The 115,343-nt window shown below is 40.7% G+C and carries 120 protein-coding genes, 2 tRNA genes and 2 other annotated features (1 of these 124 only partly in view); of the genes, 103 read left to right on the top strand and 19 right to left on the bottom strand.

Annotated elements, in window-relative coordinates; translation table 11 throughout:
- Positions 1-63 precede the first annotated feature (63 nt).
- Positions 64-414, bottom strand: a complete 351-nt coding sequence (locus tag KQI66_RS01090) for a hypothetical protein (RefSeq protein WP_216426861.1) — start codon at positions 412-414, stop codon at positions 64-66.
- A 285-nt stretch (positions 415-699) separates the two neighbouring features.
- Between KQI66_RS01090 and KQI66_RS01085 the strand changes: the two genes are divergently transcribed.
- The 20 genes from KQI66_RS01085 to KQI66_RS11365 all read left to right on the top strand — a co-directional run bounded on the left by KQI66_RS01085 (position 700) and on the right by KQI66_RS11365 (position 19,510).
- On the top strand, positions 700-894 hold the full coding sequence (locus KQI66_RS01085) for a hypothetical protein (protein ID WP_216426860.1): 195 nt from the start codon (positions 700-702) through the stop codon (positions 892-894).
- On the top strand, positions 894-2,558 hold the full coding sequence (locus KQI66_RS01080; protein WP_216426859.1) for a hypothetical protein: 1,665 nt from the start codon (positions 894-896) through the stop codon (positions 2,556-2,558). Before KQI66_RS01085 ends, KQI66_RS01080 begins: the two co-directional genes overlap by 1 nt.
- 198 nt (positions 2,559-2,756) lie before the next feature.
- Positions 2,757-4,487, top strand: coding sequence for a hypothetical protein (locus tag KQI66_RS01075; protein WP_216426858.1), 1,731 nt, complete (start codon positions 2,757-2,759; stop codon positions 4,485-4,487).
- Positions 4,488-4,612: 125 nt separating this feature from the next.
- Entirely contained in the window at positions 4,613-5,104 is a 492-nt protein-coding gene (locus tag KQI66_RS01070; RefSeq protein WP_216426857.1) for a hypothetical protein, read from the top strand.
- Positions 5,105-5,116: 12 nt separating this feature from the next.
- Positions 5,117-5,479, top strand: a complete 363-nt coding sequence (locus KQI66_RS01065) for a hypothetical protein (protein ID WP_216426856.1) — start codon at positions 5,117-5,119, stop codon at positions 5,477-5,479.
- 19 nt (positions 5,480-5,498) lie between these two features.
- Positions 5,499-6,500, top strand: a complete 1,002-nt coding sequence (locus KQI66_RS01060) for a Mu-like prophage major head subunit gpT family protein (protein WP_216426855.1) — start codon at positions 5,499-5,501, stop codon at positions 6,498-6,500.
- Positions 6,501-6,515: 15 nt separating this feature from the next.
- Complete coding sequence (locus KQI66_RS01055; protein ID WP_216426854.1) at positions 6,516-7,097, top strand: hypothetical protein; 582 nt, start codon at positions 6,516-6,518, stop codon at positions 7,095-7,097.
- Between the two features lie 11 nt (positions 7,098-7,108).
- Positions 7,109-8,962 carry a hypothetical protein gene (locus KQI66_RS01050; protein ID WP_216426853.1) on the top strand — a complete coding sequence of 618 codons (1,854 nt, stop codon included), beginning with the start codon at positions 7,109-7,111 and terminating at the stop codon, positions 8,960-8,962.
- Between the two features lie 467 nt (positions 8,963-9,429).
- Positions 9,430-10,242, top strand: coding sequence for a hypothetical protein (locus KQI66_RS01045; RefSeq protein WP_216426852.1), 813 nt, complete (start codon positions 9,430-9,432; stop codon positions 10,240-10,242).
- A 2-nt stretch (positions 10,243-10,244) separates the two neighbouring features.
- Positions 10,245-10,733, top strand: a complete 489-nt coding sequence (locus tag KQI66_RS01040; RefSeq protein WP_216426851.1) for a hypothetical protein — start codon at positions 10,245-10,247, stop codon at positions 10,731-10,733.
- A gap of 18 nt (positions 10,734-10,751) precedes the next feature.
- On the top strand, positions 10,752-10,958 hold the full coding sequence (locus tag KQI66_RS01035) for a hypothetical protein (RefSeq protein WP_216426850.1): 207 nt from the start codon (positions 10,752-10,754) through the stop codon (positions 10,956-10,958).
- A gap of 15 nt (positions 10,959-10,973) precedes the next feature.
- Positions 10,974-11,108, top strand: a complete 135-nt coding sequence (locus tag KQI66_RS01030) for an XkdX family protein (protein ID WP_216426849.1) — start codon at positions 10,974-10,976, stop codon at positions 11,106-11,108.
- Positions 11,109-11,534 (top strand): hypothetical protein, encoded by a 426-nt coding sequence (locus KQI66_RS01025; RefSeq protein WP_216426848.1) that lies wholly within the window; start codon positions 11,109-11,111, stop codon positions 11,532-11,534.
- Complete coding sequence (locus tag KQI66_RS01020) at positions 11,527-11,796, top strand: hypothetical protein (protein WP_216426847.1); 270 nt, start codon at positions 11,527-11,529, stop codon at positions 11,794-11,796. The genes KQI66_RS01025 and KQI66_RS01020 overlap by 8 nt, the downstream gene beginning before the upstream one ends.
- Positions 11,797-11,816: 20 nt before the next feature.
- Complete coding sequence (locus KQI66_RS01015; protein WP_216426846.1) at positions 11,817-12,086, top strand: phage holin family protein; 270 nt, start codon at positions 11,817-11,819, stop codon at positions 12,084-12,086.
- Positions 12,083-12,769: a peptidoglycan recognition protein family protein gene (locus KQI66_RS01010; RefSeq protein WP_216426845.1), complete on the top strand. Its 687-nt coding sequence runs from the start codon at positions 12,083-12,085 to the stop codon at positions 12,767-12,769. The genes KQI66_RS01015 and KQI66_RS01010 overlap by 4 nt, the downstream gene beginning before the upstream one ends.
- Entirely contained in the window at positions 12,769-14,175 is a 1,407-nt protein-coding gene (locus KQI66_RS01005; protein WP_216426844.1) for a hypothetical protein, read from the top strand. Before KQI66_RS01010 ends, KQI66_RS01005 begins: the two co-directional genes overlap by 1 nt.
- Before the next feature lie 397 nt (positions 14,176-14,572).
- Positions 14,573-16,939, top strand: a complete 2,367-nt coding sequence (locus KQI66_RS01000; protein ID WP_216426843.1) for an N-acetylmuramoyl-L-alanine amidase family protein — start codon at positions 14,573-14,575, stop codon at positions 16,937-16,939.
- Positions 16,940-17,881: 942 nt separating this feature from the next.
- The gene (locus KQI66_RS00995; protein WP_216426842.1) at positions 17,882-19,354 is read left to right on the top strand and encodes a sensor domain-containing diguanylate cyclase; all 1,473 of its coding nucleotides are present in this window, start codon (positions 17,882-17,884) and stop codon (positions 19,352-19,354) included.
- Between the two features lie 33 nt (positions 19,355-19,387).
- Positions 19,388-19,510, top strand: coding sequence for a hypothetical protein (locus KQI66_RS11365; protein ID WP_256441557.1), 123 nt, complete (start codon positions 19,388-19,390; stop codon positions 19,508-19,510).
- Between the two features lie 153 nt (positions 19,511-19,663).
- Here the strand turns inward: KQI66_RS11365 and KQI66_RS00990 are convergent, their stop codons facing one another.
- The 3 genes from KQI66_RS00990 to proS all read right to left on the bottom strand — a co-directional run bounded on the left by KQI66_RS00990 (position 19,664) and on the right by proS (position 23,335).
- Complete coding sequence (locus KQI66_RS00990; protein WP_216426841.1) at positions 19,664-21,007, bottom strand: MATE family efflux transporter; 1,344 nt, start codon at positions 21,005-21,007, stop codon at positions 19,664-19,666.
- A 35-nt stretch (positions 21,008-21,042) separates the two neighbouring features.
- Entirely contained in the window at positions 21,043-21,585 is a 543-nt protein-coding gene (locus KQI66_RS00985) for a stalk domain-containing protein (protein WP_216426840.1), read from the bottom strand.
- A gap of 316 nt (positions 21,586-21,901) precedes the next feature.
- Positions 21,902-23,335: a proline--tRNA ligase gene (gene proS, locus KQI66_RS00980; RefSeq protein WP_216426839.1), complete on the bottom strand. Its 1,434-nt coding sequence runs from the start codon at positions 23,333-23,335 to the stop codon at positions 21,902-21,904.
- Between the two features lie 59 nt (positions 23,336-23,394).
- Positions 23,395-23,629, bottom strand: a binding site (T-box leader).
- 69 nt (positions 23,630-23,698) lie between these two features.
- On the opposite strand from proS, the gene KQI66_RS00975 reads away from it, so the two are divergent.
- The 20 genes from KQI66_RS00975 to KQI66_RS00880 all read left to right on the top strand — a co-directional run bounded on the left by KQI66_RS00975 (position 23,699) and on the right by KQI66_RS00880 (position 45,322).
- On the top strand, positions 23,699-24,817 hold the full coding sequence (locus tag KQI66_RS00975; protein ID WP_216426838.1) for an aminopeptidase: 1,119 nt from the start codon (positions 23,699-23,701) through the stop codon (positions 24,815-24,817).
- Positions 24,818-25,247: 430 nt separating this feature from the next.
- Positions 25,248-26,111, top strand: coding sequence for a sigma-E processing peptidase SpoIIGA (locus KQI66_RS00970; protein WP_216426837.1), 864 nt, complete (start codon positions 25,248-25,250; stop codon positions 26,109-26,111).
- A 17-nt stretch (positions 26,112-26,128) separates the two neighbouring features.
- Positions 26,129-26,836 carry an RNA polymerase sporulation sigma factor SigE gene (gene sigE / locus KQI66_RS00965; protein ID WP_216426983.1) on the top strand — a complete coding sequence of 236 codons (708 nt, stop codon included), beginning with the start codon at positions 26,129-26,131 and terminating at the stop codon, positions 26,834-26,836.
- 3 nt (positions 26,837-26,839) lie between these two features.
- On the top strand, positions 26,840-28,153 hold the full coding sequence (locus KQI66_RS11200; RefSeq protein WP_330654924.1) for a LysM peptidoglycan-binding domain-containing protein: 1,314 nt from the start codon (positions 26,840-26,842) through the stop codon (positions 28,151-28,153).
- A 311-nt stretch (positions 28,154-28,464) separates the two neighbouring features.
- Entirely contained in the window at positions 28,465-29,595 is a 1,131-nt protein-coding gene (locus tag KQI66_RS00955) for a BMP family ABC transporter substrate-binding protein (RefSeq protein WP_216426836.1), read from the top strand.
- A gap of 350 nt (positions 29,596-29,945) precedes the next feature.
- The gene (locus KQI66_RS00950; protein ID WP_216426835.1) at positions 29,946-31,505 is read left to right on the top strand and encodes an ABC transporter ATP-binding protein; all 1,560 of its coding nucleotides are present in this window, start codon (positions 29,946-29,948) and stop codon (positions 31,503-31,505) included.
- Positions 31,498-32,601: an ABC transporter permease gene (locus tag KQI66_RS00945; RefSeq protein ID WP_216426834.1), complete on the top strand. Its 1,104-nt coding sequence runs from the start codon at positions 31,498-31,500 to the stop codon at positions 32,599-32,601. Before KQI66_RS00950 ends, KQI66_RS00945 begins: the two co-directional genes overlap by 8 nt.
- Complete coding sequence (locus KQI66_RS00940; protein WP_253287607.1) at positions 32,601-33,536, top strand: ABC transporter permease; 936 nt, start codon at positions 32,601-32,603, stop codon at positions 33,534-33,536. The genes KQI66_RS00945 and KQI66_RS00940 overlap by 1 nt, the downstream gene beginning before the upstream one ends.
- 49 nt (positions 33,537-33,585) lie before the next feature.
- On the top strand, positions 33,586-34,530 hold the full coding sequence (locus tag KQI66_RS00935; protein WP_216426833.1) for a nucleoside hydrolase: 945 nt from the start codon (positions 33,586-33,588) through the stop codon (positions 34,528-34,530).
- Positions 34,530-35,465 (top strand): nucleoside hydrolase, encoded by a 936-nt coding sequence (locus tag KQI66_RS00930; protein ID WP_216426832.1) that lies wholly within the window; start codon positions 34,530-34,532, stop codon positions 35,463-35,465. Before KQI66_RS00935 ends, KQI66_RS00930 begins: the two co-directional genes overlap by 1 nt.
- Before the next feature lie 435 nt (positions 35,466-35,900).
- Positions 35,901-37,169, top strand: a complete 1,269-nt coding sequence (locus tag KQI66_RS00925) for an amidohydrolase family protein (protein WP_216426831.1) — start codon at positions 35,901-35,903, stop codon at positions 37,167-37,169.
- Between the two features lie 16 nt (positions 37,170-37,185).
- Complete coding sequence (locus KQI66_RS00920; RefSeq protein ID WP_216426830.1) at positions 37,186-38,472, top strand: amidohydrolase family protein; 1,287 nt, start codon at positions 37,186-37,188, stop codon at positions 38,470-38,472.
- Complete coding sequence (locus KQI66_RS00915; RefSeq protein WP_216426829.1) at positions 38,469-39,056, top strand: nucleotidyltransferase family protein; 588 nt, start codon at positions 38,469-38,471, stop codon at positions 39,054-39,056. The genes KQI66_RS00920 and KQI66_RS00915 overlap by 4 nt, the downstream gene beginning before the upstream one ends.
- A 293-nt stretch (positions 39,057-39,349) precedes the next feature.
- Positions 39,350-40,363 (top strand): methionine ABC transporter ATP-binding protein, encoded by a 1,014-nt coding sequence (locus KQI66_RS00910; RefSeq protein WP_216426828.1) that lies wholly within the window; start codon positions 39,350-39,352, stop codon positions 40,361-40,363.
- Between the two features lies 1 nt (position 40,364).
- Complete coding sequence (locus KQI66_RS00905; RefSeq protein ID WP_216426827.1) at positions 40,365-41,027, top strand: methionine ABC transporter permease; 663 nt, start codon at positions 40,365-40,367, stop codon at positions 41,025-41,027.
- A gap of 130 nt (positions 41,028-41,157) precedes the next feature.
- Positions 41,158-42,018, top strand: a complete 861-nt coding sequence (locus KQI66_RS00900; protein ID WP_216426826.1) for a MetQ/NlpA family ABC transporter substrate-binding protein — start codon at positions 41,158-41,160, stop codon at positions 42,016-42,018.
- Positions 42,019-42,748: 730 nt separating this feature from the next.
- Complete coding sequence (locus tag KQI66_RS00895; protein WP_216426825.1) at positions 42,749-43,798, top strand: hypothetical protein; 1,050 nt, start codon at positions 42,749-42,751, stop codon at positions 43,796-43,798.
- Between the two features lie 122 nt (positions 43,799-43,920).
- Positions 43,921-44,118 carry a hypothetical protein gene (locus tag KQI66_RS00890; protein WP_216426824.1) on the top strand — a complete coding sequence of 66 codons (198 nt, stop codon included), beginning with the start codon at positions 43,921-43,923 and terminating at the stop codon, positions 44,116-44,118.
- A 140-nt stretch (positions 44,119-44,258) separates the two neighbouring features.
- Positions 44,259-44,642 carry a metal-dependent transcriptional regulator gene (locus KQI66_RS00885; protein WP_216426823.1) on the top strand — a complete coding sequence of 128 codons (384 nt, stop codon included), beginning with the start codon at positions 44,259-44,261 and terminating at the stop codon, positions 44,640-44,642.
- The gene (locus tag KQI66_RS00880) at positions 44,639-45,322 is read left to right on the top strand and encodes a YjjG family noncanonical pyrimidine nucleotidase (RefSeq protein WP_216426822.1); all 684 of its coding nucleotides are present in this window, start codon (positions 44,639-44,641) and stop codon (positions 45,320-45,322) included. The genes KQI66_RS00885 and KQI66_RS00880 overlap by 4 nt, the downstream gene beginning before the upstream one ends.
- Before the next feature lie 50 nt (positions 45,323-45,372).
- Here KQI66_RS00880 and KQI66_RS00875 read toward each other — a convergent pair whose 3' ends face one another.
- Positions 45,373-45,513 (bottom strand): hypothetical protein, encoded by a 141-nt coding sequence (locus tag KQI66_RS00875; protein WP_216426821.1) that lies wholly within the window; start codon positions 45,511-45,513, stop codon positions 45,373-45,375.
- 246 nt (positions 45,514-45,759) lie between these two features.
- Between KQI66_RS00875 and KQI66_RS00870 the strand changes: the two genes are divergently transcribed.
- Positions 45,760-46,641, top strand: coding sequence for a metallophosphoesterase (locus tag KQI66_RS00870; protein ID WP_216426820.1), 882 nt, complete (start codon positions 45,760-45,762; stop codon positions 46,639-46,641).
- Positions 46,642-46,662: 21 nt separating this feature from the next.
- On the opposite strand, the gene KQI66_RS00865 is transcribed toward KQI66_RS00870, so the two are convergent.
- Positions 46,663-48,249, bottom strand: a complete 1,587-nt coding sequence (locus tag KQI66_RS00865; protein WP_216426819.1) for an N-acyl-D-amino-acid deacylase family protein — start codon at positions 48,247-48,249, stop codon at positions 46,663-46,665.
- 175 nt (positions 48,250-48,424) lie between these two features.
- Positions 48,425-49,045 (bottom strand): MBL fold metallo-hydrolase, encoded by a 621-nt coding sequence (locus KQI66_RS00860; protein WP_216426818.1) that lies wholly within the window; start codon positions 49,043-49,045, stop codon positions 48,425-48,427.
- Between the two features lie 500 nt (positions 49,046-49,545).
- Between KQI66_RS00860 and KQI66_RS00855 the strand changes: the two genes are divergently transcribed.
- From KQI66_RS00855 to sigH, 7 genes are all read left to right on the top strand, one after another.
- Positions 49,546-49,710: a hypothetical protein gene (locus KQI66_RS00855; RefSeq protein ID WP_216426817.1), complete on the top strand. Its 165-nt coding sequence runs from the start codon at positions 49,546-49,548 to the stop codon at positions 49,708-49,710.
- A gap of 277 nt (positions 49,711-49,987) precedes the next feature.
- Complete coding sequence (locus KQI66_RS00850; protein WP_117840910.1) at positions 49,988-50,590, top strand: Type 1 glutamine amidotransferase-like domain-containing protein; 603 nt, start codon at positions 49,988-49,990, stop codon at positions 50,588-50,590.
- A 336-nt stretch (positions 50,591-50,926) separates the two neighbouring features.
- Positions 50,927-51,400 (top strand): 2-C-methyl-D-erythritol 2,4-cyclodiphosphate synthase, encoded by a 474-nt coding sequence (ispF, locus tag KQI66_RS00845; protein WP_334300578.1) that lies wholly within the window; start codon positions 50,927-50,929, stop codon positions 51,398-51,400.
- 38 nt (positions 51,401-51,438) lie between these two features.
- Entirely contained in the window at positions 51,439-52,848 is a 1,410-nt protein-coding gene (gene cysS / locus KQI66_RS00840; RefSeq protein WP_216426816.1) for a cysteine--tRNA ligase, read from the top strand.
- Positions 52,849-52,856: 8 nt separating this feature from the next.
- Positions 52,857-53,288, top strand: a complete 432-nt coding sequence (locus KQI66_RS00835; RefSeq protein ID WP_216426815.1) for a Mini-ribonuclease 3 — start codon at positions 52,857-52,859, stop codon at positions 53,286-53,288.
- Positions 53,288-54,049: a 23S rRNA (guanosine(2251)-2'-O)-methyltransferase RlmB gene (gene rlmB, locus KQI66_RS00830; RefSeq protein WP_216426814.1), complete on the top strand. Its 762-nt coding sequence runs from the start codon at positions 53,288-53,290 to the stop codon at positions 54,047-54,049. Before KQI66_RS00835 ends, rlmB begins: the two co-directional genes overlap by 1 nt.
- Before the next feature lie 18 nt (positions 54,050-54,067).
- Positions 54,068-54,682 (top strand): RNA polymerase sporulation sigma factor SigH, encoded by a 615-nt coding sequence (sigH, locus tag KQI66_RS00825; protein WP_216426813.1) that lies wholly within the window; start codon positions 54,068-54,070, stop codon positions 54,680-54,682.
- On the opposite strand, the gene KQI66_RS00820 is transcribed toward sigH, so the two are convergent.
- Positions 54,679-55,620 carry a LysR family transcriptional regulator gene (locus tag KQI66_RS00820; protein WP_216426812.1) on the bottom strand — a complete coding sequence of 314 codons (942 nt, stop codon included), beginning with the start codon at positions 55,618-55,620 and terminating at the stop codon, positions 54,679-54,681. The genes sigH and KQI66_RS00820 overlap by 4 nt on opposite strands.
- 572 nt (positions 55,621-56,192) lie before the next feature.
- Here KQI66_RS00820 and KQI66_RS00815 point away from each other — a divergent pair.
- The 3 genes from KQI66_RS00815 to KQI66_RS00805 all read left to right on the top strand — a co-directional run bounded on the left by KQI66_RS00815 (position 56,193) and on the right by KQI66_RS00805 (position 59,335).
- Complete coding sequence (locus KQI66_RS00815) at positions 56,193-57,548, top strand: sodium-dependent transporter (RefSeq protein WP_216426811.1); 1,356 nt, start codon at positions 56,193-56,195, stop codon at positions 57,546-57,548.
- 295 nt (positions 57,549-57,843) lie between these two features.
- Entirely contained in the window at positions 57,844-58,074 is a 231-nt protein-coding gene (locus KQI66_RS00810) for a hypothetical protein (protein ID WP_330654917.1), read from the top strand.
- A 172-nt stretch (positions 58,075-58,246) separates the two neighbouring features.
- Positions 58,247-59,335: an ornithine cyclodeaminase family domain gene (locus KQI66_RS00805; protein WP_216426810.1), complete on the top strand. Its 1,089-nt coding sequence runs from the start codon at positions 58,247-58,249 to the stop codon at positions 59,333-59,335.
- Between the two features lie 120 nt (positions 59,336-59,455).
- Here KQI66_RS00805 and KQI66_RS00800 read toward each other — a convergent pair whose 3' ends face one another.
- Complete coding sequence (locus KQI66_RS00800; protein ID WP_216426809.1) at positions 59,456-59,824, bottom strand: desulfoferrodoxin family protein; 369 nt, start codon at positions 59,822-59,824, stop codon at positions 59,456-59,458.
- Between the two features lie 145 nt (positions 59,825-59,969).
- Positions 59,970-60,503, bottom strand: a complete 534-nt coding sequence (gene rbr, locus KQI66_RS00795; protein WP_253287606.1) for a rubrerythrin — start codon at positions 60,501-60,503, stop codon at positions 59,970-59,972.
- A gap of 272 nt (positions 60,504-60,775) precedes the next feature.
- On the opposite strand from rbr, the gene epsC reads away from it, so the two are divergent.
- The 9 genes from epsC to KQI66_RS00750 all read left to right on the top strand — a co-directional run bounded on the left by epsC (position 60,776) and on the right by KQI66_RS00750 (position 69,388).
- On the top strand, positions 60,776-61,678 hold the full coding sequence (gene epsC / locus KQI66_RS00790) for a serine O-acetyltransferase EpsC (RefSeq protein ID WP_216426808.1): 903 nt from the start codon (positions 60,776-60,778) through the stop codon (positions 61,676-61,678).
- An 18-nt stretch (positions 61,679-61,696) separates the two neighbouring features.
- Positions 61,697-62,674: a DMT family transporter gene (locus tag KQI66_RS00785; protein WP_216426807.1), complete on the top strand. Its 978-nt coding sequence runs from the start codon at positions 61,697-61,699 to the stop codon at positions 62,672-62,674.
- A gap of 182 nt (positions 62,675-62,856) precedes the next feature.
- Positions 62,857-63,723, top strand: a complete 867-nt coding sequence (ispE, locus tag KQI66_RS00780; RefSeq protein ID WP_216426806.1) for a 4-(cytidine 5'-diphospho)-2-C-methyl-D-erythritol kinase — start codon at positions 62,857-62,859, stop codon at positions 63,721-63,723.
- A 37-nt stretch (positions 63,724-63,760) separates the two neighbouring features.
- Positions 63,761-64,432 carry a GntR family transcriptional regulator gene (locus KQI66_RS00775; RefSeq protein ID WP_216426805.1) on the top strand — a complete coding sequence of 224 codons (672 nt, stop codon included), beginning with the start codon at positions 63,761-63,763 and terminating at the stop codon, positions 64,430-64,432.
- Between the two features lie 309 nt (positions 64,433-64,741).
- On the top strand, positions 64,742-65,824 hold the full coding sequence (locus tag KQI66_RS00770; protein WP_216426804.1) for a G5 domain-containing protein: 1,083 nt from the start codon (positions 64,742-64,744) through the stop codon (positions 65,822-65,824).
- A gap of 16 nt (positions 65,825-65,840) precedes the next feature.
- A complete protein-coding gene (locus KQI66_RS00765) occupies positions 65,841-66,188 on the top strand; it encodes a phenylpyruvate tautomerase MIF-related protein (RefSeq protein ID WP_216426803.1) in 348 nt (115 codons plus the stop codon).
- 159 nt (positions 66,189-66,347) lie between these two features.
- Positions 66,348-67,028: a stalk domain-containing protein gene (locus KQI66_RS00760; protein ID WP_216426802.1), complete on the top strand. Its 681-nt coding sequence runs from the start codon at positions 66,348-66,350 to the stop codon at positions 67,026-67,028.
- A 57-nt stretch (positions 67,029-67,085) separates the two neighbouring features.
- The gene (locus KQI66_RS00755; protein ID WP_216426801.1) at positions 67,086-68,165 is read left to right on the top strand and encodes a hypothetical protein; all 1,080 of its coding nucleotides are present in this window, start codon (positions 67,086-67,088) and stop codon (positions 68,163-68,165) included.
- Between the two features lie 50 nt (positions 68,166-68,215).
- Positions 68,216-69,388: an aminotransferase class I/II-fold pyridoxal phosphate-dependent enzyme gene (locus tag KQI66_RS00750; protein ID WP_216426800.1), complete on the top strand. Its 1,173-nt coding sequence runs from the start codon at positions 68,216-68,218 to the stop codon at positions 69,386-69,388.
- A 59-nt stretch (positions 69,389-69,447) separates the two neighbouring features.
- Here KQI66_RS00750 and KQI66_RS00745 read toward each other — a convergent pair whose 3' ends face one another.
- A complete protein-coding gene (locus KQI66_RS00745) occupies positions 69,448-70,470 on the bottom strand; it encodes an S-layer homology domain-containing protein (protein ID WP_216426799.1) in 1,023 nt (340 codons plus the stop codon).
- Positions 70,471-70,677: 207 nt separating this feature from the next.
- Here KQI66_RS00745 and KQI66_RS00740 point away from each other — a divergent pair, with 207 nt between their 5' ends.
- Positions 70,678-71,220, top strand: a complete 543-nt coding sequence (locus KQI66_RS00740; RefSeq protein ID WP_216426798.1) for a hypothetical protein — start codon at positions 70,678-70,680, stop codon at positions 71,218-71,220.
- 72 nt (positions 71,221-71,292) lie between these two features.
- Here the strand turns inward: KQI66_RS00740 and KQI66_RS00735 are convergent, their stop codons facing one another.
- Positions 71,293-71,964: an HdeD family acid-resistance protein gene (locus KQI66_RS00735; protein WP_216426797.1), complete on the bottom strand. Its 672-nt coding sequence runs from the start codon at positions 71,962-71,964 to the stop codon at positions 71,293-71,295.
- Between the two features lie 238 nt (positions 71,965-72,202).
- Here KQI66_RS00735 and KQI66_RS00730 point away from each other — a divergent pair, with 238 nt between their 5' ends.
- From KQI66_RS00730 to KQI66_RS11195, 17 genes are all read left to right on the top strand, one after another.
- Positions 72,203-73,321 carry an ATP phosphoribosyltransferase regulatory subunit gene (locus KQI66_RS00730; protein ID WP_216426796.1) on the top strand — a complete coding sequence of 373 codons (1,119 nt, stop codon included), beginning with the start codon at positions 72,203-72,205 and terminating at the stop codon, positions 73,319-73,321.
- Positions 73,305-73,949, top strand: a complete 645-nt coding sequence (gene hisG, locus KQI66_RS00725; protein ID WP_253287605.1) for an ATP phosphoribosyltransferase — start codon at positions 73,305-73,307, stop codon at positions 73,947-73,949. Before KQI66_RS00730 ends, hisG begins: the two co-directional genes overlap by 17 nt.
- A 2-nt stretch (positions 73,950-73,951) precedes the next feature.
- Positions 73,952-75,229: a histidinol dehydrogenase gene (hisD, locus tag KQI66_RS00720; protein ID WP_442859968.1), complete on the top strand. Its 1,278-nt coding sequence runs from the start codon at positions 73,952-73,954 to the stop codon at positions 75,227-75,229.
- Positions 75,230-75,241: 12 nt separating this feature from the next.
- On the top strand, positions 75,242-76,306 hold the full coding sequence (hisC, locus tag KQI66_RS00715) for a histidinol-phosphate transaminase (RefSeq protein WP_216426794.1): 1,065 nt from the start codon (positions 75,242-75,244) through the stop codon (positions 76,304-76,306).
- Positions 76,303-76,890, top strand: coding sequence for an imidazoleglycerol-phosphate dehydratase HisB (hisB, locus tag KQI66_RS00710; protein WP_216426793.1), 588 nt, complete (start codon positions 76,303-76,305; stop codon positions 76,888-76,890). The genes hisC and hisB overlap by 4 nt, the downstream gene beginning before the upstream one ends.
- 24 nt (positions 76,891-76,914) lie before the next feature.
- Positions 76,915-77,532 carry an imidazole glycerol phosphate synthase subunit HisH gene (hisH, locus tag KQI66_RS00705; protein WP_216426792.1) on the top strand — a complete coding sequence of 206 codons (618 nt, stop codon included), beginning with the start codon at positions 76,915-76,917 and terminating at the stop codon, positions 77,530-77,532.
- Between the two features lie 24 nt (positions 77,533-77,556).
- Entirely contained in the window at positions 77,557-78,282 is a 726-nt protein-coding gene (gene hisA, locus KQI66_RS00700; protein ID WP_216426791.1) for a 1-(5-phosphoribosyl)-5-[(5-phosphoribosylamino)methylideneamino]imidazole-4-carboxamide isomerase, read from the top strand.
- A complete protein-coding gene (gene hisF / locus KQI66_RS00695) occupies positions 78,279-79,037 on the top strand; it encodes an imidazole glycerol phosphate synthase subunit HisF (RefSeq protein WP_216426790.1) in 759 nt (252 codons plus the stop codon). Before hisA ends, hisF begins: the two co-directional genes overlap by 4 nt.
- A 12-nt stretch (positions 79,038-79,049) precedes the next feature.
- Positions 79,050-79,700, top strand: a complete 651-nt coding sequence (gene hisIE, locus KQI66_RS00690) for a bifunctional phosphoribosyl-AMP cyclohydrolase/phosphoribosyl-ATP diphosphatase HisIE (RefSeq protein WP_216426789.1) — start codon at positions 79,050-79,052, stop codon at positions 79,698-79,700.
- The gene (locus KQI66_RS00685) at positions 79,697-80,512 is read left to right on the top strand and encodes a histidinol-phosphatase (RefSeq protein ID WP_216426788.1); all 816 of its coding nucleotides are present in this window, start codon (positions 79,697-79,699) and stop codon (positions 80,510-80,512) included. Before hisIE ends, KQI66_RS00685 begins: the two co-directional genes overlap by 4 nt.
- Before the next feature lie 97 nt (positions 80,513-80,609).
- Positions 80,610-80,844: a binding site (T-box leader), on the top strand.
- Positions 80,845-80,931: 87 nt separating this feature from the next.
- Positions 80,932-82,146 carry an aminotransferase class I/II-fold pyridoxal phosphate-dependent enzyme gene (locus KQI66_RS00680; RefSeq protein ID WP_216426787.1) on the top strand — a complete coding sequence of 405 codons (1,215 nt, stop codon included), beginning with the start codon at positions 80,932-80,934 and terminating at the stop codon, positions 82,144-82,146.
- A gap of 14 nt (positions 82,147-82,160) precedes the next feature.
- Positions 82,161-82,403 carry a DUF1653 domain-containing protein gene (locus KQI66_RS00675; protein WP_216426786.1) on the top strand — a complete coding sequence of 81 codons (243 nt, stop codon included), beginning with the start codon at positions 82,161-82,163 and terminating at the stop codon, positions 82,401-82,403.
- Position 82,404: 1 nt separating this feature from the next.
- Positions 82,405-83,091, top strand: coding sequence for a DNA/RNA nuclease SfsA (sfsA, locus tag KQI66_RS00670; protein ID WP_216426785.1), 687 nt, complete (start codon positions 82,405-82,407; stop codon positions 83,089-83,091).
- 223 nt (positions 83,092-83,314) lie between these two features.
- Positions 83,315-83,387, top strand: a tRNA-Thr gene (locus KQI66_RS00665).
- Between the two features lie 60 nt (positions 83,388-83,447).
- The gene (locus KQI66_RS00660; protein ID WP_216426784.1) at positions 83,448-84,203 is read left to right on the top strand and encodes a sulfite exporter TauE/SafE family protein; all 756 of its coding nucleotides are present in this window, start codon (positions 83,448-83,450) and stop codon (positions 84,201-84,203) included.
- A gap of 86 nt (positions 84,204-84,289) precedes the next feature.
- On the top strand, positions 84,290-85,390 hold the full coding sequence (gene mnmA / locus KQI66_RS00655) for a tRNA 2-thiouridine(34) synthase MnmA (RefSeq protein ID WP_216426783.1): 1,101 nt from the start codon (positions 84,290-84,292) through the stop codon (positions 85,388-85,390).
- A 168-nt stretch (positions 85,391-85,558) separates the two neighbouring features.
- Positions 85,559-85,927 (top strand): TetR/AcrR family transcriptional regulator, encoded by a 369-nt coding sequence (locus KQI66_RS11195; protein WP_253287604.1) that lies wholly within the window; start codon positions 85,559-85,561, stop codon positions 85,925-85,927.
- A 77-nt stretch (positions 85,928-86,004) separates the two neighbouring features.
- On the opposite strand, the gene KQI66_RS00645 is transcribed toward KQI66_RS11195, so the two are convergent.
- Positions 86,005-86,697: an alpha/beta hydrolase gene (locus KQI66_RS00645; protein ID WP_216426782.1), complete on the bottom strand. Its 693-nt coding sequence runs from the start codon at positions 86,695-86,697 to the stop codon at positions 86,005-86,007.
- A 278-nt stretch (positions 86,698-86,975) separates the two neighbouring features.
- Between KQI66_RS00645 and larE the strand changes: the two genes are divergently transcribed.
- The 7 genes from larE to KQI66_RS00610 are packed head-to-tail and all read left to right on the top strand — an operon-like array spanning position 86,976 to position 93,870.
- On the top strand, positions 86,976-87,752 hold the full coding sequence (gene larE / locus KQI66_RS00640; RefSeq protein WP_216426781.1) for an ATP-dependent sacrificial sulfur transferase LarE: 777 nt from the start codon (positions 86,976-86,978) through the stop codon (positions 87,750-87,752).
- A 14-nt stretch (positions 87,753-87,766) separates the two neighbouring features.
- On the top strand, positions 87,767-88,519 hold the full coding sequence (larB, locus tag KQI66_RS00635) for a nickel pincer cofactor biosynthesis protein LarB (protein ID WP_216426780.1): 753 nt from the start codon (positions 87,767-87,769) through the stop codon (positions 88,517-88,519).
- Complete coding sequence (gene larC, locus KQI66_RS00630) at positions 88,516-89,859, top strand: nickel pincer cofactor biosynthesis protein LarC (protein WP_216426779.1); 1,344 nt, start codon at positions 88,516-88,518, stop codon at positions 89,857-89,859. Before larB ends, larC begins: the two co-directional genes overlap by 4 nt.
- 27 nt (positions 89,860-89,886) lie before the next feature.
- Positions 89,887-91,044 (top strand): endolytic transglycosylase MltG, encoded by a 1,158-nt coding sequence (mltG, locus tag KQI66_RS00625; protein WP_216426778.1) that lies wholly within the window; start codon positions 89,887-89,889, stop codon positions 91,042-91,044.
- Positions 91,045-91,057: 13 nt separating this feature from the next.
- Positions 91,058-91,765 carry an O-methyltransferase gene (locus tag KQI66_RS00620; RefSeq protein WP_216426777.1) on the top strand — a complete coding sequence of 236 codons (708 nt, stop codon included), beginning with the start codon at positions 91,058-91,060 and terminating at the stop codon, positions 91,763-91,765.
- The gene (locus KQI66_RS00615; protein ID WP_216426776.1) at positions 91,758-92,999 is read left to right on the top strand and encodes a peptidase U32 family protein; all 1,242 of its coding nucleotides are present in this window, start codon (positions 91,758-91,760) and stop codon (positions 92,997-92,999) included. Before KQI66_RS00620 ends, KQI66_RS00615 begins: the two co-directional genes overlap by 8 nt.
- 16 nt (positions 93,000-93,015) lie before the next feature.
- Positions 93,016-93,870: a tetratricopeptide repeat protein gene (locus KQI66_RS00610; protein ID WP_216426775.1), complete on the top strand. Its 855-nt coding sequence runs from the start codon at positions 93,016-93,018 to the stop codon at positions 93,868-93,870.
- A 171-nt stretch (positions 93,871-94,041) separates the two neighbouring features.
- Here KQI66_RS00610 and KQI66_RS00605 read toward each other — a convergent pair whose 3' ends face one another.
- Positions 94,042-94,461 carry a Fur family transcriptional regulator gene (locus tag KQI66_RS00605; protein WP_216426774.1) on the bottom strand — a complete coding sequence of 140 codons (420 nt, stop codon included), beginning with the start codon at positions 94,459-94,461 and terminating at the stop codon, positions 94,042-94,044.
- 152 nt (positions 94,462-94,613) lie between these two features.
- Between KQI66_RS00605 and trmL the strand changes: the two genes are divergently transcribed.
- On the top strand, positions 94,614-95,102 hold the full coding sequence (trmL, locus tag KQI66_RS00600; RefSeq protein WP_216426773.1) for a tRNA (uridine(34)/cytosine(34)/5-carboxymethylaminomethyluridine(34)-2'-O)-methyltransferase TrmL: 489 nt from the start codon (positions 94,614-94,616) through the stop codon (positions 95,100-95,102).
- Between the two features lie 63 nt (positions 95,103-95,165).
- Here trmL and KQI66_RS00595 read toward each other — a convergent pair whose 3' ends face one another.
- The gene (locus tag KQI66_RS00595; protein ID WP_253287603.1) at positions 95,166-95,921 is read right to left on the bottom strand and encodes a nucleoside phosphorylase; all 756 of its coding nucleotides are present in this window, start codon (positions 95,919-95,921) and stop codon (positions 95,166-95,168) included.
- A gap of 220 nt (positions 95,922-96,141) precedes the next feature.
- Between KQI66_RS00595 and KQI66_RS00590 the strand changes: the two genes are divergently transcribed.
- The 8 genes from KQI66_RS00590 (at position 96,142) to KQI66_RS00555 (ending at position 102,826) form a co-directional block, all read left to right on the top strand.
- A complete protein-coding gene (locus tag KQI66_RS00590) occupies positions 96,142-97,401 on the top strand; it encodes a copper amine oxidase N-terminal domain-containing protein (RefSeq protein ID WP_216426771.1) in 1,260 nt (419 codons plus the stop codon).
- Positions 97,402-97,572: 171 nt separating this feature from the next.
- Positions 97,573-97,995 (top strand): DMT family transporter, encoded by a 423-nt coding sequence (locus KQI66_RS00585; RefSeq protein WP_216426770.1) that lies wholly within the window; start codon positions 97,573-97,575, stop codon positions 97,993-97,995.
- Between the two features lie 13 nt (positions 97,996-98,008).
- Complete coding sequence (locus KQI66_RS00580) at positions 98,009-98,470, top strand: DMT family transporter (RefSeq protein ID WP_216426769.1); 462 nt, start codon at positions 98,009-98,011, stop codon at positions 98,468-98,470.
- Positions 98,471-98,491: 21 nt separating this feature from the next.
- Positions 98,492-99,412: a ribokinase gene (locus tag KQI66_RS00575; protein ID WP_216426768.1), complete on the top strand. Its 921-nt coding sequence runs from the start codon at positions 98,492-98,494 to the stop codon at positions 99,410-99,412.
- A 14-nt stretch (positions 99,413-99,426) separates the two neighbouring features.
- The gene (locus tag KQI66_RS00570) at positions 99,427-100,014 is read left to right on the top strand and encodes an NAD(P)H-dependent oxidoreductase (RefSeq protein WP_216426767.1); all 588 of its coding nucleotides are present in this window, start codon (positions 99,427-99,429) and stop codon (positions 100,012-100,014) included.
- Between the two features lie 39 nt (positions 100,015-100,053).
- Positions 100,054-101,103, top strand: coding sequence for an alcohol dehydrogenase (locus KQI66_RS00565; RefSeq protein ID WP_216426977.1), 1,050 nt, complete (start codon positions 100,054-100,056; stop codon positions 101,101-101,103).
- Between the two features lie 159 nt (positions 101,104-101,262).
- The gene (gene sigG, locus KQI66_RS00560) at positions 101,263-102,042 is read left to right on the top strand and encodes an RNA polymerase sporulation sigma factor SigG (RefSeq protein WP_334300577.1); all 780 of its coding nucleotides are present in this window, start codon (positions 101,263-101,265) and stop codon (positions 102,040-102,042) included.
- A gap of 226 nt (positions 102,043-102,268) precedes the next feature.
- Entirely contained in the window at positions 102,269-102,826 is a 558-nt protein-coding gene (locus tag KQI66_RS00555) for a TetR/AcrR family transcriptional regulator C-terminal domain-containing protein (RefSeq protein WP_216426765.1), read from the top strand.
- Positions 102,827-102,882: 56 nt separating this feature from the next.
- Here the strand turns inward: KQI66_RS00555 and KQI66_RS00550 are convergent, their stop codons facing one another.
- Positions 102,883-103,878 carry a hypothetical protein gene (locus KQI66_RS00550; RefSeq protein WP_216426764.1) on the bottom strand — a complete coding sequence of 332 codons (996 nt, stop codon included), beginning with the start codon at positions 103,876-103,878 and terminating at the stop codon, positions 102,883-102,885.
- A 229-nt stretch (positions 103,879-104,107) separates the two neighbouring features.
- Between KQI66_RS00550 and KQI66_RS00545 the strand changes: the two genes are divergently transcribed.
- Entirely contained in the window at positions 104,108-104,776 is a 669-nt protein-coding gene (locus KQI66_RS00545) for a GTP pyrophosphokinase (protein ID WP_253287600.1), read from the top strand.
- A gap of 264 nt (positions 104,777-105,040) precedes the next feature.
- Here KQI66_RS00545 and KQI66_RS00540 read toward each other — a convergent pair whose 3' ends face one another.
- Together KQI66_RS00540 and KQI66_RS00535 are read right to left on the bottom strand one after the other, a co-directional pair.
- The gene (locus KQI66_RS00540; RefSeq protein WP_216426762.1) at positions 105,041-105,274 is read right to left on the bottom strand and encodes a DUF3006 domain-containing protein; all 234 of its coding nucleotides are present in this window, start codon (positions 105,272-105,274) and stop codon (positions 105,041-105,043) included.
- Positions 105,275-105,297: 23 nt separating this feature from the next.
- Entirely contained in the window at positions 105,298-106,416 is a 1,119-nt protein-coding gene (locus tag KQI66_RS00535) for a ComEC/Rec2 family competence protein (RefSeq protein WP_216426761.1), read from the bottom strand.
- A 182-nt stretch (positions 106,417-106,598) separates the two neighbouring features.
- Between KQI66_RS00535 and KQI66_RS00530 the strand changes: the two genes are divergently transcribed.
- From KQI66_RS00530 to KQI66_RS00495, 8 genes are all read left to right on the top strand, one after another.
- Positions 106,599-108,596 (top strand): oxidoreductase, encoded by a 1,998-nt coding sequence (locus KQI66_RS00530; RefSeq protein WP_216426760.1) that lies wholly within the window; start codon positions 106,599-106,601, stop codon positions 108,594-108,596.
- Positions 108,597-108,781: 185 nt separating this feature from the next.
- Positions 108,782-109,687: a LysR family transcriptional regulator gene (locus KQI66_RS00525; RefSeq protein WP_216426759.1), complete on the top strand. Its 906-nt coding sequence runs from the start codon at positions 108,782-108,784 to the stop codon at positions 109,685-109,687.
- An 89-nt stretch (positions 109,688-109,776) separates the two neighbouring features.
- A complete protein-coding gene (locus tag KQI66_RS00520; RefSeq protein ID WP_216426758.1) occupies positions 109,777-110,361 on the top strand; it encodes a LysE family transporter in 585 nt (194 codons plus the stop codon).
- 88 nt (positions 110,362-110,449) lie between these two features.
- Positions 110,450-111,595, top strand: coding sequence for an aldo/keto reductase (locus KQI66_RS00515; RefSeq protein ID WP_216426757.1), 1,146 nt, complete (start codon positions 110,450-110,452; stop codon positions 111,593-111,595).
- Between the two features lie 187 nt (positions 111,596-111,782).
- Positions 111,783-113,303 (top strand): sensor domain-containing diguanylate cyclase, encoded by a 1,521-nt coding sequence (locus tag KQI66_RS00510; protein ID WP_216426756.1) that lies wholly within the window; start codon positions 111,783-111,785, stop codon positions 113,301-113,303.
- Positions 113,304-113,628: 325 nt separating this feature from the next.
- A complete protein-coding gene (locus KQI66_RS00505) occupies positions 113,629-114,075 on the top strand; it encodes a Fur family transcriptional regulator (protein WP_216426755.1) in 447 nt (148 codons plus the stop codon).
- A gap of 90 nt (positions 114,076-114,165) precedes the next feature.
- Entirely contained in the window at positions 114,166-114,585 is a 420-nt protein-coding gene (locus KQI66_RS00500; protein ID WP_216426754.1) for an RrF2 family transcriptional regulator, read from the top strand.
- A 67-nt stretch (positions 114,586-114,652) separates the two neighbouring features.
- Positions 114,653-114,735, top strand: a tRNA-Leu gene (locus KQI66_RS00495).
- A gap of 263 nt (positions 114,736-114,998) precedes the next feature.
- On the opposite strand, the gene eno is transcribed toward KQI66_RS00495, so the two are convergent.
- A protein-coding gene (gene eno / locus KQI66_RS00490) for a phosphopyruvate hydratase (RefSeq protein WP_216426753.1) crosses the window boundary here: on the bottom strand, positions 114,999-115,343 show its end. Its footprint extends 969 nt past the window's final position; the window shows 345 of its 1,314 coding nt (coding positions 970-1,314); its start codon lies off the right edge, out of view — the gene reads right to left on this strand; it ends in the stop codon at positions 114,999-115,001.

Raw genomic sequence — 115,343 nt, 5'->3', positions numbered from 1 at the left:
ATATGTACAAAAGTCAACACTGATTTTTAGTATATTTTTCGAAAAAATGAACTGTCTACAGTATTATTCACCTAAATATAAATACATTTCTTCGGCATAAGCACCTTTGTAGTTCTCGCCGTCCAGCTTTTCCTTAAATTCGGCAAGCTTTTCACTGTCAGCATTGTCGGCTCTGAGTCCGGCATATTCGGCAAGAATGCCGCTGTCCTTATAGTTTTTTTCAGCAAGTACGTTTAATTCGTCCTCGGCTGTTGCAAAATCGCCATTGTTCATATATTCGATTGCTTCTTTATATCGTTTTCCTTTATTTATGTTGGAGTTTTCGGATTTCATCATTGCAAAAACCGCATACAGGCAAAGCACAACAAGTATTGAAATCGAAAGTGCTCTTGAAAATTTATTTGAACCTCTCATTTTGTTTCCTCCTATTATCCTTTTGAACATTCACTTCATACTAATACATTTTTTTATTTTTTACAAGCGGCAAATATACGAACTGATATTTGTAAAATTTCGGAATAATTCGGAAATAATAAAAATATAACATAAAACCGTTATCTTAGATACAAAGAAAAATCCTTTTATTCAGCTATAAACCGTTATTCTGATATGATAATTCTCTGATAATTTTATGATAAATCCATGATAAATCTTACGAATGTTTGTTTGTTATAATGTAACCTGTAAGGAGGAAGAAATATGGACAGGACGATAACTAAGGAGGAAATAATCGGAAAGCTTAAGGAAATTGTTTTTCTTACGGACGAGTCAGTCAAATGTTCCGAAAGGCTTAAGGCCATAGAGCTGTTGTGCAAAATAACAGGCATTATGAACGAAGAACAGCATCAGTCCGAAACAATAGAAGAATTTTTGCGAAGGGCAGGCGGCGACTGATGGATATATTCGATTTCAGTCAATACTCGGAAAGCTTTCTTAAAATACGAACCAAAAACGGAAGAATAATTCCCTTTAAGCCAAACGAACCGCAGAAACGGCTTTTGTCGGTTATCGAAGGCGAACGGAAGGCAGGACGCCCTGTGAGAATAATAATACTCAAGGCAAGGCAAATGGGCTTTTCGACGCTCACCGAAGGAGTACTTTTCCACAGCACAATAACGAGCGAAAATACAACATCGCTTGTTATCGCCCATAAGGAGGAGGCTGTGGCAGGATTATTTGCCATGAACAGGCTGTTTTATGATGAACTGCCGGAAAGAATACGTCCCATGAGAAATACGGCAAGCACAAAGGAAATGGTTTTTGAAAATCCCGACAAAGGCTCTGCGGAGAAAGGTCTGCGAAGCCGAATACGTTCCGCAACAGCCGGAGGCAGAGGTGTAGGACGAAGTGAAACGATAACAAACATTCATGCCTCGGAGGTCGCTTTCTGGGAAGGCGACAAAAAAGCCATACTCAACGGACTTATGCAGGCTGTTCCCGACAGTCCCGGAACAATGGTCATTCTTGAATCGACGGCGAACGGCTGTGATTATTTCAAGGAGCTTTGGGACAGAGCGGTAAACGGCGATAACGATTTTGTCCCTGTCTTTTTCCCTTGGCACGAAATGAAGGAATACCGCAGAAAATATGATGGCTTTCAGCTTACAAAGGCGGAAACGGTGCTGAAAAAGGCCTATAACCTCGACAATGAACAGCTTGCCTGGCGAAGATGGTGCATACGAAACAACTGCGGCGGTGACGAACAGCTTTTCAGACAGGAATATCCCTCCGCACCGGAGGAGGCATTTATTCTGACGGGACGGTGCATATTCGATAAGGAGAAAATATCCTCAAGGCTTGCAATACTTCGAGGAAGAAAAGAGCCTGTTATCGGAATGTTTACGGCAAAGGAAAAGGACGGACGACTTGAGGACATACGTTTTCACCGTCAGAAGGACGGTTTTGTGCGGATATATTCAAAGCCGCAGACAGGACACAGCTATGTAATCGGCGGTGATACCGCCGGCGAAGGCAGCGATTATTTTACCGCACAGGTGCTGGATTCGGCAGACGGAAAACAGGTATGCGTTTTGCGACAGCAGTCCGACGAGGACGAATATGCAAGACAGGTTTATTGTCTGGGGAAATATTACAATAATGCACTTACGGCGATAGAAACCAATTTTTCCACATATCCCGTAAAGGAGCTGGCAAGGCTCGGCTATGACAATCTTTATGTTCGCCGACAGGAGGACAGCTATACAAACCGCATTCTGAATTCCTATGGTTTTAAAACGACCATGGTTACAAGACCGTTAATAATAAGCGGACTGGTCAAGTTTGTTCGAGAGGAAAGCGGTAAGCTGAACGATTCGGAAACACTTCGGGAAATGCTTTCATTTGTTAAAAACAGCCATGGCAGAGCCGAGGCGGAATACGGAGCACATGACGATCTGGTTATGGCACTTGCCATTGCGGTGTATGTTCTGCCGGAGGTGGTTGCCGCCACACAGGAGGAAAGCATGGAAACTGCACATTGGACTGCGGATATGTGGGAGGACTACAACAACAGTGATACCGAAGGCAAACTATACCTTTTAAAAAAGTATGGAAAATAATATGCAGTTTAACAAGTCGCAAGGGAATGATGCTCGATTTTTAACGGTTTTTATACTTTAGGTGTGTTTGAGTTGGGAGGTTTGATTTTAAATTCTCCCTAACTACATTCGTAAGAATGTAGTTAATCAAAGTTTAGGTCCACCCTTTTTAAAGGGTGGTGGGGTTTGGGGCAAAGTCCCAAGTAAGGAGGTTTTATATTGAATAAAAGAGAAAAGCTATCCCTTTGGCAGGACAGGCTTTACAACAGCTTAAGTGCTTACAGCTCCGATTTATCGGACATGGACAGGCGGGAGGCATTATACTGCGGAACACACACAATATATTCGGCGGTCGGTGCAAAGAACGCAAGCTGTGTACGCAACATTGTTTCGGAGCTTATCGAGGCAGAGGCAGAAACAACGATACCCCGTCCGAAGGTTACGGCAAGACGAAAGGCAGACGAGAAAAAGGCAGAGCTTGTCGAAGCTTTTCTTATAAACGAGCTGGACAGACTGCCCTTTGAAACCATAAACGACATGGACGAAAGAACGACACCGATACAGGGCGGAGATTTTTTTCTTGTCGAATGGGACATAACGAAGGGCGGACACAGCTCCGACGGAGAGCTAACGGTAACGCTTTTGCATCCTAAACAGGTTATACCGCAGTGCGGAGTTACCGACATAAAGGAAATGGATTACATAATCATACAGACCGCAAAAACAAAGGCTTTTATAAAGCGAATGTTCGGCGTTTCGGTCGATAAGGAATACGAGGAAAATCCCGATGTGCGTTCGACAGGCGATTATGCCTTTTCGGAGGACATAGTTACGCTCAATACAGCCTATTACCGAAATGCAGACGGAAAAATAGGACGATTCCGCTGGGTGAATGATGTTGTTGTTGAGGACATAGAAAACTACCAGTCACGACAGCTCAGATATTGCGATAACTGCGGTGCGGTCTGCTATGAGGACGAATGCTCATGCGGATGCCGCTCCTTTACGGTAAAGGCAGAGAAAAGCGAAATTCTTGCGTCGGACGTTGTCTGCTCGGACGGCTCGGTAATAAAGAAGGGCACAAAAATACCGTTTTATTCGCCGGACGTTATGCCGCTCGTATTAAGGAAAAATGTAAGCGTTTTCGGAAAGCTGTTGGGCGACAGTGATGTGGACAAAATAACCGACCAGCAGGAGCTAATAAAAAAGCTCGGCTCAAAAATACAGGAAAAGCTTTTGAAGGGCGGCAGTTATGTGACATTTCCGAGAGGTGCAAGCATAAGAAAGACCGATGAGGAGCTTAAGGTTATCGAGCTGAACAATATAAGCGACAAGCAGCTTATTGATGTTCTGAACATTCAGCCGGACATAAGCCGAGATATGGAATATCAGGAGAGAGTCTATGAGGCGGCAAGACAGACCGTCGGCATAACCGACAGCTATCAGGGCAGATACGATCCGACGGCAACAAGCGGAAAGGCAAAGCAGATAGCCGCAGAGCAGTCCGCAGGAAGGCTTGAGGGCAAAAGAGTTATGAAAAGAGCCGCCTATGCGGAGGTTTTCGAGATTATGTTCCGTTTTCTGCTGGCCTATGCCGATACAGGCGTAACGGTGAAAGCCGGTCAGACTGAAACCGGCAACGAATACCGAACCTTCAACCGATATGACTTTTTGGAGATGGATGACGCCGGAGAATATTACTGGAACGATGAATTTCTGTTTTCGGTTGACTCATCGACACTTCCGGCAGGTAACCGAGAGCTTATGTGGAAGGAGGCAAAGGAGAATTTTTCAAACGGAGCATACGGCAATCCGTCCGAGGACAGTGCAAGGCTGCTCTATTGGACGGAGCTGGAAAGACTGCACTATCCACATGCAAAGGAGGTGAGGGACAGCATCATAAAAAACGCAGAGCAGGCAAAAAACGAAAATCAGACAAGGGAGGAATGAACATGAAGAATAGATTAAGCTATTCAAACAAAGGCAGTATGGAGGTAAAAGCGTTAAAGAACGAAGGCAACAAAAAGCCGACAGTCCGCAAGGGCGAGGATTTAAGAAAATAAGGAGGTGAAAATATGGAAAACAATGAAAACAATGCGGTTTATCCCAACAGCGAGGAAATGCCAATCGGAAATATGCCCAAGGAAGTCATGCAGACAGAGGAACAGCCCGTTGGAGGAGCAGAACCGACAGCCGAAGAAATCGGCGGATTCATAAGAGAGGAGCTCGGAAAGCTTATCAAGCATTATCCCGACTGCGGTATAACAAGCTTTAAGGAGCTTATGACAAAGCCCTATGCGAAGGAGCTTCTTCATTACTGGTCAAGGGGCGTTCCGCTTTATAAGGCATACGGCATAGTCAATGCCGAGGAAATTTATCAGCAGAGAACCAATGAGGAAAGACAGCGAGCTTTAAACTCAATGCGCTCAAAAAGCCATTTGAGAAGCATCGGCGGTTCTCCCAGAGCGGAAAGAGCAGTTCCCGTTGAGGTTATGCAGCAGTACAGGGAGTTCTTTCCCGACTGGTCGGACGGACAGATTATAAAGGATTATCAGAGTAGATTTTAAGGAGGAATTTTTATGTTCAGTGTAAACAAGATACTTACGGGCGAATCACTTCCGCTTGAATATATAAAAGCGGCAGACGGCGAAAGCCCTGTTCTCGGACAGGCGTTAAAAACCTCGGCAGGACTTATCGCAAAGGCATCGGGAACAGATACGCCGGAATTAATCTGTGCCGGAGTAAAGCAGTCCGACGGTACATATCCCGTTTTAAGAATAAGGGACGATATTGAGTTTTATGTTGATACGCCGCTCACTTCGGCAGACCTCGGCAAAAAGGTTACGCTTTCTTCCGATGGAAAGGGTATAACATCGACAGCCGGAGGAAATTTCAGAATTACAGCGGTCGGCATTTACGGCAGCTACGGATATTTCAACTGATTTAAGGAGGTAAAACGATATGATTATATTTTCACAGGGCAGTGGTGTAAACGATTCGCTTTTCGGCAAAAGCCAGGCACCCATCAGAGCGGTCATTGAGCAGAATGTGGAGGCTTTCGGAGAGCTTTCGATGATCGACAAAATTTTCTATATGGACAAATCGCACAGCTATGCGGAGAAATATACATCCGAAACATCACTCGGAGATTTTGTTGATGTTGGCGAAAACGGCGCATATCCCAAAACAGGAATGCAGGAGGGCTATTCGGTTGTAATTGAGCCTACCACATGGAAAAGCTCCTTTGAGGTAACGGCGGAAATGGTCGAGGACTCAAAGGTCGGAAAAATCAAATCGAGAGCAAATATTTTTGCCACAAGCTATAACCGAACAAGAGAGAAATTCGCCGCCAACCTTATCTATGGCGGAACAGGCGAAAAGATAAGCTTTGCCGGAAAGGAATATTCAACACTTTCGGCAGACGGAAAACCGCTTTTCTCAAAGGAGCATACGTCAATAACAGGCGGCTGCGATGTACAGAGCAATATTTTTAAAAACGCCTTTTCCGTTTCCGTTATGGACGCCATGCAGGAGGCAATGCAGAAGTTCACCGACGACGACGGAAATCTGCTCAATGTTGCTCCCGACACAATCATCATTCCCAATTCGGGAGCATTAAAGAGAGCCGTATTCGAGGCAGTAGGCTCGGATTTAGATCCAAATTCCAACAACAATGCGGTCAACTTTCAGATGGGACTCTGGAACGTGCTTGTATGGAATTATCTTCCTTCGACAATCGGCGGAAAGCCTTATTTTATGATGCTCGACAGTCGTTTCAACAAGGACTATATGTGTATGCCATGGGTAGACAGACTTGCACTCACAACACGTTCGGACATCGACCAGAACACAGATGCCAACGTATGGAGAGGCAGAGCAAGATTCGGCGCAGGCTTCAATAACTGGCGTTCAATTGCCGTCTGCGGAGAAGGCATTACAGACGGAACAGTGCTTTTAGGCTGATACGGAGGCGGTTTTATGACTTGGGGAGATATACAGCTTTCGGTACTGCATAAGCTTTTTGTTTCCGACGGACAGACGATTCTGGTAAACGATTCGACCTCGCCGTATATTGCGGCAATGCCTTTGGCGGCAAACGAGGGGCTTATGCTCCTTGCCGCCTGCGGCAAATATATACCGAAAACAATAGAAACGGAAACGGCCGAAAGCGTTACAGACCTCAGCCTAAAGGAGCTTGCGGAAAACTTTCTTTCGCTGAGAGAAAACGAGGTTTTTCTGAACGGCAGACATACGGACGGCTATACGCTTATCGGCGGCGAAAGAATGCTTTTATATGGCATAGGAAAATGGATAATCGGCTACAATGCCTATCCGCAGAAAATAACACAGGCAACCGATAAGGATTATGTTCTTGACGTACCAGAGGATGCGGCTGTGCTTCTTCCGCTTTATATTGCCGCCGAGCTTTATAAGGACGAGGATCCGCAGACAGCCGCCATATACAGAAACGAATTCGAGGCCGGAAGAGAGGCTCTGCTTTATCGTGATACGGCAAAAAGCGGACATATGTGCTTTGAGTCGGTTTCCAAATGGATATAGGAGGTTGAAATATGCGGTTTAATGTACCGTCCGCACCGACAAGAAGAGTGCTGACAACGGATAAATTTTACGGAACGGATATGCACAACGCTCCCGATGGAGTGAGCATACACCGTTCGCCAAATGCACTGAATATGATAAGGGACGTTCCCGGCAGTGTGCGAAAGCGAATGGGCTTTAAGCAGATAAATAAATATGACGGAAGAATAAACGGTACGTTCTTTTTCGACAATAATCGACTTATTCACGCCGGCACAAGGCTTTATACAGGCGATGAAATATTATATTCGGAGATGAACGACAGCCTTTCCTACGGCGTTGTGTTTGAAAACAGGCTGTATATTTTTGACGGCAAGGAGGCACTTGTTTACGGAGAATTTGATGGGAACAAGCAGATCAAAAAGCTTACGGATATTGCATATGTGCCAACAATCATAATTTCCCGTCTTCCGAGCGGAGGAGGTACGGTATATGAGCCGGTCAATCTAATATCGAGAGCTTGGAAGGAAAGCTATCTTGCCGACGGCACATCGAAAAAATATCAGCTTACACAGAAGGAAATAGATTCCGATGAGGTGCTTGTGCGGATAATGGATTCCGACGGTCAATGGCAGTCAAAAAAGGAAGGCACGCATTTCACCGTTGACAGAACAAAGGGAATTGTTTCATTCAATACCGCACCGCCTTCTCCGACGGTTGCAGGTATGGATAACGTGGAGATAACCGTATGCAAAACAAGGGAAGGCTATGCGGACAAAATCAATAAATGCACCTTCGGCATACTTTACGGCGTAAACGGTGGCTGTGACAGGCTGTTTCTTTCGGGTAATCCCAATGAGCCGGACTGCGACCGATATTCGGCACTAAAGGATCCGACCTATTTCGGTGACAAATGGTATTCGGTGCTGGGAGGCGGTCAGGCGGCAATAAAGGGCTATGCAGTGATAAACGGCTGTCTTGCGGTGGTTCGGGAAAAAAGCAGTGACGGACGCAACATAGTTATTCGAAACGGAACAACCGACAGCAATTCCGAGGCAGTCTTTCCGATAATCAATACGCTTATAGGCCCGGGAGCAGTTTCCGCAAAGGGCTTCGGTTATCTTCAAAATGAGCCGATGTTTGTTACGGAGCTTGGAATATATGCCGTTACCTCTCAGGACATAAGCGGTGAAAAATACAGCCAGAACCGCTCGTTTTATATAAACAGCGAGCTTATGAAGGAGGAGCTTGAAAACTGTTTTTGCTGTGTATACAGGGATATGTTCTTCTGTGCGGTCGGTAACAAGGTTTATATACTTGACGGATTGCAAAAGACATATGAAAGCGGTCAGCCCTATTCGTCCTTCCAGTATGAATGTTATATCTGGGACGGCATAGGCGCAAGGATAATGTGGGAGGAAAACGGAGCCTTGTGCTTTGGCAGAGAGGACGGCTCGGTTATGCGGTTTTATACGGATAAGGACGATCCCGAAAGCTATAACGATTGTGGAAAGCCCATATATGCACTCTGGACAATGCCGCAATTCAGCGGACATGATTTCTATAAACGAAAGGTATTCAGAAATATGGCGGTTTCGCTTTCATCGGCGATACGCACAAGCGCAGAGGTTTTTGCCGAATACGGCGGCGTAAAGAAAAAGCTTTTCGATAGCGGCGGAGAGGCTGTTTATCTGGATTTTTCCTATATTGATTTTGAGAATTTCAATTTTTCGTCCGACAGCTCACCGCATACATTTGCCAGAAGAATAAATATCCGAAGAACCGATAAGGTTATGTTTTCTGTCGAAAACGGAAAAATGAATGAACCGTTCGGAGTGCATGCGGTTGCAATCGAGTATAACGATGGTTCAAAGAAACTATTTTAATATTTTGCAAATTGGAATTTGTGGAATTTATTTTGCGGCTTTACAAGTCGCAAGGTTGTCTTTGCGAGAGAGGAAGCTCTTAGAATTGCGAATACTGACCGTGCAAGATGGCACGGCAACGCAGTTGCTTTCGTTTACGAAAGTCATGACCAGCGACTTTCCTCTCTCGCGCTCTCTCCTTTCCGGACACGCTAAAGTTACTGAAAACTATTGACCGCACAAGACAGTGCGGTTGCGTAGCAACTTTTGCAAAGCAAAAGTCATGACCATAGACCTTCGCAGGAATATTGCTCGATTTTTAACGGTTTTTATACTTTAGGCGTGTTCAAGTTGGGAGAATTAATTTCAATTTTTTCCTAAACCTATTTCGTAGAAATAGGTTGCTAAAGTTTAGATAAATCCTTTTTAAAGGATTTTGGGGTTTGGGGCAAAGCCCCATGGTTTTAGGCAAAGAAAGAGGTGATTATGTGAACGAATTAAGTAAAATCCTTCCGTCCGCTTATGCGGACAAGGGTATCCGCACAAAGCCGAATCCGCTTGGTCTTTCGGTCAGCGAGGCACAGAGAGCCTTTGACGAACTGGTTCTTGATGTGGTTATTCCGCATTTCAATGCGGCAGTGGAGGCACAGAACAAAAACAATGCCGCCATTGACGGTGTAAAGGTAGACAAAGTGGAGAATAAAGGCTTATCAACCAATGATTTTACCAATGAACACAAAAGTAAAGTGGAGAGTATGCAGTCGGAACTTGACAAAAAGGTAGATAAAGTGGCGAATAAATCACTTTCCGACAACAATTATACCTCCGAGGACAAAAACGCCGTTTCTGAGCTGAAAAAACAGCTTGCCGAAGGCAGAACACTTTCCGAAAATGACTTCACCGACCAATATGTTTCTGATATAAAAAATAAGGTCGATAAGGTGAGCGGCAAAGGTCTTTCCGCAAACGATTATACCGACAGCGATAAACAAAAGGTGTCGAAAATTGACGATAAAGTCGACAAAAACAGCGTGCTTACGAAGGACAATACAACAGCCTTTGTTCCGCAAAGCGATTATGCTCCGGCAACAAAGAAATATGTTGACGATAATATAATTTCCGGCGGCGTTCCTCAGACAAGAAAAATAAACGGCCACGCACTTTCGGCAGATATAACGCTTACGGCAGAGGACGTAAACGCCGTTTCGAAATCGGACAAAAACAAAATTGCCGACGATTCCAACGGAAAGACATATATTCTCGGCATAAAAAACGGTGGACTGTATTATAAGGAGGTTTAAAAATGGCAGGGGAAATCTACATAGCTAAGCAGTCAACTCTGGAGGAAGTGAAAAGCACCATAGGTTCGGCATCGGACAGCGGAGATACAACCGCAATGGGCAAGCTAAACAAAATAATTTCTTCGGCAGAGGGCGGCTTCAGGTTCTACGAAGGCAGCCACGTTATTGCGGAGCATTCCGGCGGCAAGACAGCCTTTTCGTTCAGCATAACTCCATCATGCTCCGGAAAAATAACCGTTATGGCAACGCTCACCGGAAAAAGCACATCAAGCTCCAAGCCGGCGGTCGAGCTTAAGGCAGACGGAACAACCATATTGAGCATTAAAAACAGCTCGTCTGTGGCAACTGAAACAAAGACGGCTGTACTTGCGGTTTCTGCCGGAGTGGCGGTAACAATAAGCGGAGTTATGGGTGGATACAGCACCAATATTGCAAACATTAAATTTATGGCAGATGTCATAAGCGATAAAGCGGATATTTCGGTGGATTAATTTTAAGGAGGAATGAATATGTTTTATGCGGTTCTGGATAAAAACGACTGCTGTGTTTCGGTCGGCATAGGCGAGCCTGTCGGAAAAAATGCGGTTGAGATAGACGAGAATGATGATGTTCTCGGAAGATATTATTACGACGGCGACTGGCATATTGAAAGCAGGGTGTCACAGCTCGATAAAATCGAGGCCGATACTGCATATCTTGTTATGGTTTCGGAATAAGAAAGGAGAACGGCTTTGGACTGGTTTGAAAAAATAAAGGGCTTTTACGACAAGGGCCTTTGGAGTGACGCACAGGTGGCAAAGGCAGTGGAAAAGGGAAAAATAACAGCTGAGGAATATAAGCTTATCACAGGAAAGGAGAAAAACTAATTGAGAAAATTAATCATAAATAAAGGCGAAAGAGCCGCATCACATCATAATTACATATATGAGGACGGAAAAAAGACAGAAATACCCGATGACGGAGTTGTGTTCCTCTATAAGGATAAATACGGACTTCTTCATGCGTCCGAATGGGAGGACATAGCGGCAGAAAGCGGAAAATATGTTATGACAGACGAGGTATATGCACATGAAGGGCTTCCGTTCCTTAACAACAGCGTATATACGGTATGGGGAGCAGGCCCATGCTATGTGTACCTTGCCAAAACGAGAGAGGATAAATTCTATACTCCCGACAAGGTTATACATGACAGAAAGGTAATCATAACAAAGGGCAATGAGGCGAAGAAAAACGATTGTGAGCTTTTAAGACAGCTTTATCTAATGCTTGGGGAGAGTGAAGAAAATGAATAATATTTTACCTTCATTTATAAGTGCGGCTGTAACGCTTTTGGTCTGTATGATAAACAACAGAAGCCAGTATATTATGGCACAGAAAAAGCATGAACGCACAATCGAGCTTATCGATTACAGACTTACGGAGCTTACGGCGAGAGTCGATAAGCACAATACACTTGTGGAACGTACCTATAACCTTGAAAAGCGTATGGATATTGAGGCTGAAAAAATAAAATCGGCAAACAGAAGGATAGAGGTACTCGAAAAGGCATCATAAAAAGCAAAGGAGAAATGTGTATGAATATGGATTTTCTTTCTAATATGGCAGTTCCGCTCATTGTCGGTATATGCCTCTGTATAGGATATATAATCAAAAACATTGTGCCAAACGATGGCATTAACCGTTTTATACCGCTTGCCATGGGTGTTCTCGGTGTGGCAATAAATATATGGGTAAACAAAGCCTTTACGGCAGAGATACTTTTAGGCGGACTTTTCAGTGGTCTTGCAAGTACAGGATTATATGAAATGTTTAGAAATCTAATAAAAAACGGTGATAATTTATGACAGAAATGCTTTTATCAAAGGGACACCGCCTTAGACCGGGCGGTGCATATCCCAAAACAACAATAACCATACATTCAACCGCAAATCCGCACAGTACGGCACTCGGCGAAAGAAAATGGCTCGACAATCCTGCCAACACAAGACAGGCGGCATGGCATTACTGCGTTGATGACAGCAATATAATCCATGCGATTCCCGACAATGAGGAGGCCTGGCATTGCGGTTCTGCCGACGGCAACCGTCATTCGCTTTCAATAGAAATTTGCGAAAGCGGCAACCGAAAGAAGGCAGTAGAAAATGCGGCACAGCTTACGGCGGAAAAGGCTTTGGAGTTTGGCTTAAGCGAAAACGAGATAGTCAGACATTTTGACTGGAGCGGAAAAAACTGCCCGAGAATACTAATTGACAGGAACTATATAAAGGAAGAAATTGACTGGAAATACTTTTTGGAAAGGGTGAAAAGATACATGGCAGATATGTCGGATAAGGCTTTCGGCGAAAGATTTAATGCGGAGCTGAATAAACGTGACAGGCTTTCTCCGTCGGCATGGTCGGCAGATGACAGAAAATGGGCAGAAGAAAACGGAATTATTGTCGGTGACGAGGGCGGCATGAGATACAGAGCCTTCGTCACAAGAGAGGAGCTTGTTTCAATGCTCAGAAGGACAAAGGAGATGATGTAATGCAATATACGTTTAGCGGAGGAAAGCTCATAGACAGCACAGATAAGGGCGAAAAGAAAAAAGAAAATAATAATGTAGCGACAGAAACAAAAGCCGACAGCAGTGCCGGAGGCTATGGCAGAGGCATGGGATATTCCAACAGGGAAACGGCTTTCCGCTGGTCGGACGGCAGTGTTACCTATTCCAATGCAACCGATTACAGAGATGCGGCAGAAAAGGCAGGAAAGGATTTGTCCAAGGTAGACCTTGTTTCGGCAACGACCTACGGAAAAGGCTCGCTTACCGGCAACAGCTATAACTACGGCGTTACGGCTGTTGGTGACGGCAGTGGCAAAAAAGGCTTTACAAGGGACATATATTCCTCGGATAAGGGCTACGGCAAAGCATATGACATGGCAAAAAGACAGGCGGAATATTTAAGCGGCGTTTACGGCTATGATTATATGAAGGGCTTCGGCGGCTCGGATATATCGGGAGCATATGCAAAGGGACAGAGTGATTCGCTTAACATAAGCGGCATAGGCTCCGGCATTCCTTCGCTTTCGTCAGAGCCGTCTGTGGATTGGTTCGGTCAGTATTCGGCTGCGGCAAAAAGACAGGCGGCGGCTATACAGGCGAGAACCGATATACTCATAAACAACCTTAATGCCGACAGAGAGGACTATGAGCGTAAGTTTGACGAGATAGCACGACAGGCGTATGTAACGGGAATGCAGGCACAGCTTAAGCTTCCTCAACAGCTTGCGGCAATGGGACTTTACGGCGGCATGAGCGAAACTGCGGCATTGCAGTTAGCGGCGGATTATGAGAATGCGGTAAACGAAAACGAAACCAACCGTTTATATATGAATAAAAGCATGGATACACAGATAGCCAATGCACAGCTTTCGGCAAACAGCGATATTGCCGAGGCAGAAACGGAATACTGGCTTAAGGCGTTAAGTGCGTATGAAAACCAGCTTTACCGTCAGCAGGAATATAACCTCAAGCTTATGGATTATCAGCTTTCTGCGGATAAGCTGAAAAATGACAGCTATTATGATGAGCTTAACTATCAGCTTGCACTGGACAAGCAGAAGGCATCGGCAGAAAAGACCGAGTATGACAGGCTTTCCGATAGGGCAGATACGCTTGCGGACTATGGCATATTTGACGGCTATAAACAGCTCGGCTATACCGACAGCGAAATTTCGGCTATGCGTTCGGCGTATATTGCGGCAAACACAAAGACGGTGTCCTATGGCAGAAGAACGTCCGGCACAAAGAAAAGCACTAAGACTAAAAGTACAAAAAACGCAAAAAGCTCTGAAAGCACAAAAGCAAATAAAACGCCGAGCATATTTGACTTTGTCGGCATAAATGCGGCTAATAATTATGTGAAGTCAAAATTTAACCTCAATTTTTAGTTTTTAATATCCCTTGCTGTGTTCTGCTCAAAATACGGGCATGGACTGCACGCAAGGGATTGCCGTCTGTTGAGGGCTTTTATGCGGCATATGCCGTATTGAGAGTGAATGCAATTAAGTCTGCATTGTAATTTCATATACATTACCTCTAATAATATAAAATTTTAAATCAAAATTTAGGTCAAGCCTTTTTAAAGGCTTGTAGGGTATGGGACAAAGTCCCATAAGTCTTTAATTTAATTATTTACAAATTTGAATGAAATAAATCCTATATATTTTTCCAATAATTTTACAAAATTATTAATATTTCTTCATATCTAAATAAATTTATCCCAAATACGTCATTTTGTGCTATACTGTTACCGTTAATAATTTTGTAATAAACAGAGGTGGAGCAATGAAGCATTTAAAATTGATTATTGTTTCGCTCGTGCTTACCGTACTTATGAGCTGTGGTGCGATGGCGGCAAGTGTGCGAGTGATAAATATGAATTTGACCTACAACGGCAGAACGGTGTCATACAGAGAGAAGGAGGTTCATGTTGTTGTTGATGACAACGAGCTGGAAAATCTCGATATGCCGCCGGTAATAATCAACGGCAGAACTCTTGTGCCGCTCAGAGCCATATTCGAGGCAATGGGTGCAACGGTGCGCTGGGACAGCAAGACCGAAAAGATTACCGCTGATTTTGAAAACGGCGATGAGGTAATAATGTATATAAACAATAAGGCAGGCACAATGAACGGCACAGCCTTCAATATGGACGTTGCTCCGATGATAATAAACGACAGGACAATGGTTCCCGTAAGAGCCATTGCGGAGGCAGTCGGTGCAACAGTCGGCTGGGACGATGCCACAAGAACCGTAAATATAATCTCCTATGTTCTCGGCGGCGACGGTACGGTGACTGTTCCCGATAATCCTACGGAAGAGCCGGACAACAGCGGAGATACTAATAACGATAATAGCGGCAGCAATGATAATAATGACAACAACGATAACAATAACACCGGAAATACAGGCGGAAGTGTTATCGGCTCCGATACAACGCAGGATCCCAATAAGGTAACAGACCTTTCCCATGTTGACGCATCGGAAATAGATACAAATGTATCTTCGAGTGCCAATGAGGTAAGGGTAACCGGTGTTGCGGCAAACGGAAACGATGCTTACACAATTAAGACATCGGGAAATATATGGCAGTATAAATATGCCACAGTTCTCGGTTCAAAGGTTGCAGTCGATATTTACGGCGGAAATATTGCCGTTGAAAACACAAATATGGCAGTCAACGATGCACCTGTCGAAAGAATAAGAATTGCACAGAACGCAATGGAGCCTTATAAAATAGTAAGGGTTGTATTCGACCTTACCGAGGCGGCAGGCGATTATTCGGTTAAAAAGACCACAGATGGAACAGGAATCGTTGTAAGCTTCGGTTCCGGCGGTTCAACAGGAGGAACAACAACCAATCCTTCGTCACCGATTATCGGCGAAGATACAGATAATCCGTCAACTCCTTCGACAGGGGAGGACGAGCTTGGAAATACACTTAACGCCGTAAGAAGAATTACCTTTGATGATGACGGAACAAACGACATAGTAACAATATATGCGGACGAAACACCGGATTATAATACATTCATGCTCAATAAGCCGTACCGTATAGTTGTCGATATTGATGATTCCTCAAAGAATATCGGTTCACTTCCCGATGTTATTCCAACGCATTATATAAACACTATCCGTATGAGCCAGTTCTCGCTCACAAGCACAAGAGTTGTTCTTGAGGTTTCAAACGGAACAGAGTACACAACCACAACAGGCGATGGATATTTAAGAATAGTGCTTAAAAAACCTGTCAGATCAATTTCCGAAAGCATTATAAACGACGGAAAAACTCTTCGTTTTACTCAGACAGGCAATCTTAAGGCTTCGGCAATAACAACCTCGTATGATCCTTATACAGGAAACCATATCATTTATCTTAACGGAGATTACAGCAGTGCGTACGGCTCAAAGAGATTAAGCTATTCAAGTAATAATGCACAGGCGGCTTATATTTCTTCGGCAGTGTTCTCAACTGTCAACGGAAAGACACGTATAACAATAACTCCGAGCCTTATTGCCGAGTATAATATTTATGAAAACGGCGGATATATTTATATTGATCAGGTAGATCCGAGAACGGTTTATGATGCGGTTGTTGTTCTTGATGCAGGACACGGCGGTTCAATGCCGGGTGCGGTTGTAAACGGAGTTTATGAAAAAGCAATAACGCTCGATATAGCCAAACGAGTTTATAATCTTTTCGAAGGCAGTAATGTAAAGGTATATGTAACACGACTTACAGACAGCTACGTTGATAACTATAAGCGAGCATATATGGCAAACGCCGGAGCGGATATGTTTGTTTCAATTCATTGCAATACAATAGTCGGAAACGCAGGCATTAACGGTACAGAGGTGCTTTATACACCACATTCCGGTGAAGGCAACGGACATCTCACCAGTTATCAGCTTGCCAGCACGCTCCAGAATTATGTATGCTCCAATGCAGGCACATACAAAAGAGGAGTTAAAAACAGAGCTGACCTGATTGTTCTCAACAGAACTCATGTGCCGGCAGCGCTTATAGAAACAGGATTTATGACAAACAGCAAGGATATGTCGCTCATCAATTCATCAAAAGGCAGACAGGCATTTGCCAACGGAATTTATAAAGGCATAAAAAGCGTAGTAAGTACATATAGGTTAAGATAAGAAAAACAGGTATCTGCTTAAAGCGGATGCCTGTTTTTGTAATATGGTATACTTTTTTGACAATCGGCAATTTTTTAAAATCATTTTGCGGCTTTACAAGTCGCAAGGGCGTTTTTGCGAGAGAGGAAGCTCTTAAATTGCGAAGTCCGACTTTCCTCTCTCGCGCTCTCTCCTTTCCGGACACGCTTGAGTTACGAAAATTATTGACCGCACAAGACAGTGCGGTTGCGTAGCAACTTTTGCAAAGCAAAAGTCATGACCATTAAGTCTTCGCAGGAATACTGCTCGGTTTTAACGCAATTTTGAAAATATCGGCTGTTCAAGTTGATACAAAATTTAAAAACAATATTGTCCAAAAAATCATTTGCTAAAATGATTTTTATAAAGTTTAGGTCGAACCAATGAACCGCAAAGAAAGATGCGGCTGTCGCAGACAGCTTTGCGAAGCAAAGTTCTGAACGATTTAAAGGTTCGTGGGTTTAAGAGCAAAGCCCTTAGGGTTTTACAATAAATCATACTTTTAAATAAATATCTGCTTAATAAAACAAATATAACTCGATTAATCTTTGATTTTGAGCAAAATATGTTATTTAATTCAAAACATATCAGCGGTCGAAATACCGATTTTGCTTGCAGATTTACTTATTTAGCTATATTTTATTAAAAATAAACAAATCAAATAATTTGTTCGGAATTTCGGTAAGAACAAATAAAATAGTTTTAAATACAACTTGCTTATAAATAGCTCTAAATACGTATATCTGTAATACGACTGTATGTCATTGACGTACATATAAAATTTATTTAAAATACCCAAAATGTGTTTTGTTATGTTTGTATATTGTAATTATTGACATTTAATGGTACAATTTTATTAAATAATTTGCCGAGTATATAGCTTTGTTTTGTATGTTTAATACTATCTGTGGGGGAGGTAGGATTATGATTAAAAGTGATAGCATACAACTGCGGAAATATGCCAGGGTAATCGTATTTTTATTGTGTTCGGTTGCTATGGGTATAATGGGTTTCTTTATAAGTGTTCAAAAGTCGGTTGATATTAATTCCGAGAAAATACTGCTCATCAATTTATCAAGGCAGAGTGAACATCTTAATGATACATTGAATTTGCATTTTCAGTTTCTTGATTCGATTGCAATGAAGCTTGCCGAATCCGATGATCTGTTGTCTGATGACAATTTTGATATGATTTCGTATGTTGTTGACAGTACAAATTTCAACCGTGTTGCAATAATTGACGGAGATGGCAATTCATATTACAGTGACGGTGCAACCAGCAATGTTGCAGCCAGAAAATATTTTCAAGATGCAATGAAAGGAAATAGTTCGGTCAGCGATCCTATTTTGAGTAAGATTGACGGCGAAACCAAGGTTATACTTGCCGTTCCGATATATAAAGATGATGTTATTATCGGTGTTCTCGGTGGCTCTTATGACATATATAATCTTAGCCATATGCTTTTCGAGGATATGTTTGATGGCATCGGTTACAGCATTATTGTCAATAAAGAAGGCAATATCGTTACCTATGACGGAAACGAACATTACAGAGGCATTACGATAAGCAACAACTTCTTTGATTATTTTGAAAATAGTACTTTCAGAGGAAATGATACAATCGAAACTGTCAAAACCGCTTTCGAAAACAAATCAAGCGGCGTTGTTAAGCTCGGAATAGATGATGACAGAAAAAATGACCGATATTTGGCATATACTCCTTTAGGAACAGACAACTGGATGATATGCTATATTGTTCCGATAGCTACGGCACAGCAGGACTATACCTTTATCGGTGTGTATGAGGCTTATCTCTTTGTTTTCTGTGCGATTATGGTCGGGTTGAGCGTTTTGCAACTTTTATATATCAATATGAAAAGACAGCGTGAGCTTATACGTTCTGCATCCATCGATGAGCTTACCAATATATATAATAAATCCACTGCTGAGCATAGTATAGACAGATATCTGAAAACTACATATACAATCAGCGGAGTTCAGGCATTTTTGATGTTTGATGTCGATTGTTTTAAGAGCGTAAACGATACCTATGGCCATACCACCGGTGATAGGGTGCTGGCGGCAATCGGAGCATCACTGCTTTCGGTTTTCCGTGACAGCGATATTAAGGGCAGAATAGGCGGAGATGAGTTTTGTGTGCTTATGAAAAATGTCGCTTCAAAGGAAATTGCAGAAAGAAAAGCAGAACAGCTTATCGAAAGCATACAGCAGATAAAAATAGATGAATTTCCCGATTTAAGAGTAAGTATAAGTGTAGGCATTGCATACGCACCAAATAACGGAAAAAGCTATATTGAACTGAGTAAGTGTGCGGATAAGGCACTCTATGAAACCAAGAAAAACGGTAAAAACGGATATACGGTTTATAGTGAATAAAAGTGCGATTTCGAATTTAAAGGAGATATGCCTGTGAAAGAAAATAATATAAAATATGAAGCGTTTAAGAGATTGGAACAGTTACGCAAAAAAGGAACTGTGACAGATTATAAAGCTGAGTTAGCGGCATATCGAGATGAAAAGTATAGCAAATAAAACTAATCACCTAAGGAAATTTTCCTTAGGTGATTTTTTAAAATTTCGGTCAATGATGAACCGCAAAGATAAATGCGGTGGTCGAAGACCACTTTGCGAAGCAAAGTTCTGACGTTTTTAAAGGCTTGTAGGTGTGGACAAAGTCCACGGTTTTTAAACTTTCTTTTTTTCTTTTTTGCACATTTTTATATAGTAAATCGTGCAGAGCATAATTCCGAACACCGTTGCTGATGGAGCTGCATATCCGATTTTGTTCAATGTAACACCGGGTATACTGCTCATGAATACCGATACCGGAATACGTACTATAAATGTCTGTGCAATGGACTGTGCCATGGTGAACACTGTTTTGCCGTTGCCGTTGAAATATCCCATATAGCTGAAAAGTATGCTCGTAAGGAATGCCTCCGGAGCAAAGCCCTTTAAATATTCGGCAGATTTAGCGATATATGCCGTATCGGAGGTGAATATTGCTGATGGAAGTTCGCCCTTGAGAGTAATAAATATAGCAACAAAAACTCCTATTATAAAGCCGATCGCCATTCCGTAATAGGTGGCATGCTTGGCTCTGGTCTGCTTTCCCGCACCTACATTCTGTGCCACAACCGTAGAAACGGACTGCATAAGAGAGGACGGCACAAGCATAACGAACGCAACTATTTTCTGTGCAACGCCGTAGCCTGATGATGCATCAAGTCCCAGATTGTTTATTACCGAGCATAGCACAAGAAACGATGTGTTGCAGAGAAGCTCCTGTAATGCCAGCGGAAAGCCGATTTTAACGAATATTTTTACATGAGTGTTAAAGCCGATGTCCTTTTTCGTCATCGTGAAGGGCAGATTTTTCTGCCGGCGTATAATGACCAGCGAAAGAACAACGCTGACAGCCTGTGCAAGCACTGTTGCAATAGCCGCACCCGATACGTCCATGTTGAATACGGCAACAAAAATAAGGTCGCCGATTATGTTCACTATGCAGGCAATAAGAACGAAAAGCAGAGGCAGACGGGAGTTGCCTAAGCCTCGGAATATACCGCTTATTACGTTGTAAGCAACAACGAATATCATTCCGGCTCCACATATCCGTAAATATTGTACCGTAAGCGAATGTGCCGCCTCCGGTGCGTTTAACAGAGCGGAAAAGGTGTCCGCACCGAAAATAACTATTGCCGTAAGTATGGCGGCAAGCACAGTGAAAAACGCTATTGCACCGCCGATTGTTTTGCCTAAATATTTTGTGTTTCCTTCGCCTATGTACCGGCTGATGAGTACGGTAACGCCGGTGGTAAGGCTCGTTATAACGAAGGTAACAAGGTTGATTAAGCTGCTGCCCGTCGATACGGCGGATATTCCGGCAGATGAACCGAAACGCCCAACAACCAGAAGGTCAACAGCACCGTACATTGCCTGTAAAATCAATGCACCGAGAACAGGCAACATAAATTTAAGCAGTTTGGAAAGTAAATTTCCGCTTGTGAAGTCATTGGATTGTGTCATATAGTTTGTGTCCTTTCTTTTGTTGCTTTATTAAATCAGCTTTCAGCCACATTTTTGCTTTTTTCAATGATTGTTTCTGTGTTTTCCACTGTTTCTGTATTGCCGTTTGCTCTGTCAATGTAAACCTTGCTCGGAGAAATACTTATTTCTGTTCCTTCAATTGTAACGTCGTTAAGAAATTCGGTAAATAAATAGCAGGGAACATATGTATAGCCGTCAATGATTACAGTTTCCTGTGAATTGGTAACTGTTCTTGACATATCTATTATTTTAAGCTTTCCGTCAAATTTTACCTCGGCAGAACCGTTGTGTAAATAAGCCTTCTGAATGTATGCATCCTCAATGGTTATGTCGCCGGTGCTTTCGTCCCAGCCGACTGTGTAGCCTAAGCCTTCGCTGACTGCACGCAGAGGAACCATTATGTCTGAACCTTCTTTGTATGGCACAGTTGGAATGGCAGATAAATCAATGGCTTTGTCCGATACCTTAAGTGTGTATGCTCCGTCAGCCGCAAAGGCACTTGTTCCGATGCTCATGGCTGTAATTAATGCAGTTGTAAATATAATTGATTTTTTCATAAAAATGCTCCTTTTAGAAAACTCCATTCAAAAGAATGGAGTCGTTTTTACTGTATTAAGATAAAGATATAAAAATATGATTTATAATTAAGCGGAAGGTATTAGGGAACGAAGAGTTCCCTAAGTTAAATCCGCAGACAGGATTCACTCCTGTCGAGGAGAACGGAGAGTTTCGAGGATTTTTTAAAATCCGATGGAATGAAACGTTCATGCCTCTGTTTAAACCAAGTTGGGAACTATTGACCGTGAAAGATGGCACGGTGGCAAAGCCACTTTTGCAAAGCAAAAGTCATGAAAATAGTTCCCAACTTAATAATTAATATGCTCTTCCCCAATAAACCATATGCTTTGCTTTCTTTCCGCAGCATACGCATGTGTCAGAAATCTCTTCCTGCTCGAAAGGTATACAACGAGATGTTGCGCCTGTCATTTCCTTTATCTTGTCCTCGCAAGCCTGATCTCCGCACCACATAGCCTTTATGAAGCCGGGAGTTTCGTTGATTATCTTTTCAAACTCATCCATGTTCTTTGCAACATATGTCTTTGAGTCACGTCTTGCTCTTGCGTTTTCGAGCATTGAATGCTGAATGTCCTCAAGAAGCTTTGCAACCTCTTCCTCAAGGTTGTCCATTGATACAATAATCTTTTCGCCTGAGTCACGTCTTGCAAGAACAACCTGGTTCTTTTCAATATCCTTGGGGCCTACCTCAAGACGGATAGGAACACCCTTCATTTCGTATTCGCTGAACTTCCAGCCGGGTGACTTGTCGCTGTCGTCAACCTTAACACGGAAGTTTGAAAGTCTGTCTTTAAGCTCGTTTGCTTTTTCAACAACTCCGCCTTTCTGCATTGCGATAGGTACGATGATAACTTGGACAGGTGCAATGGCAGGGGGGAGTACAAGACCGCTGTTGTCACCGTGAACCATTATTACGGCACCGATGATTCTTGTTGTCATACCCCATGATGTCTGGTGTACATACTGGAGTTTGTTGTCCTTGTCTGTATACTGAATACCAAAAGCTTTGGCAAAGCCGTCACCAAAGTTGTGTGATGTACCTGACTGTAAAGCTTTTCCGTCGTGCATAAGGCTTTCGATTGTGTATGTAGCCTTTGCTCCTGCGAAACGTTCCTTCTCTGTTTTCTGTCCCTTAACAACGGGGATAGCAAGATATTTCTCACAGAAATCAGCGTATACATTAAGCATTTTTACTGTTTCTGCCTCTGATTCCTCCTGTGTTGCGTGAGCAGTGTGGCCCTCCTGCCAGAGGAATTCCATTGTTCTTAAGAAGGGACGTGTTGTCTTTTCCCAACGCATAACCGAGCACCACTGGTTGTAAAGCTTGGGAAGGTCACGGTATGAATGAATAATGTCCTTGTAGTGGTCGCAGAAAAGTGTTTCCGATGTGGGACGCACGCAAAGACGCTCTGTGAGCTCTGTCTCGCCACCGTGTGTAACCCATGCAACCTCGGGAGCGAAGCCTTCAACGTGATCCTTTTCCTTCTGAAGAAGGCTTTCGGGAATAAGCATAGGCATATATACGTTTTCGTGTCCTGTTTCTTTGAATTTTGCGTCAAGTGTTTTCTGGATAAGCTCCCAGATAGCGTAGCCGTAGGGACGTATTATCATACAGCCCTTAATGCTTGAGTAATTCGCAAGGTCAGCCTTGAGAACAACGTCTGTGTACCACTGGGGAAAATCCTGTTCCATGTCGGTGATGGATTCAACAAGTTTTTTGTCCTTTGCCATAGTAAAAATCTCCTTATATTAATTTGATGATTGCAAAAAAATAAGCCCGAATCCCATAAAACAGGGACCGGACAAAATTAATTCGTCATATACCGGCGGTGCCACCCAAATTGAAACGGAAAGACCGTTTCCTCTCTGACGGATGCTTTAACGCAGATACCACCGCACGCCGCAGTTTTTTGCTCTGCGGAACTCAAGGGGCAGGTTCAATATCCTCCGAATAAGAGCTTTCAGCCAAATGCTCTCTCTCTGCAAGACGAAAAAATATTTACTAATCCCTGTCATAGTTTTTGTACAAGTGTTATAATAAGCTATATCGTATGCCGATGTCAAGTTAAAATGTGATTTTGGAGGTATTTAATTATGAAGGATAACAGACTTGAGAAGCTCGCAGAGGTTCTCGTAAAATATTCAACAAAAGTAAAACCCGGTGACAATGTGTGCGTTTCGGGCGAAGATTGCGCAATTCCGTTCATTAAGGCAGTTGCAAAACAGGCCATGCTTGCCGGCGGAAACGTAAAATGGTTCGTTGATATGCCCGATATGGACGAATTTCTTCTTAAAAACGGCACAAAGGAGCAGATAGAACAGCCCAATTACCGCTTTGGCGAATGTGCAAGGGCAGATGTATGGATAAGTGCATGGGGAACAGATAACGTAAGCACGCTTTCCTCGGCAGACGGAGAAAAGCTCAAAAACCGCCGTCTTGCCAATGCCGAAAACAGAAAGATATATAATGACCGTTCCGCAAGCGGCGAGCTTCGCTGGTGCGGCACACAGTTCCCGACAAACGGCGATGCACAATATGGCGGTATGAGCCTTGACGAATATGAGGATTTTGTATATAAAGCAGGTTTTATCGATAAGGACGATCCGGTCGCCGAATGGCTCAAAATGGCGGAATATCAGCAGAAATGGGCAGACTGGCTCAATAATGTAAAGCAGCTTGAAATAACCTCGAAGGATACACATCTTACGCTTTCTGTTGAAGGCAGAAAATGGATTAACTGCTGTGGAAACGAAAACTTCCCGGACGGAGAAATTTTCACTTCCCCGGTTGAGGACTCAATAAACGGCTATATAACATATAGCTATCCGGCACTTATGAACGGCAATGAGTTCCATCACGTACGCCTTGAGTTCGAGAACGGCAGAATTATGAAGGCAGCCTGTGATGATGAGGCAATGAATGAAAAGCTCCTTACCTATATAGATACCGACGAAGGCTCAAGACATATCGGCGAGGTCGCTTTCGGCACAAACTATGGCATAACCCGTTTCAGCAGAAATATACTGTTTGATGAAAAGATAGGCGGCACAATGCACATGGCTCTCGGTGCAGGCTTTCCCGAAGCCGGCGGAAAGAATGACTCTGCAATCCATTGGGATATGATAAACGATATGACCGAATGCGGCGAAGTAAAGGCGGACGGAAGGGTTATCTATAAGAACGGTCATTTTTTAGATGAGCTGTTGGGATAAAATACAGATCTTTGCCAATCGGCAATCGAATTTTTGTAGCTAAATTTCGAGTAGCCAAGGGGGTAACGGGGGACGGGAGTCCACCGTATATTCATTACTTTCGCAAGCGAAAGTTGCTAACGCAACCGCACCATCTTGTGCGGTAATATGTGGATCGAGCACGTCGAAACTGCTCGCCGCTTTTCAAACTCATGACTTTTGCTATGCAAAAGCGGTTTTCAACCGCCGCACTGTCTTGTGCGGTCAATATTTCCCGGCGGAAAGTACATACTCCCACACTTGAAGAGTGTGAAAATTAGGATTTAAAGGCACAGCCTTTTGCGAAAATTTATTACAAGTTTTCTTGTAAAAAATTGTAACAATTTACTTTCATAAACTGACAATTTTTCTATCCTCCGAAGGGTTATTATAACTCTCGGGGGATTTTTATTTGTACATATATATAGACCTTGTTTTTGTTATAAACCTTGTCATGGACACAGCCCTTATATGGGCGGCAGGTATATTCCTGAAAGAGGACATACGCTTTCGACGGATACTTCTCGGCGGCGTACTCGGTGCATTGCTGTATGTGGTTTCGCTTGTATTCCTGTACAGCCGCACGCTTTTGCAGATACCGTCCGCAATAGGCTCGATGGTGGTTTCCGTCATAGCCGCATACAGACCGCATTCCTTTCTGCATCTGTTCAAGCTTATGCTTGCGGTCTGCGTTTCGGCGTTTGTTTCCGCAGGAGGATTTTTGGCGGTAATGTTCATGCGGTATAACGGCAGAGGCGTTTTCGAGCATTTCAGCATATGTACCTTATTCGTACTTGCGGTGGCAATATTTATCAGCGTTAAGCTGACAAAGCGGTTTGTGTTTGCGGCGGTAAAGGACAACAGGAGCTATCATAATGTAAAGCTGTATCTCAACGGAAGGACAGCCGAGGTTCGTGCACTTGCCGATACGGGAAATTCATTGCGGGATATATCCGGCGGAAACGAAGTTATAATATGCGAAAGGAGGACAGCCGAAAAAATAATGCCGGAGAATATAGCCCTTGACGGTGACGGAGTGGAGTTGTTCCGAAGGCTTTCCGATACGGAGCTTTGTACAAGGATAAGGCTCATTCCCTTTAAATCTCTCGGAAACGAAAACGGTATGCTTTTGGGTATAAGGTGCGACATGGCAGAGGCAGACGGAATAAAAATACCCAATGCGGTTATGGCGGTTTATGACGGAACACTGGATAGCGGCGGTCTGTTCAGAGCCATTATTAATTATGATACGCTTGATGGGAGGAAACAGGCTTGAGGTTGAATTTTTTTAAAATGCTGTTTTTCAGGTTTAAGGATTGGCTGTGCCATATGCTCTGGAAAACCGGAGAAATCTATTATATCGGCGGCAGTGATACATTTCCTTCGCCGTTGAATGCCGAAGAGGAGGCATTGATGGTCGGCGAGCTTGGCGGTGAAAACGACCTTCATGCAAAGTCGGTGCTTATCGAAAGAAATCTCCGTCTTGTGGTATACATAGCACGAAAGTTTGAAAATACCGGCATAAATATCGAGGATTTAATATCCATAGGCACAATAGGGCTTATTAAGGCGATAAATACCTTTAAGCCGGAAAAGAAAATCAAGCTTGCAACCTATGCGTCAAGATGTATCGAAAATGAAATTCTCATGTATTTAAGAAGAAACAATCGAATACGAGCCGAGGTATCAATAGACGAACCGCTTAATGTTGACTGGGAAGGAAATGAGCTTTTGTTGTCTGACATTCTCGGAACAGAACCGGACTCGGTTTACAGGGGAATAGAGGACGAGGTGGATAAAAGTCTGCTTGCAAGGGCAATGACAAGGCTTTCCGAAAGGGAACGGAAAATAATCAGCCTGCGTTTCGGCATGGCAGGCGTTAATGAGGAAAAAACACAGAAGGAGGTCGCCGATATGCTCGGTATATCCCAGTCCTATATTTCCAGACTTGAAAAGAAAATAATCAGCCGTCTTAAAAAAGAGATCCACAGGCTGTCATAGGAGGTGATAAATATAGTAATCCACAGAGTTGCCGAAGGCGAAACAATATACTCCATATCGGCTGAATACGGTATTTCGGCGGAAAGAATAATACAGGACAACCGGCTGCAAAATCCCGACAGTCTTGTGGTCGGTCAGACAATAGTTATTCTTTTTCCGCTTGAAACCTATACCGTTGCCGAAGGTGATACGCTTGATAAAATATCGGAAAAGACAGGAGTTCCGGTGCTCACGCTCAGAAGAAACAATCCGGTGCTCAATACAGGACTTTTCATATATCCGGGACAGACACTCGTTCTCGAATATACAGGCAGAAAGCTTGGAAATATCGATGTTCTCGGCTATGCCTATACCTATATTGAGGATTATCTTCTTGCACAGACGATGCCTTTTCTTACATATATGAATATATTTTCCTACGGTATAACACCGAGTGGCGGTCTGATAACGGCTGACGATGAAAGAATAATAGCCTATGCAAAGGAATATGGAGTAAAACCAATACTTGTGCTTACGTCACTAAACAAATATGGCGTATTTTCAAGTGAAACCGTATCTATGCTTTTGGCCGATAAGTCCGCACAGGACAGACTGATTGAAAAAGTTTCGGCTGTGCTAAATTCAAAGGGCTATTACGGACTTGATGTTGATATTGAGTTCATAGAGCCGCAGTATGCAGAGGAGTATGCGGCTTTTCTCGGAAGACTCCGCATAAGGCTAAACTCCATGGGAAAGGTGCTTTTTACGGCACTTGCGCCCAAAATATCAGCCGACCAGACGGGATTGCTGTACGAAGGGCATAATTACAGGCTTTTGGGAGAGGCGTCGGACTATGTTTTCCTTATGACCTATGAATGGGGCTACACATATGGGCCGCCTATGGCAGTTGCACCTATTAATAATGTAAAAATGGTGGTGGATTATGCCCTTACGGAAATTCCGGCTGAGAAAATATTTATGGGAATACCGAATTACGGCTATGACTGGAGCTTGCCTTATATAAGCGGAGTGACAAAAGCCGAAAGCATTTCAAATGTTCAGGCAGTTCAGACGGCAGAAACGTACAATGCGGAAATATTATATGATATTACGGCACAGTCGCCGCATTTCAATTATTTTTCCTCAAATATTTCTCCGCTTGTGTCCGCTGTAAACGAACACGAAGTTTGGTTCGAGGATGCCGAAAGCATAAGGAAAAAGCTTGAATTACTTAACGAAAATAACCTCAGAGGAGGAGGTTATTGGAACTTAATGAGGCAATTTCCACAGAACTGGCTTGTACTCAACAGTCTGTTTAATATTAACAATGATAGTTAAATTAATAACACAATATAATTTTTATAGCATAATAGACAAAACAAATACATTTGTTTAGTCATTGTTAATAAAGGCATGTATCGTTATTAGAGCAATATGTATGTTTATTGCGGATTTAATTTAATCTAACGCATTAGATTTAAAGTAATTTATACAAAAATGATACCTTTTTGTATATACGCCTAAAATTATTGACAATTTATTTCATTTACTGTACAATAAACACATAGTCACTTATGTATTTTTACATGGGCGGCTGTTAAAAATTTTGTATCATAAAACAAAGTTTACAAAAGAAAGGGAGAAAAGACATGAAGAAATTACTTTCAGTAATCCTTGCTTCTGCATTGGTTGTATCAATGGTTGCAGGATGCTCTTCATCCAAGACAGAAACTAAGGATGAAACAAAAACAGAAAAAACAGAAACAACTGGAACAGTTTACAACGTATGTAACCTTGTAAACGGTAACCTCGGTGACAAGTCATTCTTCGACTCAGCTGAAGCAGGACTTAAACAGCTCCAGGACGACGGAAGAATTACTTACACAACAATCGAAATGGGCGGCTCATCAGAAGACCAGGCTAAATGGCAGAGCTACCTTGAAGAAGTTTCAGCTTCAGGCGAATATGATATCATCATCTGTGGTACATACCAGATGCCCGATTACCTTAAGGCTGTTGCAGAAGCTTATCCCGATCAGAAATATATCATCTATGATGATACAAGCTACGCACAGGACAACGTACTCCACATCAGCTACAAACAGAATGACCTTGGATTCATCATTGGTACACTTGCAGCTGCTTTAACAACAGATACTTCATTCGAAGGCATCAACGAAGGCAAAGTTGTAGGTTTCGTTGGTGGTGTTGATAGCCCCGTTATCAATGACTTCCTTTACGGATTCCTTACAGGCGCTCAGGCTGTTGACCCCGAAGTTAAGGTTGACACAAGATACGTTGGTAACTACATCGACCCTGCAAAAGGCAAAGAGCTTGCAGAGGCTATGATCAACGACAACAATTGTGACGTTATCTGGGGCGTTGCTGGTAACTCAGGAAACGGTGCTGCTGAAGCTTGCCAGGAATCAGGCAAAGCATACTTCATCGGTGTTGACTCAGACCAGGAAACAACACTTTCACCTGAACTTGCAGCTGTTACATTAACATCAGGTCTTAAGAACGTAGGCCAGTCACTTATCTGGGTATTCGATGAACTTGATGCAGGTAACGAGCATTGGGGCGAATTCGTTGAGCTTGGTATCAACGAAGGCGGCGTTGGCATCGTAACAGATAAGAACTTCCAGACATTACCCGATGCAGTTAAAGATGCAGTTACAGCAGCTGAAGAATCAGTTATCGCTGGTGAAATCGACGTTCCTACAGCAATCGGTGATGAAACAAACGGCGTTGTTACATTAAGAGACTCAATGAAACCCTAATTAAGAGTATATAAACCCTAATTGGTTTTCTTTAAACAATAAGGGGAGCTAAAAAAGCTCCCCTTTTTTTGTAAAACAGAGTCGACTTTACAACTTTTTTACAAAACATTAACCGATTTTGTGCTATTATATATGTATAGAAATTATGTTCCGCTTAATGCTTTGTTGAATGTCCGAGACCTGGGCTCGGCTGTGGCTTGAAACAATTCATTAATTTTTTTATTTATTTAAATAGCCTATTAATGGATTATTTGAAGGTACAGTCATGAAGAATGGGCTTTCAATAAAGTAAATAACGGTGCTTTTTAAAGGGGAAGGCACCGCTAAAAAAGAACGGGAGGTATTCGTCTATGCCAGACAACGAATATGTTGTGCAAATGAAAGGGATAACTAAAGTTTATCCAAACGGAATTGCAGCCAACCAGGGCGTAGATTTCAATGTCAAGAAGGGCGAAATTCATGCTCTTATGGGCGAAAACGGTGCAGGTAAGTCAACCTTGATGAAAATGCTCTTTGGTCTTGAGCAGCCGACAGACGGTGAAATTTTCATCAACGGCGAAAAGGTAAATCTTACATCGCCGACAGTAGCAATTTCAAAGGGAATCGGTATGGTTCATCAGCACTTTATGCTTGTGCCTAACCTTACGGTTGCTGAAAATATTGTTCTCGGTATGGAGCCGAAATCAAAGGGCTTTATTGATTTCAAAAAGGCTAAACAGATAACTGAGGAATATGGAAAGAAATACAATCTTTATGTTGATCCGGATGCAAAGGTAAGAGATATACCTGTCGGAATGAAGCAGAAGGTTGAAATTCTTAAGGCTCTTGTGCGTGGTGCCCAGATACTTATTTTGGACGAGCCGACAGCCGTTCTCACAACACAGGAAACAGATGAGCTTTTCAAAGAGCTTATCCACCTCAAAAATCAGGGACATACAATGATATTCATTTCCCATAAGCTTGATGAAATTAAGCAGATTACCGACCGTCTTACTATTATGCGTGCCGGAAAATCAATGGGTGTCCATGAAACAGCGGGAATTTCAAAAGAGGAAATTTCAAGACTTATGGTTGGTCGTGACGTTGTCCTTACGGTTCAGAAGGAAAAGGCACAGCCGACAGATACAGTGCTTAAGGTTAGAAATCTTGAATATACAAATGAGTGGAACAAAAAAATGCTCGATAACATCTCTTTTGATGTCAGAAAGGGCGAAATTCTCGGTATTGCCGGCGTAGAAGGCAACGGACAGAGAGAGCTTGTTGATATGCTCTTTAACCTCAATGTTCCGGATTCCGGCACAGCAGAGGTAAACGGAAAGAGTATCATCGGCAGACCTCAGAGAGAAATCCGTGATATGGGCGTTTCTCTCATTCCCGAGGACCGTATGACTTATGGTATTGCCGGTTCGGCTACAATCGAGGAAAACCTCATGAGTGACCGTATCGCCAATAAAAAATACAATAAGGGTGCTCTTTTCAATACCCAGGCTATGCACGACGACAGTGACCAGCTTATAAAGGATTATAAGGTTCTTTGCAAAACAAGAAACCAGCAGGTCGGAATGCTTTCCGGCGGTAATATCCAGAAGGTTGTTGTTGCACGTGAATTTTCATGTAACCCCGGCTTTATAATTGCCGATCAGCCTACACGAGGTATCGACGTCGGTGCTACGGAGTTCATCAGAAAGAAGCTTGTTGAGCTCAGCCGTGAAGGTGCAGCCGTTCTTCTTGTTTCAGCCGACCTTAACGAGGTTATGGAGCTTTCGGACAGCCTTATAGTTATGGTAAACGGCAAGATTGCCGCATACTTTGAGGATACATCAATGCTTAACGATACTATCATGGGTGAATATATGCTCGGTATCAAGCAGCAGTCTGATGAAGAAGTAAGGAGGGTTATCCATGAATAAAAACAATCTTAAGGGGTTTGAATTCTTCCGTGGACTGGTTGCAATTCTTATTGCGATTGCCGTTGCATTCATATTTATATTTATTTGTGCGGACGATCCGGCTCAGGCGCTTTCATGTCTTCTTATTAAGCCCATCATTTCAAACGGTGCGCTTAACGTAAAATCGATTCTTACAATATTAGGACGTACAACTCCTACTATTTTTACAGGTCTTGCCGTTTGCGTAATGTTCTCGGCTGACCAGTTCAACCTCGGCGGCGAGGGTGTTACAATGCTTGGCGGTTTCATCGCTGTTCTTCTTGGTATTTATTTACCTATGGCAGCCGGTGTTCATGCGGCTGTTGCTATTATCATTTCAGCAATAGCAGGCGGTGCAGTAATGCTTATTCCCGCACTTGTTAAGGTTAAGCTTAAATCAAGTGAAATGGTTACATCACTTATGCTTAACTATATTATCCTTTATGTTGTTCTGCATTTCCTCAACAACACATTTGCAGACCGTACAAAGGGTTCAACACAGACATATGAGTTCCTTGAAACAGCTAAGGTTGGCACAGTTGTTCAGGGTACTGAATTAACATATGGTTTCTTTATCGCACTTATTGCGACAGTTATTATTGCAATATTTATGTATCGTACACGTTGGGGCTATGCAATCCGTATGATCGGTATCAACGGACAGTTCGCTCAGTATTCGGGACTTAAAGTCGGTACAATCATTATTGCTTCTCAGATAATCGGTGGTGTTCTTTCCGGTATGGGCGGTGCTATCGAATGTCTCGGACGTTATACAACTTTCAGATGGCTTGAGCTTCCCGGCTATGGCTGGACAGGTGTTACGGTTGCAATCCTTGCAAAGAATAACCCGATATTTGTTCCTCTTGCGGCCTTGTTTATAGCTTATCTTAACAGAGGCTGTGAGCTTATGGCTATCTATGCAGGTGTTCCTGCCGAAATGCTTGATATTATTCAGGCTATCATCTTCCTGTTCTTCGCAGCAGAACAGTTCCTTTCTAAGACAAGACAGAAGCTTGTCGTTAAGGAAGCAAAACAGGAAATCAGCGCTAAAGCTGATGTGAAAGGAGAGAACGCATAATGCTTAATCAGTTGACAAGTATGATTTTCACAACAAGCTTTGGTTATTCCGTTATCCGTATTACAGCACCAATTCTTTTTGCGGCGCTCGCTTCTGTTGTTGCCGAAAAAGCAGGTGTAGTTAATATCGGTCTTGAAGGTATAATGATGTTCTCATCATTATTTGGAGTATTGTTTGCATATTGGACAAACAGTTGGCTTGTGGGCGTAATCGGCGCTCTTGTTATCGGTGCAATTTTCGGTCTTATTATCGGTGTATTTGCATTAAAGCTTAAAACAAATATCGTCCTTGCCGGTACGGCGATAAATATAGCCGGTTCTGGTGGTACCATATTCCTGCTTTATATGTTCACAGGCTTAAGAGGAAACACAGCTAACCTCACAACACCTCAGATGCTTATACCGAGAATCAATATTCCTTTAATAAAGAGTATTCCGGTAATCGGGCCTATTTTCTCGGGTCATTCGGTTCTTACATACATTGCGTTTATACTCGTTGCCGTTGTATGGGTTCTTCTTTATAAAACACCGCTCGGACTTAGAATCCGTGCCGTTGGTGAAAACCCCAATGCGGCTGACTCGGTTGGTGTAAGCGTGCTTAAAACACAGTATATTGCCATAATGCTTTCAGGTGCGCTTGCCGGACTTGGCGGTGCGTTTATGTCAATGTATTATTCACAGAGCTGGAACACAGGTATCACAGCCGGACGTGGTTTCATCGCTATGGCTGCACAGGCTATGGGCCAGTGCGAACCTGTCGGAACAATGCTTTCGTCACTTCTTTTCGGTTTTGCGTCTGCACTCGGTAACAAAATGGAAGGTCTTCCCGGCTTCTCATCATACCTTGTTGCATCAATTCCGTATATCGTAACAGTTATTGGTCTTGCTATCTATGCTGTTACTCAGCTTAAGAAAGCAAGAAAAAGAGGACAGTAATTTATTCGAAATATTAAATAAATAAATAAATCATTAGGAGGTTACTGTAATGAAAAGAATACCGGTTATTCTTGACGGTGATCCCGGACATGATGATGCTATCGCATGGGTGCTGGCTAATGCCAGCCCCATGCTTGATATTAAAGCAGTAACATCATGCTGTGGTAACCAGACAATGGAAAAAACAACATATAATGCACTTCGCATTTGTACACTTATCGGACTTAATGTTCCGGTTGCAAAGGGCAGAGTAAAGCCGTTCCTTAAACCGCCTATGGTAGCACCCAATGTTCATGGTCAGTCCGGTCTTGACGGCCCTAAGCTTCCCGAGCCTGCCTTTGATGTTGTGCCGGAGGACGCTGTAACGCTTATGGCAAGAATTATCGAGGAAAGCGACGAGCCTATAACTCTTGTTCCTACGGGCCCGCTTACCAATATTGCCGCACTTTTCATGGCTCACCCTGAGCTTAAGAAGAAAATAAGCCATATCTATCTTATGGGCGGTGGTATTCATCACGGAAACTGGGCGCCTGCGGCAGAGTTCAATATACAGGTTGATCCAGAGGCTGCGGCTTATGTTTTTGCAGCAGGAGTGCCTATCACTATGGCAGGTCTTGACGTAACAGAAAAAGCACAGATTTATCCCGAAGAATTCGAAATTATCAGAGGCCTTGGAAGTAAGGTTGCAACAACAGTTGCAGAATGGTTTGATTTCTTCTTCCAGTATCATAAATCACTCAATGGCTATAAGGGTGCTGCCGTTCATGATGCAGTTGCAATCGTTGCCATGACTAATCCTGAAATTTTCGAGGTTAAGGATATGTATGTTGAGGTAGAAACCGACAGCGAGTATTGCAACGGAGCCACAATCGGCGATGTTCACGGCGTTTTAGGTAAAAAGCCTAATGTTCATGTGCTTTGGAACCTCGACAGAGATGCCTTTGCAAAGATTTTGATTGATGCGGTAAGAACCTATGGGGAGGTGTCCGAATAATGGAAAAAATTCCTGTATTTTTTGATTGTGACACAGGTACAGACGATGCGGCGGCTATACTCATTGCCGGAAAAATGCCTGAAATAGAGATTGTTGGCTTAGGTGCGGTAGCTGGAAATGTCGGCATAGAGCATACATATCCCAATACCTGCCGAGTTGCAAAGCTTGCCGGTATTGACGCACCGGTATATAAGGGTGCGGAAGAGCCTATGTTCAGACCGCTTGTAAAGGCAGAATATATCCATGCAAACGACGGTCTTGGCGGAAAAGCAGATACAATTTCGGATATTCCCGTTCCTGAACCGCCGAAAACAAGAGCATGGGACGCAATATATAATGAGGCTGTTAAGCATAACGGCGAGCTTGTTGTTGTTGCTGTCGGACCTATGACGGACCTCGGTATTGCACTTGCAAAATATAAAGAACTGCCTAAGCTTATCAAAAAGGTATATATAATGGGTGGCTCGGCTTCCTTCGGTAATATTACACCTGCGGCTGAGTTCAATATTTATGTTGATCCTGAAGCGGCTAAGATGCTGTTCGAAAGCGGAATTCCTATCTATATGTGCGGTCTTGATGTAACAGAGAAGGCATATCTTACACCGGAGGAAATGGATGAGATAGGCAATATAGGCACAAGAGCGACTGAATTTATTGCCGATGTTTGCCGTTCATCACTTGAGTTCTATCTTACAAGAGGATATAAGGGCAAGTTCATGCACGATTCATGCCCTATGCTTGCCGTTGTACATCCTGAAATATTCAGCGGAAAGATGGCAGGCATTGCAGTTGAAACAAAGGGTAAAATAACACTCGGCAGAACAGTCAGCGATTACTACACAGACAGAAAGTTCGATTTTGAGAACGCTTTTGTTGTAACTGATGTTGACAGAGAAAAGTTCGTAGAGCTTACACTTGAGTATTTGAAGAAGTGAAAACCTTGGGACTTTGTCCCAAACCCTACCAACCTTTAAAAAGGTTGGATCTAAATTTTGATTAAAACACCATTCGCATGAATGGTGTTTTTTACTTGAATAAGTATATTGTATAAATTTAACATATTATAATTTAGGTCAAGCCTTTTATGAACCGCAAAGTATGCACCCCGAAGAAAACGGGGCGGTCGCAGACCGTTTTGCGTAGCAAAATGCTTTGACCAATGAACCGCAAAGATAAATGCGGCGGTCGCAGACCGCTTTGCGAAGCAAAGTTCTGAAGATAAATGCGGTGGCGTAGCCACTTTGCGAAGCAAAGTTCTGACCATACTAAGGCTTGCAGGTGTGGACAGAGTCCACGGTTTTAATTGACTATTTTTGTTTTTAGTTCTATAATTTCTTTGTATACAAACAATGAAAGGATTGCATTTATTTATGATAGAAAACAGCTTTGTATTGTACGGCAATATAATATACTCCGAGGATAAGGACACATTAAAAATATTCGAAAACAGCTACGCAGTTTGTGTTGACGGCATTTCTAAGGGCGTGTTCGCCGTTCTTCCCGATGAATATAAATCCCTTCCGCTTATCGACCGCAGGGATTGTATCATTATTCCGGGTATGACAGACCTTCATGTTCATGCACCGCAGTACGGTTTCCGAAGCGTTGGTATGGATTGTGAGCTTTTGGAATGGCTTGAGGCACACGCCTTTCCGGAGGAGAGTAAATATGCCGATACCGAATATGCAAAAAAGGCCTATGCACTTTTCGTCAACGATATGCGTTCCGGCTTTACAACAAGAGCCTGTATGTTTGGCACTATGCACGTAAACGGCACTTTGGAGCTTATGCAGCTTTTGGAAAATAGTGGCCTTAAGACAATGGTCGGTAAGGTAAATATGGATAGAAACTCACCGGAATATCTTTGTGAGGAAAACGCCGAAAAATCCGCAGAGGCTACCCTTGAATGGCTCGAAAAATCAAAGAAATTCAAAAATACTAAGCCTATCATTACTCCCAGATTTATACCGTCATGTACCGATGAGCTTATGGAAAAGCTCGGTAAAATCATTAAGGAACAGAATTTGCCCGTCCAGTCCCACCTCTCCGAAAATCCCAGCGAAATCGCATGGGTGAGCGAGCTTTGCCCTTGGTCAACGTCATATGGCGATGCTTACCGCCATTTCGGCATGATGAATAATAAAACAATTATGGCTCACTGCGTTCATCTTCCCGAAGAGGAAATCACAATGCTTAAGGAAAACGGCGCATTTGTCGCACATTGTCCGGAATCCAATATGAATATTGCATCCGGTATTTCTCCTGTCTGCCGTCTGCTTGCCGAGGACATTAATGTCGGAATCGGCTCTGATGTCGCCGGAGGAACAACACTTTCCATACCTAAGGCAATGGCACTTGCTATACAGTGCTCAAAGATTTACTGGCGTTATATCGATAAAAAATACGGCTATCTTAATCTCGAAAACGCATTTTTCATGGCAACAAAAGGCGGCGGAAAATTCTTCGGCAAGGTTGGTTCTTTTGAGGACGGCTATGAGTTTGACGCACTTGTGCTTGACGATAAAAGTATCGCAACATATGTTGATTTCACACTTAAGGAACGCCTTGAACGCCTTATCTATCTCGGCACAAAGCATAATATAAAGAATAAATTTGTAAACGGTGTACAGCTTTTTTAATAAAGGAGGCTTTCATATGTATGACCTTGGCATAATTAACGGCAAAGTCTGGCTCGACGGCGGATATATTAATACCAATCTTTATGTTAAAGACGGAAGGATTGCGGCCATTTCGTCCGATAAGCTCGAATGTATTGATAACATTGATGTGAGCGGAAAGAAAATTCTTCCCGGCTTTATAGATCCTCATGTGCATTTTTCGCTTACCGTTGCCGGAAACACATCGACCGACGATTTCCATACCGGCTCAATAAACGGACTTATGGGCGGTGTAACCACGTATATCGACTTTCTTGATCCCGTAAAGAAAAAGGCCGATTATAAAGCCGTATTTGATGAAAGAATGGCACTTGCGGAAAATTCTGCCTCGGATTATGCCTTTCATGGCTGTTTTGCCAATCCGACCGATTGTGCAGAGGATATGATAAAGGAAGGACTTAAATACGGAATAAGCTCCATAAAGCTTTTCACGACCTATTCCAATACGGACAGACGTACATATGACGATTATATTCGTGAACTCCTTAAGCTTTCAAAAATGTATAATGTTCGTATAGTTATTCATGTTGAAAATGATAACCTTGTCGATTATGGCAAGGAAATACTCATTGCCGACCACGAAAAAAGCAGGGATACTCTCTGCGAAACAACCGAGGTAATAAAGCTGGCACAGATGGCAAGAGTTACCGGAGGTAATCTTTATATTGTCCATGTCAGTGCCGGAGCAACAGCAGACATTGTTGCGAGAGAATACGCAAAGGAGTTGAAAAAAGGCGATATTATAATGGAAAGCTGCCCGCATTATTTTATATTTAACTCCGATGTCTATTCACAGGAGGACGGCTATCTTTATACAATGACGCCTCCATTAAGACCGGAGAATGACCGGCTTCTTCTTAACGAAACAATAGATTCAATAAGCACAATAGGCACAGACCATTGCCCGTTTAAGGCAGAAATGAAAAAGCATAAATATACATCGGAAACGCCTATGGGTATCGGTGGAATCAAATATTCCTTCCGCAATATGTATACGTTGTTCGGCGATAAAATAATAGATAAATTTACATCAAATCCGGCTAAGGCTTACAATATGTATCCAAGAAAAGGCACACTTCTTGTCGGAGCAGATGCGGATATTGTTGTTTTTGATGATAAAGCCGAGGAAATAATTGCCGACGAAGAGAGCCTTTATAACGGCAGAAGGGTAAAGGGCAGAATTGAAAAGGTCTATCTCGGCGGAAAGCTTGCCGTTGACGGCGGAGAATATCTCGGCAGTCACGGAAAATATATTGAGCGATGAAAAAGCGTATAACTGCGGTTATTACCGCATCAGGCTTCGGCAGGCGAATGGGCGGAAATAAGTTGCTAATGGATTTCAACGGAAAGCCGTTGTTTCAATATGTGGTTGATACTGTCGCAAATTATAGCTTTTATGAGGCTATTGTGGTGACTGCATACGATGAAATAATGGGATATGCCTGTAAAGTGGGTGCCGATGCCGTATTCAATCCATATAATGCCGAAGGAATGGCTGCCTCGGTTCGTCTTGGTGCGGAGTATGCAAAGGACTGTGACGGCATAATGTTTTTTACTGCCGATATGCCGTTTATATCATGTTCGGAGATTGAACGGCTTGTGTCGGCGTTTGATGAGTATGGCGGCATAATCGTTCCGAACGTGAACGGAATAAGACGCAATCCGGTTGTATTTTCGTCGGAGTACAAGAACGACTTTCTTTCGCTTTCAGGCGAGCAGGGCGGACGGGTTGTTATGAACAAACACAAAGACCGTATTTATCAGGTTTTCTTTGATGATGAAACGCCGTTTTACGACATAGATACGCCGGAGGATTTAAAAAATTTTAAAAAAAGTGTTGACAAATGATTTTTGTGATAGTATCATTAGCAACAGTAAACAAAGTTATTCTAACAATAAGGTTTGATTTTTGAAGAAAGGAGATAACACACATGAATACATTGTACTTCAACAACACTATGATGATGATGTGCAGCCGTAGCATGATGATGTCTATGGTTAGTTTTGATGCGTGTTATGTTCCGACGGATTGCACATCTGCTTTTTGATTAAGGCTGAGTAAATACAACGTCTGCATGACACCATGCAGACGTTTTTTTGTAAGTAAATGGTATGTGCATAAATAAAAACAGGAGGAAAATATGTCAGAGAATATTATACAGCTCAAAAACATATCCAAAACATTCGTTACAGATAAAGGTGAATTTAAAGCACTTGAAGACATAAATCTTGACATAAGCCGTGGCAGTATATATGGCATAATCGGTATGAGCGGCGCCGGAAAAAGTACACTCGTAAGATGTATTAATTATCTTGAGGTACCGACGGAAGGTTCGGTTGTAATCGACGGAAAGGAGCTTGGCTCACTTACAGAAAAGGGGCTCCGTGAGGAGCGTAAAAGCATAGGAATGATATTCCAGCATTTCAATCTTCTCCAGCAGAAGAACGTAATTGATAATGTAAGCTTTCCTTTAAGAATAAACGGAGTGAACAAAAAGGATGCACATAAGAGAGCCGCAGAGCTTCTCGAAATAGTCGGACTTGCCGACAAAGCCAATTCCTATCCGGTTCAGCTTTCCGGCGGCCAGCAGCAGAGAGTTGCCATTGCCAGAGCCTTGGCAGGAAATCCTAAAATCCTTCTCTGTGACGAGGCAACAAGCGCACTCGATCCGCAGACAACAAAATCAATACTTGAGCTTCTTAAAAATATCAATGAAAAATACGGAATTACAATAGTAATAATTACTCACCAGATGGCGGTTGTCAGAGAAATCTGTTCGCACGTTGCCGTTATATCAAAGGGACACATCGTTGAAAACGGAGAGGTAAGCGATGTATTCTCAAGACCTAAGACAAAAGAGGCAAGAGAGCTTATAATGCTCGAAAGCGGTGAGAATACATGGTACAATGAAAGCAGTGAAGATGATAACTGCGTAAGAATCGTATTTACCGAAAATTCAGCCTATGAGCCGGTTATTTCCAATATGATAAAGAAATTCAACTGCGACGTAAGCATCTATCAGGCGGATACAAAGAAAATAAACGGCAAAACTACAGGTGAAATGATAATCGGACTTCCTAAGGACGAGGAATTAAGCAGACAGCTTAAGGACTATCTTACGGAAAAGGGCATTATAGTAGAGGAGGCAAGATAACATGATTTCGGCAGAATTTATGGCAAAGCTCGGTGAAGGCACACTGGCAACACTTTATATGACTATATTTACCACAATATTCGGATATGTTGTCGGTCTTCCCTGCGGAATTGTTCTTTCGCTTACGGGAAAAGGCGGACTTAAGGAAAACAAGGTTATATACAGAATATTCGACGTAATAGTAAACCTTATCCGAAGCGTTCCTTTCCTTATTCTTATTATACTCCTTATGCCCTATACAAAGAAAATCGTAGGACAGAGCTACGGAACAAAGGCAACACTTGTACCGCTCGTTGTCTGTGCCGCACCGTTTATAGCACGTATCGTTGAAAACTCACTGAGAGAGGTTGACGGCGGCGTTGTTGAGGCGGCAAGAGCAATGGGAGCGGATACATTTACAATAGTAACAAAGGTGCTTCTTGTTGAGGCAAAAACATCACTTCTCGACGGTGCAACACTTGCTGTCGGAACAATACTCGGTTATTCGGCAATGGCAGGTATCGTCGGCGGCGGCGGACTCGGAGATATTGCAACAAGATATGGTTATTACAGATTTGATTCGGGAAAGATGTGGATTACGGTTGTGCTTCTTGTCATTCTTGTAAACATACTTCAGGCAATCGGTATTAATGTATCGAAAAAAACGGATAAACGAAGAGTTTAAAACTTAATCGGTTTGTTGTTGCATCAGCACCAGCCGGCGGAGCTGATGCATTCAATATAAATTTATTATTAAGGCAATAATGAAAAATCATTTTTATTTAATTTATATTAATTATGGGAGGAAAACAAAAATGAAAAAAAGATTATTAGCAGCAGTAGTAACAGGTGTACTTTTAACAGGAGCTTTAGCTGGTTGCGGTTCAACAGCTAAGACAGAAACAAAGGACGATGCAAACGCAGAGACAACAGGCGAGCTTGAGCCTCTTACAGTTGCAGCATCAGAAACACCTCATTCAGAAATCCTTGAGCAGGCTAAGGCAGCTCTTGCTGAAAAAGGCTATGACTTACAGGTAACAGTATTCGATGATTACATTCAGCCCAATGCTGTTGTAGAAAGCGGCGAAATCGATGCTAACTACTTCCAGCACCTTCCTTACCTTGAATGGTATAACGAAGAAAACGGTTCTGATCTTGTTTCAGTTGCAAAGATCCACTACGAGCCTTTCGGAATTTATCCCGGAACAAAAGCAACACTTGATGAAATCGCTGACGGAGATGTAATCGCAGTTCCTAACGATACAACAAACGAAGCAAGAGCACTTCTTCTTCTTCAGGACAACGGCGTTATCACATTAAAGGAAGGCGCAGGTCTTGAGGCAACAACAGACGACATCGTTGAAAATCCTCACAATGTACAGATCGAAGAGCTTGAGGCTGCACAGGTAGCAAGAGTTAAAGATGAGGTTGCATTCGTAGTTCTTAACGGTAACTATGCACTTCAGGCCGGTTTCTCAGTAGCAAAGGATTCAATCGCATTTGAAAAGGCTGATTCAGAAGCAGCTACAACATATGCTAACATCATCGCAGTTAAAGCAGGTAACGAAGACAGCGACAAGATAAAGGCACTCGTTGAGGTTCTTGAGTCAGATGAAATCAGAGATTACATCACAAACACATACGACGGAGCAGTTGTTCCTTACGTTGAGCAGTAAAAAAGATTATTAAGGGCTCTGCCCTTAAACCCGAAATCCTTTAAAAAGGATTTATCTAAACTCTATTAAACCTCCATTCAAAAATTTGAATGGAGGTTTAGATTTTAAACAAAGTTATTTTTGTACGGCGGAAGGTATTAGGAAACGAAGAGTTTCCTAAGTTTAATCCATACTGTCATGACTTTTGCTTTGAAAAAGCAAAAGCGGCTTTGCCGCCGCACTGTCTTGTGCGGTCAATAGACGGGATTCATTCCCGTCGAGGAGAATAGCTTAGTCATGACTTTCGCGAGCGAAAGTGGCTTCGCCACCATGCTATCTTGCATGGTCAATAGTTTCAAGGCTTTAGCCGATGGAATGAGCTATTCATGCATCTGTTTAAATAAGTCGAAATTGTAAATTTCGACTTAGGTGGCGGCTTTGCCGACACCTTTTATCTCCATTCGGATTTCCGGATGGAGGTTTTTATGGAATGATTATGATTGTATATATTAATATTTAAAACAATGTTTTATGTAGTTATTGCTATAAAGCGGTAAATGGTTAAAATATGGGTATAACTCACCACTTCCGGCTGTATTTTGAACAAAATCTTAATAAAAATAGGCAGAATTTAATAAAAAATATTCCTTTATTAAGAAAGTTGTAATTGAATAAATTTTGATACAATTATATAATATAAACATAAGAAGAAATTTATACCTGTATATTAAGGAGTGGAAGTGGTTAGGCCATGAAGAAATTTTGTAAAATTCCAATTGGATTTATGCTTGCAGCGCTTGTGCTGAGCGGCTGTTCAGCCGGCAAATCGGCAGATTCGGTTGAAACGGCAGATAAAGAAACATCAAAAATGGCGATTGCGAATAATTCGGATTCGTCAGCCACACCAAAGGAAGAAAGTTCGGCTATTGATGAAGGTACTGCATCGGAAAGCGATAATTCAGATGAAAGCGTAATAATAGAGGTTACGGACTCAAACAGTTTATCAAGCACAGAGAGCTTTCGCATTAAAATCGCCAATAACAGTGTGGCTTCCCAGTCAGCTAAGAATATTGATGCAGAACTGGATTCGGCTGTAGGTGAGGCTGTTTTTACAGGCAATGAGGGTACGTATTTGGAGGGCGAGCTTCAAACAGAGGGACATATAGTGCTTGATACAAGCTCTGTTGGCGGAGATACGGTCGTTTATGCCCTTACAATGTATGGCGAATACGGCTTTGAGAACGATACATTCGTAAAGGTTGCCGGTTCGGGAACAATTCCGGTGGTTATGACCTTTGGATATTCAAAGGACTCCGGTTATCAGCTTAAGAACTATTCTGTACCGACTGACGGCAGTGGCTATGTCCAGTCGATTAAGGATATGTTTCCGCAGAGCCTTTATAACAGAGTGCTGTCGATTTCGGAAAGCGATAGTAATAATCTGACATCACAGGAAAGAACCTATGCAAAGGCGTATCTCAATAAAATAGGCAGAAGTGCAAGGATAGCCGAAAATGCCGAAAAGGAATACGTTGACGTTGATGCTGAGGTATCCAATGAGGTGTCAAAACGCTATTGGGAATATCCTTCGTGGATAGGAACACAGGAAAAGATAGAGAACAACGTGCGTTATGTCTATGAAACACAGTGGAAGAACTATGGCGGCGGCGACAGTATGATTTATTTCACGAAGTATGTTTATGACACAGGCGAAATAATCAAGTCAATAAATGTGTATATAGAAGATGATAAGATTGCATCATCGGAAGAAAAGGTAACAAAAATAATCGGAAATAAATAAAATAAGTATAGAACATGAGGGCGTTTCAACGCCCTCTAATATTGTAAAAACTTGTGAGTGACGTAAAAGTCATGACAGGTTTTCGACTTAGAATTTATAATATTGTTTAACGGAGAATAAATATGTCTAAAAAATTAACAATCGTTTTAATAACTTTAATACTCGCAATTGCAACCGTCTGGAATTTCTATGACTTTGTTGCAGGCCCGTCGAAGCTTGAAATGGACTATCTTTCGCTTTTCATTAACGGAGCCGCAATAATTGTCTGGGTAAGATATATTGTCATATCGTTTAAAAAACATGCCGGTAAAAAGGCATAAGTTATACAAATTTGCCTTTATATAAGCTGATTACATATAAAAAAATAAAATTTGATTGAAAAAATTTGATCTTTATTGTATACTTATAAAATAAGGGATTTTAGGTATTAGGAAATAATTATAATTAAGGAAGTGATTTTATGGCAGTTACCGAAGCAGTTGAAAACTATCTTGAAGCGATATTGGTGCTTAAACGTAAACAGCCCGATGTACACGCTATTGATATATGCAATTATTTTAATTACTCAAGACCTACGGTTTCCGTTGCGCTTAAACAGATGAAGGATAAGGGCTTTATTCTTGTAAACGGTGAAAACCATATTTCTCTCACAGATGAAGGTCTGGAGGTTGCCGAAAGAATATACGAAAGACATACTATTATTTCAAAAATGTTGGTTTCTATCGGTGTCAGTGAGGCTACGGCACTTGAAGATGCCTGCAAAATCGAGCATGACCTCAGCGATGAAACATTCCGGTGCATTAAAAAGCATTTCAATGAACGTATGGCAAAGGAGCAGAAATGATTTATCCTATTCTTTTGTTCGATATTGATGACACACTTCTCGATTTTGATTCGAATGAGGAAAGCTCGCTTAAACAGCTCTTTAAATCCCGTGGCATAAAGGATTTTGACACAACGGCGAAGGTTTACAGAGAAGTGAATAATGAGCTTTGGCATAAATACGAGCATGGAGAAATTGATATAAATAATTTGTTCAATACACGCTTTGCCATCGCAATGGCTAAGCTCGGCATAACGGCAGATGGTGAGGAATGGGAAGCCGAATACAGAAAATATCTTTATCTCGGTGCAGAGCCTGTGGAAAATTCGCCGGAGATAATAAAACGGCTCCATGATATGGGCTATCGTGTTTTTGCCGCAAGCAACGGCATTAAAGAAATGCAGATTTCCAGATTGAAGCTTGCCGGAATGTATGACTGCTTCGAGGACATATTTGTTTCCGATGAGGTCGGCGTGCAGAAACCGCTTGTTGGCTTTTTCGACTATGTCGCCACACATATCCCAAGCTTTGATAAAAGAAAAGCACTTATGATAGGAAATTCGCTTTCGTCCGATATTCTCGGCGGAAATAGAGCTGATATAGATACCTGCTGGTATAATCCGCATAAAGCAGAGCCGTCGGAAGAAATCAGAAGTACATACGAAATCGAAAAATTAGAGGATATATTCAAAATAGTATAGATAGCATAAAAGCGTACCAATCGGTACGCTTTTTTCGTTAAAGTTTTTCATTATTTCTTAGCCTGCATTGCCTGATTTACGCAGTATGTAAGTGAGCCTGCGGCATTGTGAGCGGCAACACAGTCACAGCATTTTCCGTGGTTCTTGCAATCTACCTTTACACAGGGACATTCATGTTTATTTTCGCACATAATTTTTCCTACTTAAATTAAACAATATACCTTATATGTAAAACAATCTGCCTTACTATTCTGATTGTACAAAAATCAAACCGATTGGACAATATGAATATTATATAATATTGTGACTGAAATTTCGTTAATATTTTTGGTTGATTTACAATAATTAATCAGTTTTTTAACACCTCTGTGATATAAATAAATGAGGTCTTTTGCTATCATAAAAGTGCAGTAAATTTATTTATGGAGATGATCATTATGAAAAAATCGGCTTTGTTCAAATTGACAGTTTTTCATACAAATGATATTCATGGAAAGATTGATTCACTTCCGCAATACAGCACCGTTGTGAACGAAATCCGCAAGAAAGAGAAAAATGTACTTCTTCTGGACAGCGGCGATATATTTCTCAGAGGCGAATATCAGAGCTTCTCCGGAATGGTCGAAAGGGATATTTTCTGTGCAATGGGCTATGACGCATGGGTCCCCGGCAATAACGATTTTCGTGTTCCTTTCGGTGACGGAACGGCGGAAAAATCAAATCGCCAGCTCGCTGATATAATAAATAATGCCGCTTTTGAGCCTGTTTGTGCCAATGTAATCTATAAATCCACAGAAAAATATATGGACGGCTTTAATCCCTATTTCATAAAAAACATTAATGGTGTAAAAATCGGCATTATCGGCGTAACCTCTTTAAAGCCTCAGGAGCGTAACTGGAATGAGGTTTCCGATAAATATTTTGAAAGAGGCGATATTGCCGTTGAAAAAATTGCGGCTGAGCTTAAAAATAAATGCGATATAATGGTTGTGCTGTCCCATTGCGGAATAAACATGGATATAAATATTGCCGAAACAGATGGTATTTCTGCCGTTTTCGGTGCAGATGACCACTATGCGCTTAAACGTCCAATAAGAATAAAAAATCACTCCGGAAACGAAATTCCCATTGTCCAGAGCGGAGGAGAGGAACGCCACTATCTCGGAAGGCTTGACTTGTATTTTGAGCATAAAAACGGAAAATACATTCTGAACGGCTATACAAGCGGCTTCTGCGATATTTCCGAAACAAATGCCGATGAAAACATATTGAAAATAATAGACAGCTATGCCGAAACGCAGAGTATTATTGTTGCGTAAATCCGACATGGCTGTCTTGTTTTATTTCTCTCTTTTTATAACTCTTCCACTGAAATTGCCGGTAAGCCTGCCGTCGGTATAAGCGGCTTTTCCGTTTACATAAACGGTCTTTATGCCTTCCGAAACCTGATTTGAGTTTTTGTAGGTTGCGGTTGCCTTCAGCTTTGATAAATCGCAGAGTATAAGGTCTGCATCGTATCCGTCGGCAATAACGCCCTTATGCTTAAAGCCGAGCCTTTCTGCCGCAAGTCCTGTCGCACGATGTACAAATTCCTCTGCGGTGAATATTCCTTTGTTCCGTACATATAAATCGTAGCCCTGTGTGAATGTTCCGAAGGCTCTCGGATGAATGTTTTCTCCGGGCATACCGAAAAGTGCGTCAGAGCCGATTACCGTATCGGGATATTGGGCAATCTCCAGAAGATCGTCCTCACACATATGGAAATAAACCGCAAGTCCTAAGCCTTTGTTTTTGCGTAAAATATCTATGTATGCCTCAAACGGCTCCATTCCGACCTTTTCGGCATATTCGGAAACCGTCATTCCGTCGGCGGAATGGTCAAAGGGACAGCTTGAAACAAGAACGCCGTCAAAGCCGCCGCAGGCAATTACATAGTTTTCATAATCGTCAACGGGTGCAGACATTCGCTGACGAATTTTTTCTACAATACTTTCGTCCGCAAGATATTCCGCAAGCTTTTCGTTTCCGTCCTTTCTGTATTCCGGCGGGATAGATACGTTGAGTGCAGTCATTCCGGCAAGATAAGGGTAGTGGTCAAGCGTTATTTTCATGCCCTTTGCCTTGTATTGGCTTACTTTCTGCAAAATTTTGTGCGGCTTTCCCCAGTTGGTTCTTCCTGCCGCTTTGAAATGGGAAAGAAACAGGGTAACGCCTGCCTCGTATGCGGTTTCCAGTGCCTCGTCATATGCTTCGATAACTCGGTTGGATTCGTTCCTTACATGGGTTGCATAAAAAGCGTCGTATTTTTTTATTACCTTGAGCAGCTCAAATATTTCCTCCTTCTGCGAATAGCAGTTGGGAACGTATACAAGCCCTGTGCTTAAGCCGAGTGAACCGCTTTCGATTGAGCGGGCAAGCATTTCCTTCATTATGTCCATATGCCTTTCGGAAGGCTTGTCTGTGCTGTATCCCATGGCATAAAGCCTTAGCGAGCCCATGCCCGTATAGTATGCAAAATTCAGACGCTTTTGTGTTTTTTCAAGCTCTTCGGCATAGCCTTCGGGAGTGCTCAAAGCGGATACATTCTCCGGAAATGTCGGTTGACCGCAAAAGCCCTTTGCAAATTTGGTAAAGTCGGAAATGTCTCTTATCGGAAACATGGAAATAGAGCAGTTTCCGGTAACCTGGGTTGTAATTCCCTGTGAAAGCTTGGACAGAGAGGCAAAATCGTCAAGATAATTTATATCGCCATGTGAGTGTACATCAATAAAGCCGGGTAAAAGAGTAAGTCCGTTACCGTCGATAACCTCCGCCGATGGGTACTCGCCTGTACAGATTTTTCCGTCCTTAACACCTACATCGCCGATATAGGCTTTTCTGCCTGTTCCGTCGATTATGTTTATGTTTTTAAATAATATATCTGTCATAATGAATAAAGTATAGCACCGAAAGCAGAAAAATAACAGTGCATAACGGACTTAATTTATGCTATCCACCATGTTCCGTCCGGACACATTTTCAAAACGATTAAATTTCAAAATATATTCTCCTTTATATATACAAAAACTGCACCTTTCCATATCGAAAGGGCAGTTTATCGGTTTATTTGTATTTTAAAACAACAATCTTGTGCTCGTTATTTCTTTCTATTTCTGTTGTATTGGTATCCAAAAACTTTATGTTGTCCTCAAACTCCAGAAACGCATCAACTCGCTGTATCTCGTTAAAGCCATAATCTAAGCCGCTGTAATGGCAGGGAATAACAACCTCCGGATTGAGCTCGTTCACAAGGTTGTGAATGTAGTTTGGCTCCATTGTATAAAATCCGCCGACGGGAATCATAGCTGCGTTAAGATTGGATAAAAGTATTTTCTGCTCATCGGTCGGAAAACAGCCGATGTCGCCGAAATGAGCAACTCTTATGCCGTCTGCCTCAAAAATACGAATTATGTTTGCACCACGCTTGGCACCTTTCACATCATCATGCCAGCTGTGTATTTCGGTAATTTTGAACGGATTGTCGGTTCTGCCGGAAAGCTCCACAAGCTCCTTTGCGTTGTGGTCGCCATGCCCATGGGAGCAGTAAACGGCGTCGGCACTCAGCCTTAATGGCTTAAGACCGGGAATGTATCCGTCCTCGTAGGGATCAATAACGGCACTGAAACCGTCGTAGCTTATTCTGAAGCACGAATGTCCGAACCATTCTATTTTAATGCTGTTCATATTTTTACCTCCTTATGCCGGGATTGAATACAATAATAATTATACCATAAGTGTGTGGTGAAAGATATACTTTATAGCATATCTAAGTCGAAATCAGGAATTTCGACTTGTTTAAACAGAAGCATGAATAGCTCATTCCATCGGCTAAAAAGCCTTGAAACTCGCTATTCTCCTCGACGGAAATGAATCCCGTCTGCGGATTCCACTTAGGAAACTCTTCGTTTCCTAATACCTTCCGCTGTACAAAAATAACTTTGTCTACAGTCTGAGATATACTTTATAGCATATCTTAAATTTTAGAAAATTATTTTGCGGCTGATTTCTTTAAAATATTTCGCAGAAATATTTTGTCAAAGTTTAGATAAAACCTTTTCAAAGGTTTTTGGGCAAAGCCCCGTAATATTTAATGTATATCTTAGAAAAATTTCATTATTTATTCATATCATGTTAATAAGCCGCAGTTATAATATCCTCATAAAACAAAAGCAGGAGTGATGCTGATGAAGCTTAAAATAAAACATAAATCCAAAAAAGCGGCAAACGGAAAAAATGCCTATGCCTTGTGCCTTGCCTTTATGATGGTAACAATGACAGGCAGTGCATTCGGTAATATTTCGACTGTTTCCGAACAACAAACAATATCGGAAGCGGTAATTATTAAATAGTTTTCTTCTTTTTTCTCCTATATATAAAGGCAGATTTCACTGTAATATGTGACTTCTGCCTTTAAATTTTGTCCCTATTTACATTTGTGTGTCTGATGTATCAACAGTATAATTATACATTTCACGAATTGCGTAAGCAATTAGAAAATCAAGTAGTCCAAATTCCATAAAATGAAATTTTAGGGCAAATTACAGACATTGGCTTGGCTGTAGTATTTTTAAACAACATGTGTTAGACTACTGTTATACAAATCGAAATTTATAAAGGAGAATATTGATGAAATTATTTTTATGTTCGCACTTTTCAAGTGTAGGAAGTCTGATAAAGGAAGAAATTGAAAATAAGAAAGTCGCATTTATTCCAACAGCTTCACTGCGTGAAGGCTACACCGGTTATGTCGGCTCGGCTCGAAAATTATTCAAAAAGTTGGGAGCGATCATAACTGAAATTGATATTTCAACGGAGGCTTATTCAACGATACAGTCTGTTTTTGAAGAAGCAGATGTAATATATTTTACCGGCGGAAATTCTTTCTTTCTTATGGACCAGCTCCGTAAAACGGGAACTGATGGACTGCTGAAAAAGGAATTGGCAAATGGAAAATTGATGATCGGCGAGTCGGCAGGCGCAATTATATGCGCTCCAAACATCCAATATATCGAGCAAATGGATGAAAAGCCGGAGGACTACTCACAAGAAGATGATGCAGGGATTGATTTGATTGATTTCTATGTTCTTCCGCATTATCTTACAGCACCATTTAAGAAAGTTACCGAGAAAATAATGACTGAGTTTTCGGATTTGAATCTATGCCCAATTAACAACCGTCAGGGAATTGTAATTGATGGTGAAGATTCAAAGGTTATTTGCAAAGACTAATTTGAAAATTCCAGTTTGTCAACTACAAGTGACATTGAAAGAGTCAGCCCATTCAAGGTGCTGGCTCTTTCAAAAATTCCATTCTAATAAATTGCATGATAACTTAGAGTAAAAATGAATACCCATTAGCCGGAAATGAATAGAAAATGAATAAAAGTGTGGTGTTTCGTATAATTATGAGTTATATGCATCAGACACACTTTTGTAAAAAGGGAGTAAATTTTTAATGTCAATCTAAAATTATTAAGTCAGTTTTTTATTGCATTGAAAAAAATTGTGTATAATGGTATTATTATAAGATAATGCGGTGGAGGTTGGTTTTTGATGAAAAGTAATATAAGAATAGGGCAGGGCTATGATGTGCATAAGCTTGTCGAAGGCAGAAGGCTTATTCTCGGCGGAGTTGATATACCCTACGAAAAAGGCCTTCTCGGACATTCCGATGCAGATGTGCTTGTTCATGCGGTTATGGACGCTCTTCTGGGAGCGGCGGCTCTCGGTGATATAGGCAGACATTTTCCCGATAACAGCGATGATTTCAAAAATATATCAAGCCTTATTCTTTTAGACAAGGTTTTTCACTTGCTTAAAGATAAGGGATATACTACAATTAATATTGATGCAACTGTGATTGCACAAAGACCTAAGCTTGCATCACATATCGAGGATATGCGTAAAAATATCGCCAATGCACTTCAGTGCGATGTTGACCAAATAAACATTAAGGCAACAACCGAGGAAGGACTCGGCTTTACCGGCACAGGCGAAGGCATTGCGGCACAGGCGGTCTGCCTTATCGAAAAAATATAAAATTACAGCGTTTAAGCTTTATTTAAAGGAGAAAAACAATGAAAATCTATAATACTCTTACAAGAAAAAAGGAAGAATTCGTTCCTATGGAGCCGGGAAAGGTCAAAATGTATGTTTGCGGCCCTACCGTATATAACTATATCCATATCGGAAACGCAAGACCTTACGTTGTTTTTGATACGGTTCGCCGTTATCTTGAGCATAAGGGCTATGAGGTAACATATGTTCAGAACTTCACTGATGTTGACGATAAAATAATCAAAAGAGCAAATGAAGAGCATTCATCAATGCAGGCGGTATCGGAAAAATATATTGCGGAGGCACTCCATGATGCAGACGGACTTAATGTAAAAAGAGCAACCGTTCACCCGAGAGTAACACAGGAAATGCCCGAAATAATCGAAATGATTCAGGAGCTTATCGATAAAGGCCATGCCTATGAGGATAACGGTACTGTATACTATGATACAAAATCTTTCCCGGAATACGGCAAGCTTTCAAAGAAAAACCTTGATGAGCTTATTGCCGGAGCGTCCGAGCGTGTAGAGGCAGACGCCGCAAAGAAAAATTCAACCGACTTCGTTCTCTGGAAGCCTAAAAAAGAAGGCGAACCCAGCTGGCCATCACCTTGGGGCGACGGCAGACCGGGCTGGCATATCGAATGCTCTGTTATGTCAAAGAAATATCTCGGCGAAACAATTGATATTCATGCCGGCGGCGAAGACCTTATATTCCCTCACCATGAAAACGAGATTGCACAGAGCGAGGCTTGCAGCGGAAAGATATTCTCAAGATACTGGATGCATAACGGCTTTATTACCGTAGATAACGAAAAAATGTCCAAATCAGCCGGAAACTTCTTTACAGTAAGAGAAATCTCCGAAAAATTCCCTTACGAAGTAATCAGATTTTTCATATTAAGCGGACATTACAGAATGCCTCTTAACTTCAGTGATACACTTATGCAGGCAAGCCAGAACGGCCTTGAAAGAATTAAGACAGCTGCTCAGTCACTCGAGCATTATATTGCTAACTGCACAACGGAAACAAAGGCCGACGATGCGGAAAAAGAGGCTGAAATAAACGGATTCCTCACAAAGTTTGAGGCAGCTATGGACGACGACTTCAATACGGCAGACGCAATAACAGCTATCTATGAGCTTGTTAAATTCATAAATGTAAATATAACGGAAGGCTTCTCAAAGAAAGCCGCTCTTGCCGCACAGAAGATGTTCAATGAGCTTTGCTCCGTTCTCGGTATTCTCCAGTCCGAGGAAAAAGAGGAAGAGGATCCCGAAAAGGAAAAAATCGAATCACTTATCGCTAAACGTGCGGAGGCTAAAAAAGCAAAGGACTTTGCGACAGCCGATGCCATAAGAGATGAGCTTGCGGCTATGGGAATTACAATCAAGGACACAAGACAGGGTGTTCAGTGGTTCAGAGCATGAGGTAAATAATGACAGACGAATTTTTTGCGGAAATATTAAAAAAAGAATATGACGGCGTTTCTCCGAGAGAGCTTTCTCCTCTTGTGCTTGCGTATATCGGTGATGCGGTTTATGAGGTGCTTGTCAGAACGAGAGTTGTTGCCGAAGGCAATGCACCGGTAAACAAAATGAACTCCAAGGCAAGACGCATGGTTAATGCCAAGGCACAGTGCAATGCTTATTTTGTTATGGAGGATAAGCTTACCGAGGACGAGCTTGCGGTGTTCAGAAGAGGCAGAAATGCAAATTCCTATACACACCCGAAAAACATGGACATTTCGGACTACCGTCATGCAACAGGTCTTGAGGCTGTTTTCGGCTATCTTTATCTGTCCGGACAGCAGGAGAGAATAACAGAGCTTTTCGAGCTTGCTTATCCGCTTGATACGGAGGAAAACTGATGAAAAACGATAAGGAAAAAGAAATAAACAAAAACCAGCTTGAGGGCAGAAATGCTGTACTTGAGCTTTTGAGAAGCGGCAGGGATATAGAAAAAATAATAATCCAGAAGGGCAATGCCGAAGGCACAATAAGACGTATTCTTGCCATGGCAAAGGAACAGGGCGTTGTCGTTCAGGAGGTTGTTAAGCAGAAGCTTGACGATATGAGCCAGACAAAAAACCATCAGGGTATTATCGCACTTGTGCCGGAGCATGATTATGCCGAGGTTTCCGATATTCTCAAAAGAGCGGAAGAAAAGGGCGAAAAGCCGTTTATTGTCATACTCGATAACATAACCGATCCGCATAATCTCGGTGCGGTTATAAGAACGGCAGAATGTGCCGGAGCACATGGCGTTATCATTCCCAAAAGAAGAAGTGTCGGCCTTACCGCCGTTGTCGGAAAAACATCTGCCGGAGCTATCGAATATATGCCGGTTGCGAGAGTAACAAATATATCCAAAACAATAGATGATCTTAAAAAAGCCGGTATATGGGTTGCCTGTGCCGATATGGGCGGAGATGATTATTTCGATGCCTCTCTTGACGGTGCAATCGCAATAGTTATCGGCTCGGAAGGCGACGGAGTAAGCCGTCTTGTAAAGGAAAAATGCGATTTTGTTGTTTCAATGCCGATGTACGGAAAAATATCCTCGCTTAATGCCTCTGTTGCTGCCGGATTGCTTATGTATGAGGTAGTAAGACAAAGACATTATAAATAAGGAAGCAGGTATTTTTTAATGACAGAAACAAATTTCAGTGAGCTCTCCGACGAAAGCGTTGTTGTGCTTGCAAAGGACGGAGATACCGCCGCCCTTGATTACATATTGGAAAAATATAAGCCCTTGGTTAAGGCAAAATCCAGAGCATATTTTCTTAAGGGTGCCGATAACGAGGACATAATACAGGAAGGAATGATCGGTCTTTATAAATCCGTAAGAGATTTCAATGGCGAAAAGCATTCCTCGTATAAAGCTTTTGCGGAGCTTTGCGTAAACCGACAGGTTATAACCGCCGTAAAGGCGGCAACAAGACAGAAGCATACGCCGTTGAATGATTATGTTTCACTCAATAAACCTGTTTTTGACGAGGATTCGCAGGAAACAATTATTGATAACATAAAAGCAACGGAATCCGATAATCCCGAAACAATGATGATAGGCAGAGAGGCAAGGGAAGGCATAGAGGAGCATTTGATTAAAAATCTCAGCCGTTATGAAAGTACGGTGCTTAATCTCTATCTCGAAAAAAAGTCCTATGCCGATATTGCCGCAATAACGGGAAAACCGGAGAAATCCGTTGATAATGCACTCCAGAGGATAAAGCGTAAGCTTGAAAAATATCTGGAGGTTTAAAACAGAAGACTAATTTTTTCAGACTCCGTTTCTCTAAGTGACGGAGTTTTTTCTAATATATCCAAAAAGCTGTGCAATGCCGGGTTTTCGTTGCTGTTTTGCCATGCCGCTATTATTTCCTCGTCTTCGTCTTCGCCGGCAAGCGGAATGAACACAAGGTTATCCGCATTATAAAGCTTGTCTGTGCAGTAATCGGGAAGTATGGAAATTCCTTCTTCTGCGGCAACCATCATAAGAATGCTTTCCGTATCGGCAGAGCGGAAGAGTATGTTGGGCTTGTAGCCGGCGTCCTTATAACGCCGCATAAACAGTGAATCGCCGTAGGAATCGTTTGATGCGTCCGGTGACATATAAAGTATATTTTCGCCTCTAAGCTCCCATCGGCTCAACTGGTTACGCTGTGCAAACGGATGTCCGGGATACAGAGCAACAACAAGCCTTGCTTTTTCGACTGTCTTGTAGGCAATGTCCGGCTGTTTTTTCAGGTTTGTGCTGTCCCAGGTAAATATAATGTCGTATTCGTGGTGCATAAGGCCGGCGGCAAGCACGTCGGTCGAACAGCGGTAAAATGTAATGAGCACATTGCTGTTTTTCTGATGAAAGTGCCGCATAAGCACAGAAAGGTTGCTTCGCTCATATCCGCATACATATCCTACACGAAGTGTACCGATAAGACCGGTTGCCGCATCATGCACACGATCGGCGGCACGGTTCATACGTTCCAGAATTGCCTTTGCCTCAATAAGAAAAACCTTTCCGGACGGAGTAAGTGTTACCGGACGGGTGTTTCTGTTGAATAATGTACAGCCGAGCATTTCCTCCAGAAGCTTTATCTGCTGGGTAACGGCTGTCTGAGATATATAAAATTGCTCGGCGGCCTTGCTGAAGCTCTGGTTTTCTGCCGCGGCAACAAAATATTTTAACTGGTTTCGGTTCATGGCTTTTCTCCTTATTATTTTATTTATGTGGCTTTGTCAAAAACTCCACAAGTATTTAAAACTATCAGCAATTCGCTATGCAAATTTACCTACTGATAAAATTTGTTTTAAAAAAATTCTTATGACTAATTTAAGTTAACTACAAAATTTTAACTTTGTATTTTCGAAAACCGAAAAAACTGAGCAGCATTCCTGCGAAGGTCTATGGTCATGACTTTTGCTTTGCAAAAGTTGCTACGCAACCGCACTGTCTTGTGCGGTCAATAGTTTTCAGTAACTTTAGCGTGTCCGGGACAGGGGAGCTGCGAGGGGTGAAAGTCGTTGGTCATGACTTTCGTAAACGAAAGCAACTGCGTTGCCGCACCATCTTGTGCGGTCAGTACTTCGCAATTTAAGCGCGCACCCCTCGCAAAAACACCATTGCGACTTGTAAAGCCGCAAAAAGATTTTATAAAAATCGTTTATTAAAACGATATTATAAGTTTTTCTTATTTTATCATAGAAAAGCGGTCATTGTAAACACCGTTTTTAAGTAGTAAAATAAGTATATCTTTTACAAATGGGGTGTATTTATGAACCGAGAATTATTTCGTTCCAGACTTGGATTTCTTCTGGTAAGTGCCGGCTGTGCAATCGGTATCGGCAATGTTTGGAGATTTCCGTATGTTGTGGGACAAAGCGGCGGCGGATATTTTGTGCTGTTTTATCTTATCTGTCTTTTGATAATGGGTGTTCCTGTTTTAACAATGGAGCTTGCGGTTGGCAGGGCAAGCCGAAAAAGTGCTGTCCTTGCATATAAAACGCTTGAAAAGCCCGGACAGAAATGGCATATACATGGCTGGTTCTGTATGATCGGCTGTTATCTTCTTATGATGTATTATACAACGGTATCCGGCTGGATGGTCGATTACTTTGCCGAATTTATTAAAGGTACGTTTGTCTCGGGAATGGCGTCCGATGCGGTAAGCGGTGTGTTCGACGGACTTCTTTCCAATCCCGGAAAAATGGTATTCTGGACAGAAGTGGTTGTTGTTGCCGGATTTATCGTTTGCAGCTTTGGTTTGCAGAACGGACTTGAAAGAATATCTAAGGTAATGATGCTTGCTCTTCTTGTGCTTATTGTTGTTCTTGCAGTTCATAGCCTTATGCTTCCCGTTGCATCGGAAGGTATGAAATTTTATCTTCTTCCTTCTGCCGAAAGCATAAAAACAAACGGACTCGGAAACGTAATTCTTGCGGCAATGAATCAGGCATTCTTCACACTCAGCCTCGGTATTGCGGCAATGGAGATTTTCGGCAGTTATATGGGCGATGAGCATACGCTCGGCGGTGAGGCAATACGTATCTGTGTACTCGATACATTCGTTGCGCTTATGGCAGGAACTATTATTTTCCCGGCATGCTTCTCCTTCAATGTATCTCCCGATGCAGGCCCTCCGCTTATATTCGTAACACTTCCTCAGGTGTTTGTTAATATGGAAGGAGGACGTCTTTGGGGTGCATTGTTCTTCCTCTTTATGGTTTTTGCAAGCTTTTCAACTGTTCTTGCGGTTTTTGAAAATATTATTGCGATTTGCATGGATACATTCGGCATAAGCCGTAAAAAGGCGGTAATAATAAACGGAATTATACTTGCGGTGGCAAGCCTTCCATGTGTATTCGGCTACAATATATGGAGCAGCCTTCATATAATCGGTGCAAGAGATGTGCTTGACAGTGAGGACTTTTTGGTAAGTAGTCTTCTTCTTCCGATAGGTTCGCTGGTATATCTTCTTTTCTGCGTAAGTAAATGGGGCTGGAAGTTCGATAATTACCTTGCCGAGGTAAATAAGGGCGAAGGAATAAAGCTTTCGCCTAAACTTAAATTCTATTTCAAATTTATTTTGCCTGTATTGATTATTATAGTTCTTTTACAGGGATTGTTATAAATGATAAAAGACGGAAACCGTTTGAATGCGGTTTTCGCTTTTTTGTATTAAAATACAATGAAATTTTATACTTGTTATATCTTGTAGGTAACGTATTTTAGTGATAATATATTTATTGCATTATATTTTTGTAAAGGGATAGTGTATATGGAAGAGGAAATAAACGGTATGGCAGGAAAACGCCGCAACCGGAGAGCAAAAATACATAGACGCATATTTTGAAGAGGCAAATGTCGTAAAAAGCAGAGAAAAAGCCCTTGATGATCTGGCGGAACTTAACGGAAGTCCGGAGGCAATGGATTCACTTAAGCTGGCACTTTCGGAATCCGTTGAGCTTATGCAGAGTGATGTTGTCGTTATTCCAAAGTCGGTACATAAGGAAAGAATGCAACAGAATTTTGATGTGTTCGATTTCACACTTTCCGCAGAGGATATGACTGCAATCGAAAAGCTTGACAGCGGAGAAAGCTTATTCTTCTCACATTACGATCCTAAAACGGTAGAGTGGTTCATGTCTATTTTATAATGGGTTTTTAAGGAAAGAACTTACTCCGTTTTGTTTACAGCGTTTTTTTATTGTGATATAATTATACACGTATAAATGAATAAACGGACTTTATGTGATAAACAAAACTAAAGGTGTGTGAACGGATTCGGTATTCATGCACTTTTCGCTAATGACAACGGAGGTAACTTAAATGAGCTTTGAACTACGAAAATTTACGGCACCTGATTTTACTGAAGAAATTTTTGTCAATGCACCCAATGCAGTGCTTGCGGAATCACCATTCGATGCGGTCGCACCGGAGAATTATCATGCAATGAGCATATTTCCCGAATATTTTAAAATAAACGGACAATGGCTTCTTGCCGAAGAGAGCCGTATGGACTGCGTTCCGGTATATGAAAACGGTAAAATAATAGTTCGTGAATTTCGTCTGCTTAAAAAAGGCGACCTCGTTGTAACAGGCAGAACGGAAAACTGTGAGGACGGAATTTATGTATATCCTTACGGCTTCCATGAGGAAAGACAGGAACAGGACGTTTTCGCTTTCCGTCAGAACCGTTCCAGAGAAACAGCATATTCCAAGGATTATGACGATCTTTACGAGCTTTTGAAATATGAACGTGAGCATGGCAAAATCGTCTGGGTAATGGGACCGGCGTTTGCCTTTGATAACGACGCAAGAAACGCTTTTTCCAAGCTTGTTGCAAATGGATACGTAAACGCAATTCTTGCCGGAAACGCTCTTGCAACCCATGACCTTGAGGCGGCATATCTTTCAACAGCTCTCGGACAGAATATCTATACGCAGAAAAGCCAGCCCAACGGACATTATAACCACCTCGATACAATCAACAGAGTTAAATATCATGGCTCAATAGCTAAATTTATCGAAGAGGAGCATATCGACAACGGTATAATCTATAACTGTGAGAAATATAACATTCCTTATGTTCTTGCCGGCTCAATAAGAGATGACGGACCTCTTCCTCCTGTTCATGCTAATGTTTATGAGGCACAGAACGCAATGCGTGACCAGATAAGAGATGCAACAACCGTTATCTGTATGGCAACAACCCTTCATACAATAGCAACCGGAAACATGACTCCTTCATACAGAGTGCTTAAGGACGGAACGGTAAGACAGGTTTATTTCTATTGCGTGGATATTTCCGAGTTTACGGTTAATAAGCTCAGCGACAGAGGCAGCCTTTCCGCAAAGGGAATCGTAACAAATGTTCAGGACTTTATTGTCAACTTAAGTAAGGGCTTGAATCTTTAATAAAATAGAATATATAATGTTTTACGGCCGTACAAATTTGTACGGCCGTTTTTGTGTTGTACGCTTAAGCATGAAGCAAAAACGGAGTGCTTTGGCACTCCGTTAATTTTCTGTATGTAATTATTTCTTCCAAAGTCCGTGAAGATTACAGTAAGCATATGCCTCAACAAGCTCATCGCCGTCTGCAAGGGCAAATTCTGCCTTAGGCTCATCTGTGGGAGTAAGGCTCTTGAGCTGTGTTCCCTGTTTTGTCTGGATAGCGATAAATTTGATATAGTGAGCCTCTGTCATAGGGTGGATAACAGAGCCGACAACAACCGATACCTTGTTTCCGTCAACAGTAACCTCGGGAACGTGTTTTTCAACGGCAGCGTCAACAGATCCGGGTACAAGCTCAGTCATTTTCTGACCGCAGCACATAACGGGTACGCCGCTGGGATCGGCAAAAGTGATGATGTTTTTACAGTGTTCGCAGATGTAGAATTTCATAATTATTTTCCTCCTTTTTATGGGACTCTGTCCCAAACCCTGTGATCCTTTTAAAAGGGTCAACCTAAATTATAATTAATATATATTTTATAACATTTGATAAGTAACTGATTAACGGTTTTCAACTTAAGACGTACACGCCGCTTTAGTAATTTTCCTTGCGAACCTCGAAATATGATCTGGGATGAGCACATACCGGGCATACATCGGGTGCTTTTTTGCCGATTACGATATGTCCGCAGTTGCGGCATTCCCACATAGTTTCTTCGCTTTTTTCAAATACCTTCTGCATTTCGATGTTGTTAAGAAGGGCACGGTATCTTTCTTCGTGAGCCTTTTCGATTTCACCGACCATACGGAACTTTTCAGCAAGGTCTGTAAATCCTTCCTCTTCGGCAACCTTGGCAAATTCTGCATACATATCTGTCCATTCGTAGTTTTCGCCCTCAGCCGCATGAAGAAGGTTTTCTGCTGTTGAACCGATTCCGTTTAATGCCTTGAACCACATCTTTGCATGTTCCTTTTCGTTGTCGGCTGTGTGCTGGAATATAGCCGAAATCTGCTCATAGCCTTCTTTTTTTGCAACGCTTGCGAAATATGTATATTTGTTTCTTGCCTGGCTTTCACCTGCGAAAGCTTCCATAAGGTTTTTTTCTGTTCTTGAACCTTTTAATTCCATAATCAATCCTCCTAATCAAGCAGTTTTTAATAACAATTATCATTTACTAAATGTTATCATATAACTAAAATAAATGCAATAGTTTTTTTGAAAAATTGTTTAAAAAACTATACTAAATTATTAGTTAAGACTAACAATCTTTTTTAATATTTACTATGTTTTTATATATAAACTTACTCTTATATGACAATTTGTATTGACAAAATTCAAAATATTGATATAATACCATAGTATATTAGTAGGAATTTTTAAATGAAGTGGGGTATATAATTATGATAACCGGAAAAGAATCCGTAATGCAAAACGCTATCAGCAAAATTTCAGAAAACTATATTTATGACCATGAATTTCCGATTTACTGCGATAATATGCGACTTCCCAACAGAAGTGAAATTGTGTCGATAATAAAGGATATACAGAAGGTTGTTTTTCCGGCATATTTCTGCGGAAGCGAAGCAAGAGGAATGGATTCCAAGGAGTTTATCGAAAAAACACTTATTACAATATATTATCAGCTTAAAACACAGCTTGAGCTTGCTCATTCTCTTTGCAAATGCACAAAGGTAACAAAGGTTTTCGATTCTGACAGAATTGACGATATTTGCAGTGAATTTATAAATGAAATACCTAATATCCAGAATAAGCTTATTAAGGACATTATAGCCAACTTCGAAGGCGATCCTGCTGCAACAAGTAAGGCAGAAATTATTCTTTCTTATCCCGGATTTTACGCGATTTTTGTTTACCGCTTTGCACATGAGCTTTATAAGAGAAATGTGCCTTTCATTCCCAGAATGATGACAGAACACGCTCATAGCAAAACCGGTATAGACATCAATCCCGGTGCGGAAATCGGCGAATATTTCTTCATCGACCATGGTACAGGTATTGTTATCGGCGAAACAACAACAATCGGCAACAATGTCAAAATATATCAGGGCGTTACTCTCGGAGCACTTTCACCGAGAAAAGGTCAGGTACTCTCCGGCGTAAAACGTCATCCTACCGTTGAGGACAACGTAACTATCTACGCAAACTCAACAATACTCGGTGGTGATACGGTAATCGGAGAAAACTCTGTAATCGGCGGTAACTCCTTTGTAACTGAATCCGTTGATAAAAACAGCTATGTGAGCATTAAGGCTCCCGAGCTTATTATCAGAACAGACGATTAATTGACGGAGGCAGTACAAATGGAGAAATCGGTTAAAAAAGAAAGCTTTCTCGCCATAGCACTTCCGGCAATGCTGTGCTGTGCTTTATGGGGAAGCGCCTTTCCGTGTATAAAAATAGGCTATCGGTTGTTTGAAATAAACAGTGCAAATACTGCTGACGTAATATTGTTTGCCGGAATGAGATTTATTGTATCCGGCTTGTTGGTTCTGCTTATCGCTTTCATAGGCGGAAACGGCTTTATAAAGTTGAAAAAAGATGCTGTCGGCAGTGTGCTTATTGTTTCAATGTTTCAGACCATTCTCCAGTACGGTTTTTTCTATATCGGACTTGTTCATACGACCGGCGTAAAGGCATCAATAATAACAGGCTCTAATGTATTCTTTGTTATACTGATTTCAAGTCTGCTGTTTAAGGAAGAAAAATTTACATTAAAAAAATTTATCGGTGTTGCGGTTGGTTTTGTCGGCGTTGTGCTTGTAAATCTGACCTCAGACGGAAGCGGAGCTGGACTTACATTAAACGGTGACGGCTTTGTGTTGATTGCCGCAATATCCTATGGATTTTCGTCTGCATGCCTTAAGAAATTTTCGGCTAAGCATTCAACACTTATGCTCAGTGCCTATCAGTTTCTTTTCGGCGGCATAATACTTTCGCTTTTCGGACTTATGCTCGGAGGAAGGGTAATGCATTATACATTCAGCGGAATTATGATGCTTTTGTATCTCGGTTTTATTTCTGCGGCGGCATATTCGCTCTGGGGCAAGCTGCTTGCATCGCATGAGGTTTCGAAAGTGGCTGTCTATGGCTTTACGAATCCTGTTTTCGGCGTAATATTCTCAAGAATTTTATTGCCCGATGAAAATTCCGCACTTGGATTGACGGTTATTTTAGCCCTTGCACTTGTCTGTACAGGAATATTTATAATCAACAGCAATGGAAATGAGATCCGAAAAAGACGATTAAACGGTAAAAATACAATATTTTATAAATATTAGTAGGGAAAAGACGGTTTTTACCGTCTTTTTTTACGTATATTTGACAATTTCAACAAATGAAATAATGTTTGTTAATTTATTTCTGTGTAAGGTTTTTTGTATGCAATACTTGTTCTTTGTATACAAATTGGTTTATAATAATATCCGTTATAAATTTTACTTAGAATTTATTGGAGGATAACATGGATTATATCAGTGTCAAAGCAAGGGCAAAGATCAATCTCACGCTTGATGTCACAGGCAAACGACCGGACGGCTATCATGAGCTGAGAATGATTATGCAGACTGTGGAGCTTTATGACAAAGTGTTTGTAAAAAAGATAGAAAAGCCTGTTATTAAAATAAAAACCAATCTCGAATGGCTGCCGACCGATAACAGAAACCTTGCATATAAAGCGGCGGAGGTCATAAAGGAAAGATATGATATACCCGGAGGTGTGTTTATCGAGCTTAAAAAGACCATTCCCGTTGCGGCCGGTCTTGCCGGAGGAAGTGCGGATTGTGCGGCAGTGCTTTATGCCATGAACATACTCTACAATCTCAAAATAAAGAGAGAGGAGCTTGCGGCTATTGCGCTGGAGCTTGGCAGTGATGTTCCTTATTGCCTTATGCGCGGAACGGCATTGGCAGAAGGCAGAGGAGAAATTCTTACAAGACTTCCTGCCTGTCCCGAAGCATGGATTGTGCTTGCCAAACCGGCAGTCGGTATGTCAACCGCGGCGGTCTATAAGGCGATTGATGCAATCGACGGATATTCCCATCCGGATACGGAAGGCATGATAGATGCAATAAAGAAATCCGATATAAACGCAGTTGCCTCAAAGCTTTCCAATGTGCTTGAAAATGCCTCTATACCTATGTGTCCGATGATAGGCGATATCAAAAAAATGCTTTCGGATATGGGTGCGGTCGGTGTGCTTATGAGCGGAAGTGGCCCGACAGCCTATGGCATATTCAAGGATAAGGAAACAGCACAGAAAGCGGCAGACAATGTCAAAAAGACGTTTAACATACGAGATGTGCATATAACAAAAATTTTCAATATATAAGGATTAAGAAATTACTTAAATTGATGGGGGTAAAATAATGAGTGAATATAAAGTAAAAATTGCAGAAAACGAATATCTTCCTTTGAGGGATGTTGTGTTCAACACACTTAAGGACGGAATACTTACAGGCAGACTTAAGCCCGGCGAAAGACTTCTTGAAAACCAGCTTGCTGAAGAGCTTGGCGTAAGCCGTACACCTATCAGAGAGGCTTTAAGAATGCTCCAGATTGAAAACCTTGTCGATCTTATTCCCAGAAGAGGCGCACAGGTTAAGGATATGAGCGAAAAGGACATCAAAAATGTTCTTGAGATAAGGAAGGTTCTTGAGGAGCTTGCCGCAGGTCTTGCCGCAGAAAACATCACCTCAAAGCAGATTAACGAGCTTAGAGAGGCACACAGAGGCTTTGTTGAGGCATTTGAAAGAGGGGATTCAAAGGACGCACTTGACTGCGATACAAAGTTCCATGATATTATTTTCAATGCAACAGAGAATGAAAAGCTTGTTCAGATAATAAGCAATATATCAATACAGATTTATCGTTACAGAATTGCATATTTAAGACTGCTTAAGAACATCAATGTTCCGAGCCAGCAGCATATCGACCTTATTGCGGCACTTGAAAGCAGAGATTCCGCTAAGGCAAAGAAGATAAGCAAGGAGCATATCGTTGAGCAGGCAAACGAAATACTTAAGTCACTGCATTATTGATTGAAGCTATGGGGCTTTGCCCCATACCCCATCACCCTTTAAAAAGGGTGAACCTAAACTTTATTGAAAATCATTTTAACAAATGATTTTCGGGAAGATATTATTTAATTTAAAACTCTGTATCAAATCGAACTAAGCAACCTTGCGACTTGTAAAGCCGTAAAATGAATTTGTAGGAATATGCTTAAGCATAAACTTTATTTCGATAAAATATTTAAATATATCTTACAATTCTTGATTATTCTCTTTTGATAGGCTAAAATAAATGTTATAAAATAAATGAAAAAATCATCTGAAGGATGTGGTCTAATGGAAGAGAGAAAACGAAGATCTTCGTCAAGACAGAGCCGTTCAACCGGTTCTGCGAGAGGAGCAAGAAATAATTCCGCAAATACGGATAATAATAATCAGCGAAAAAAGAGAAAGAAAAAACTGTTTTATATGGATAAACGTCGTCGCATGCTTGCCATACTTGCGGCAGTTGTCGTGCTTATACTTGCCTGTATAATCGGCTTTGCGACACGACGCAACGGCAGTGAGGTTCTGGTCAACGGCGAAAGTGCCGGTGTTATCAATACAAGAAAAATCACCGAAACAGACATCACCAATAATGTTACGGCGCTTATTACCGAACAGGTCGGTACAAACGTGCAGATTATGGATGATATAAAGCTTAAAGGCGTTCATGTATCTGCAAAAACACAGGCAGTTGCACCGGAGGCAATGTTCACAAAGCTCCGTGATACGGTTGCTTATAATATAGAGGCATATGCCATTGCGGTCAACGGAAACGTAATTGTTACACTCCCGAATCAGGAAGCTGCAAATACGGTGCTCCAGTATCTTAATGACAAATATACTCCCGAAGGTGTTGAAAATGTTTCCATTTCGTATTCCGAGGACGTCCAGATAGTAACTCAGTTTGTTGATACATCAACGGTAATGACCGTTGAAGCGGCAGAAAACAAAATAACAGCCGGTGAAACGGTTACGGCAACACATACTGTTAAATCCGGTGAATATCTCCAGTATATCGCCAGCAGCTACGGTATGACATTGCAGGAAGTATATGAGCTTAATCCTAAGCTTAATTCAACACCGAATATATATGTAGGCGAAGAGCTTACCGTAAGACAGACAAAACCGCTTATCAACGTAAAAGCAACGGTAACAACTACGGAAACCGAAACAATACCTAAGGAAACCGAATATCAGTATGATAACACAAAGAGCAAGAGCTATCGAAAGGTCGTTCAGCAGGGCTCGGACGGTACACAGCAGGTAACAAAGGAAACCGTATATATAAACGGAACATTGGACAGCGAAAACAATGTTTCATCGTCAACCGTAAAAGAAGCTGTTAAGGAAATTGTTATGATTGGTACGAATTAAAAAAGGAGTCTTAATTATGCCGCAGATTAGTATTAAAACAAATTTTCCTCTTACGGACCTTCAGAAAGACAAATTAACAAAGGACTCAGCCGATATACTCATCAATGAGCTTGGCAAGCGTGACAAATGGCTTTCTGCCGTTGTAGAGGATAATGCACATATATATTTGAGAGGTTCGCATTCGGAGCATACTGCAGTTGTCACACTTATGGTTTATAAGGAAATAAGCTCGGAATCTGCCGAAATATTCACCAACTCAATGACGGAGCTTATCACAGCGGAAACCGACATTCCGAGCGATCGTGTTATAATAACATTTATTCCTGTCAACCAATGGGGACTTGGCGGAAAGCTTACAGAATAAAAATATATTACCGTAGTTACATTTATTCAGTCTTGTAACTACGGTTCTTTTTTATACAAAAGTAAGTAAATTGTAAATTGAATTTTACTTAACACTGTAATAAAATTCATTTATTGATTTTAAACAATAAAATATTTAAGAATAAGGTGGTATTTAATTATGAAAAGCTTTAAGGATTTTGTTGCCGGTGCGGTTGTCGCAACAATAGCAGTCGGAGGAGTTACAACAGCATTTGCCCGTTCCGGAAATTTCAGCATTCCCGTTACATTCAGAAACATAAGCATAAAAATTGACGGCGATACGCTTATAACCGACAAGGAACCGTTTATTTATGACGGCACAACATACCTTCCCATCAGAGCCGTTGCAGAGGCAGTTGACAAAGAGGTAAGCTGGGACGATTCAACAAACACCGTTTCCCTTAAATCATCAAAAAGCTCAAGCAGCTCAAAGAACGATAAAGACGATAAGGACGATGACATAAGAGGAACAAGAAAGGTTATTTACAACGACAACGACATAAAAATAACCTTCACAGGTGTTGAAAAAGCAAGCCTTGGCGGTCAGAAGGTAAACCTTATTATCGAAAACAATTCGGATACGGATTATCGCTTTACAGCCAAAAATGTATATGTAAACGGTGAAGAAATATCTCCCGTATTCTCATGCTCAGTCGATTCCGGCAAAAAGGTTATCACAGATATGACCTTCCTTAAGGCAAGCCTTAATAAGAGCGGTATTGAAGACATCGAGTCAATCAAGCTTAAATTCCATATGATTGATGAGGATTCCATACTGGATTATGAGGACACAAGCACAATCAAATTTGATATAGATTAATTTTCTGTTCTAATAAAACCGGATAAGCCATATATATTCCACTAAGGAGGGATAAATATGGTAAACAGGAAATACAACAGAGTTTTTGTTCTGCTTACGGGCAAAAACGGATTTCAGAATATAAACGGAAGCTGTGATATGGAGATAATAAACGGAAAGGGCAGGCTTTATGCTTATGTCGGAAAAATAGGTACTGTCGGCTCTTCCTGCTTTAAGCTTTATCTTATTGCTCCGGGAATAAAGCAGAGTGCGGCTGTCTTTGCCGGAGAGCTTAAGCTCAAAGGGCAAAACGGCATTCTCGAAACCAAATTCGATCCGCAGAATATGTTCGGAAGCGGAATAATGTTTGAGGACATAAGTGCCGCCGCTGTCTGCAAAAGCCATATGCCGGAGAATATAATTCTCGACGGCTTTGTTTCAAATACATTTGAATATAAATATTCTCTTGAAATATATGAAAACGGCAGAAAATATACCGCCGAACCGACCGAAACCAAAGAATTATCGGCTGATACATATTTAACCGAAGCAGAAAATGCCGAGGCAGAAGAAAGCTGTCCAAATGAAGAAATATCCGAAATTGAAACAACGGTCGAAAATGCCGAACAGAACGCCAAAATAACGGCGGCGGAAGCTGTGTCTGAAATTCCGCCGAATATGCCGTTTTATGATAATGCGGTAATTTCTCCGCATGATACATTTCGTGATATAGCAAGAAAATTCCGTCGTGAGCTGGAGCTTTTGGACGAAATGGGTATAATTGATAAAAACGAAATACTCAATGACGAGCCTGTTTCGGATAAAAAAACGGTATCGGCCGACAATGAGAAAAACGAAAAGGATAACAGCCTGTTTGCCACCCATGAGCATCTTATAACCGACGATTTCCGCCAATGGATAAAGCTCGGTTATCGTGAGGCATATACAACGGATATACCGCTCGGAATTTTGAGAAATACATATCTGCGATACAGGGCAGCAAAGGGCGGCCACATACTTTTCGGAAAGGATAAGGAAAAGAGCTATGTTGCCGTTGCCGGAGAAATAACCGATTTGTCGGCCGCAAAAAACGGTTTTGACGAATTTATGCCTATAAAAAATTCGGAGAATATGGGATATTGGATAAAAGCAATATAGCATTTTGTCCTCTTTTGTGGTAGAATTAACCTAAAGGGAGGAGAGATACCATGGAAATTAAATTCGCTGACAGAATGAACCATTTTAAGGACGGTATTTTCACTGTTCTTAATGAAAAGAAAAGAGAATTAATAAAAGAAGGAAAAAAGGTATACGATTTTTCTGTAGGAACACCGGACTTTGTGCCCGAAAAGGCGTCTATGGAGGCACTTTTGGAGGCTGCCCATGATCCTGCAAAATTCAAATATGCAATCGCAGATATTCCCGAGCTTACAGAAGCGGTAATCGGCTGGTACAAACGCCGTTACGGTGTTGACCTTGAGGCTGACGAAATCACTTCCGTAAACGGTTCACAGGAAGGACTTGCTCACATCGGACTTACACTTTTCAACCCTGATGATGTTTGCCTTGTTCCTGCACCATGTTATCCTATTTTCGAGATAGGGCCGTTCCTTTCGGGCGCACATATCGAATATTATCATCTTAAGGAAGAGAATAACTATGAGCTTGACCTTGATTCCATTCCCGAAGATATTGCATACAAAGCAAAGGCTATACTCGTTTCATATCCCGCAAATCCTGTTTCGGCGGCAGTAAGACCGGAGTTTTATCCTAAACTTATTGCATGGGCAAAGAAATATAACGTAATCGTTATACATGACAATGCTTATTCCGAAATGACCTTTGACGGCTATGAAGGAACATCGTTCCTTGCATTTGAAGGTGCAAAAGAGGTCGGTGTTGAGTTCAACTCACTTTCAAAGGCATATAATCTGACAGGTGCAAGAATATCCTTCTGTATCGGAAACAAACAGATTATTTCCGAATTCAAAAAGCTTCGTTCGCAGATTGACTACGGTGTATTCCTTCCGGTGCAGTATGCCGCTGTTGCCGCTCTTAACTCACCGATGGACAATATCATCAATAACAGAGAAGAATACCGCCGCCGTCGTGAAGTATTAAGCAAAGAATTCGGCGAAGCCGGCTGGCCCGTAAAGCTCAGCACAGGCAGTATGTTCATGTGGACAAGAATACCCGAAAAATACAAATCATCAAACGATTTTGTTATGGATTTAATGGAAAAGACAGGCGTTATTGTAACTCCCGGTTCTGCCTTTGGCGAGGACGGAGAAGGCTATGCACGTCTTGCGCTCACTCATTCCGTTGAAGAAATAAAAGAGGCCGCAAAAGCAATAAAAGAAAGCGGAATATTCAGTAAATAAAATAAGCCGTGAAAAAAACTCCCTGTCCGTTTCGGATAGGGAGTTCTGTGTTAATCAAATCAATTCTGAGGTACGTTATATGTTGTGTTGAAGCTCAAGCCGTTTACAACCCATACATCCGATAAATCGGGTGTTCCGTCTTCGCCGGCTCTGCAAACAAGATAATCTCCGTAGAAATGAGGAACAGCAAGTCTGTTTGTGTAAAGTATATCTCCCCATGCTGTTTCAACAGTAAGCTTATATTCTGTCGGAACAAACATAGCAAAGTTTGTGTTTGCCGAAGGAATTGCCTTTATGTTGATGAATGTATCTTTTACGAAATCATCGGCTGTAAGAGGTGAGCCGTCTTCTTTTGTATATGTAGCGATAACCTTTGACATTTTTGTCATCCACATTTCTCCGCTTATGCCTTTTAAAACAACGCTTTCGCCGTTGTCTGTTGCTGTGTAGTCTGTGCCTTCAAGGAAGTTTGTGAATGAATAATCCTTTGATACTGTCATTGCCTGAACAGTGTATTCTGTTTTTCCCGTTAAGAACCATTTGTCGGAATTTGCGGCAATATAGTCCTTTGCGTTCATTTCAATCTGTTTTGTTTCTTTTGAATAGTTAAAAATAACGGTTGCAAAATCATTTCTTGTTAAAGCCTTATCACCGATAGCTGTGAGCTTTTCTGTGTCTAATTTAATATGAAGGTATTCTTTATATTTTTCAAATACAGCTTTTGCGTCATTGCCTGTAACCAATGAACCGGTATTGAATACTGTGCCGTTTTCAATAATTCCGGCTTCCTGTGCCCAGTCAACGGCTGCTTCAAACCATGTGCCATCGATGTTTTCGAACTTAGCTGTGTCTTTTCCTAAATTAGGTTTTTCGCAAAGAGTATAAAGCACCTGTAATACCTGTTCAAGTGTTATCTCCGCATCTCCGTTGAATTCGCCCTTGTCATCGCCGACCATTATCTTGTTTTCTGTTACATAAGTGAGTGCCTCTGTGTAATCAGTAGCATTGTCTGCCGCAAAAACAGCAGTTGCCGATGAAACAGTGAGTATTGATGCTGTCAATACCGCTAAAAATTTTTTCATTTGTGTTCCTCCTTAATAAAAAACTGTAATATTAATGTATCATACGGTATAAATATAATCAATACTTGCCAAAGCTGAATATAAATGAAAAATATCTTAAGAAAATATTTCAAATTGCCGACTTATATTGATACGGAAAAATAAAGCTGTATAATATGAGTACATAAATTAAGTATATTCCTAAAAATGATAAAGGGAGTGTTAAATATGAAGAAATCAATTAAGCAGAATATTATTGTTTTAATGGCGGTATCGGCAATGGCACTTTCCGCCTGTGCAAAATCGGATACATCAACGACTGACAGTTCAAAGACAGAAACAACGGACACAGCCTCCGATGCGGCAGATATTAATGCAGAGGACGAAGAAAAGCTTATTTCCGTACTTGTGGATATAAGAGACAATATGGAGGTCGGTACAGCCGGAAGCTCGCTCAAAGCCGTTCCTTTCGGTGCAGAGCTTCTTGATTGGAGCATAGACACGACAATGAATACAAATGAAACAAAACAGGTTGTTGCCGAATGGCTCAGTGAACAGGATTCCGATAAGCTTGCGGAAATAAACGAACAGCTTATGCTTGCGGTAAATACCGCACAGGCACTTACAGGTGAAAGCGGTAAGGAGCTTATGGAGTCAGCCGGCTTTGAATCGGAAAACTATCCTTGGTCAGATGCAAAAACAGATATTATTAGCGAGGCATTAAACGCAGTCGGTGCTGAAGGAGCACAGGAAAGACCTGTGTCAGAGTAAAATTATTAAACCTATAAAATAAGCAAAAAATAAAGCAGGTGGTGCAAACCATCTGCTTTTTGTTGTTCACAATTAATCCTTGTCATTGTTGTCCTCAACGATTATTTCCGAATCGTCAATCTTTTCTGTCTTTACATCGCTGTTGTCTGCGTAAGGTATGTCGGATTCAACATATTCGGCATTTTTAACATCATCATCGGAAACCATTGTGCTCATAAGCTTGAATGTGCTTATTATAACAATAAGGTTCTGGACACCGTCGATAAGAAGGGCAAAACCAATAAGCCTTACAACGACATTTGTTATCGCAAACGGGTTGAGTATAAGGCATATGCCGAATACTATTGTGATGAGTGCGACAATCTCGATAAGCCACCATTTTTCATGGAGCATTCTTTTAGCGTCGAATCCGGCTTTTATCTTCTGTATGCCGTCTGCGGTAAGTATTATTCCGACAACAATAGGAAGTATCGGAATGATTATATCGGGATTTATTATAAGAATAAGTCCGACAGCCGCAAGAAATATGCCGAGAACAAGATTGAACTGATACGAAAATCCTTTTTCCCTGTTCTTAACGAAATCAACTATTTTCATAATTCCCCATATAAGAACGACCGCACCGATTGCATAACATATGGTAACAAGGGATGCATGCGGCCATGCAAGAAAGCATATGCCCATTATTATAAAAACAAAGCCGACCGTTATATAAGCAAGCAGTGCTTTTTTGATAAGTTCCATAAATATTACATCCTTTCAATGAAATTTCTAACCTGTTTTTACTAATTATAATCCACCAAAACTTTTTAATCAATACACACTAATTATATAATGTAACGGTTTAGAGCCGATTTTATGACGTTTATCATATCACTTTACCATGCTAATTCACTAATTCGATAATTTAATAAAGTAAATTATTGACTAACGATAACAGGTGAGTTATAATGTTGACATCAAAAATCAGGGGAGCAGAATTATGAACGAGAATATTATACATATCAGAAATGATGAAGAAGCAATTTTAAGCTTCAAAAATCTTTATAAAAAATTCGGCTATAAACAGTACAAAATGAGTAAGTTCGAGGAATACGACCTCTATGCCGAAAACAAAAACTTTCTTTTGAGCAGTAATATAATCACCTTTACCGACCTTAACGGAAAGCTTATGGCGCTTAAACCCGACGTAACGCTTTCAATCGTCAAAAACATTAAGGACAGCGGAGAAACACAAAAGGTCTACTATAACGAAAATGTATACAGAGCAAGAAAGGGCAGCCACGAGTTCAGCGAAATTCTCCAGACGGGCCTTGAATGTATCGGCGATATTGACCTTTATTCAACAGGCGAGGTGCTTATGCTTGCGGTAAAGAGCCTTATGCAGATTTCTGAAAATTATATTCTTGATATTTCCCATTCCGGACTCATAAGCGAGCTTCTCGGAACTCTTCCCGAAGGAATGAGAGATTCCATTCTTAAATATATCGGTGAAAAAAATTCAACGGCAATCGAAAGAGAGTGTGAAAGAGCCGGAATAAGCAGGGCAGTCACAAGAAGAGCTGTCCAGCTTGCCTCTCTTTACGGCCCCTTTGAGAAAATAACCGAAGAGCTTGAACAGCTCAGCATAAACGAAAAAACCGATTCAGCCATAAACGAGCTTAAGGGTGTTTATGAAATATTAAAGCTTTACGGCTGTGAAAAAAATATAAATATTGATTTTTCAATAATAAACGATATGAATTATTATAACGGCATAGTTTTCAAGGGCTATGTTGCCGGAATTCCTTCCAACATTCTTTCCGGCGGACGTTATGACAATCTTGTGCATAAGTTCGGCAAAAAGGCCGGAGCAATCGGCTTTGCGGTTTATCTGGATATGCTGGACTGGCTCAATCTTACCGATGAGGAAAACGATGCAGATGTGCTTGTTGTATATGACGACAGCATTTCCGCAAAGGAGCTTACAGCCGCAGTGCAAAAGCTCAGTGAGGAAAATTCATCGGTTGCGGTGCTTAAATGTATACCGGCAAACGGACGATACGGAAAGGTTTACCGCATGACAGAAAGGGGGCTTGAGAGCATTGAAGGAGATAATTAATGTAGCTCTTCCCAAAGGACGACTGGGAGAGAAGGTATATGATATATTCGATAAAGCCGGATACAGCTGTCCGTCAATACTCGAAACAAACAGAAAGCTTATATTTGAAAGCGAAGAAAACAGCATAAGATATTTCTGGGTAAAGCCTTCCGATGTTGCAATATATGTCGAAAGAGGTGCGGCAGACATAGGTGTTGCCGGAAAGGATATACTTCTGGAGTATGAGCCGGACGTATATGAGCTTCTGGATCTCAATATGGGAAAATGCCGTATGTGCGTTGCAGGCCCTAAGGGTTTCAGGGACAACACAGCAAGGGCATTAAGGGTTGCCACAAAGTTTCCCAATATCGCCAAGCAGTATTATGCGTCACAGAGCCGTCAGATAGATATTATAAAGCTCAACGGCTCAATCGAGCTTGCACCTATTTTAAAGATGAGCGACGTAATAGTCGATATTGTTGAAACGGGAACAACGCTTAAGGAAAACAATCTTGCCGTTCTTGAGGAAATTCTTCCTATCAGTGCAAGACTTATTTCCAACAAGGTTAGCTATAAATTCAAAAATAAAGAGATAATGGAGCTTTGCGAAAGCATTAACTCCGTTTGCGGATTTGAGGGTGAAAACTGATGATTAAAATAATGGAATATTCAAATACATCGGCAGAAGAAATATTTGCAAGGGGCATTTCGGCAACAGGCGTAGAGGACATCGTTGCGGACATAATTGCAGATGTAAGAAAAAACGGAGATAAGGCTCTTTTTAAATATTGCGAAAAATTCGATAACACAGTTACCGACTGCCTTGAGGTAACAGACGAAGAAATTGAAGAGGCATTCAATGCCGTTGATGATGAATTTTTGAGAATAATCAAACAGGCAAAGCAGAATATATATGACTATCACAAGCATCAGGTACGCAGCAGCTTTGTTGTTGCCGAAAAGGACGGAATCGTTCTCGGACAGAAAATAATTCCGCTTGAACGTGCCGGTGTATATGTTCCCGGAGGCACAGCTGCTTATCCTTCAACAGTGCTTATGAATGTCGTTCCTGCAAAGCTTGCCGGCGTTAAGGAAATCGTTATGACAACTCCGGCAAAGGAAGGTAAAATCAATCCGGTTATTCTTGCCGCTGCAAAAACAGCCGGTGTTGACCGTATATTTAAGGTAGGAGGTGCACAGGCGATTGCGGCTCTTGCTTACGGAACTGAGTCGATTCCGAGAGTTGATAAAATAGTTGGCCCCGGCAATGCCTTTGTTGCAGAGGCAAAGAAACAGGTTTTCGGCATTGTAAACATTGATATGATTGCAGGCCCAAGCGAAATTCTTGTCATCGCTGATGGTACTTGTTCTGCAAAGACCGTTGCGGCAGATATGCTTTCACAGGCAGAGCATGATAAGCTTGCCTCAGCCGTACTCGTTACCGACAGCCGTAAGCTTGCCGATGAGGTTGCCGAGCAGATAGAGGCACAGCTCAGAATACTCCCCAGAGAGGAAATAGCAAGAGCGTCAATAGAGAACAACGGCAAAATAATCGTTGCCGACAATATAGAACAGGGTATAGAAATAGCCAATACAATAGCTCCCGAGCATCTTGAGCTTTGCGTAGACAATCCGTTTGATTATCTCGACAGAATTAAAAATGCCGGTTCTATTTTCCTCGGAAAGAACTGCCCGGAGGCTCTCGGAGATTATTATGCAGGCCCTAACCATACACTTCCCACAAGCGGAACGGCAAGATTTTCAAGTCCACTTTCGGTAGACGATTTCGTTAAGAAATCAGCCTTCACTTATTATACAAAAGAGGCTCTCGGTGCTGTATGCGAGGACATTGCATACTTTGCGGAAAAAGAAGGTCTTTCGGCTCATGCACGCTCCGCACTCGTAAGATTTGATAAGGCAGGCTTTTAAGGAGGTAAGGCTATGAGCAGATTTATGGATAAAAAATATGCCTCGCTTGAGGAATATGTTCCCGGTGAACAGCCTAAGGATATGCAGTACATAAAGCTTAATACAAATGAGTCACCGTTTCCGCCTTCGCCAAAGGTACTTGAAGCGATAAACAGCGAGGAAATAAATAAGCTGGAGCTTTATCCCGATCCGGTCTGTACCGGACTTACCAAAAGACTTGCGGAAACCTACGGAGTTAAGCCGGAAAACGTATTTATCGGAAACGGCTCGGACGAAGTGCTCAATTTCTCGTTTATGGCTTTCTGCGAGGACGGAGCGGCTTTTGCCGATATTACATACGGCTTTTATCAGGTATTTGCCGATCTTTACAATATAGATGCAAAGGTTATTCCGTTGAGAGCGGATTTCTCGATAGGCGTTGAGGATTATCTCAATCTTAACCGCTGTATCTTCATAGCAAATCCCAATGCGCCTACGGGGCTTATACTTCCGCTTGACTGTATAAGAAAAATAATCGAGTCCAATAAGGACCATGTTGTTATAATAGATGAGGCTTATATAGATTTCGGCGGTGAAAGCTGTGTTCAGCTTGTGAACGAATATGATAATCTGCTCGTTGTACAGACCTATTCCAAATCACGTTCTCTTGCCGGAGGACGTCTTGGCTATGCAATAGGCAATGCAGAGCTTATAGCGGATTTAACAAAAATCAAGTTTTCGACAAATCCTTATAACATAAACCGTCTTACGCTTGCGGCAGGAGAGGCATCTCTAAACGATGCGGAGTATTACAGAAATAACTGCCGGAAGATAATCGAAAACAGAAGATATACAACGACAGAGCTTGTCAAACTCGGCTTTGAGGTGCTTGCGTCCTGTTCAAACTTCGTTTTTGCAAGAACCGACAGAATGGAAGGCGGCGAGCTTTATTTAAAGCTTAAGGCCAAGGGCATACTTGTCCGTCATTTCGATAAGGAAAGAATAAAGGATTATCTTAGAATAACAATAGGAACAAAGGAGCAGATGACGGCTCTTATCAATACATTGGAAACGATATTTAAGGAGGAAAACCGATGAGAACAGCGGAAATAAGCAGAAAAACCGCAGAAACGGACGTATATGTTTCTCTCTGCCTTGACGGAAGCGGAAACAGCGAAATTTCGACAGGCGTTGGTTTTCTTGACCATATGCTTACGCTTTTTGCAAAGCATGGACGTTTTGACCTTGTTGTGAACTGCAAGGGCGATGTTGATGTTGACGACCACCACAGCGTTGAGGATATTGCCATTGTTCTTGGACAGGCATTCAAAAATGCTCTCGGCGATATGCGTGGAATATGCCGTTACGGCGATATAATTCTTCCTATGGACGAAACGCTTATACTCTGTGCAATAGACATAAGTGGAAGAAGTTTTCTGGGCTATGGACTGGATATACCGACGGAAAAGGTCGGAACCTTTGACACAGAGCTTACGGAGGAGTTTTTTTCCGGCTTTGTAAGAAACCTACCCATGAGCCTACATATAAAACAGCTTGCCGGAACAAATTCACATCATATTATCGAAGGAACATTCAAGGCTTTCGGCAGAACATTGGCAAAGGCAGTTAAAATAGACGAAGAATTTGCGGACGAAATACCTTCTACAAAGGGCGTTCTTTAATACCGGCAAAGGGAGATGACATAATTGACAGCAATAATTGATTACGGAGTTGGCAACCTTTTTTCTCTGAAAAGCTCCTTTGCCTTTATCGGCGAAGAGGCGGTTGTTACCAACGATAAGGATATAATAGATAAAAGCGACAGAATAATACTTCCCGGAGTAGGTGCTTTCGGCGATGCTGCAGAAAAGCTTAGAGAAAGCGGACTGGATAAGGTCGTTAAGGAGCAGGCGGCAAAGGGCAAGCCTATACTCGGAATCTGCCTCGGTATGCAGCTTTTGTTCGATAAAAGCTATGAATACGGCGAACACGAAGGGCTCGGACTTATAAAGGGAAGTGTAAAGCCCATTGAGGACGTTATAGATAAAGGACTTAAAATACCGCATATCGGCTGGAACGGACTTATTTTCCCTAAAAATAAGGAAAAGAGCCGTATATATAAATATACAAACGAAGGCGACTGTGTGTATTTTGTTCATTCATATTATGCCGCAGACTGCGAAGAATCGGTTACTGCTTATGCGGAATACAGTGCTTTGCTTACGGCGTCGGTTGAAAACGGCAATGTATACGGAACACAATTCCACCCGGAAAAAAGCGGAGAAGTCGGACTCGGAATACTTAAGGCATTCTGTGAATTATAATGTGGTATTATAAAGGAGAAAAATATGTATATTATTCCTGCAATAGATTTATATAACGGCTGTGCGGTCAGATTAAAAAAAGGCGATTATGAGCAAATGACCGTATACAGCAATAATCCACCGGAGTTTGCCGAAAAGTTTGAAAAAAGCGGTGCTGAATGGCTTCACGTTGTCGATCTCGAAGGTGCAAAGGACGGAACAACGTCAAATATAGAAACCGTTAAAGCTATCGTTGAAAAAACAGGTATGAAGGTGGAAATAGGCGGCGGAATCAGAAACGATGAAACTGTCGATAAATATATAAATATAGGTGTTTCAAGAGTTATTCTCGGAACAGCAGCAGTCAAGGATAGTGCATTTCTTAAAAGAGCGGTTAATAAATACGGTGATAAAATTGCCGTAGGCGTTGACATCCGTGACGGACTTGTGGCGATAAAGGGCTGGCTGGAAACAACCGAGCTTAAATGCTTTGATTTCTGCGAATATCTCGAAAAAATCGGTGTAAAAACCATTATCTGCACAGATATATCAAAGGACGGTATGCTCGGCGGAACAAATACAGAGCTTTATAAAAAGCTTAACGAAAGCTTTAATATAGACATCGTTGCCTCAGGCGGAGTGTCAACAATAGCAGACATAAAGAAGCTTGCCTCAATGAATATGTACGGTGCAATACTCGGCAAGGCACTTTATGAAAACGCCGTTGACCTTTCCGAGGCGGTAAAGACAGCAAAGGAGGCGGCACAATGATAACAAAACGTATTATTCCGTGCCTTGACGTAAAGGACGGACGAGTTGTAAAGGGTGTTAATTTTCTTGGACTTTCGGACGTTTCCTCGCCTGTTGACCTTGCAAGATTTTATTCTGACGGCGGTGCGGACGAGCTTGTTTTTTATGACATAACCGCATCTGCGGAAGGAAGAACGCTTTTTACCGATATATTGAAAAAGGTTGCGGAACAGATTTTCATTCCGCTTACTGTCGGCGGCGGCATAAACACAGTCGAGGATTTTGACAGAGTGCTTAAATGCGGAGCAGATAAGGTCAGCGTAAATTCCGGTGCAATTAAAAATCCTTCGCTTATACTTGATGCCGCAAAGAAATACGGCGACCAGTGCGTTGTGCTTTCCGTTGACGTAAAGCGTGTTGACGGACGTTTTACCGTATTTTCAAGAGGCGGACGTGATAACACCGGCATGGACGCAATCGAATGGATAAAAAAATGTGTTGCCAACGGAGCCGGCGAAATTGTCGTAAACAGCATTGATACTGACGGAGTTAAAAACGGCTTTGACCTTGAAATGCTTGATGCCGTATGCAGTGTTGTGTCCATACCGGTCATTGCATCCGGCGGTGCCGGCTGTAAGGAGGACTTTGTTAAGCTTTTCAAAACTCTTCCGAAGGTGGACGCAGGTCTTGCCGCATCAATATTCCATTTTGGTGAGGTAGACATTCGTGATTTAAAGAAAACACTCAAAAACGAAGGAATTAACATGAGAATATAAGGAGAAACAGCTATGCTTGATATAAATGAACTTAAGTTTGACGAAAAGGGAATTATTCCCGCAGTTGTACAGGACGCAGAAAGCAAAAAGGTGCTTACCGTTGCATATATGAACAAAGAAAGCCTTGAAATAAGCATGAAGGAAGGCAAAACCTGCTTCTGGTCACGCTCAAGACAGGAGCTTTGGAGAAAGGGCGAAACATCGGGAAACTATCAGCATATTGTCAGCATAACAGCCGACTGCGACAGAGATGCGCTCACAGTGCTTGTAAAAAAGGACGGCCCTGCCTGTCATACCGGAGCAGACAGCTGCTTTAATGACCTTGTGTATGAAAACAAGGATGTTAATTATTTCTCCTACGAAGGCCTTATGAAGCTTATCGAAGGCAGAAAAACAGATAAAAAGGAAGGCTCATATACAACCTATCTCTTCGAAAAGGGTATCGACAAAATACTCAAAAAGGTCGGAGAAGAGTCCACAGAGGTAATTATTGCGGCAAAGGCCGATGATAAAAAAGAAACTATATACGAAGTTTCCGATTTGTGCTATCATGTAATGGTTATGATGATTGAAATGGGCATCTCTATTGATGATATAACAAAGGAACTCGCTTCAAGACACGTAATAGACCATAAGGTAAAGCAGGAGAAGATGACAAAATGATTAAGTCTGACTTTCATACACACACATTGTTCTGTGACGGCAAGGAAACGGTTGATATTATGGCAAAAGCGGCATATACCAAGGGCATGGACGCTCTCGGCTTCAGCGGACATTCGCATACGCCATTTGACGAAAGCTATTGTATGAGTACGGAGGCAACGGCAAACTATATCGAGGCTGTTAAAAGAATACGGCGTGAGTATGACGGAAGACTTGAAATTTATCTCGGAATAGAAAGAGATCTGTATTCGGATATACAGGATCTGCATATATTCGATTATGTTATTTCCTCGGTGCATTATGTTTTTAAAAACGGAAAATATCTGCCCGTTGATGAATCGGAGGAAATATTCGTAAATAACGTAAAGCAGTATTACGGCGGCGATTATATGGCATTCTGCGAGGATTATTATAAAGCTGTTGTAAAGGCCTGTTCTGTAAACGGCAGTGATATTCTCGGTCATATCGACCTTGTAACAAAGTTCAACGAAGGCAATAAGCTTTTCGATACATCAGATGAACGCTATGCCTATGCCGTTGATGAGGTGCTTGACGTTGCGGCGGCAAAGGACAAAATAATAGAAATCAATACCGGAGCTATATACAGAGGCTATCGCTCGGTTCCGTATCCGTCATTCGATATACTTAAAAAATGGAATCTGCTCGGCGGAAGAATTATTTTCTCCGGCGATGCACATGATACGGAAGGCCTTTGCTATAAATTCGATGAGGCGGAAAGGCTTGCAAAAGAGGCAGGTTTTGAAACTGCGGTTGTTTTTGATGACGGAGAATTGACCGAGGTCGAGCTATGATTGAACTGTGATTGTAAAATTTGTGTTTAATAAAATACAGCAATCACTATTGACAATATTTATTCAGCGTGTATAATACAAATTAATGAAATAAATCCTAAAAGCAGTGATAAGAAGGAGTAATCCTGTTGCGGTATTTCAGAGAGAAGGCGTAAGGTGCAAGCCTTTATACGGACAGAATGAAGCAGTCTTTGAGCTTTGAACCGAAAGTTTCGGCAAGTAGGCTTCAACATAATTCCTATGTTATAAGGAAGCGGTATGTCAGTACCGGCAGAGTGTAAGGCTTTTGCCTTGAATTTAGGTGGTAACACGGATATTTATCCGCCCTAAGCGTTGTGCTTGGGGCGGTTTTTTTATGCGGTTATTATTAACTCTGATTTCGGCACAAAAATATTATTAATATCAGGAGTGAGGAAGAAATGAGAACATTTGAAAAATCAACAAAGCTTAACAACGTCAGCTATGATATAAGAGGCCCCGTTATGGACGAGGCAAATGCAATGGAAGCAATGGGTACAAGAATACTCAAGCTCAACATCGGCAATCCGGCACCTTTCCGTTTTGAAGCACCGGATGAAATGATAAGAGATATGATTTATAACCTTCGTGATACAGAGGGATATTCATCATCAAAGGGACTTTTCTCAGCAAGAAAGGCTATCATGCAGTACTGTCAGCTTAAGAATATTCCTAATGTTGACATTGACGACATCTATACAGGAAACGGCGTAAGCGAGCTTATTGCAATGGCTATGCAGGGACTTCTTAACACAGGCGATGAAATACTTGTTCCTTCGCCGGATTATCCGCTCTGGACAGCATCAATAACTCTTGCCGGAGGTACGGCAGTTCATTATCATTGCGATGAACAGGCAGAGTGGTATCCGGATATTGAGGATATTAAGAGCAAGGTAACATCAAGAACAAAGGGTATTGTTGTAATCAATCCCAACAACCCGACAGGTGCTTTATATCCCAGAGAGGTTCTTCAGGACATCGTTGATGTTGCAAGAGAAAACGAACTTATAATATTTGCGGATGAAATATATGACAGACTTGTTATGGATGGACTTAAGCATACAGCTATAAGCTCATTATGCCCGGATCTTTTCTGTGTAAACTTAAACGGTCTTTCAAAATCGCATCGTGTTGCCGGATGGAGATGTGGCTGGATGTGCCTTTCGGGCGATAAGAGCAAAGTAAGGGGCTATATCGAAGGCCTTAATATGCTTTCATCAATGCGTCTTTGCTCAAATGTTCCCGGCCAGTCTATTATCCAGACGGCAATGGGCGGAATCCAGTCAGCTGACGAGCTTCTTATGCCCGGCGGACGTATCTATGAGCAGAGAGAGGTTATTTACAATATGCTCAACGACATTCCCGGCGTAAGCGTTGTTAAGCCGAAAGCTGCATTCTATATTTTCCCTAAGCTTGATATAGAGAAATTCAATATACATGATGATGAGCAGTTCGCTCTTGATTTCCTTCGTAAGAAGAAAATCCTTGTTACACACGGCCGTGGCTTCCATTGGGATCAGCCCGACCATTTCAGAATTGTTTATCTTCCCGAAAAGGAACAGCTTGAATATGCTTGTAAAGAGCTTGCTGATTTTCTTTCAACATATCATCAGTAAAAGGGAGTGTCCGTATGGAAACCAAGAAAATATACCGTCATTTCAAAGGAAATTATTACTTTGTCGAGGATACGGCAATACACAGCGAAACCGGAGAGCGATATGTTGTTTACAGAGCACTTTACGGCGATACAAAGCTTTATATCCGTCCTTATGATATGTTTGTTTCCGAGGTTGACCGCGAAAAATATCCCGACGTAAAGCAGAAATACCGTTTTGAACCGGTAGAAATTAAAGACGTTACGGGCAGACATTGATATGAAATACGAAAATATAAAAGAAGGAATATTTATTTCCAGACCGAACCGTTTTATCGCAGAGGTGCTTGTTGACGGAAAAACCGAGCGTGTCCACGTAAGAAACACCGGCAGGCTCGGCGAGCTTATGATAAGCGGCAGCCGGTGCATATTGGAGGAAGGAAATAATCCTTCACGAAAAACAAAGTATTCGCTTACGGCAATAGAAAATGGCGGACAGCTTGTAAACATTGATTCGCAAATACCAAACGCCGTTGCCGCAGAGGCTCTGGAAGACGGACATATATCCGAAATCGGTATTCCGCAGTATATAAAGCGAGAAGTTAAATATGGCTCATCACGTTTTGACATATACTATGAAAAGGACGGCAGAAAAGGCTTTGTCGAGGTAAAGGGTGTAACTCTGGACGTAAACTCAACGGCTATGTTTCCGGATGCACCGACCGAAAGAGGCACAAAGCATATACATGAGCTTGTTTCGGCAAAATCGGAAGGCTATGAATGTTCGGTGCTTTTTGTAATACAGATGAAGGGCATAACCGCTTTTGCACCCAATGCCGAAAGAGATAAGGCTTTTGCCGATGCGTTAAAGACCGCATATAACGCCGGAGTAAATGTGCTTGCATATGACTGTGTTGTTACGGAAGATTCCATAACGCTTGATAAGCCGATAGAAATTAAATTATAATCAGTTCAAATACAAATAAAAAAGATAGATTCACTTCATTACAGTATCTATCTTTTTTATTTTCTTAGATATTAAATTACAGTAACGAACCAGGCCGAAAATTTTCGGCTTCGGTCATATAGCTGTAACCTGTATTGATTTTTTTCATTCTTCTTTCAATACCCTTGATTTAGATTAAAATATTTGACAAGTTAATAATATTTTAGTATAATACTATTTACGTGCTGATATGGCTCAGTAGGTAGAGCACGTCATTGGTAATGACGAGGTCACGGGTTCAAATCCCGTTATCAGCTTGACGGCAGTCCTGATTTATTTGTGACTGCCGTTTTTCTATGTGTAAAAGGAGAGCAATCATGGTTTCAATTCCAATGTATATATTGGTCTGCGTTATGGTTTTTGTTGCAGGCTTTGTCGATTCTGTTGCCGGCGGCGGCGGACTTATAACACTTCCGATTTTTATGCTTACCGGGCTTCCGGTGCATACGGCGATAGCAACCAATAAGCTTTCTGCCGCTATGGGTACGTCCGCATCAACATTGAAGTTTGCAAAGGAAGGCTTTATTCCGCTTAAGCTTTCGGTTATATGTATCGTTTTTGCGTTGATAGGCTCGCCGATAGGTGCAAACATCGCATTGATGGTCAGTGATGAAAAATTTAAAATAATAATGCTCTTTATACTTCCCGTTATTGCCGTATATGTTCTTAAAAGCAAAAATATGGATGTTCAGAGAAAACAATATTCAGAGGTAAAAACAGCGGTTATTTCCGCCTGTATAGCCTTTGGAGTCGGCATATACGATGGTTTTTACGGACCGGGAACAGGTACTTTTCTTCTTCTGCTTCTGACAGGACTTGCTCATCTGGAGCTTAATAAAGCCGCCGGAGTAACAAAAGCCATCAATCTTACGACAAATATATCGGCACTTGTTGTTTTTGTAATGAACGGCAAGGTATATTTTCCACTCGGTCTGATTGCCGGAGTTTTCGGAATAGCCGGAAATTATATAGGTGCAAGGTGTTTTTCTTCAAAGGGCTCCGGCTTTGTTAAGCCGCTTATTATTGTTGTAATAACTATTTTCTTCATAAAAATAATAACCGAATTTATTTAAACGGTTTAAATTGCATTCGTTGTTTGATATAATAAATTATTAAGGTATTGACAGTAAATTTTATTTGATATAAAGGTGGTTTTTATATGAGTAATGGTAAGGTTGTTGTCGGAATGTCCGGCGGTGTTGACAGCTCCGTAGCCGCATACCTTCTTAAGGAACAGGGCTATGATGTTATAGGTGTTACAATGCAGATATGGCAGAAGGAAGATCCTGCGGAAATAGCCGATAACGGCGGATGCTGCGGACTTTCGGCAGTTGATGATGCAAGAAGAGTAGCATTTAAAATAGACATTCCGTATTATGTAATGAATTTCCGAGATGATTTCAAGAAATACGTAATTGATTATTTTGTAGATGAATACAGCAAAGGTCATACTCCAAATCCATGTATCGCCTGCAACCGATATGTTAAATGGGAATCTCTTTTAAGACGTTCAAAGGAAATCGGAGCGGATTATATCGCTACCGGACATTATGCAAGAATAGATAAGCACCCTGTAACAGGCAGATATGCAATAAAGCTTTCCGCAACCGCACAGAAGGACCAGACCTATGCACTTTATAACCTTACACAGGATCAGCTTAAGTCAACGCTTATGCCTGTCGGAGATTATACTAAGGACGAAATAAGAAAAATTGCGGAAAATATAGACGACTTTGTTTCCAGAAAGCATGATAGCCAGGAAATCTGCTTTGTTCCCGATAACGATTACAGCGGATATATCGAAAAAAATTATAATATAAAATCACGTCCGGGCAATTTTGTCGATATGGACGGAAATGTTCTCGGCAAACATAAGGGCATAATCCATTATACGGTCGGACAGAGAAAAGGTCTTGGCATTACCTTCGGCAAACCGATGTATGTATATGAAATAAGACCGGAAACAAGAGAGGTCGTTCTCTGCGAAAACGACGCTCTTTTCCAAAAAACACTTTACGCAAACAACGTGAATTATATGGCTATCGGTGAAATTAAGGGTGAAATGAGATTTATGGCAAAAATACGTTATAGCCATAAAAAAGCACCATGTACAGTAAGAATGTATGATAAAGATACAATAGAATGTGTATTTGATGAGCCGCAGAGAGCCATAACTCCGGGACAGGCCGTTGTGCTTTATGACGGAGATTTTGTTGCCGGCGGAGGAACAATAATAGGAACACAGCCGCCGAAAAAGTAAAAATCCAGATTTGCAGATTTTACCGCATATCCTGACGGATATGCGGTTTTTGTATACAACAATATTCGTCGGTCAAATGGCAACAGCGGGATAACCGACAGAATATTTCGGTAAAAGTTAAATTATTTATATTGACATGGTGTCAGAACAGCAGAAGGAGATTTTAGTATGCCAAAAGGATCAAAAGAGCTGACTGCCTCGAGAAAAGAGGAAATAATAACAGCCTGCGAAGAGCTTTACAAAGCAATGAGCTTTAAGGAAATTACAATAAAAGAAATAGGCAATGCAACTTCGTTTACCCGTACATCAATATATAATTATTTTCAGACTAAAGAGGAAATTTTCCTTGCACTTCTTCAGCGTGAATATGAACGCTGGCCCGGACATACAATAAAGGACATCAAAAAGCTTTGCAAGGGTGCCGAGACTGTGTGCGATATGGAAATACAGTTTGATTCGACAGGCGGAGATAAGCTTGTTACGGACGAAAAGAAGATAAACGCATGGATTGATAAGGTAAAATCTTATATCGGCTGATAACCGAGTTATTCGGATAAAGCCTTGACAACAAAAAGTCCTGAGCTGAAATTTATTTTTCAACTTAGGACTTTGTTTTATATATTCCGTTTGAACCAATCCTTTAATATCTTTAAATCTTCGTCCGTATGGAACCAATGCTCGGAGCTTTCGGACACTTCTGCATCTGCACCGAATTTATCGCAGAAATCGGAAACAGTGGAGTACGGAACAACAAAATCATTTTTGCCGCACAAAATATAAGTCGGAGTATTCCACTTGGTTATGGGATTTTTCTTTACAAATTCATAATAATCCCAGTTCAGCATTTCACCGAAAGAAGATTGTATATTCTTTTCTCTGCAAAGCCGTTCCTCGGTTATGCCGTCTGTTTTCATCATAATGTTAAGCATTGTCTGCATATTTACCAGAGGAGAGAGAAACAAAGCCTTTTTTACGGGCTTATCCCTTAAAGCAATAAGGCTGAAATAAGCACCTATGCTGTTTGCAAAAAGATAAATTTCACTCCACTTATTTTCAACATATTCATATACGGTATTTAACTCCTTTGTACATTGAAACACATCAAAGCTTTCTTTGCTGTTCTGTCTTTCGCCATGCTTCGGAAAATCAAAACTCAACACCTGTATACCTTTTTCTTCTGCGGCCTCGGCAAGGAGCTGTATCGGCATATCCGTTTTGGATGACAGCTTTCCGTGAACCGCAATAATAACTCTGTCACTTTTGCCGTTCCATATGACAGATGGAATATTGTTTATTTCCGTTTTCATTTCAAAACACCTCTGATAACCATATTACACTAATAAAATCAAAAAATAAACAGGCGTATTGTTAAGAATTTCTTATATTTATATGTAATAATTTGATTTTTATTATAATTTGAATTATAATTACTTAGTATTACAGTATAAAATGCTTTAAATATGTTTAAATATATAAAAATACTAACATATAGAGTTAATAGGGTATTTATTTTTAACCGTATATGTTGTATAATAATTCTTGTATATATTATATACATATTTAGCGTTTAGGAGGTTACTGTAAAATGAAAAAACTTGATGAACTTAGGGACTACATTTCCAAACTCGGTAAGGTCTGCGTTGCATACTCGGGCGGTGTTGATTCCGACTTAGTTATGAACGTGGCTCATGAGGTCTTGAAGGACAATGCAATAGCTATCATAGGAGATGGCGTCATGCTTTCAAGAAAAGACTTACAGGACGCTGAACGACTTGCCAAGAAGGCAGGAATTAAATACTATATTATTAAGGCAGACGCTTTTGCCGTTAAGGAATTTAAGTTTAACGATAAAAGACGTTGCTATTTCTGCAAGAAAAATATTATGGGCGGAGTAAAATCCAAAGCAGCGGAGCTTGGCTTTACAACCATAGTTGACGGTAAAAACGCTGACGACGGAAAGCATTATCGTCCGGGAGCACAGGCAGCCGATGAGCTCGGTCTTGTATCACCGCTTTATGTAGTGGGAATGACAAAGGCAGACATAAGAGAGGCCGCAAAGGAGCTTGGTCTTGAAACATGGAATAAGGCTTCCAACTCCTGTCTTGCAACCCGTTTCCCTTATGATACTGAGCTTACAGCCGAAAATTTTGAAAAGGTGGAAGCAGCGGAGCTTCTCATCGCACAAAAAGGCATACCCAGCGGCAGAGTAAGACTTCACGGAGATATTGCAAGAATAGAAATACCCAAACAGTATTTCGGCGAATTTATCGCAGATACAGAAACTATTGATAAAATTAAAAACATCGGCTTCCGTTATATAACTCTCGATTTGGAAGGCTTTAGAAGCGGAAGCATGGACTAATTTCGGAGGCAGTTATGAATACAAAGGAAATACTTGCTAAGCTCAGAAATCAGGAGCTTACGGTTGATGAGGCGGAAAAGCTGCTTAAGCTTGCACCGACAAAGGATCTCGGATATGCGGTTGTTGACCATCAAAGACAGATGAGAAACGGTTGTCCGGAGGTTATATATGCTCTTGGAAAGACTAAAGAGCAGACTCTCGGCATAATGAAAAATATGCTTGAAAACGGAACGGAAAATATTCTCGCAACAAGAGTTGACGAAGAAAAATACGAATATATTGTTAAAGAAATACCAGACGTTATTTATAACAGAGATGCAAAAACGCTCGTTGTCGAAAGAAATCCTCTGCCGAAAACAGGCGGAATAATACTTGTCGCAACCGGCGGAACATCAGATATTCCCGTTGCGGAAGAGGCTGCGGTTACTGCCGAATTTCTCGGAAATACGGTTGACAGACTTTATGATGTCGGCGTTGCCGGACTTCACAGACTGCTTTCGAGAATAGACAGAGTAGAGGCGGCAGATGTTATTATTGCCGTTGCAGGCATGGAAGGTGCTCTTGCCAGCGTTATAGGCGGACTTACGGACAAGCCGGTTATCGCCGTTCCGACCTCTGTCGGCTACGGAGCAAACTTTAACGGCCTTTCTTCTCTCCTTTGTATGCTTAACAGCTGCGCAAGCGGTGTAGTTGTTGTTAATATTGATAATGGTTTCGGTGCCGGATATACGGCAAACAGCATAAATAAACTGGGGGCTTCAAAATGAAAACACTTTACTTCGATTGCAGTGCCGGTATCAGCGGAGATATGACGCTCGGTGCATTGCTCGATTTGGGAATAGATAAGGATAAATTTGTTGCCGAGCTTAATAAGCTCAATGTTGAAGGCTATGACATGGTTTTCGGCAGAGCCGTTAAAAACGGAATCGGTGCAAATAAGGTTGACGTTGTAATAACGATTGAAGGCTATGATGCAGACGGACATCCAATAATGAAGGAAATCCATGATGATGACCACCATTGTGAGCATCACCACGACCATGACCATGACCATCATCACGACCATGAGCATCATCACGACCATGAGCATCATCACGATCACGAACATGAGCATGACCACGATCACGACCATGACCATCACCACGATCACGACCACCATCATCCTCATGTTCACAGAAATGTTGCAGATGTGTTTGCAATAATCGACAACAGTGAAATAAACGAAAATGCAAAGGAGCTTGCAAAGCGTATATTCATGCGTGTTGCAAAAGCAGAATCAAAAGTACATAATGAACCGCTTGATAAGGTTCATTTCCATGAGGTCGGTGCTATCGATTCTATCGTTGATATTATCGGTACGGCAATCTGCATTGATATGCTTAAGCCGGACAGAATTTGTGCATCGGTTGTAAATGACGGACACGGCTTTATTATGTGCCAGCATGGACAGATCCCTGTTCCCGTTCCGGCAACAGCACAGATTTTTGCCGATTCTGATGTTATTTCAAGACAGATTGATATTGATACAGAGCTTGTAACACCGACAGGTGCGGCTATTATCGCCGAGCTTGCGGACAGCTATGGCACAATGCCTGCAATGAAGATTGAAAAAATCGGTATGGGTGCCGGCTCAAAGGATATGAAGATACCTAATGTTCTTCGTGTCGCAATGGGCGAGGAGAAAGAGATAAGCGAGGAAACAATAACTGTTCTCGAAACAAACATAGATGATGCATCGGGCGAAATTCTCGGTTATACTATGGAAAGACTTTTTGCTGCGGGAGCAAGAGATGTTTTCTATGCACCTATATTTATGAAGAAAAACAGACCGGCTTATAAGCTTACCGTTCTTTGTACAGAGGATAAGAGAGCCGCTATTGAGGATATTATTTTCACAGAAACAACAACCATAGGCATTCGCAGACGTACCGAGTCAAGAACCTGTCTTGACCGCAGTAAGGATACCATAGAAACAGCCTATGGAACACTTGAGGTAAAGAAAATAGTAAGAAACGGAAACGAAACCGTATATCCCGAATATGAGTCCGCTAAAAAGCTTGCCGCCGAAAACGGTGTTGCACTCAGAGAGATATACAAGATGAAATAAGAAATTAAAATGTAAAAGGGTGATACTTTGGACGACAGAAGAAGAGAGTCCGGCGAACAACGCGCAAGAAGACAGGCACCAAGCAGAAAACGCCGCAGACGAAGAAGAAAGAAAAAAATTCTCAGAATACTTACGGTTATAGGCATTACTATACTTGTTATTGCCGCTGTTCTCGGAATTTCATACGGAGTCGGAAAACATATAACGGGGAAATATATGAACAACAGCAATGCCGAAACAACAGTTGATATTTCCGCCGAACCGAGTGCAGATGCGGTCGAAATTGTTATTCCGCAGGGTGCAACGACCAAAGATATTGCCAAGCTGCTTAAGGACAACGGCCTGATAAGCAATGAGTTTTTCTTTAGGCTTAAATGCAAATCAGCCGGTGCAGACCAGAGCTTCCATTACGGAACATTTTATATTGATAAAGGTCTGACCGATGACCAGATTATCGAAATTCTTAAGCAGAGCAATACAACGGCACAGAACCGTATTACAATTCCCGAAGGCTATACCGTTAAACAGATAGCCGCATTGGTTGATGAAAAGGGAATTGCCACAACAGAGGACTTTCTGAACGAAGTCAATAACGGTGAGTTCAATTATGATTTTCTCGAAGGCATACCCGACAGGGAATACCGTCTTGAAGGCTATCTTTTCCCGGATACATATTATCTCAGTGGAAACGAAACCGCAAGAGATATTATTGTAATGATGCTTGACAGATTTGAGCAGATTTATAATACCTCCGTTAAGCCTTATGTTTCCTCAAGCGGATATACTCTTGACCAGCTTGTTACAGTTGCCTCCATGGTTGAGGCAGAGGCAATGCTTGACGAAGAACGTCCTGTTATTGCCGGAGTTATATATAACCGACTGGATATAGATATGTATTTGCAGATAGACGCTACTGTCCAGTATGCAAATCAGACAAAGAATGAGGTTGTTACGGAAACCGATCTGTCTGTTGATTCGCCATATAACACATATAAAAACAAGGGACTTCCGATAGGCCCGATCTGCTCGCCGGGAGAAGCCTCTCTTTCTGCGGCTGTACAGCCCGAAAAGCACAATTATTACTATTATGTGCTTAAGGCAAGAGGCGGAAGCGAGCATGTATTTACTGAAAATTATGAGGATTTTCTCACTGCCAAGGCAGCATACCAGGCTACATTTGATTGATTAGGAGAAAGAAATGAATTACGTTACCGATGATTATATAAACAGCTATCTCAGAACGATACAGCCGCATTATGACGGCGTTCTGGGTGAAATAGAGAAGGAATCGAGAGATGCTCAGGTTCCGGTTATACCGCATGAAACGGCAAGGCTTTTAAGCGTTCTGCTCACAATGAAAAAGCCTAAAAATATCCTTGAGGTCGGAACGGCGGTTGCATTTTCGTCGGGACTTATGTCACGCTATCTTCAGGACGGCGGAACGATTACAACAATAGACCGTTATGAGCTTATGCTTAAGGACGCAAGAAAAAATATCGCAAGAATGGGACTTGAGAACACAATAAAAATTCTCGAAGGCGATGCGGCAGATATTCTTCCGACATTGACCGGCCCTTATGACGTTATTTTCCTTGATGCGGCAAAAGGACAGTATTCCGCATTCCTTCCGCATTGCTTAAGACTTCTTCCTGTCGGCGGTCTGCTTATCGTTGATGACGTTCTTCAGGGCGGAGATATTGCAAAAACAAGGTTTTCGGTTCCGAGAAGACAGCGAACAATCCATAAGCGTTTAAGAAACTTCCTTTGGGATATTTCCCATAACGACGCATTGGAGTCCTCAATAGTTCCGATAGGTGACGGGCTTGCGGTATGCGTAAAAATCAAGGAAACGGAAGAAAAGGCTGATATTAAAAATGCAGCAGATGAGGAGAATACAGATGAGTAATTTAAAAAAGCCGGAGCTGCTTGCACCTGCCGGTGATTTGGAAAAGCTTAAAATAGCAGTGCTTTATGGTGCCGATGCGGTATATATCGGAGGAGAAGCATACAGCCTGAGAGCAAAAGCAAAAAATTTCAATGCCGAAACCATGAAGGAAGGTATTGACTTTGCACACGCACGTGGTGCAAAGGTATATGTAACAGCAAATATATTTGCACATAATTCGGACTTTGACGGTATGGGCGAATATTTCAAATCAATATATGAAATGGGTGCAGACGCTGTGCTTGTTTCGGATCCGGGAGTTTATACAGTGCTTAAGGAATATGCACCGGATTTAGAGCTCCATGTTTCCACACAGGCAAACAATACCAACTATAAAACAGCACAGTTCTGGTATAAGCTCGGAGCAAAGAGAATAGTCGGAGCAAGAGAGCTTTCGCTCAAGGAAATAAAGGAAATGCGTGACAACATTCCAGAAGATATGGAGATAGAAACCTTTGTACATGGTGCAATGTGTATCTCATATTCCGGACGCTGTCTGCTTTCAAACTACCTTACCGGCAGAGATGCAAACCGAGGAGCCTGCTCACATCCTTGCCGTTGGAAATATTATCTCATGGAGGAAACCCGTCCCGGAGAATATATGCCCATTGAAGAAAATGAAAGAGGTACTTTTATATTCAATTCAAAGGATTTGTGTATGCTTGACCATATTCCGGAGCTTGTTGATGCCGGAATTTCCAGTCTTAAGATAGAAGGAAGAATGAAAACTCCGTACTATGTCGGAACTATCGTAAAGACTTACAGACAGGCTATTGACGATTATTTTGAAAATCACGAATATTATAAGAGCCGTATTCCTTACTATATGTCCGAGGTATGCAAGGTAAGCCATCGAGATTTTACAACAGGCTTTTATTTCGGTAAGCCCGGACATGATGACCAGGTTTATACAAGCAACACCTATATAAGAAATTATGACTTTATAGGAATGGTCGTTGAGGATTGGGACGAAGAAACCGGCTGTGCAACAGTGATGCAGAGAAATAAATTTGAGGTCGGCGATGTTATAGAGGTTCTTCCGCAGAAGGGCGATTCCTCGGAAATGACAGTCACTCAGATGTGGGATACCGACGGTGTTCCCGTTATGTCTGCACCGCACCCTGAACAGATATTAAAGCTTAAAACGGATATACCGCTTAAAAAGTTTGATATGCTCAGAAAAGCTTCAAAATAATCGGGAGGTAAAACAAATGGCTGACAGAAGAGATAAATTAAATAAGACACTTATTATGATAGGTATAGTTTCGGCTGTTGTAGTTATTATAATAGCAAAAATATTCCAGATGAAGCCGCAGAGCCTTATCTCGGTAATTGCCGTTATATGGGCAGCTCTTGTTGTGGCAAGAATGTTCATCGTAAACAGCAAGAATAAAGAGTATTCAAAAATGCTTGAGCATCTTAACCGAATACTCGGCGAAGAGAACGATCCCGAAAGATATATCGAAATGTGCAATAACTATATCGACCGTGTTGACGACGAGAGCTTTAAGGCAATGCTTATGACAAATCTTGCGGCAGGCTATGCAACAATGTGCAGATATGACGAGGCATCGGAGGCACTCAAGAAGGTTGATGTTTCCAAGCTTGCGGAAAGCCACAAAGCCATACTCTATAACAACCTTGCACAGTATGCTTTCCTTACCGGCAAGATTGATGAGGCAAGAAAATATGTTGCAGACAATAAACCTCTGCTTTTCAAATATTTTAGAACAAAGAATATGTCAACTCCGTTTATAGTTACATTTGCTTTTGAATATTATTATCAGGGAAATAAGGAATCTGCAATGGCTTGTGCTAATAAAATATTAAATTATATTAAAAAGGCACAGACTCTTTCTGCTAATGATAAATGTATAGTTGAAAAGCTTGAAGAGCTTAAGAAAAAGATAGCCGATCTTCCTGATGAAGAATACGATGAGGACGTTGAAGAGGTTACATCCGGCAGTGATGTTGTTGACGGAATCATACCGGACGAAGACGTTGATAATATTGACGAAATTGACGACATAGACGATATGGACGATAACATTGATGATGATTATTAAACAAAGATATATACCTATATTAGATCCCGAAACTTCTTTTAAATCTTAATAAATCAGAATTACAGCAGGGATATGTAAGTTAATATTAATAAACTACGGCATCTGTACTTTATTTAATTGTGCAGATGCCGTAGTTTTGTTATGCGGTTAATTTTACCGATAAATTTAAAATTATTTCAGACATTCATCACAGGTTCCGTAAAAGAAAAGTTGCGTTTTGTTTATGTTATGATTTATTTTTGAATTAACCTTTTCGACTATTTCGCTTATTTCAGAATTAATGTCAACATTGATGTCCTTTACTGAATGGCATTTTTCACATATTATATGAGGATGGAATTCTGTATTATAGTCATAATGCAGGCTTTCCCCGTCAATGGTTAATGCCTGAATAAGATTAGCCTGATTGAAAGCATCAAGTGTTTTATATACAGTGGCAAGACTCATTGTGGGGTTGGTAGGCGCAAGAGTTCTGAAAATCGTTTCCGCAGTAGGGTGTTCATATGTGTTCATAAGCATATCCATAATTGCAATTCTCTGCGGAGTTACCTTCAGTCCTTTTGAGCGAAGCAGATCGGGTGTACCGAGCATAATATCAACTCCTTTTATTAAATAATAATTATTCTTTATAAAGAATAATATATTACAGCAAATAAGTCAATGGGAAAAGTTAAATTTTAATAGATTATTTTTAAAATATGTAGTAATATATACGTTAGAAATCAGCTACGGAGGAAAAAACAATGAATATAGTTCTGCATGAACCGGAAATACCGCAAAATACCGGAAATATATCAAGAACCTGTGCCGTTACACATTCAACACTTCATCTTATAAAGCCGCTCGGTTTTTCTGTTGATGATAAATATTTAAAGCGTTCGGGCCTTGATTACTGGAAATATCTTGACGTTAGATATTACGAAAATTTTGAGGACTTTAAAGACAAAAATCCCAATGCAAAAATATTTATGGCTACAACAAAATCAAAACAGATTTATACGGAAGTAGAGTACCATGAGGACGATTATATTATGTTCGGCAAGGAAAGCGCCGGCATACCGGAGGAAATACTTCTTGACTATAAGGACACAAGTATACGAATACCTATGTACAGCGACTTAAGAAGCCTTAATCTTTCCAATTCGGTTGCGATTATACTTTATGAGGCATTAAGACAGCAGAATTTCAAAGGCATGACAACACAGGGACAGTTACATAAATATAAATGGTAAGCTGTTTACAGAGAAAAGCAGGCCATATCGAAAGATATGGTCTGCTTTTATAATAATATGAACTTATTTACTTGCTTTATCAAGCTTTACAAATGCCTCAAGGGCTGTGATAATTTCGTTCTTTTCGCCTATCATTGACGCATCTTCTCCGCTTGCATAATCACCTATGCTGTCGAGAGTATCACCTTCGTAAGGCACAACATTGTTAAGTATGGACGCTGTTTTTATTCCTCTGAGTCTGCCGACGGTGAGAAGTGTGGCTGTTTCCATATCACTGCCGAGAACGCCTCTTTTTGCCCAGAAAGCATTTATTTCGTCCTCATTATCAATATAGAAGCTGTCATGGCTGCGGCATATTCCGACATGGTTAGGAAAATTCTGCTCTCTGGCCGCCTCTATGCAGTAATTTGTGAGGTCTGTATCGGGAACGGCAGGGAATTTAAGATTGACATATGTCTGTGATGCACCGTCATCACGTACCGCACCGTTTACGATAATAATATCTCCGACCTTTATCTGTGGCTGTATTGTTCCGCAGCTGCCAATTCTTATCATTGCCTCAACGCCTATGTTTTTAAGCTCCTCAATGCCTATTGCAACCGATGCACCGCCCATGCCGGTTGATATGGCAAGTATTCTGACACCTTTGTATGTACCGACAAGGCTTCTGTATTCACGGTTGAAGGTAAGCTCCTGAACGTCCTCAAGGAAGGGTGCAATACGGTCAAGTCTTGCAGGATCGCCCGGCATTATGGCATATTTTGAATTTACTTCTTTACTTAATCTGATATGCGGCTGTAATTCACTCACATCAAACATCTCCTTTTATATAAACTTAAAATAAGCATACAATAAATTACAGTCCAAATCAATTAGTTTTATTCACCAAGTTTAATTGACAAATATGGCAAAAAAGCCGATAAACTTCTCTTAAGATAATAATTATAATTTAATTAAATATAATATTGATTATAACAAGTACAGTGATATAATTAACTTGAATTTAGAAAATTTTGTTAATTAGAGAGGAGAGGTTCTAATGAAGAAATTTAAAATCTTTTTATTAACATTACTATTGACCGTAATGTCATTTTCGTTTCAAGTTTTTGCTTTTGACAATATAAATGTCTTATATAATGGCACCAATTTATCGAATACTGTACCGGTAAAATCTGAAAACGGCATCACTTATATATCTATAGGAGATTTGTGTAACTATTTCGGCGGAATATCAAACTATAATAGTTCTACCAAAATTTTGACTGTTCAATACGGAATAGATTATGGCGTAGAAAATAATTTTGAACATGATAATGTAATATATAATTTTTCGGTAGGTAAAAATGAATATCAAGAGAGAATGTACACATCAAGTAATTTTGTAAATAATAATGTTCTTTGGCTTAAATATGCACCCAAATTAATTGAAAACAAAGTTATGCTATCTACAGCCGATGTGTCAAATTTGTTTTCATATGCTATATCTATGAATTACTCGACAAATTCATTAGTGATAAATGATGGTTATAGCTGGCATAACACAATTTGGAACAATGATACAAATTTCAAATTGTTAATGGACCAAACTCCAAATGTCTATAATACTGTAACACATGAAGAGTATAACAGGATTTTATATTTTGATGAATCAACAGGAACGGCTTATTCAAACAATAATGTTTCTGATAAAGTTCCACTTTATTCAGATGACGGAAGAATACGATATACTTTAAAATCGGAAGTTGAAGCTTATAAAAAAGTCGGTTGGTATGAAACCTGCCCTTTAATAAATAAAACTGTTTGGTTAAGCAAAAATGTTTTACCGTATGGTGATTTTGAACCAACCAGTGCTTATATGCTTGGAAGGAACGAATGGCGATTGGATACTATTACAGGTTTCAATTCATGGGATCTAAAAAAGATAAATGAAAACCAGTATAAGATTAAAGAATTTTTCTTTTGGGAAAATCATAAACAAGTTTCCATTGACACAGATACACTTCTTACGGGAGTTGATACAATAGTAAGAGGTTACTTTGTGGCCAGCTGGGAAAATCCAAAAACATACTATGGTATCTCAAATTATGAATGGAATAGAATTCAATCCGGTGATTATATTTGGGTCGGTATGTCAAAGAACGCATATTGGTTAGCCGGTCATGGGTATCCGGATAATATTAATACTTACAACTCTTATTATGGCACTATGGAACAATTTGTGTACGAATACGTACGTTCAACCGAGTATTATTATTTTATTAACGGTTATTTAAGCGACTGGCAAGATTTAAGATATTGATTTGTAAAAATTTAGCCCAAACAGTTAGAAATTTAACTATAATTATTTGGGCTTTTATTTATATTTTAAGCTATTAGGATGTGCATAACAGATATAATCTTAGATTGACAAATATGGCAAAAAAGCCGATAATAATATAAGGTCAATAAAAATTTTTTGAGGTGAACTTAGATGGGCATTTTGTACCTTGCTCTGTCCGGTATATTTAACAGCATAATGGTTTCTTTCAACGGACAGCTTGGCATTTATCATTCATTATTTGTAATGACTTTTTTTGTACATTTCTTTGCGGCAATTATCCTTTTGATTTACATACCTGTTGTTCAGCGTAAAAAAATAAAATTTACCGGCTGTCCGCCTTATGTTTATATTGTCGGATTTCTCGGTGTGTCCATAGTCGGCATAAGCAGCTGGTGTACCCAGTCCATCGGTGCAACGGCGGTGCTTTCTCTTTCGGTAATGGGACAGATTGTCGTTTCTGCTATATTTGATAATTACGGCTTTTTCGGCGTTAAAAAGGTTCCGTTCAAAAAAGAACAGATTCCGGCATATATGCTTGTCGCAATCGGTATTCTGCTTGTTATAAACGGTTAAGGAGGTGCGGACATTGGTAAAGTATTTTATTTTTGCAATTATTTTAGGCATACTTAATGTTTTTAATAAAATGGTCAATGTTAAAGCTTCCGAATATCTCGGCAATATAAACGGAACACTTATAAATTATGTGGAGGCAACAATAATCGCATTTGTTCTTTCTGCGTGCGCCGGCAACTTAAACCAGCTTTCAATATCATATATAAAAACGGTTCCGGCTTACCTTTATCTCGGCAGTGTTGCCGGACTTGTGGCTCTTATTTTCCTTGTTATAGGAACAAAAAAATCAACGGTTATGGTTTCAACAATCGTTGTTTTGATAGGCCAGCTTTCAATGTCGCTTGTGCTTGACCGCATTTTCTTCGGTCAGCAGATAAGCATTCTTAAGGTTATCGGAATATTCTGCGTTATTGCCGGAATGACCTTCAGAGAAAAAATAATCAAAAAATCACAAACAGAGCAGGAAAATAATTAAACATTTAAAGGGGATATATGAATGAAAATATTAAATTTCGGTTCACTCAACATTGATAACGTATATAAGGTAGACAAATTTCTTCTTCCCGGTGAAACAAAATCATCACATGCTTTTTCCAAAAACTGCGGCGGCAAAGGTCTTAACCAGTCGATAGCTGCGGCAAAGGCCGGCAATGAGGTTGTCCATGCGGCAATGCTCGGCAACGACGGACAGATACTCGTAGACGCACTTAAAGATAACGGCGTTGATACTTCAATGATTAAGCTGGTTAATGCTTCCAGCGGACATGCAATTATACAGGTTGATGAAAACGGCCAGAACTGCATACTTCTTTACGGCGGCACAAACCAGATGCTCACAGAGGAATATATCGACAGCGTTCTTGACAGCTTCGGAAATGAAGGTCTTGTTCTTCTTCAGAACGAAACAAATCTTGTCGGCTATATTATGGACAAGGCTTACGAAAAAGGTCTTCAGATAGCGTTAAATGCCGCGCCTATGAACGAAAAGGTGCTTTCATATCCGCTTGAAAAGCTCACATGGCTTGTTGTAAACGAGGTTGAAGGCAAACAGATTGCCGGCTGTGAAAAGGACGAGGATATACTTGACGTTCTTAAAAAACGCTATCCTAAATGCAAAATATTGCTTACTCTCGGTTCTAACGGTGCATGCTGTTTTGACGGAGAAAAAACATATTCAATAGGCTGCTACAAGGTTGATGTTGTCGATACAACAGCCGCCGGAGATACATTTATGGGATATTTCCTTTATGGCGTTTTAAACGGCGAAGGCATTGCCGAAAGCTTAAGACTTGCCACAACAGCCAGTGCAATATGTATCGGAAAAAACGGTGCCGCAAACTCTGTTCCATTTAAGGCAGATGTAGACAGAATTATTAAAGATAAAATATTCGGCGAGCTTACTGTTACCGTAAAATAAGGGAGGTCTTTTTAATGAAAAAGGTTCTTTATGTAGATTGCTGTGTAAGAAGAGAAAATTCAAGAACGGCCGTTATTGCAAAGCATTTTCTTGATAAACTGGATAAAAACAAGTATGATATAGAGGAGCTTTGTCTTATGGACGAGCCTATGGAATATTTTAAGGACGGATTTTTTGAGCAGAGAGAAAGACTTCTTGCCGACAAAAAATTTGACCATCCTCGTTTCCGCTACGCATGGCAGTTCAAAAATGCCGATAAAATCGTTATTGCCGCACCATTCTGGGATTTAAGCTTTCCTGCACTTCTTAAGGTATATATTGAAAATCTCTGCGTTGAAGGCATAACATTCGACTGCAATGCAGAAAACGGCTGCTTTGGCGTATGCAATGCCGACAAGCTTGTATATATAACCTCAAGAGGTGGAAATTATAACAACAATCCTATGGAAATGGGTGCAAGATACATTGAGGCAATGTGCGGATTTTTCGGAATCGAAAAGTTCAAATGTATTGCGGCAGACGGCATAGACATGGTTGAAGATCCTACACCGATAATTAACGAAGCAATTAAAGAGGCAGAAAAAGAAGCTGCCGAATTATAATATAAGGATAGAAGGAGATTGGTAAAAATGGGAGAAACAATGAAGGCAGTAGTATACAAAGGTCATGGTACGGTTGAGCTTGAGGACAGACCTATACCAGTAATAAAGGACGAAAGAGATGCAATCGTTAAGGTAACGCTTTCAACAATATGTTCAAGCGACCTTCACATCAAGCATGGTACAGTTCCGAGAGCAAAGGAAAACACGGTTCTCGGACATGAGTTTGTCGGCGAAGTAATCGAAACAGGCAGTGCTGTTAAAAAATTCAAGAAGGGCGACCGTGTTTCCGTAAGTGTTGAAACCTTCTGCGGAACCTGCTTTTTCTGCCGTAACGGTTTTGTAAATAACTGTGTAGAGGGCGGTTGGGAGCTTGGTTGCCGTATTGACGGATGTCAGGCAGAATATGTCCGTGTACCCATCGCAGACAACGGAATGACACTTATTCCCGATGATGTAACAGACGAAATGGCTCTTTTCAACGGCGATATTCTTGCAACAGGCTACTGGGCAGCATCTATCGGAGAGCTTACTCCGGCTGATACTGTTGTTGTTATCGGTGCAGGCCCTACAGGCTTATGTACACTTATGAGCGTTAAGCTTTACAGCCCTGCAAAGGTAATCGTTGTTGACGTAGACGATTTCAGACTTAATCTTGCCAAAGAGCAGGGACTTGCAGACATTATCGTAAACTCGAAGAACGAAGATCCGCTCGAAGTTATTATGAGAGAAACAAACGGCAGAGGTGCCGACAGAGTATTTGAGGTTGCCGGACTTAAGAGCACATTCGAGCTTGCATGGAAGGCCGCAAGACCGAGTGCAATAGTAGTTGTTGTTGCACTTTATGCAGAGCCGCAGGAAATACCTCTTCAGCTTATGTATGGCAAAAACCTTACATTCAAAACAGGTGGTGTAGACGGAAACTGCGATTACGCAGAACAGATAATGAAGCTTGTCCAGTGCGGAAAGATCGACACAAGCTGCCTTATAACGCATAAAGCACCGCTTAATGATGTTTTAAAGGGCTATGATGTATTCGAAAACAAGATTGATAACTGTGTTAAATGGGTTATAACACCTTACGAAAGATAATCATATGCCAATAGGCAAAAAATAAATAATCAGTATAAAAAATACCTTCCGGGGCAAAATTAAACTATCAGCTTCGGAAGGTATTTTATTATGTAGTGTTAAAAACACATACTCTCTGACTGCTGTTTTTTGTATTAAAAATACATGACGGGAGTGAGCATTTTGGGATACTGCGGAAAGGTTGAAATAACCGGTGTAAACACATCTAAGCTTACCGTACTTACAAGGGAAGAGGCCGCCGAACTTTTTAAAAAAACAAAGGCAGGTGATAAGGAGGCAAGGCAAAAACTTATTAACGGTAATTTAAGGCTCGTTCTCAGCATAATAAAGCGGTTTGACAACCGTAGCGAATCCATAGACGATCTGTTCCAGGTCGGCTGTATAGGGCTTATAAAGGGTATAGATAATTTTGATATATCTCTGAATGTACTGCCGTCAACATATCTTGTGCCTATGATAATAGGCGAGATACGGCGTTATCTGCGTGATAATAACTTTATACGTGTCAGCCGTTCGCTCAGAGATACCGCATATCACGCATTACAAATAAAGGAACAGCTTACAAAGGCAAATTCCAAGGAACCGACAATAGAGGAAATCTCCAAAATAATGGAGGTTCCTGCCGAAGATATAACAACAGCACTTGAAGCAATACAGGATCCTGTTTCATTGTTTGAACCGGTGTATCATAATGACGGAGATACACTTTATGTCATGGATCAGATGAGCGATGATAAGGAAAATGATAATCAGTGGCTTGATAACATTTCGTTAAATGAAGCAATGAGAAGGCTGAATGACCGTGAGAAAAAAATACTTCAGCTAAGATTTTTTGAAGGCAAAACACAAATGGAGGTATCGGACGAAATAGGTATTTCTCAGGCACAGGTCAGCCGTTTGGAAAAAACTGCATTAAAACATATGAAAAAATATGTTTAAACTTGTCGGGACATGACAGAATGCACTCTGTTGTGTCCCGGTTTTAATTAAAATTTAATTTTATGGTTGACATTTTGGCAAAAATATATAAAAATAAAATGGGGAAAGTTGTAGCTTGCTTTATCTATGTTATATGCTGTTAAAAACATTAATAAAAGCATTGGATAAAAGCAAAATTTATGATATAATGATGTTATGTCATTACATTATTTTAGGAGGCGGTATATTGGCTGATTCTAATATAACCAAAAGAGCACTTGCCTCTGCAATGAAGGAGCTTATGGCTTCTGTTCCGTTTTCAAAGATTAGTGTTGGGGATATTTGCGAAAAATGCGAAATGAACCGTAAAAGCTTCTATTATCATTTCAGAGATAAATATGATTTAGTAAACTGGATATTCAATTCCGAATTTATAATGCGTATACCGTCAAAGATGTATTCCGATGAATGGGATTTTATTTCTGATATATGTACTTATTTCTATGATAACAGAGCATTTTATTCAAAGGCATTACTTATTGAAGGTCAGAATTCATTTTTGGAATATTTCAAAGATGTTCTTGTGGCGATTCTTAATGAATATATGAAGGGCTATTTTTCCAATAAGGAAAATCAGGATTTTTATATTACATTCTATACAGATGCCTTTGTTGCGTCTATTGTCCGTTGGCTTAAGGATAAAAACTGTATGCCGGCAGAGCAGTATGTTGTTCTTTTGAGATCATGTATAGAAGACCTTGCAGTAAAAATAGTTAATACTCTTCCCGAAAATGCAAGAGAATAAGGTAAAAAATAAATGTCGATATAGTTTTGTACTGTATCGACATTTTTATGTTTGTATTATTTTTGATATTTTTTAAGCACATCTAAAAGCGACATATTGTTTATGTTGTATTTTGTGCCGTCCTCTTTGTTGGAATACAAATTTCCTTCAACATCAATAATTGCCGAAAAATTGTTTCCGGAAATCATCTTATCTATTGTAAGAGTATCGTTGTAAACATCCATCATTACGTATGAGTGCTTCTGTTCATCGCGTACTTTCTTTGCATTTGAACTCATATAATCTAAAGTTTCTGTGCTACATTTTTTGATAGGCATACAAAACAGAAATGTTTCGGTATAATCTTCGAAATAGTTAAGTGTTTCCTCTGTGAAGATATCACGGTAATTTTCATCATCATAAGGTACATATACAGCGAAGAATTTATGATTTTCTCTCAAAATATCAGCTGCTGCGGAAAGCTCATTCTTAGTTCCCTTTATAGACATCAATATATTTTTAATATCATCAAACATACCAATTGTTTTATAGGAAACTGTTGCTGCATCAGTGAAAAGAATAAATGCACAATCTTTATTGGCTCTTATAATTTCAATTGTTTCATCACATAATTTTCTGTCTACAATAGAAAAGATATATATTCCAAGTTCTTTTGCCTGTTTTATTATGTCTGCAGTCTGTTTACTGTGCTGCTTATCCGTTTCGATGAGAAGTATCCAAGGAATGCAGCAGTTATTTTTATTACTTAAATCTCTTATTGTTTTTGCACCGCTTGTGCATGCATTATATCCGGCATTAATCGAAAATTCCTTTAAATTCTCCATGTCGAGATATGAAACTATTTTATTAATAAGCGTATAATATGCACTGTTTTCATTTGTAAGCATTTTCTGAAGCATTTCGAACATATTATTACTGAAACGTCCGTTGGGAAAACTGAGAATAAGATCAACAACATTTCTCAAAGAACGTTCGGGATCATTTTTTAAATCATGCAGGACCTTATTAACAAGCGGTTCTATCATGGCTCTTGCCATCCTGTCTTTAAACATCTGCATATCACCCTTTCGGTATCGTATAACATTTATATATTACCTTGAAGGAAACAATTTTTAAATGGACAATATTATTTTAATGTCCGAATTCCGAAAAATTCATATAAAGCATACGTAAAATATAATGGATTATGTATAATTAATTCAAATTTTATCATTTTATGTTTATTTTTTAATACTTATGGGGTATGATATAAATAATAATACACTAAGGAGAGGATTGGAATTGGCATTACAAATAGACAAGCTTGTGCAGTCCGCAGATGTTTTTATTAAGGCAGAGGACCTTCAGAAAGTTAAGGATTTCAGCGTTACATATCAGATGTACAGTGCGGCTATTAAGGAAATACGTACTAAGCTGGAAATACTCGATGATGAATTTAAAATAAAATTTGATTATAACCCTATACATAATATTGAAAGCCGTCTTAAGGCACCGGCAAGCATTGTAGAAAAGCTGAATAAAAAAGGCTTCGATGTTTCCGTACAATCAATAAGAGACAATATATTTGATGTTGCCGGAATAAGAGTGATTTGCAATTATATAGAAGATATATATAAAGTTGCGGACCTGCTCACAAACCAGGACGATATTACATTGATAAGAACTAAGGATTATATTAAAAATCCTAAAGAAAACGGTTACAGAAGTCTTCATCTCATTGTTTCTGTTCCGATTTTTCTTGCAGAATCAACCGAGCATATAAAAGCAGAAGTACAGCTCAGAACAATAGCAATGGATTATTGGGCAAGCCTTGAGCATGAGTTAAGATATAAAACCACCGGTAATGTAAATGACGATCTTAAAAAACGTCTTACCGCCTGTGCAACATTGCTTGCAGACATGGACGTTGAAATGCAGGATATATTTAAGATTATATATAAACAGAATTGAAACCGGAGAACCGCTAACATGAAAATATATTAGGTTCGGGAAAAAACCGTCGAATTATTGACAAAGCTGTTATCTGTTTGGGAAACTTCGGTCAGAAAAACACATCTTTTTCTTTCTGATGCTGAGATAGAGAAAATCGAGAAATTATTTGACGAACAGGGAAATCTGTATCTTATTTTATACATGAAAATAAATCAAATATACTGACAGCAAAAATCCCTTCCATTTCAGCTTTTGAAACGAAAGGGATTTTGTTTTGTGTGCTTAGTCTACCCAGATTGTATTCATTTTTTCTTCAATCATTTTTTTGCGAGCCTCTTTTTCTTTATTAAGAGGAGTAAAACCGATTTCATACATATTACCTTCCTTTACACCTTCGGGAAGAAGTGAAAGGGGAAGATCAATCATCTTTTTGTCTTCGGTTTCGCAAACGGCATATTCGCCTTCAATTCTGTCTACGATAATCTGACTTGATTTTGTGTCTTTTGATATACGCATTAATATCACTCAGCTTTCATTATTTACTGCGGATTGCAGTCGCCGGCAGCTTCATAGCCTTCATCTATTGCCTTCTGGAAATCGTCTGTATATTCCTTGTTTGACTCTGACATTTTTGCAACGGAAGAGCAGTCTGCATAGTGTATTTTCTTTGAATTTGTGTTAAGCACATATGTTTTTTCGGCAGGTGCTTCGGAAACAGCATTATCTGTATTGCCTGCCGGTGCTATGCTGTCGCCTTCGGTAGTAACTTCTTTTGTTATTGTTTTTCCGTCCGATGTAATCACGATAGTTCCAAGCTCATCTGTTCTTAATATCTCAATATTCTTTGCGTTGAGTTTATCAAGTGTTTCCTGGTTCGGATGACCGTATTTGTTTCCGGCACCGCAGCTTATAACAGCGATAGAAGGATTAACCTTGTCGAGGAAAGCCTGGCTTGTTGATGTTGTACTTCCGTGATGTCCAACCTTAAGAACATCTGCACTTACGTCATCTGTAATTTCGTTTTCGGAAAGCTCTTCCGCATCACCTGTAAAAAGGAATGATGTATCACCGTAAACAATTTTGATTACGGCAGAGAAATTGTTAAGCTCCTCGTACTCTCCGGAAACGGGTGCTACCATATAAACTGAAAGGTTTTTGCTTTCATCTTTATCTATTGTTACACCGGAATGTGCTGTATAAACGATATAATTCTTTGCTGTGATTGCATCCATAACATCTTCAAATGTTTTTGTGTCGGCAGATGCCTTCGGAAGATAAATGTCACCGATGTCAAAAGTATTGATTACATCATCAAGTCCGCCGATATGGTCTTCGTGAGGATGTGTTCCTACAACATAATCAATAGAAGTATATCCGAGTGATTTTATGTATTCAACAACATCATCGCCGCTTTCGTTTGTTCCGGCATCAATAAGGAGCGTTTTTCCGTCGGGAAGCTCGATAAATTCGGAATCTCCCTGGCCGACATCAATGTAGGAAACACGCATTATATCACCTGTACCGTCTGTTGTTTCCTCTGTTTGTGCATCGGCCTTTGTGTCTTCTGCCGGTGTTTCTGCTTTTGCATTTCCTGTTGAACAGCCCGTCATAACGAGAGCCAGCACAAGAGCTGCCATTGATAAAAATTTCTTCTTCATTTGTTTTCCCCCATTTACTTATTCGGGCACTGTGCATACACGCAGTAGCTAAAAGTGTATATACACATTTAGCTATTATGCCCATTGAAATTAACTTACTGTTTTATTATACTAAAATTAATAACATAAGTAAAGGCAAGTACCGAATAAGTACCTAATACCAACTTAAGGAGGAGTTTATTATGAGTTTAATGACAGCAACACCTTATAAAATTAATAATATGGAGCTTAAAAACAGAATTATTATGCTCGTTATGCACACTGCTTTTGCAAAGGGCGGTAAGCTCAGCGAAGAAGATTATGCTTTCTTTGAGGCAAGAGCAAAAGGTTCTCCGGCGGCAATAACGCAGGTTGTCGGCGTAAATGACGAAGGAACTGCCGATTCAATGCCTAATGTTACGGACGAAAGCTTTTTTGATGCCGAAAAGAGAATAACAGATATGATTCACAGCTATGGCACAAAACATATAGTACAGCTCTTCCACAGAGGCAGAAACGCCACAAGTGATAAAGGTCTTAAACCGATAGCTCCTTCAAATGTTCCTTCCGGCATATACAGAAACGAATGTGAGGTAATGACAGCCGAAAAGATAGAGGAAACAGTAAAGGCATTTGCCGATGCGGCATTAAAGCTTAAGGAGATAGGTGTAGATGCGGTTGAAGTAAGTATGTCGGCAGGCTATTTACTTTCACTTTTCTTCTCACCTATAACAAATCTTCGTGACGATGAATACGGCGGAGACGAAGAAAGACGAATGAAAGCTCCTCTTGATGTATTAAGAGCAATCAGAAAAGCAGTCGGAAAGGATTATCCCGTTATAGTACGTATTGCCGGTTCACAGATGATGCCCGGTGGCTATGGCGTAGACTATATGCAGAAATTCTGTTCAACAGCAGAAAAAGAAGGGCTTATTGATGCGGTAAACGTAACAGGCGGCTGGCATGAAGCTCCTGTACCGCAGATTTCCTATCAGCTTCCGGCAGGCGGATTCGCTTATCTCGCCGATGCAATAAAGAGAGCTGTCAATGTTCCCGTAATTGCCTGTAACAGAATTAACAACATAGATACAATGGAAGCAATATTAAAGAACGGAATGGCTGATTTTGTAGGAACGGCAAGAGGTTTCCTTGCCGATCCGGAATTTTCACGCAAGGTTCTTGAAGGTGTACCTTATAACCGTTGTCAGGGCTGTAATAAGTGTATTGAGGCCGTTCTTAAAGGCAAGAGCGTTGTTTGTGCATATAATCCCGAAGCCGGCAGAGAGGTTGAAGAAAAGACACACAGAAGAGTTATATCTGCTAAAAAGGTTATTGTTGCCGGAGCCGGCCCTGCCGGACTTGAAGCCGCAAAGAAATCGGCAGAAAGAGGCTATAAAACAATTCTCTGCACAAAGGACGATAAGCTTGGCGGTCTTTTGAACACAGCCGCAATTCCTCCCGAAAAACAGGATTTACGCTGTTTCATCGAAAACAAGAAATATGAGCTTGAGCAGCTTGGTGTTGACATACGTTTAAATACAGAGGTTACAGGAGCATTAATACATGAAATACAGCCGTATTTTGTTGTTGACGCAACCGGCGGAGATGTTGTTATTCCACCTATAAAGGGTATTGACAAAGATAATGTATATACGGCAGAGCAGGTGCTCAACGCATCACCGGAACTTCTTGCAAAGGTTAAAAAGGGTAGTGTTGTTGTTATCGGTGGCGGTTCGGTAGGTATCGAAACAGCTAAATACATAGCGGAAAGCCGTTTCTCAACAAAAGAATCAATACCATTTAACAGCTTATTTGTTGGCAAAGACATTCCTGCTGTTGATATTGTTCCGGATATAACCGTTGTAGAAATGACAAAGAAAATCGGTAAGGATTTCAGCGGTCTTAAATGGATTGTTATGAAAGAGGTTAAGACGGACAAAATCAAAACAATGGCAGAAACAACCGTAAAAGAAATTTGCGACGGATACATTGTTTGCGATACACCGGACGGAGAAGTTCAGCTTAAAGCCGATAACGTAATAATCGCAGCCGGATATAAGGTACAGTCGGGAGAAATTCCCGAGGAATGCCTTAACGAAAAGATTTCCTATGTAAGGATAGGTGACTGTGCCGAAATCGGAGATGCAATGAAAGCTATCCATGAGGCATATGAGGTGTTTATGAAGTTCTTTATTGCGTAAAAGCATAGGAATTTTATAATAAATAACTATACATGAATAATTCTAAGACAGAGGCAGTTCAAATTTGGACTGCTTTTGTTTCATTTTATAAGTTTACATAATATATTTATAGTAAACTTATAATTCTTTGCCACTATTCATTTGCGGTGTTATAATAATCCCATATTATATTTTCAGGAGGAACTATGACATTACAGCAATTAAAATATATGATAACCGCTGCCGAAAAGGGTTCTATAACTGGGGCGGCAAAGACATTGTATATATCACAGCCGAGCCTTTCTGAAGCAATTAAAGAGGTTGAGAAAGAGGCCGGCATTACAATATTTATCCGCAGACGTTCCGGAGCTGTGCCGACAAAGGAAGGAATGGAGTTTTTGGGCTATGCACGACAGGTGCTTGAGCAGATGGATATTCTTAATTCGAGATATATCGATTACGGTACGGCAAAACAGAGATTTTGCGTTTCAACACAGCATTATACATTCACAGCAAACGCATTTGTTGAGCTTGTGCGGAAATACGGCAATGAGCATTACGAATTTATACTCAACGAAACGCAGACGCACCAGATTATTGAAGATGTAAGAAACCGATTCAGCGACTTAGGAATACTGTTTTTAAGCAGTGAAAACGAAGGTACTTTGTGCAGATTATTTGATGAATACAGCCTTAATTTTATTGAGCTTTTTACAGCAAAACCGCATGTTTTTATATCAAAGGAGCATCCGCTTGCAAAAAACCGGTCACTTACGCTCGAAATGCTTGCGCCTTATCCAAAGCTCAGCTTTGTACAGGGCGTTTATGAATCCGCCGGCTTTGCGGAAGAGCTTTTCAGCAATATGCCTGTTGAAAAAAGCATAATGGTAAGTGACAGAGCCGCAATAGTCAATCTTATGCTCGGCTTAAACGGATATACAATATCAAGCGGAATATTTCCGACATATTTACAGGCAGACAATATTATCTCAATACCGATTGATTCTGATGAAAAAATGCGTATCGGCTATATAAAAAACAAGGATAAGGGCCTTTCCGAGCTTGGAAAAACCTATATAAATGCACTTATGAAATTCAATCCTAATATATAGTTTAAATCTATTATAAATTATAAATAATAAGTATTACATATTTTATGTGTCTCTGTGATACAATCTTCAGCAGAAAAGGAGGCCATAAAATGCCATTTAATATTTTAATCAGTTTTCTTATATATTGCGTTATTAATGCCTTTACACCGGGACCGGGAAACATACTTGCTTTGAACACAGTTGCAAATTACGGCTGGAAAAAGGGCAGACCGCTGTTTTTCGGAATATTTGCCGGATACTATTCCGTTCAGATAATATGTGCATTGATAGTCTATGGAGTGAGCACATTTCTTCCGTCCGTTCTCGGAATTATGAAATACATAGGTGCAGCTTATATTCTCTGGCTTGCAATACATATAGCCATAAGCAAACCGGAAATCGGAAGCTCTGATAAATCCGCATCATTTATGAAGGGCTTTATGTTACAGTTTGTAAACGTAAAAATATATCTTTTCGGCGTAACCGCATTGACCGGATATATTACGGATTACAGCACAGCCTTCGGAATATTACTGCTTTTTGAGCTGTTTATAGCAACCATTGGTTCGGTAGCAACATTAACATGGATAGGTATGGGTATGCTTATACAAAGCTTTTATATAAAGCATTTCCGTATTATAAATATAATTCTTTCACTTTCTCTGCTGGAATGTGTGTACAGCATATTAAAATAAATTATTTTGCCGTAAAAATCATTGACTTAGAGTTGACTCCAAGGTGTATAGTTGATACTGTAAAATAAACTATACGGAGGTATGAACAATGATTTACAGCAATTTTCAGGACATCAAGCTTTCATCTCTCGGTGTCGGAACAATGCGTCTTCCTTTGATTGAAGGTTCTGAAAAAGACACAGACATTGATGTTGCCCAGACAGAGAAAATGTTTGACTATGCAATTAAAAACGGTATAAATTACTTTGATACAGCCTATGCTTATCACAGCGGAGAATCGGAAAATGTAACAGGAAAAATTCTCAGCAAATATCCCAGAGACAACTTTTATCTTGCAACAAAATTTCCCGGATATGATATAAACAATATGGACAAGGTAGAGGAAATATTCGAGGAACAGCTTAAAAAATGTCGTGTCGATTATTTCGATTTTTACTTATTCCATAATGTTTACGAAAAGAACGTAGACTATTATCTTGACGAAAAATACGGTATACTTGATTATCTTCTCAAGCAGAAGGAAAACGGCAGAATTAAACATCTCGGTTTTTCCGCACATGGCAGTCTTGAAGTTATGAAGAAATTCCTCAATGCTTACGGAAAATATATGGAATTCTGTCAGATCCAGCTTAACTATATCGACTGGACATTCCAGGACGCAAAGGCAAAGGTTGACCTTCTTAATGAATTAAACATTCCAATTTGGGTTATGGAACCGTTAAGAGGCGGCAAGCTTGCATCATTAAGCGATGAAAACACCGAAAAGCTTAAGGCACTTCGTCCGAACGAAAATATTCCTTCTTGGGCATTCCGCTTTTTACAGTCAATTCCCGGTGTAACTGTCGTACTTTCCGGTATGTCAAACCTTGACCAGCTTAAGGACAACGTACATACATACGAAGAAAATAAACCGTTAAACGATGCGGAATTTAAAGCAATTACCGATATTGCCGGCGGTATGTTAAAAACAAATACACTTCCTTGTACAGCCTGCCGTTATTGTACATCTCACTGTCCGAAAGGAATAGATATACCGAGAATTCTTGAATTATATAATGAACACAGCTTTACAGGCGGCGGTTTTATTGCTCCTATGGCTATTGCGGCACTTCCGGCAGATAAACAGCCTTCAGCTTGTATTGCATGCAAAAGCTGCGAAGCAGTCTGTCCCCAGCAGATAAAAATTTCGGAGGCAATGGCTGAATTCAGCAAAAAATTAGGTTTAAAAAAATAAAAACACAGCAATAAATAATATATGACCGAGTTTGTTATAGATATGATATATGTGCATATGTAACAAACTTGGTCTTTTTTTAAAATTGTACAACATTATTACGTAACAATTAATATTATATGTTATAATAATAAAATAAGTTTATAGGCAAAATTGTCATGTTATATAAATCAATACGAGGAATTTCATGAATAATCTTAAGCGTAAAATTGTATCTATTATTATGATATGTACTATAATTGCAATCATTGTTACAGGTACAATAAGTGTAAATACCGCAAATAAAATAATTTCCGAAAATGCTGTACAAAGAATGAATCTTCTTTGCGATTACAATCGTCTCAGCTTTAATGATATGTTAAGCAGCATAGAGCAGTCCGTTAATATCCTTGCTAAATATACAGTGTTGTCAATAGATGATATAGATTCATTTAAAAGTGATCCTGAATATGTGGAAAATCTTGAAAACAACATAAGCGATATGTATATCACAACTGCGAAAAATACAAGAGGCGCTGTCGGAGTATATGCAAGATTTAATCCCGAATTTACCGATCCTAAATCCGGAATATTTCTTATAAGAAACCAGAGAAAAGGAACTTACGTGTATGAAGAGCCAACGGATTTAAGTAAGTATGCTGCCGATGATTATGACCATGTCGACTGGTATTATGAACCAATGAAAAAGGGTGAAGCATTGTGGATGCAGCCTTATCTTAACCGAAATACAAATAATTATCTTATCTCTTATATAATCCCTATATACATAAATGATGAATTTATAGGTATTGTCGGAATGGATATTAATTTTCTTTATATTGTTTCTTTAGTGCAAAGTATTTCCATTTATGATACAGGTTACGCATTTTTAATAAATAACAATGGCGAAATCATATATCATCCGGATATAGAAAAGGGCGAAAAGCTTTCCGATTATGTAGACATTGATATTGTAAAGTATATAGATAATATACATAACAAAAGAGATAACGAATCCAATGTTCATTATGAATATAACGGCAAATCAAAATACCTTTCTATCGGTAAGTTGAATAATAATGCTTATCTTGTTATAGCCGCACCGGAGTCCGAAATATTTGCCGATGCAATAGTTCTTAGGCAAAGAATTACATTATTTGCGGAAATGACAGCTATTGTTGTATTTATTATCGGTCTGTTGCTTATAAAGACTATTGAAAAACAAACAAGCATTGACCATCTTACAGGTGTTAAAAACCGAGAGGCATTTATAAGCGAAGTTGATGAAAAATTAAAGCTTTACAGATCTTCTTCATATAGACCGCCAAATTATTCTTATGCATTTATTATGATTGATATTGACCATTTTAAGGATATTAATGACTCTATGGGCCATAATACCGGAGATATGGCAATCAAATCCGTTGCATATGCACTTGAACGTGTTTTTAATAACAATGACATAATCGGACGCTTTGGCGGTGACGAATTCCTTGTATTCGTGCAGTGCATTGATAAAGAAATTGTTGAAAAACGCATAAATGAGTTTATGAAACTTATATATAGTGGCAGTCAATATTATAGCTATAAAATGACTTGCAGTTCGGGAATTATATTTTCATCAAATTGTGATACTGATTCCGATAAACTTATACTTGAAGCCGATGCCGCCATGTATGAAGCTAAAAAGCTTGGCAGAGGCAGATATATTTTAAGAGAAAATAATTAAATAATTTTTTGCCGGCTGATAATTTTATTGTCAGTCAGTTTTTTTGTTATAGCAAAATTTTAATTATTACATAAAAATTTTATGTATATATCGAAAAGGGAATAAGTATATAGCTATATCAATTTATTCGCTAAACGCAACTTTAGCGAATAAATACGTGTAATTTTTACTTGATACGTCAATTTCCGTATTTTTGCTATAATACTTTGATATATTCTGATTTTATATCATTCTTATTTATCTTCTGTCGTTTCTCTAATATTGTAATTTATATTATTTATGTTATTATATATTAAGAATTAGTTTACGCTTTGGAGTGTTTAAAATGTGTGATGATAATAAAATTTCATATAATAATGACAGCAATATTCTTAAACAGGCTTCTCTTAAAGCAACAAAAAAACGTCTTATGCTTCTGTCTGCTATAAGAAATGCCGGTCATCCTATTACTGCCGAAGAAATATTTGATGACGTTTCGGATACTATGAATCTGTCTACCGTATATCGTGCTTTAAATGCTATGGCCGATAAAAATATACTTTCCAAATCTATCCATATGGACGGAAAAACCTACTATCACTTTAATGACCATATTCATAAACACGAACTCATCTGTTCCGTATGTCATAAATCCGTTGAGGTTGAGGATTGTCCCTTTGATGAGATTGCCGAGCTTATTGCCGAAAAAACCGGATATTCCATAACCGGACATAACGTTGAATTTACGGGAATTTGTCCCGAATGCACAGCTCGGACAAAGAATAAGGATTAAATTTGCATAATTCATAGTAATGTGCTATACTATTGTTAAACCTAATGTCATGTATACATATAGGATTATTTATTTGGAGGGAAATTTGTTATGCTTATATCTACAAAAGGCAGATACGGTGTTATGATTATGGTTTATCTTGCAGGAAATTATAACAAAGGACATAAACCGTTAAAGGAGATTGCGGCAAGCCAGGATTTATCGGAAAAATACCTTGAACAGATAATTAATCCTCTCACAAAAGCAGGACTTCTTACAAGCTACCGCGGTGCTCAGGGTGGCTATGCCCTTTCCAGAGAGCCTAAGGAAATTACCGTAGGTGATATTTTAAGAATATTGGAAGGCTCGCTTGCTCCGGTATATTGTGTGGCTGATGAAGGCAAAACCTGTGAAAAGCAAGGCTCATGCAATTCTGTTATGGTATGGAAAAAGATTAAAGATGCAATAGATAATGTCGTTGATAACCTTACATTGGAAGATTTACTTAACGAATCAAATAAAAAAGCGTAAAATAAGTTGATTTATATTAATAAATATGGTATTATTTAATGGTTGATTTTAACTCAATCATTAATAAGCCGGTGTGTCGGAACTGGCAGACGAGACAGACTCAAAATCTGTTGCCCTCTGGGCGTGTGGGTTCGAGCCCCACCACCGGTATATTTTTAACGGGAAACCTTGATAGGTTTCCTGTTTTTGCTTTTACTGATAAAGGTATCCGGCTGACATTTCAAGATAATTTTCGCCTGAATAATTCGGATAAGCCTTTTTCATTTCCGATATAAATTCATCTCTTGGCTAATCCATCAGCCTATCGAACTATGGGGACTTGAATACAAAAAACAATTAAATTAAATATAAGCAAAAAGCTTCCGTCGGCATTAACTGCTTTCGGAAGCTTTTGTTATCATTGAAAGATTATATTACTGAATATTGAAGAATGCCTTAATTCCGGGATATTCTGCTGCATCCTCAAGCTCTTCCTCAATTCTGAGAAGCTGGTTATATTTAGCAACTCTGTCGCTTCTTGCGGGAGCACCTGTCTTAATCTGTCCGGCATTTACGGCAACAACGATGTCAGCGATTGTGCTGTCTTCTGTTTCGCCTGAACGGTGGCTTACGATAGCTGTCATCTTGTGTCTGTTAGCAAGCTGGATAGCGTTGAATGTTTCTGTAAGTGTACCGATCTGATTTACCTTGATAAGGATAGCATTTCCGGCATGAAGGTCGATACCCTTCTGAAGTCTGTCTGTGTTTGTTACGAAAAG

This window comes from Anaerotignum sp. MSJ-24 (assembly GCF_018918145.1).
Classification (GTDB): domain Bacteria; phylum Bacillota; class Clostridia; order Lachnospirales; family Anaerotignaceae; genus Metalachnospira.
Note: the sequence above shows the minus strand (reverse complement) of the source record. Positions and strands in the feature narration are given on the sequence as shown.

What these genes read in the sequence shown, in the direction of transcription:
- KQI66_RS01090 (WP_216426861.1), bottom strand. Translation starts at nt 414, where the DNA reads ATGAGAGGTTCAAATAAATTTTCAAGAGCACTTTCGATTTCAATACTT.
- KQI66_RS01085 (WP_216426860.1), top strand. Translation starts at nt 700, where the DNA reads ATGGACAGGACGATAACTAAGGAGGAAATAATCGGAAAGCTTAAGGAA.
- KQI66_RS01080 (WP_216426859.1), top strand. Translation starts at nt 894, where the DNA reads ATGGATATATTCGATTTCAGTCAATACTCGGAAAGCTTTCTTAAAATA.
- KQI66_RS01070 (WP_216426857.1), top strand. Translation starts at nt 4,613, where the DNA reads ATGGAAAACAATGAAAACAATGCGGTTTATCCCAACAGCGAGGAAATG.
- KQI66_RS01065 (WP_216426856.1), top strand. Translation starts at nt 5,117, where the DNA reads ATGTTCAGTGTAAACAAGATACTTACGGGCGAATCACTTCCGCTTGAA.
- KQI66_RS01060 (WP_216426855.1), top strand. Translation starts at nt 5,499, where the DNA reads ATGATTATATTTTCACAGGGCAGTGGTGTAAACGATTCGCTTTTCGGC.
- KQI66_RS01055 (WP_216426854.1), top strand. Translation starts at nt 6,516, where the DNA reads ATGACTTGGGGAGATATACAGCTTTCGGTACTGCATAAGCTTTTTGTT.
- KQI66_RS01050 (WP_216426853.1), top strand. Translation starts at nt 7,109, where the DNA reads ATGCGGTTTAATGTACCGTCCGCACCGACAAGAAGAGTGCTGACAACG.
- KQI66_RS01040 (WP_216426851.1), top strand. Translation starts at nt 10,245, where the DNA reads ATGGCAGGGGAAATCTACATAGCTAAGCAGTCAACTCTGGAGGAAGTG.
- KQI66_RS01035 (WP_216426850.1), top strand. Translation starts at nt 10,752, where the DNA reads ATGTTTTATGCGGTTCTGGATAAAAACGACTGCTGTGTTTCGGTCGGC.
- KQI66_RS01020 (WP_216426847.1), top strand. Translation starts at nt 11,527, where the DNA reads ATGAATAATATTTTACCTTCATTTATAAGTGCGGCTGTAACGCTTTTG.
- KQI66_RS01015 (WP_216426846.1), top strand. Translation starts at nt 11,817, where the DNA reads ATGAATATGGATTTTCTTTCTAATATGGCAGTTCCGCTCATTGTCGGT.
- KQI66_RS01010 (WP_216426845.1), top strand. Translation starts at nt 12,083, where the DNA reads ATGACAGAAATGCTTTTATCAAAGGGACACCGCCTTAGACCGGGCGGT.
- KQI66_RS01005 (WP_216426844.1), top strand. Translation starts at nt 12,769, where the DNA reads ATGCAATATACGTTTAGCGGAGGAAAGCTCATAGACAGCACAGATAAG.
- KQI66_RS01000 (WP_216426843.1), top strand. Translation starts at nt 14,573, where the DNA reads ATGAAGCATTTAAAATTGATTATTGTTTCGCTCGTGCTTACCGTACTT.
- KQI66_RS00995 (WP_216426842.1), top strand. Translation starts at nt 17,882, where the DNA reads ATGATTAAAAGTGATAGCATACAACTGCGGAAATATGCCAGGGTAATC.
- KQI66_RS00990 (WP_216426841.1), bottom strand. Translation starts at nt 21,007, where the DNA reads ATGACACAATCCAATGACTTCACAAGCGGAAATTTACTTTCCAAACTG.
- KQI66_RS00985 (WP_216426840.1), bottom strand. Translation starts at nt 21,585, where the DNA reads ATGAAAAAATCAATTATATTTACAACTGCATTAATTACAGCCATGAGC.
- proS (WP_216426839.1), bottom strand. Translation starts at nt 23,335, where the DNA reads ATGGCAAAGGACAAAAAACTTGTTGAATCCATCACCGACATGGAACAG.
- KQI66_RS00975 (WP_216426838.1), top strand. Translation starts at nt 23,699, where the DNA reads ATGAAGGATAACAGACTTGAGAAGCTCGCAGAGGTTCTCGTAAAATAT.
- sigE (WP_216426983.1), top strand. Translation starts at nt 26,129, where the DNA reads ATGCTGTTTTTCAGGTTTAAGGATTGGCTGTGCCATATGCTCTGGAAA.
- KQI66_RS00955 (WP_216426836.1), top strand. Translation starts at nt 28,465, where the DNA reads ATGAAGAAATTACTTTCAGTAATCCTTGCTTCTGCATTGGTTGTATCA.
- KQI66_RS00950 (WP_216426835.1), top strand. Translation starts at nt 29,946, where the DNA reads ATGCCAGACAACGAATATGTTGTGCAAATGAAAGGGATAACTAAAGTT.
- KQI66_RS00945 (WP_216426834.1), top strand. Translation starts at nt 31,498, where the DNA reads ATGAATAAAAACAATCTTAAGGGGTTTGAATTCTTCCGTGGACTGGTT.
- KQI66_RS00940 (WP_253287607.1), top strand. Translation starts at nt 32,601, where the DNA reads ATGCTTAATCAGTTGACAAGTATGATTTTCACAACAAGCTTTGGTTAT.
- KQI66_RS00935 (WP_216426833.1), top strand. Translation starts at nt 33,586, where the DNA reads ATGAAAAGAATACCGGTTATTCTTGACGGTGATCCCGGACATGATGAT.
- KQI66_RS00930 (WP_216426832.1), top strand. Translation starts at nt 34,530, where the DNA reads ATGGAAAAAATTCCTGTATTTTTTGATTGTGACACAGGTACAGACGAT.
- KQI66_RS00925 (WP_216426831.1), top strand. Translation starts at nt 35,901, where the DNA reads ATGATAGAAAACAGCTTTGTATTGTACGGCAATATAATATACTCCGAG.
- KQI66_RS00920 (WP_216426830.1), top strand. Translation starts at nt 37,186, where the DNA reads ATGTATGACCTTGGCATAATTAACGGCAAAGTCTGGCTCGACGGCGGA.
- KQI66_RS00915 (WP_216426829.1), top strand. Translation starts at nt 38,469, where the DNA reads ATGAAAAAGCGTATAACTGCGGTTATTACCGCATCAGGCTTCGGCAGG.
- KQI66_RS00910 (WP_216426828.1), top strand. Translation starts at nt 39,350, where the DNA reads ATGTCAGAGAATATTATACAGCTCAAAAACATATCCAAAACATTCGTT.
- KQI66_RS00905 (WP_216426827.1), top strand. Translation starts at nt 40,365, where the DNA reads ATGATTTCGGCAGAATTTATGGCAAAGCTCGGTGAAGGCACACTGGCA.
- KQI66_RS00900 (WP_216426826.1), top strand. Translation starts at nt 41,158, where the DNA reads ATGAAAAAAAGATTATTAGCAGCAGTAGTAACAGGTGTACTTTTAACA.
- KQI66_RS00895 (WP_216426825.1), top strand. Translation starts at nt 42,749, where the DNA reads ATGAAGAAATTTTGTAAAATTCCAATTGGATTTATGCTTGCAGCGCTT.
- KQI66_RS00890 (WP_216426824.1), top strand. Translation starts at nt 43,921, where the DNA reads ATGTCTAAAAAATTAACAATCGTTTTAATAACTTTAATACTCGCAATT.
- KQI66_RS00885 (WP_216426823.1), top strand. Translation starts at nt 44,259, where the DNA reads ATGGCAGTTACCGAAGCAGTTGAAAACTATCTTGAAGCGATATTGGTG.
- KQI66_RS00880 (WP_216426822.1), top strand. Translation starts at nt 44,639, where the DNA reads ATGATTTATCCTATTCTTTTGTTCGATATTGATGACACACTTCTCGAT.
- KQI66_RS00875 (WP_216426821.1), bottom strand. Translation starts at nt 45,513, where the DNA reads ATGTGCGAAAATAAACATGAATGTCCCTGTGTAAAGGTAGATTGCAAG.
- KQI66_RS00870 (WP_216426820.1), top strand. Translation starts at nt 45,760, where the DNA reads ATGAAAAAATCGGCTTTGTTCAAATTGACAGTTTTTCATACAAATGAT.
- KQI66_RS00865 (WP_216426819.1), bottom strand. Translation starts at nt 48,249, where the DNA reads ATGACAGATATATTATTTAAAAACATAAACATAATCGACGGAACAGGC.
- KQI66_RS00860 (WP_216426818.1), bottom strand. Translation starts at nt 49,045, where the DNA reads ATGAACAGCATTAAAATAGAATGGTTCGGACATTCGTGCTTCAGAATA.
- KQI66_RS00855 (WP_216426817.1), top strand. Translation starts at nt 49,546, where the DNA reads ATGAAGCTTAAAATAAAACATAAATCCAAAAAAGCGGCAAACGGAAAA.
- KQI66_RS00850 (WP_117840910.1), top strand. Translation starts at nt 49,988, where the DNA reads ATGAAATTATTTTTATGTTCGCACTTTTCAAGTGTAGGAAGTCTGATA.
- cysS (WP_216426816.1), top strand. Translation starts at nt 51,439, where the DNA reads ATGAAAATCTATAATACTCTTACAAGAAAAAAGGAAGAATTCGTTCCT.
- KQI66_RS00835 (WP_216426815.1), top strand. Translation starts at nt 52,857, where the DNA reads ATGACAGACGAATTTTTTGCGGAAATATTAAAAAAAGAATATGACGGC.
- rlmB (WP_216426814.1), top strand. Translation starts at nt 53,288, where the DNA reads ATGAAAAACGATAAGGAAAAAGAAATAAACAAAAACCAGCTTGAGGGC.
- sigH (WP_216426813.1), top strand. Translation starts at nt 54,068, where the DNA reads ATGACAGAAACAAATTTCAGTGAGCTCTCCGACGAAAGCGTTGTTGTG.
- KQI66_RS00820 (WP_216426812.1), bottom strand. Translation starts at nt 55,620, where the DNA reads ATGAACCGAAACCAGTTAAAATATTTTGTTGCCGCGGCAGAAAACCAG.
- KQI66_RS00815 (WP_216426811.1), top strand. Translation starts at nt 56,193, where the DNA reads ATGAACCGAGAATTATTTCGTTCCAGACTTGGATTTCTTCTGGTAAGT.
- KQI66_RS00810 (WP_330654917.1), top strand. Translation starts at nt 57,844, where the DNA reads ATGGATTCACTTAAGCTGGCACTTTCGGAATCCGTTGAGCTTATGCAG.
- KQI66_RS00805 (WP_216426810.1), top strand. Translation starts at nt 58,247, where the DNA reads ATGAGCTTTGAACTACGAAAATTTACGGCACCTGATTTTACTGAAGAA.
- KQI66_RS00800 (WP_216426809.1), bottom strand. Translation starts at nt 59,824, where the DNA reads ATGAAATTCTACATCTGCGAACACTGTAAAAACATCATCACTTTTGCC.
- rbr (WP_253287606.1), bottom strand. Translation starts at nt 60,503, where the DNA reads ATGGAATTAAAAGGTTCAAGAACAGAAAAAAACCTTATGGAAGCTTTC.
- epsC (WP_216426808.1), top strand. Translation starts at nt 60,776, where the DNA reads ATGATAACCGGAAAAGAATCCGTAATGCAAAACGCTATCAGCAAAATT.
- KQI66_RS00785 (WP_216426807.1), top strand. Translation starts at nt 61,697, where the DNA reads ATGGAGAAATCGGTTAAAAAAGAAAGCTTTCTCGCCATAGCACTTCCG.
- ispE (WP_216426806.1), top strand. Translation starts at nt 62,857, where the DNA reads ATGGATTATATCAGTGTCAAAGCAAGGGCAAAGATCAATCTCACGCTT.
- KQI66_RS00775 (WP_216426805.1), top strand. Translation starts at nt 63,761, where the DNA reads ATGAGTGAATATAAAGTAAAAATTGCAGAAAACGAATATCTTCCTTTG.
- KQI66_RS00770 (WP_216426804.1), top strand. Translation starts at nt 64,742, where the DNA reads ATGGAAGAGAGAAAACGAAGATCTTCGTCAAGACAGAGCCGTTCAACC.
- KQI66_RS00765 (WP_216426803.1), top strand. Translation starts at nt 65,841, where the DNA reads ATGCCGCAGATTAGTATTAAAACAAATTTTCCTCTTACGGACCTTCAG.
- KQI66_RS00760 (WP_216426802.1), top strand. Translation starts at nt 66,348, where the DNA reads ATGAAAAGCTTTAAGGATTTTGTTGCCGGTGCGGTTGTCGCAACAATA.
- KQI66_RS00755 (WP_216426801.1), top strand. Translation starts at nt 67,086, where the DNA reads ATGGTAAACAGGAAATACAACAGAGTTTTTGTTCTGCTTACGGGCAAA.
- KQI66_RS00750 (WP_216426800.1), top strand. Translation starts at nt 68,216, where the DNA reads ATGGAAATTAAATTCGCTGACAGAATGAACCATTTTAAGGACGGTATT.
- KQI66_RS00745 (WP_216426799.1), bottom strand. Translation starts at nt 70,470, where the DNA reads ATGAAAAAATTTTTAGCGGTATTGACAGCATCAATACTCACTGTTTCA.
- KQI66_RS00740 (WP_216426798.1), top strand. Translation starts at nt 70,678, where the DNA reads ATGAAGAAATCAATTAAGCAGAATATTATTGTTTTAATGGCGGTATCG.
- KQI66_RS00735 (WP_216426797.1), bottom strand. Translation starts at nt 71,964, where the DNA reads ATGGAACTTATCAAAAAAGCACTGCTTGCTTATATAACGGTCGGCTTT.
- KQI66_RS00730 (WP_216426796.1), top strand. Translation starts at nt 72,203, where the DNA reads ATGAACGAGAATATTATACATATCAGAAATGATGAAGAAGCAATTTTA.
- hisC (WP_216426794.1), top strand. Translation starts at nt 75,242, where the DNA reads ATGAGCAGATTTATGGATAAAAAATATGCCTCGCTTGAGGAATATGTT.
- hisB (WP_216426793.1), top strand. Translation starts at nt 76,303, where the DNA reads ATGAGAACAGCGGAAATAAGCAGAAAAACCGCAGAAACGGACGTATAT.
- hisA (WP_216426791.1), top strand. Translation starts at nt 77,557, where the DNA reads ATGTATATTATTCCTGCAATAGATTTATATAACGGCTGTGCGGTCAGA.
- hisF (WP_216426790.1), top strand. Translation starts at nt 78,279, where the DNA reads ATGATAACAAAACGTATTATTCCGTGCCTTGACGTAAAGGACGGACGA.
- hisIE (WP_216426789.1), top strand. Translation starts at nt 79,050, where the DNA reads ATGCTTGATATAAATGAACTTAAGTTTGACGAAAAGGGAATTATTCCC.
- KQI66_RS00685 (WP_216426788.1), top strand. Translation starts at nt 79,697, where the DNA reads ATGATTAAGTCTGACTTTCATACACACACATTGTTCTGTGACGGCAAG.
- KQI66_RS00680 (WP_216426787.1), top strand. Translation starts at nt 80,932, where the DNA reads ATGAGAACATTTGAAAAATCAACAAAGCTTAACAACGTCAGCTATGAT.
- KQI66_RS00675 (WP_216426786.1), top strand. Translation starts at nt 82,161, where the DNA reads ATGGAAACCAAGAAAATATACCGTCATTTCAAAGGAAATTATTACTTT.
- sfsA (WP_216426785.1), top strand. Translation starts at nt 82,405, where the DNA reads ATGAAATACGAAAATATAAAAGAAGGAATATTTATTTCCAGACCGAAC.
- KQI66_RS00660 (WP_216426784.1), top strand. Translation starts at nt 83,448, where the DNA reads ATGGTTTCAATTCCAATGTATATATTGGTCTGCGTTATGGTTTTTGTT.
- mnmA (WP_216426783.1), top strand. Translation starts at nt 84,290, where the DNA reads ATGAGTAATGGTAAGGTTGTTGTCGGAATGTCCGGCGGTGTTGACAGC.
- KQI66_RS11195 (WP_253287604.1), top strand. Translation starts at nt 85,559, where the DNA reads ATGCCAAAAGGATCAAAAGAGCTGACTGCCTCGAGAAAAGAGGAAATA.
- KQI66_RS00645 (WP_216426782.1), bottom strand. Translation starts at nt 86,697, where the DNA reads ATGAAAACGGAAATAAACAATATTCCATCTGTCATATGGAACGGCAAA.
- larE (WP_216426781.1), top strand. Translation starts at nt 86,976, where the DNA reads ATGAAAAAACTTGATGAACTTAGGGACTACATTTCCAAACTCGGTAAG.
- larB (WP_216426780.1), top strand. Translation starts at nt 87,767, where the DNA reads ATGAATACAAAGGAAATACTTGCTAAGCTCAGAAATCAGGAGCTTACG.
- larC (WP_216426779.1), top strand. Translation starts at nt 88,516, where the DNA reads ATGAAAACACTTTACTTCGATTGCAGTGCCGGTATCAGCGGAGATATG.
- KQI66_RS00620 (WP_216426777.1), top strand. Translation starts at nt 91,058, where the DNA reads ATGAATTACGTTACCGATGATTATATAAACAGCTATCTCAGAACGATA.
- KQI66_RS00615 (WP_216426776.1), top strand. Translation starts at nt 91,758, where the DNA reads ATGAGTAATTTAAAAAAGCCGGAGCTGCTTGCACCTGCCGGTGATTTG.
- KQI66_RS00610 (WP_216426775.1), top strand. Translation starts at nt 93,016, where the DNA reads ATGGCTGACAGAAGAGATAAATTAAATAAGACACTTATTATGATAGGT.
- KQI66_RS00605 (WP_216426774.1), bottom strand. Translation starts at nt 94,461, where the DNA reads ATGCTCGGTACACCCGATCTGCTTCGCTCAAAAGGACTGAAGGTAACT.
- trmL (WP_216426773.1), top strand. Translation starts at nt 94,614, where the DNA reads ATGAATATAGTTCTGCATGAACCGGAAATACCGCAAAATACCGGAAAT.
- KQI66_RS00595 (WP_253287603.1), bottom strand. Translation starts at nt 95,921, where the DNA reads ATGTTTGATGTGAGTGAATTACAGCCGCATATCAGATTAAGTAAAGAA.
- KQI66_RS00590 (WP_216426771.1), top strand. Translation starts at nt 96,142, where the DNA reads ATGAAGAAATTTAAAATCTTTTTATTAACATTACTATTGACCGTAATG.
- KQI66_RS00585 (WP_216426770.1), top strand. Translation starts at nt 97,573, where the DNA reads ATGGGCATTTTGTACCTTGCTCTGTCCGGTATATTTAACAGCATAATG.
- KQI66_RS00575 (WP_216426768.1), top strand. Translation starts at nt 98,492, where the DNA reads ATGAAAATATTAAATTTCGGTTCACTCAACATTGATAACGTATATAAG.
- KQI66_RS00570 (WP_216426767.1), top strand. Translation starts at nt 99,427, where the DNA reads ATGAAAAAGGTTCTTTATGTAGATTGCTGTGTAAGAAGAGAAAATTCA.
- KQI66_RS00565 (WP_216426977.1), top strand. Translation starts at nt 100,054, where the DNA reads ATGAAGGCAGTAGTATACAAAGGTCATGGTACGGTTGAGCTTGAGGAC.
- KQI66_RS00550 (WP_216426764.1), bottom strand. Translation starts at nt 103,878, where the DNA reads ATGTTTAAAGACAGGATGGCAAGAGCCATGATAGAACCGCTTGTTAAT.
- KQI66_RS00540 (WP_216426762.1), bottom strand. Translation starts at nt 105,274, where the DNA reads ATGCGTATATCAAAAGACACAAAATCAAGTCAGATTATCGTAGACAGA.
- KQI66_RS00535 (WP_216426761.1), bottom strand. Translation starts at nt 106,416, where the DNA reads ATGAAGAAGAAATTTTTATCAATGGCAGCTCTTGTGCTGGCTCTCGTT.
- KQI66_RS00530 (WP_216426760.1), top strand. Translation starts at nt 106,599, where the DNA reads ATGAGTTTAATGACAGCAACACCTTATAAAATTAATAATATGGAGCTT.
- KQI66_RS00525 (WP_216426759.1), top strand. Translation starts at nt 108,782, where the DNA reads ATGACATTACAGCAATTAAAATATATGATAACCGCTGCCGAAAAGGGT.
- KQI66_RS00520 (WP_216426758.1), top strand. Translation starts at nt 109,777, where the DNA reads ATGCCATTTAATATTTTAATCAGTTTTCTTATATATTGCGTTATTAAT.
- KQI66_RS00515 (WP_216426757.1), top strand. Translation starts at nt 110,450, where the DNA reads ATGATTTACAGCAATTTTCAGGACATCAAGCTTTCATCTCTCGGTGTC.
- KQI66_RS00510 (WP_216426756.1), top strand. Translation starts at nt 111,783, where the DNA reads ATGAATAATCTTAAGCGTAAAATTGTATCTATTATTATGATATGTACT.
- KQI66_RS00505 (WP_216426755.1), top strand. Translation starts at nt 113,629, where the DNA reads ATGTGTGATGATAATAAAATTTCATATAATAATGACAGCAATATTCTT.
- KQI66_RS00500 (WP_216426754.1), top strand. Translation starts at nt 114,166, where the DNA reads ATGCTTATATCTACAAAAGGCAGATACGGTGTTATGATTATGGTTTAT.